Genomic DNA, 81,682 nt, shown 5'->3' on the forward strand with positions numbered 1-81,682 from the left:
TTTTTACGAAAATCTATTGAATATGCCATAAGAAAATTATACCACATTGTGTACTATTTTTGGGTCATTTTACTATACTAGAGAAAATAAAAAAACTCTTAAAAATAGCATTATATCTGCATTTCTAAGAGTTTTCAAGATGTAGTAACCAAGCTCCTTTAATTACCGAAAGGGTTTGTCTACCTTCTTAGAGCTTAGTAGCTCTTTTTTTATCACATTTTATCTGCAAATTTTTTACTAAGTTTTTGTCCGATCAAGGCGCCAAGTAAAGCACCGATGAGGACACTTGCTACAAAGAGAAGAATGGTAGCAGGGTTAGGTGCTACCATGATACGGTCGATATAGTTCTGAGATTTTCCACGGGCGACTAGAGTTGCGATATAGGCTTGAGGGGTCAACCACATGAGTAGAATGGGACCAGTAGTACCAAAAGCAAAAACTAGGAAGGAAAGAAGGTTCTTGACCTTATCTTTGTAGTGGCCTAGGTGAGCGATGCCATCTGCTGCAAGACCGCAGATAATTCCTGGCAGAAAGGCTCCAGCACCATGCTTGCTCCCGAGGAAAAAGAGAGAAATCACAAGCCCAATCGTTGTAATCGCTCCAAAACGAGGCACTTTTGCTAAAAGGATCATATAGACGCTACCACCCACAAGGGCAGAAAAGGCAGGGGCGTAAAACATATTTCCAGTGTGGTCGACAAGGTTCCCTAGTAGAACCCCCACTCCGATACAGAGAAAGTAGACAAGAGCAGCTACAAGGGTTGTCAAGATATTCTTTTTCATAAGTTCTCCTTCGTATATCTGATGTTATTCATTGTATCATGCCTGTGGCAGATTGTAAATGCTGGCTTGGAACTAGTATTTATTAGGAAATGTGGTAAAATAGGAAAAAATAAAAGACGAGTGGTAAGAGGATGAAGAATTTAGGAAAAGTTTTTAAAGAGTTAAGGGAGTCCAGAAAAATCTCCTTGAGAAAAGCAACAGGTGGACGCTTTTCAGCATCCTTATTGTCGCGTTTTGAAAATGGTCAGAGTGAAATATCTGCTCCAAAGTTAATCACAGCTTTGGAGAATATTCATGCGAGTATGGAAGAATTGTTATTTTTGGCGAGAGGTTTTCATCAGGATGCCTATTCTGAATTTAGAAATAGAATATTTGAGGCTATCGATCCACAAGATTTAATATCTTTGCGCACTCTCTATCAGAGAGAATACCAACAACTTCCTTTTTCAAAGGATAAACAACAACACACTCTCAATGCTATTTTGATAAAATCCTATATGAAAGCCATTGATGAGACGGTTACATTGACCTTTGAGGAAGAAAGAGTCCTACATGATTATCTATTTTCTGTTGAAATTTGGGGGCTCTATGAACTTTCGTTCTTTTCTTCCTGCTCTCCTCTTTTATCAGTCCAGCTTTTAACAAAGTATACTCGGGAAATGTTGTGGAAGTCAGATTTCTTGCAAGGAGTTGGGAAAAATCGGAATATGATGCACACCTTGCTCCTCAATGGTTTTATGGCCTGTATTGAAGTTGATGATTTTACAAATGCCCTCTATTTCAAAAAACAAATTGAAAAGAACTTCTTTGAAGAAAATGAAACCTATTTTCGAATAGTCTACCTATGGGCAGAAGGTTTGCTTGATAGTAAGCAAGGAAGAGTGGAGGAAGGACAGAGAAAGATGGAGGACGCTGTCCGTATTTTTGAAATGATTGGTTGTAGCAAATCTGCAGACTATTATAGAAGTGCCAGGGAGTGTTGAATATTTGCAACTGGATAAATTAAATTGAAACGATAGGACTGTGAAGATACTTATTAGTAGTAGAAAATTCTAGCGTTTTCGTTATTCGTTTAATCTGTTGCATATATTCAAAAAATATTCTCAAGGGCTTCTTGATGCTATACTAGAACTACCATAAAAGTAGAATGTGAGAAAGAAAGGAATCTATATGAAACTATTACTAAGAAATCAAGCATACAGAGTTTTGAGCTTATCACGATTTTTCAATGCTTTTGGTGCTTCCATTTTTAATTTGGTATTTGTGGTCTATGCCTCGACTTTGCCAGAGGCTTCTGTTGCCGTTGCTATGGCGAATGTTGTGATGATGCTTCCAACTCTTTTTACAGTTTTTGTGGGAATTCGGGCAGATTATACCAAGGACAAGGTCAAATGGATGACCTATGTCGGTTTATTTCAGGCGGTTTTATTTTTTCTAGCAGCCCTAGTTGTTCAGCAAGCTAGTTTCTTTGCCTTTTCGACCCTTTGCCTCATCAATGTCCTTAGTGATGTAGCCAGTGATTTTGCTGGTGGCTTGCGAATGCCTCTCGTTAAAGAAAAGGTAGCAGAGTCAGATCTGATGGAGGCCTATTCCTTTTCTCAGTTTATTACCTACATCTCTGCGATTGGTGGCCAAGCTTTTGGAGTTTGGCTATTAGGGGTGTCAACACAGAACTTTTCGCTCGTAGCGGGAATCAATGCCATATTTTTCCTAGTGTCAGCTCTCATTCTCTTTTTAGGAAGGGCTGAATTAAGCTTATCAACTCCACTTGTTGATAGTAAATCACTGAAAAATGAGAAACTTTCTATCAAAGATCAATTTTTAACGATTTACCGAAACTTACGTCTCGTTTTTCTTAAAAGTGGACAGAAAAACTTTGGTTTTATGCTCTTTGCTATCTTGATTATCAATGCTTTGGGTGGTGCCTTAGGTGGTATCTATAACATCTTCCTTTTAAATCATTCCTTACTGAATTTTTCCTACAAGGATGCATTGTTTATCTTACAATTGATTACCTTATTAGCGGTTATCATCAGTAGCCTTACGGGCAATGATTATTTTGGGAAGCAATCTCTGCCTAGATTGATGATGTGGGTTACATTAGGAGCCAGTCTAGTTGGTCTATCTAATTTGTTAAACCAAGTCTTGCTCGGGATGCTTTTCGTCTTTTTTACCATGTATGTTTCTGGGAAAATTTCTCCAAAAATTAGTGCTCTGCTCATGAAAAATCTTGCTCCAGAGGTTCTCTCTCGTACTAGTAATTTTTTAGGTTTGTTGTTTACTCTATCTATACCAGTGGGGACGGCCTGTTTTTCACTGGTGGCAGTATGGGATATACAGTTAACATGGGCTCTGTTTGTTGGGCTTTCCTTGCTTGCGATTCTCCTAGCTAGTCTTAACCTCAAAAATGAAATTTAGGTGTTAGTCTTCTTTTCACACTGTCGCTATCCCTTCATTTATGGTAAAATAGGACTATTAAGTTAGAAAGAGGATTCCCTATGAAATTACAAAAACCAAAAGGAACGCAGGATATTTTACCTGCTGAGTCTGCCAAATGGCAGTACGTTGAAGGCTTTGCGCGTGAAATCTTCAAACGCTACAACTACGCAGAAGTACGTACCCCAATTTTTGAGCACTACGAAGTCATCAGTCGTTCTGTTGGAGACACAACGGATATCGTAACCAAGGAAATGTACGATTTTTACGACAAGGGAGATCGTCATATTACCCTCCGTCCAGAAGGAACTGCTCCAGTCGTTCGTTCTTATGTGGAAAACAAACTCTTCGCCCCAGAAGTGCAAAAGCCAAGCAAGTTCTACTACATGGGTCCAATGTTCCGCTATGAGCGCCCACAAGCAGGTCGGTTACGCCAATTCCACCAGATTGGTGTGGAGTGCTTTGGCTCTAGCAATCCAGCTACCGATGTAGAAACGATCGCTATGGCAGCCCACTTCTTGAAAGCAATCGGCATTCAAGGCATCAAACTACATCTCAACACTCTTGGAAATCCTGAGAGCCGTGCGGCCTATCGTCAAGCCTTGATTGACTACTTAACACCGCTCAAGGAGACCTTGTCTAAGGATAGCCAACGTCGTTTGGAGGAAAATCCTCTCCGTGTCTTGGACTCTAAGGAAAAAGAAGACAAGGTAGCTGTGGAGAATGCACCATCTATCTTGGATTACCTGGATGCAGAAAGCCAAGCTCACTTTGATGCTGTTCGTCAGATGTTGGAAAATCTCGGAGTAGCCTATATCATCGATACCAACATGGTGCGTGGTTTGGACTACTATAACCACACGATTTTTGAGTTTATCACAGAAATCGAGGGCAATGACTTGACCGTCTGTGCGGGTGGTCGCTATGATGGCTTAGTTGCCTATTTTGGTGGTCCTGAGACTGCTGGATTTGGTTTTGGACTTGGTGTAGAGCGCCTGCTTTTGGTCCTTGAAAAACAAGGTGTAGCACTTCCTATCGAAAACGCCCTAGATGTCTATATCGCAGTCTTGGGAGAAGGAGCAAATGTTAAGGCCTTGGAATTAGTACAGGCTCTTCGCCAACAAGGTTTCAAAGCAGAGCGTGATTACCTTAACCGCAAGCTTAAAGCTCAGTTTAAGTCAGCCGATGTCTTTGCGGCTAAGACTATCATCACTCTAGGAGAGAGTGAAGTCGAAAGCGGACAAGTGACAGTTAAGAATAACCAAACTCGAGAAGAAGTTCAAGTTTCGCTTGGTGCTATCAGTCAAAACTTCTCAGAAATCTTTGAAAAACTAGGATTTTAATAGCATATAAACTGGTCAGGATACTATTCCTGACCGTTTTCTTTTGCAAAATGACAAAAATCTTAAACTTTTTGACAAATATAATTGTCAAAAATAAAAAGATGTGTTACAATGAAATCAAGTTAAGAAAAGTATAGCAGAAAGGAACGATTATGTGGGCATTAGGATTTGTACCTCTTGTGTTTATGTTTTATCTCTATCATACCCAAAGGGTCAAGAAACTAGAGAATAAAATCAAAAGAATTGAGCAAAAACAGAAAGGAAATAAAGAAATGTCAAGATTATTAAAAGAATTGATTGGGAAAAAACCAACAATCTTTGGACAAGTTTTTGGGACAGACAATTGGGAAGTTGTAGATGTTGATGAGGAGTGGGTCAAGCTACGCCGTGTAAATAAAAAAGGAAAAGAAAAATTCAAACTACAACGCATTGAGGATATCCAAACCGTTGAATTTGACGGAAAGTAGGTGTGTGACATGCAACTAAAAAATCGTCTAAAAGAGCTTCGGGCTCGCGATGGCCTTAATCAAACTGAACTGGCCAAGCTAGCAGGGGTTTCCAGACAGACCATCAGCTTGCTTGAGCGAGATGAGTACACGCCATCCATCGTCATTGCCCTGAAGATTGCTCAGATATTCCATGAGCCAGTCGAGTCAGTCTTTCGCTTAGAGGAGGATGAGTGATGAACAAGTTTAAAGTGATTTATTACATGAGTGTTCTTGCCCTCATTGTGAATGCTTTCGCTATGATTGGAACATTACTGGGGTGGTTTTATTTTGATGAAAGTAAGTATTTGTTTTGGCTGAATTTAGCCCTCTTGTCCATCTTCAATCGGTTGAAGAAAAAGGAGAACAATGATGAACAAGTATAAAGCAATTTATTATCTATGTATAGTTGTATTTATCGTTAATCTTTTGGCCATGATTGGAACCCTATTTGGTTGGTTTACTATCGTTGAAAGTAAATACCTCTTCTGGATAAACTTAGTTCTACTATTGGTTTTTAGATGGGTAGAGAGAAAGATAAAGTTTAAAGAGATCGTAAAAGGAGAAAAATTATGAAAGAATTTTTAGCAGGTTTTCAAGTAGATACTGAGAACAAAGAACTTGCAGGTGTCTGTGCAGGTCTAGGAAATTATTTTAATGTCCAGATCAACGTCGTTCGTTTGGTGACAGTCTTGTTGTTTCTTTCTTCGACGGAGTTAGGGATTATAACAGTGGCCCTCTATGCTTATTTAGCAGGTTGGCTAGGTAAAGAGCCATTAGGAGATGGAGCGAAAAAAGCAAGAAACCAAGCTATTCTCTTATTTGTTGTTTGTTTGCTTTTGGTATCACTTGGAACAGAGGGCTTGACAGCAATTTATGAATCAGGTAAAGTCTTTGGTCAGTGGTTAGTTGGATTAGTTTAGAGGGGGATGAATATGAAAAAGAAACGAATTTTATACTTCTTAGCGATTGGTGTTTTAGGATATTTTACAGGTATGCTTGCAGGTCGTGCTTGGGCATTGGGCACAAGTTTTAATCTGAATACTCTAGTTCCTTGGATTTCAGCTTCCTGTTTATTGATAGCTTTGATTAGCATTTTTTTAACTATCTATTTCTTAAAAAAGAGTCGGAAATTCCATGCTTTATATCAAATGGAAATAGATGACGATGTGAATGAAACTTATTATGTACAAATGTATCGAAATCTCGAGTTTGGTACGATTGCTTTTAACATTGTGTCAGTTATGACTATATTAGCTTTATTCATCTCTATGAATGAAGTGGTGATACTCCGTACAAGTTTTATCGTTCTAGGACTTTCTGTTCCAGCTCTTATTTTAGCTGCAGTACTTCAAAAATATCTTTTCAAGACGATTTCGATTCTTCGTCAGTTTGATTTGGCATTTTTCTCTATTCCAAAGGATGTGCTAGATTATGTAAATTCTTACGATGAAGGAGAACGACAAGCTAATTTGGAACAGAGTTTTCGAATTTTATTTCAATTAAACCAATATGTTTTACCAGGTTTGTATATTTTGATTGATATCGTTTCTGTACTTACGGGAGAAATTCAGTTATTAGGTCTTTTAGCTGTAGCTATAATCCATATTTATATCAATATAATGCAGATACCTATGGTGAAACGTTATTTTAAATAGAAAAGATCACTGAAACTATTTAAGGTTATTGGCTAGTTTAGATAGAGGTCAGAAAATGAAAAATAATCGTAAATGGTTGAGAGTAGTAGTGTGTATGTTAAGTGCTTTTGTAGGAGCCTTTGCTTACACTCTTAGAGGTATAGCTGAACAGATTCAAATGTCACAAGTCTTACACACTGTTTATGGATTCGCTCTCGTTATTGGAGGAATTTCCTTCATCTTAGCCATGTATTATCTTGGCAAAAGTCGTGCAGTTTATACTCTTTATCAAAGGGTGGCAGAGGAAGAAGATAGTGATCAGACCTATGTAAGAGCCTATCGTTACTTAGATTATGGTTCGGTTTCTTCAAATGTTTTGATGATAGCAATGATGATCAGTGGGATCATACTGATTTCTCCGATATTTAAGAATACCTTGCTAATTCTTCCTGCTCTTATTCTATTATGCTTATACATTATTGTTGCCAATTACTTGTTGCGAACTATTTTTATCGTTCGACACTATAAACTGTCTGTTTATTACACTCCAAAAGATATTTTAGCATATCTTAACAGTTATGATGAGGGAGAAAAGCAGGCAGAGATGGAAAGTGCCTTTTTAACTATGTTTAGGCTGGATCAAATTATACTGCCCGCACTCTATATTTTATTGATAGTATTATCAGTTATTTTACGAGAAATACAATTGGTCGCCTTAGTTCTTTTGATTATCATCCATCTTTATATAACTATCGCACAATTAAGAAAAACAAAACGTTATTTTAAATAGGAGTCTTTTATGAAAATACTTAAAAACATTGGCTGGTTTGTTCTAGCTTTCTTATCATTTTTGTTTATCTACGGTTTTATTCAGGCTTTACCTCTGATTGCTCTTGGTTCAGGTGCACCTATAGTCGGTGTTCTTCCGCTTTATATTTTATTGGCAGGAGCTTTTACCTTCTTAACATACAAGTGGTATAAGACAGGAACTGTTACGATAGAAAAAACGGGCCTTAACAAATACATCTGGTTGCCTGCCTTGGTATGGGTCCTTATCATTGTTGTACAAACTTTCTTACCAAATGATCCATCTGTCAGTCAACAGACGGCAGAACAATTGACTCATAATCAACCTCTCTTCTCTTTCTTCATGATTGTTGTCTTTGCACCCCTGACAGAAGAGTTGACCTTTAGAGGTCTGTTAGCTCGTTATGTCTTCCCTCAGCAGGATAACGTCAAGCAGACAGTACTCTTTCTTCTTGTAAGTAGTATCATTTTTGCACTTGTTCATTTCCCTGGCACTCCACAACAATTCCTAGTTTATGCTTCACTTGGTTGTAGTTTGGGATTGGCCTATGTGAATAAAGGAGGGCTTTCCTACAGTATAGGATTACATGCCTTGAACAATTTAATTTCATTTGTGATGATAATGATGCTATAATAGACTCAGGAGGAAGTCATGAAACGAGTGATATTATTAGCAGTGATTCAGGCAGTTGTTCTCTTCTTCATTATTGGAGGGCTTGCCTATGCTTTTAAAGGGGATTTCTTTTATAACTATCTAGCAGTTATCTTTGCACCAATTGCAGGTATTATGCGATTTGCGACAGCCTATGCAACGGAGATTGTTCTCCCTAAAAAGGCTGCAGAGATTGCTGAAAAGCGAAAAAAATAAAGAAATACCAAGTAAAATAAGATCCAGCGAATGACTTTGCTGGATTTTTTCATTTATAGCAGGATTCTTCTCAACTTTTCTGATGATTTTCATGAAGAGCCTGCGCTTTTATGGTAAAATAGTAACAGAATAAAAGAGGAGATAAAACATGAAACGTAGTATGTATGCTGGTCGTGTTCGTGAGGAACACATCGGACAAGAAATTACCTTGAAAGGTTGGGTTGCCCGTCGTCGTGACCTTGGTGGTTTGATCTTTATCGATCTTCGTGACCGTGAAGGGATCATGCAGTTGGTTATCAACCCAGAAAAAGTATCTGCAGAAGTTATGGCAACGGCTGAAAGCCTTCGTAGTGAGTTTGTCATTGAGGTTACTGGGCATGTTGTAGCACGTGAGCAAGCCAATGATAAGTTGGCGACTGGAGCGGTTGAGCTGAATGTAACAGCTCTTACTGTGCTTAATACAGCCAAAACAACACCATTTGAGATTAAGGATGGGATTGAGGCAAATGACGATACACGTCTACGTTACCGTTACCTTGACCTTCGTCGTCCAGAAATGTTGGAAAATCTTAAACTTCGTGCCAAGGTAACACATTCTATACGCAACTACTTGGATGAGTTGGAATTTATCGATGTGGAAACGCCATTCCTTTCTAAGTCAACACCAGAAGGGGCGCGTGACTATTTGGTGCCATCACGTGTTAATAAAGGGCATTTTTATGCTCTTCCTCAAAGTCCGCAGATTACCAAACAGTTGTTGATGAATGCGGGATTTGACCGTTACTACCAAATCGTCAAATGTTTCCGCGATGAAGACTTGCGTGGAGACCGTCAGCCTGAATTTACTCAGGTCGACTTGGAAACTTCATTCCTAACTGAGCAAGAAATCCAAGACATCACAGAAGGCTTGATTGCGCGCGTGATGAAGGAAACAAAAGGGATTGAAGTAACGCTGCCATTCCCTCGTATGAAGTATGATGATGCCATGGCCCTTTATGGTTCTGACAAACCTGATACTCGTTTTGAGATGTTGCTTCAAGACTTGACAGCTCTTGTCAAGGGTGTTGATTTCAAAGTCTTCTCAGAAGCACCTGCTGTTAAAGCCATTGTAGTTAAAGGTGCAGCAGACAACTACTCTCGTAAAGATATTGACAAGATGACAGAGGTAGCCAAACAGTATGGGGCTAAAGGTCTTGCTTGGGTCAAGGTAGTTGATGGAGAATTAAATGGACCAGTTTCGAAATTCTTGACTGGTATCCAAGCAAACTTGACAACAGCGCTTGGTCTTGAAGATAAAGACTTGGTTCTCTTTGTTGCTGATACGCTTGAAGTAGCTAATGCAACACTTGGAGCCCTTCGTGGACGTATTGCTAAAGAATTAGGCTTGATTGATCAGGATAAATTTAACTTCCTTTGGGTTGTTGACTGGCCAATGTTTGAATGGTCTGAAGAAGAAGGCCGTTATATGAGCGCCCACCATCCATTTACCCTTCCTCAAGCAGAAACTACTCATGAGCTTGAAGGTGATTTAGCTAAGGTCCGTGCCATTGCCTATGATATCGTCCTAAACGGTTATGAACTTGGTGGCGGTAGCCTTCGTATCAACCAAAAAGAACTGCAAGAACGTATGTTCAAAGCTCTTGGTTTCTCAGCCGAAGAAGCAAATGACCAGTTTGGTTTCCTTTTGGAAGCTATGGACTATGGCTTCCCACCACACGGTGGCTTGGCGATCGGGCTTGACCGCTTTGTCATGTTGCTCGCTGGAGAAGAAAATATCCGTGAAGTCATTGCCTTTCCTAAGAACAACAAGGCCAGCGACCCAATGACCCAAGCACCATCAACAGTAGCTCTTAAACAATTAGAGGAACTCAATCTACAAGTAGAACAAGATGAAACAAACGAAACTAACTAAAAAGTGGCACTATTATTTGCGCCGCTTTGCTTATCGGGTGAAGATTTTACGTGTTTTGCAAAGTATCTCCCGAGAAAAATACGATGAAAAAATTTCAGCTTCTCTAGTATATGGTTTTCTATCAGCAGTAGCTGTCAATTTTTTCTTCCAACCAGGACATGTTTATTCAAGTGGAGCAACAGGTTTGGCTCAGATCATTTCTGCGCTTAGTAATCACTGGTTTGGCTTTTACTTCCCAATTTCAGTAGCATTTTACGCCATCAACATCCCACTGATGATCTTGGCCTGGTACCAAATTGGACATAAGTTTACGATTTTTACCTTTATCACGGTATCCATGAGCTCGCTCTTTATCCAGTTTGTGCCAGTGGTGGTCTTGACAGAGGATCCAATCATCAATGCCCTTTTTGGGGGAGTCGTCATGGGACTGGGAATCGGCTTTGCTTTACGCCATAACATCTCCAGTGGTGGAACAGATATTGTCAGTCTGACTATTCGCAAGAAGACAGGTCGTAACGTTGGAAGCATCTCTTTCTTGGTGAACGGGACAATCATGCTGATTGCAGGTTTGACCTTTGGCTGGAAATATGCCCTTTATTCCATGATTACCATCTTTGTCTCCAGTCGTGTGACAGATGCAGTTTTCACTAAACAAAAACGGATGCAGGCGACGATTGTGACCAATAATCCTGATGCAGTGATTGAAAAAATCCACCATAAATTACATCGTGGAGCGACCATCATTCATGATGCGGAAGGGACCTATAACCACGAGCGTAAGGCGGTTTTGATTACGGTTATCACTCGCGCAGAATTCAATGATTTTAAACTGATTATGAAACAAGTGGATCCGACGGCCTTTGTTTCTGTTTCGGAAAATGTCCATATCCTCGGACGATTTGTCGAAGTCGAAAACTAAAATTTTTCATGACAACTTTAAATTCCATTAGTGTTTTCTTGCACTAGCTTACCGACTAACTTTGTTAGTTTGCTTGCTGATAATCATTTATAATAACGAATAGAACGAAAAACCCAACTCTGGAACACATTGTCAGAGTTGGGCTTTTTTATTTTTCAACGATTTTGTGGGCAATCAACTGGCGGTAACAAATTTGTTTGTTGTTTTTAGCATCATTGATGATCTGGAGAATAGTTTCAAAGGAAACACGACCAAGCTCCAAACTATTGATATCGACATAGGCCGCCAAGTTGAGCTTGGGATTGACTGAGTCGAAGCTGAGGACAGGGACATCCAGTTGGTGTTTTGCAATGTAATCACAGACCCCTGCAGCAAGGAGACTATCAATGGTAATAATAGCGTCAATATTTGGATTGTGTTTGAAGAGAAGTCTACTAAAGCGATAACCATTATCTTCAAGAAATTCAGTAGCAAAGTAAGTCAGATTAGTATCGAGAGGAAGTTGGTGTTGTTTTAGAGCTAGCTCGTAACCTGTCAGACGGTCTAGTGTTACGAAGAGTCGCTTAGTACCTCCGATAAAGGCAATTCGCTTGCATCCTTTTTTGATGAAATACTCTGTCGCATCAAAACCAGCTTGGACATTGTCATTATCGACAAGTGGAATGAAGGGAGATAGAGATTTACCTAAGATAAGGAAAGGAAATTGCTCGTCTGCTACTAACTTAACCAAAGGATCCTCTTCTTGGGCATAGAGGAAAATCAAACCGTCTACACGCTTACCATAGACCATCTGGGAAATAGCTTTAAGACGCTCTTTGGCATCTTTACCTGTCGCAATCTGAATGGCGTAGTGGTTTTCAGAGGCGACTTGGGCGATGCCACGGAGGACAGATGGGAAGAAAGGATTTTGATAGAAGGCATCTGAGTCGTCAGGAAGGACCAAGCCAATAACTTGGGTATAACTGCTTACCAAGCTACGAGCGTTGAGGTTAGGATGGTAGTTGAGTTCCTTCATAGCCTTTCGAACTCGTTTTTTCGTTTCGTCGCTAATGGTTGATTTGTTTTGAATCACACGTGTTACGGTTGAAGGTGAGACACCTGCAGCCTTGGCCACGTCTTTAATTGTCACGGGCATAATAATCTCCTACTTATGGTAGTCTGGATCACGGAAATGTGTTTTGTAAAAGATAGTGACCAGATATAGAACAAAGAAAATATTTTGAACGGTAATCAAGGTTGACATATTTTGGCCGAAGAGACCTAAAATCATGGCAATCACGGTTGGTAATCCTAAACAGTTCAAGATGAAATGATAGCACTCTTTGTAGCTTTTAAATGAAAAGAGACGCGATTTTTTCGTGAAGTAAAGCAAGAGGCTAGCACCTAAAGCAACAATAAAAAAATTAAGTCCAAAGAGGAAGCTAGAACCTAGCACAAGAAAGAGACTAATATAGACGCGATTCTGTTGATACCAGTCTTTAGAAATGGCTTGTGTTAAGCTTTCCTTGCTTTGGAAGCTCTCAGTCGTTATCGCGTGATAGCGAATGCCGGTCAATTCTTTTCCTTGCTTGCTGATGATGAGTTTCTCAGGTTCAAAGTTCAGAAGTAATTCCTCAGGGAAGTTTGAACTAGAAGGGTCTCCGATTTGGATAGAGACTTGATGAGGGGTTGAACCAGTGTAGCTCAGCTTACCATCTACAATCTTTGCATTGGCAGCCAAATCCTGAACCACACTATTCGTCAAAGGAGTGTAGACATCATCGATGAAAGTTTCTAAAGGATAAGTTTCCTGAGAACTGTTCTGGATGGCAATAGGGACCATAGACAAGCTAATCAGGAAAATACTGGTAAAAATCAGTTGGAACCAGTTGAGACCAAAACGTTGAGATAGGGGCTTACGGAATCCCCAGATACTATTAAAATAAGAAAATGGATATGGCAACATAATTCTCTTTCTAAGGCATTTCTCTATATGAGTATTATATAGAGAAATGTGTTTAATTTCAAGTGGGGCAGCTACAATGCTGGTTGAAAGTAGGCTTTTGATTTAATACTCAATGAAAATTAAAGAGCAAACTAGGAAGCGAGCCGCAGGTTGCTCAAAGCACAGCTTTGAGGTTGCAGATAAAGCTGACGTGGTTTGAAGAGATTTTCGAAGAGTATAAATTGTCCACAAACAAGGAGCATTACCTCAGTAAGCTTTTATTTCTCACCAGATTATCTAAGTAAGGACAAGTTCAAAAATGAAAAAGGGTGGCAGGGATATATTATCCCTTGTCGCCACCACTTGTAAGTCCTGAAACAAAGTTCTTTTGTAGGAAGAAGAAGAGAATACAGATTGGAAGGGCGATGAGGATAGCACCTGCTGAGAAGTAGGCGATCTTCATGTTTTTCACATTGCTAACGAAGGTTTGGAGACCTACGGCAACAGTAAAGTATTCTTTCTCACGAAGCAAGAAACTAGAGAGGATGTAGTCCCCGAAAGGTCCCATGAAGGCCCAGAGAGCTTGTACAGCAACCATTGGGCGAACAAGTGGAAGAACAATTTGCCAGAAGCGGCGGAAGTGTCCTGCACCGTCTAGTTTTGCAGATTCGTCTAGAGACATTGGCACTGTATCGAAGTAGCCCTTCATGAGCCAAGCATTCATTGGGATACCACCACCAACGTAGAGGAAGATGAGGAACCAGCTGTGGTTAAGGGCGTTCAACATAAGTGCCATAACGAAGAAGGCTGTCAAAGCGGCCATTGTTGGCACCATTTGGATAATCAAGAAGAAGACCAAACTTTGTTTACGAGCCAAGAAATTGTAACGGCTATAAGCATAACCAGCAAGTACGATAATACTTGTTTGAACAGCCATGGTAATCAAGGCGATAATCAAAGTGTTGAGGTACCAAGTACCGTACAAGGTTTCAGTGAAGAGTCCTTTAAAGTTATTAAAATTGAGGTCGATATTAGTATCTAGTTTAAAGGCTGAGACGTTACCTGCTTTAAAGGCTGACATGATGGTAATCAAAAGTGGATAGATAATCACGATTGATAGGCCAATTAAGTAGAGGTAAGTAAGGGTTTGAGTCAGTCTACGTTTGAGTTTAATTGAGTTATTCATCTTAGACATCCTCCATATCAAATGCGTGTAGTTTCTTGAATGCGATCATAGAGATTGAGATGACAATGATAGAGATAATCAAGGTAACAGCTGCCGCCATTGAGTATTGAGGAGATGTACCTGTTGTCAAACGGTAGATCCATGAGATCAAGATATCAGTTGATCCAGCTCCCCCTCCGACACTACCAGGTCCTCCACCATTGAAGAGGTACATGATAGAGAAGTTGTTAAAGTTGAAGGTGTATTGGCTAATTAAAGTAGGTGCCGCAACCGCCAAGATCATTGGGAAAGTGATGTTGCAGAATTTTTGCCAAGCATTGGCACCGTCGATATAAGCTGCTTCATACAAGTCGTTTGGAATAGACTGTAGGATACCGAGAGTAAGGACATAGATATAAGGGAATCCAAGCCAACCTTGCATCATAATCAAGGCAACCTTAGTCCAAGTAGGGTCTGTTTTCCAAGGGATGAGTGCCCCGTCAAGGAATGGAAGAACCTTAGCAAAAAGTGGCAAAACTTGGGTATTGATAGCACCAACACTATCGTTAAACATGTTTGAGAATGTCAAGATAGTGATGAAGGCTGGGACAGCCCAAGGAAGAAGGAAAATAACACCAAAGATACGTTTTCCTTTGATAAATGGTTGGTTGGCAATGATAGCTGTGAAGATACCGATGACAATTTGTAAAGTTGAGGCAGATAAAGCCCAGATGATAGTCCAAGAAAGAACAGAACCAAAGGCTGAACGGAAGGTACTCAAGCTCCAAATGTTTGTAAAGTTTGTCAAACCAACCCAGTCCAACAATTTGTTTGGTGGCAAGTGTTGGAAGTCGTAGTTGGTAAAGGCAATCATCAAGGTTACGATAACTGGGAAGATGATTGCAAAGGTCATAGCAATGTAAGAAGGAATAATCAAGAGGTAAGGGAAGCCATTTTCATAGATTCCTTTGATCATTTCTTTAAAGGTAAGTGCTACTGGAATACCATTATTAATGTGTTTGGCCGTTGTATGTGCATCTTTGATATTTGAGAAATAAAAGAGTACATAAACAACTACAAAGATTAAATGGAAAGCACCACGAATCAGCATAAAGAGGGAATTATCACGACCTGGTTTGTCACCAAGAGTGATGAGATTGCTCAATTCAGGGGCTGCAAGTGCTAGGAAATAAAGGACAAATACGATGGTTACACCAAGGAAGATAAAACCTTTGGCTTTTTGTTTATTGTAAATCTGTCCTAACCCAGGAATGATAGACAGCAGGGCTGCTTTACTAGGTTGTTGCTTTTCCATAATAACTCCTTTCATAGGATACTGGTTTCTAGATAAAACCTAAACTATTTGTGTTTTTGTTGATAAATTCAAAGGGGGATTGATTTCCACCCCCCTTGAACAAATTTCTTATTCACCAAATTTTTGTTTGATTGTTTCTTTAATCAATGTTACAGCATCGTTAGCTGCTGTTTTAGCATCTTTCTTACCGCTTACAGCTTCAAACAACATTGTTTTAGCTGGGTCCCAAACAGCTGACATTTGAGAGATGTTTGGCATTGGTTGAGCGTTCTTGAACTGTTTGATAACAGCTGTTGTCAACTCATCGTTTTTACCTTCAGCGTATGAACGAGCTTCAGTGTTAGCTGGGATTTCGTTAGTTGTATCGTAGAAGGCTTTTTGTTCTTCAGTTGAAACAAGGAAGTCTACAAATTTTTGAGCAGCTTCAAGGTTCTTAGTGCTTGATGGGATGATCCAAGCTTTACCACCACCAAATGCTGCGTAGTCTTTTCCGTTTGGAAGAGTTGGGATAGTTGCAACACCGTAGTTTACTTTAGCATCTTTGAAGGCTTGCGCTTTCCAAGGTCCATCGATGATAGCAGCTGTTTTACCTTCTTGGAATTGAGTTTGGATTAGGTTTCCAGCTCCTTCCGTATCTTGCATACCTTTAGGCCATTTTTCATACCAAGATTTAGCGTATTCTATACCTTTGATAGCGCCGTCGTTGGCAAGACCGATGTCTTTAGCGTCTTTACCGTTTTGGCCGAATACGTAGGCACCATTACCAGCAAGAAGTCCATATGCGTAGTAGAAGTTAGTCCAGTCAGCTAGGAAAGCAGTAGTTTTTCCGTCTTCACCAGCGAAGGCATATTTGCTATCTTTAGCAAGTTCTTCCAAGTCAGCAAATGTTTTAGGAGCTTCTTTCACTAAGTCTTTGTTATAGTACATAACAAGTGACTCGATAACGGCAGGAGCACCGTAAACTTTACCGTCAGCAGCTGTTACAAGAGATTTAGTTTTATCATCTGTTTTAGCGCCGTCGCTCAATTTAACTTCTGAAAGTTGGCCGTCAGTACCAAGGCTACCTACACGGTCGTATGGTGCCATCATAACGTCAGCAGCTTTACCAGATTGGTTATCTAGAGAAAGGTTGTCAAGACCACCCATTTGGTCTCCAGTTTTGATAGTCACTTTTACGCCAGCCTCTTTTTCGTAAGCTTTTGCAGCTGATTCAGCAAATGCTTTATATTGATCTTCAACGTAGAAAGTGATTTCTTTCGCTTCAGATGAACCAGAATCAGCAGGCTTATCAGCAGTTTTGCTTCCGCAAGCTACCAAAAGCAAGCTAGCGAGTGTAGCAGTTCCAAGCACAGCAGCGCTCTTCATGAATTTAGATGACATAATGTATTCCTCCTAAAGAATAACAAATTTTGATTCCGAGGAAACGCAAACGTTTTCTCTTATGAACTTAGTATAGCACAAACAGAAAACGGTTGCAAGCGTTTTTTGAAAAAATTTTAAAAAAGCATGTAACTGAATAATTCCTAAATTTGGTTATATAGATAGAAAGAAAAAGGTGAAATCATATAAATTTCAATTCAAAAATAATTGAAGAAAACGCTTTCATGGCTTGTAGATGTGAAAAAATAAGAATATAGTTTTATAGCAAAGCTATAAAGACAAATAATTTGAAAAAGATTTTGTTGAAACGCTTGCATTTATTTTAGAAATGGGTTATACTTTAGTTGGCGCAAACGTTTGCGTTCGTAAAAATGTAATATCTAACTATAAACACATGAGGTGCTTATTATGAAAAAACGTCAAAGTGGTGTGTTGATGCACATTTCTTCTCTTCCAGGAGCATACGGAATCGGATCATTTGGTAAAAGTGCTTACGACTTCGTTGATTTCTTGGTTCGCACCAAACAACGTTACTGGCAAATCCTTCCATTAGGAACAACTAGTTACGGGGATTCTCCTTACCAATCTTTCTCAGCCTTCGCAGGAAACACTCATTTTATCGATTTGGATATTTTGGTGGAGCAAGGCTTGTTGGAAGCAAGTGACCTTGAAGGAGTTGACTTTGGTAGCGATGCGTCTGAAGTTGACTATGCGAAAATCTACTATGCACGTCGTCCTCTTTTAGAAAAAGCGGTAAACCGTTTCTTTGAGGTAGGAGATGTCAAAGATTTTGAGAAATTTGCTCAAGACAACCAATCATGGCTTGAACTCTTTGCAGAGTATATGGCTATTAAAGAGCATTTTGACAATCTTGCTTGGACAGAATGGCCAGATGCTGATGCTCGTGCTCGTAAAGCTTCAGCACTTGAAAACTACCGTGAGCAATTGGCAGACAAGTTGGTTTACCACCGTGTGACTCAATACTTCTTCTTCCAACAATGGTTGAAATTGAAAGCTTACGCTAACGACAACCACATCGAAATCGTTGGGGACATGCCAATCTATGTAGCGGAAGATTCAAGCGATATGTGGGCAAATCCACATCTCTTCAAGACAGATGTCAACGGTAAGGCAACTTGTATCGCAGGATGCCCACCAGATGAATTTTCTGCAACTGGTCAGCTTTGGGGTAATCCAATCTATGACTGGGAAGCAATGGACAAAGACGGCTACAAATGGTGGATTGAACGCTTGCGTGAAAGCTTCAAAATCTACGATATCGTTCGTATCGACCACTTCCGTGGTTTCGAATCTTACTGGGAAATCCCTGCTGGTTCCGATACAGCAGCACCTGGTGAGTGGGTCAAAGGTCCTGGCTACAAGCTTTTTGCAGCCGTTAAGGAAGAACTTGGTGAGCTAAACATCATCGCAGAAGACCTTGGCTTCATGACAGATGAAGTTATTGAGTTGCGTGAACGTACTGGCTTCCCAGGAATGAAGATTCTTCAATTTGCTTTCAACCCAGAAGATGAAAGCATCGATAGCCCACACTTGGCACCTGCTAACTCAGTAATGTATACAGGAACACACGATAACAACACGGTCCTTGGTTGGTACCGTAACGAGATTGATGATGCGACTCGTGAGTACATGGCTCGCTACACTAATCGTAAAGAATACGAAACAGTGCCACATGCTATGCTTCGTACAGTCTTTTCATCAGTTAGCTTCATGGCAATTGCAACTATGCAAGATTTGCTAGAATTGGATGAGACAGCTCGTATGAACTTCCCATCTACCCTTGGTGGAAACTGGTCTTGGCGTATGACTGAAGATCAATTGACACCAGCTGTCGAGGAAGGTTTGCTTGACTTGACAACAATCTATCGACGAATTAATGAAAATTTGGTAGAATTAAAGAAATAATACAATATCAGGAGACACCTTAAACATGTTATCACTACAAGAATTTGTACAAAATCGTTACAATAAAACCATTGCAGAATGTAGCAATGAAGAGCTTTACCTTGCTCTTCTTAACTACAGCAAGCTTGCAAGCAGCCAAAAACCAGTCAACACTGGTAAAAAGAAAGTTTACTATATCTCAGCTGAGTTCTTGATTGGTAAACTCTTGTCAAACAACTTGATCAACCTTGGTCTTTACGACGATGTCAAAAAAGAACTTGCTGCTGCAGGTAAAGACTTGATCGAAGTTGAAGAAGTTGAATTGGAACCATCTCTTGGTAATGGTGGTTTGGGACGTTTGGCTGCCTGCTTTATCGACTCAATTGCGACTCTTGGTTTGAACGGTGACGGTGTTGGTCTTAACTACCACTTTGGTCTTTTCCAACAAGTTCTTAAAAACAACCAACAAGAAACAATTCCAAATGCATGGTTGACAGAGCAAAACTGGTTGGTTCGCTCAAGCCGTAGCTACCAAGTACCATTTGCAGACTTTACTTTGACATCAACTCTTTACGATATTGATGTTACTGGTTATGAAACAGCAACTAAAAACCGCTTGCGTTTGTTTGACTTGGATTCAGTTGATTCTTCTATTATTAAAGATGGTATCAACTTTGACAAGACAGATATCGCTCGCAACTTGACTCTTTTCCTTTACCCAGATGATAGTGACCGTCAAGGTGAATTGCTCCGTATCTTCCAACAATACTTCATGGTTTCAAACGGTGCGCAATTGATCATCGACGAAGCAATCGAAAAAGGAAGCAACTTGCATGACCTTGCTGACTACGCTGTTGTACAAATCAACGATACTCACCCATCAATGGTTATCCCTGAATTGATCCGTCTTTTGACTGCACGTGGTATCGAGCTTGACGAAGCAATCTCAATCGTTCGTAGCATGACTGCCTACACTAACCACACAATCCTTGCTGAAGCCCTTGAAAAATGGCCTCTTGAATTCTTGCAAGAAGTGGTTCCTCACTTGGTACCAATCATCGAAGAATTGGACCGTCGTGTGAAAGCAGAATACAAAGATCCAGCTGTTCAAATTATCGATGAGAGCGGACGTGTTCACATGGCTCACATGGATATCCACTACGGATACAGTGTTAACGGGGTTGCAGCACTTCACACTGAAATCTTGAAGAACTCTGAGTTGAAAGCCTTCTACGACCTTTACCCAGAAAAATTCAATAATAAAACAAACGGTATCACTTTCCGTCGTTGGCTCATGCATGCTAACCCAAGCTTGTCTCACTACTTGGATGAGATTCTTGGAGACGGTTGGCACCATGAAGCAGATGAACTTGAAAAACTCTTGTCTTATGAAGACAAAGCAGCTGTCAAAGAAAAATTGGAAAGCATCAAGGCTCACAACAAACGTAAATTGGCTCGTCACTTGAAAGAACACCAAGGTGTGGAAATCAATCCAAACTCTATCTTTGATATCCAAATCAAACGTCTTCACGAGTACAAACGCCAACAAATGAACGCTTTGTACGTGATCCACAAATATCTTGACATCAAAGCTGGTAACATCCCTGCTCGCCCAATCACAATCTTCTTTGGTGGTAAAGCAGCTCCAGCCTACACAATAGCTCAAGACATCATCCACTTGATCCTTTGCATGTCAGAAGTTATTGCTAACGATCCAGCAGTAGCTCCACACTTGCAAGTTGTTATGGTTGAAAACTACAACGTTACTGCAGCAAGCTTCCTTATCCCAGCATGTGATATCTCAGAACAAATTTCACTTGCTTCTAAAGAAGCTTCAGGTACTGGTAACATGAAATTCATGTTGAACGGAGCTTTGACTCTTGGTACTATGGACGGTGCTAACGTGGAAATCGCTGAGTTGGTTGGAGACGAAAACATCTACATCTTTGGTGAAGATTCAGAAACTGTTATCGACCTTTACGATAAAGCAGCATACAAATCAAGTGAATTCTACGCTCGTGATGCTATCAAACCATTGGTTGACTTCATCGTTAGCGATGCAGTTCTTGCAGCTGGAAACAAAGAGCGCTTGGAACGTCTTTACAATGAATTGATCAACAAAGACTGGTTCATGACTCTTCTTGACTTGGAAGACTACATCAAGGTTAAAGAACAAATGTTGGCTGACTACGAAGACCGTGACGCATGGTTGGATAAAGTCATCGTTAACATTGCTAAAGCAGGATTCTTCTCATCTGACCGTACAATCGCTCAGTACAACGAAGATATCTGGCACTTGAACTAAGATATAAGATTTATACTAATACATTTTGTAAAAAAGCGAATTTCGATTGAAATTCGCTTTTTTGAATGCTGTGAATTTGGGTCAATCTTGTCTAAAAAGAGAGAAATCCTAGATACAGTAAAGATATAACACTCTCTTTCAACCTCATGTTTCGTTGTAGTCTCTTACCTCATATTCCTTGCATCCGCCTACATAAAGTATTATAATATATTTGTAGGAAAGAAGGTGTTCTTATGTGGAAAAAATATTTTTCAAAATACAAATGAACTGATTTATTTTGGATTTTATTTATAATTTTGACCTGCCTCTATATAGGTAACCACGATTTGTTTCCTCTCAATCATCAAGAAATCTCTTTTCGTGGTAGTTTCTGGGGTTTGGTACTGGCCTTATATCACTTACTGTTCATTGATAAATTTTTCATCTCGAATCGAAAATAAAGATTAGAGCTATGCTTGACTGTGTACTTTTAGGATTGATTTTGGAGGGAAGATTTTGTCTCTATTATTTATTATTTTAAATTTGTTTATCTTGTACAAGGTTTATTCTTTGAGGCGGGAAAAATCGAAGTACTTGATTTATACGGCCTATATCATATTTGGGGTAAATGTAATATATGGTATTCAATGGTTATTAAAAGAACTGGTTTCAAAGATTTCCACTTAATGTGTATAGAAACTCCAGCTATTTTTGCATAACAAAACGCATAAGATTAAGGTTTTTGAGTACCTGTTCTTATGCGTTTTTGTAATATTGAAGATTTTCGGTAAGTTGTCTACCTTTGGGAAGTCTAGTTTATACTCAATGAAAATCAAAGAGCAAACTAGGAAGCTAGCCGTAGGCAGTACTTGAGTACGGCAAGGCGAAGCTGACGTGGTTTGAATTTGATTTTCGAAGAGTATTAGAATACTTTCCCAACTAGAATCTCCGCTTCAATGGTAATCTCTGTCAGTTGGCTCCAATCAATCTTGCTTTGGTCAACGTGAAAGAGGAGGGGTGTCATGTTGAGTAAAGCTTGTCTTTGCTCTGCTGTAATGGATTTGGTCAGGGAAGCAGTCTGGATAGATTGGATGCTGAAGTGTTCTTGGAAGTGTTCCTTGATATCTTGGTTAGAATAGTCCTTCTTTGTTAGCTGGTTCTGTACCATTTGACGGATTTCCTTGAGGTGATTTTCAGTTGGGATGACCTTAATTAAGACACCGTCTTTGGATAAAACGCGGCTAAATTCACCGTAGTTGGCAGGCGAGAAGATATCAAGAAGGATATCCATGCTGGCGTTTTTTAAAGAAAGGCGAGCTAGGTCACCGACAAACCAATTGACTGCCCAGTTGGGTTCACTCTTGGCAGCGATTTGGACCGAGTCTTTTGAAATGTCAAAGGCATAGAAGATCTTGTCGGGGTTCGCTTCTTGGAGTTTACGAGAGTAGAAGCCCTCGCCACAGCCGATATCCAAGACTGTTTTTGCGGATGGTTTAGTGGCTAGTAAGTCGGAGATACCTTCTAAAATAGCCTGATAAAATCCAGCTTCTAGGATTTGTTGGCGATTTTGGAAATTTTCCTTGTCGTAGTTGGCCGATTGCTTGATTTGTGGTGCTAGATTGATATAGCCGAATTTTGCTAGGTCAAAAGAATGGCGATTGGTGCACTTGAGACTAGATTCTACCAAGGTCAAGTTTTCTTGGCAGACGGGACAGGCAAAAGCGCTAGCAGAAGCAAAACGCTGGAGTTTGGGTTTGAGGTTTGTATTCATAGTTTAAGTGTATCAAAAGAGGCAAATGAAAGCAACTTTAGGAATAAGTAGATGGGAGATTCAGTAGAAATAAAACTAATTCTCCAATTTATGGAATGAAATTGCTTTTATATCTAAATTGCTATATAATAATGATAAGGAGGAAATAAGTATGCTAAAAGAAGTATTAAGCGTCGCAAAAGTTGCGAAAAAATCATCACTCTTTTTGGGTGGTGTTGCATTTGGTACCCTTGGTTTGAAAATCTTAGCAAGTAAGGAAGCTAAAAAAGGTTATTCTAAAGCTTTGGCTAAGGCTTACAAGTTGAAAGACGAGCTAGATGCATCTGTTTCTGTTGTGAAGCAACATGGAGACGATGTCTTGCAAGATGCCAAATATTTGTACGAGCAAGAGAAAAAAGAAGAGCAATTAGATAGCCTTATAGGAGAATAATATGTCTTTTAAAGTGCTACATAGAGGATACCAACATATCCGACTATCATCTTCTTTTTCACTCACCTTGGATATTCAAGACTATCTTCGTTCCTTGGCGAGAGATGAAAAGGGGATTGAGTCTATCCAGTTTTACATGGATCAACAGCACTTTACTCTACGTATAAAAGAAGGCTTTTCTGTATTAGATAATGCAGAAGCCTTTTTAAAAAGAATTGATAAAGGGAAAGTTTCTGAGTTGATGACTCTTCCCATTCGTAGAGAAGAGAGTGCTTATTCTATTGTTTCAGGTGCAGCGATTAAGCGTATGATTTTTCGTAGTTTTGTGCCGTATCCTATTCGCTATATATGGACTTGTTATCAGGCTTTGGGTTATGTTAGAGAAGCCTATCAGACTCTAGCGCGTAAGGAACTAACGATGGAGGTCTTGGACTGTTCAGCGATTTTATTGTCCTTATTTATGAACCAATCCAAGACGGCAAGTAATATCATGTTTATGCTTGATTTGGGGAATCATTTAGATCAGTGGTCTTTGAAAAAAACTGCAACAGATTTAGAACAAAGCCTTCTTGCAAAAGAGAGCGATGTATTCTTAGTACAGGGCGATACGGTTGTTAGTATCAAGAGTTCCGATGTTCAAATAGGAGATGTCTTGATCTTATCTCAAGGAAATGAAATTCTGTTTGATGGACAAGTAGTTTCAGGTTTAGGTATGGTCAACGAAAGTTCCTTGACGGGAGAGAGTTTTCCAGTTGAAAAAAGAGAGTCTGATTTAGTTTGTGCAAATACAGTATTAGAAACTGGAGAGTTACGCATTCGTGTAACCGATAATCAGATGAACAGCCGGATTTTACAACTGATTGAGTTGATGAAAAAATCTGAAGAAAATAAGAAAACGAAACAACGCTATTTCATCAAGATGGCGGACAAGGTCGTCAAATATAATTTCTTGGGGGCTGGGCTGACTTACCTATTAACGGGTTCTTTTTCTAAGGCTATCTCTTTCCTATTGGTCGATTTCTCCTGCGCTTTGAAAATCTCTACTCCTGTAGCTTATTTGACAGCTATCAAGGAGGGGTTGAACCGTGAAATGGTGATTAAGGATGGAGATGTTCTGGAGAAATATCTGGAAGTCGATACTTTCTTGTTTGATAAGACGGGAACAATCACAACTAGTTATCCTATAGTTGAAAAGGTGTTACCTTTTGGGAACTATAGTGAGGAAGATATTCTCAGAATCAGTGCCTGTCTTGAGGAGCACATCTATCATCCTATTGCTAATGCCATCGTCAAGCAAGCTGAGATAGAGGGGATTGAACATGAGGAAATGCATGGGAAACTCCAATATATCGCAAGCAAGGGAATTAAGTCCCATATCGATGGTCAACCAGTTCTTATTGGAAATTATGTCTTGATGCAGGATGAGCAGATTCATATCAGTTCAGAACAAAATGCTTTAATTGAAGAGTACAAGAGTCACTACAATCTCTTATTCTTGGCTTATCAGAATGAATTGATTGGAATGTTCTGCATCCATACTCCTTTGAGAAAAGAAGCAAAAGCAGCCTTGGAGAAACTTAAGGCACAAGGGAAAAAATTGATTCTGGCAACAGGGGACACCTTGGTTAGGACAGAGGAATTAGTCAAAGATTTGTCCTTTGATCAGGTCTATACAGACTTGAAACCTGATGGGAAATTTGAGTTAGTAGAGGAACTGCAGAAAGCAGGTCACACTATTTTGATGGTTGGAGATGGATTGAATGACTCAGCGGCTCTAACCCTATCAGATATCGGTGTGGTGATGAATGAGAGTGCAGATATTTCTAAGCAGATGAGTGATATCTTATTGTTAGATAATCGCTTGGATTTCTTCCAAGAGTTGGATTCGCTATCATCATCTTTGCAAACACTCATCAAGAAGAATATTCAAGATACCGTTGTCGTAAATAGTAGTTTGATTGGGTTTGGCTTGTTTAATTGGCTCAGTCCTTCAAATCTCTCTATCTTACATAATCTAACAACCTTACGCATTGTACTGCGTAGCCTGTCTATTAAAAATAGATAGATGAGAGTTATTAACAACAAAAAGGAGTTACCTTTCTTGAGGTTAACTCCTTTATTTATAGATCAATGTTGAACAGTTTAGTAAGTCAATACAAAGTATTTTTTCTTCCCACGACGGATAACAGTCAGTTCGTTCTCTAACTTATCTGCGTCACTCAAGACATAGTCAAGGTCTTGGATGCGGTCGCCGTTGATGTAGATAGCTCCATTTTGAACATCTTCACGGGCTTGGCGTTTTGAGTTAACTACACCAGATGAGACGAGCAGTTCCACGATATTGTGGTTTTCATCTGCTTGAACTTGGTAGTTTGGTACACCACGAAGTCCTTGTTTGAGCTCTTTGACAGAAAGGTTTTTGATGTTTCCTGCAAAGAGTTGTTCAGTGATGTTGAGGGCTTCTTTGTAGGCTTCTTCTCCGTGAACAAGTGTTACGACTTCACGAGCGAGGATTTTTTGAGCCAAGCGTTCGTGTGGAGCCGCTTCAAACTGTTTACGGATGTCTTCAATCTCATCAAGTGACAAGAAAGTAAAGATCTTCAAGAAGCGAACAGCGTCTGCGTCCATAACGTTCATCCAAAATTGGTACATTTCGTATGGAGAAGTCTTTTCAGGATTGAGCCAGACTGCGTTTCCTTCTGATTTACCAAATTTCTTACCAGTTGCATCTGTGATCAATGGAACAGTGATAACGTGACCAGTTTTATCAGCCTTACGACGAAGCAATTCAGTACCAGCTGTCATATTTCCCCACTGGTCAGAACCACCGATTTGAAGCGTTACGTTATGCTCTTGGTTAAGGACAAAGAAGTCGTAACCTTGCATGATTTGGTAGGCAAATTCTGTGTAAGAAATCCCTGTTTCAATCCGTTTTTTAACAGACTCCTTGCTCATCATGTAGTTGACAGTGAAGTATTTTCCGATATCACGGAGGAAGTCAATGAAGCTGATGCTGCCAAACCAGTCGTAGTTGTTGACCATGATAGCTTTATTTTCACCATTTTCAAAGTCAAGAAAACGAGAAAGTTGTCCTTGGATAGACTTGACCCAGCCATCTACTGTGTCTTTTGTTTGGAGACTACGTTCAGCATCTTTGAAGGACGGATCTCCGATGAGACCAGTAGCACCGCCAACGAGCGCATAAGGTTTGTGACCTGCTAACTGCAAACGACGACTTGTCAAGATAGCGACAAGGTGGCCTAGGTGAAGGCTGTCAGCAGTTGGATCGTAGCCAGTATAATAAGAAACTTGACCTTCTTCTAGGGCTTTACGCAAAGCTTCTTCATCAGTCGTTTGAAAAATCAAACCACGCTCTTTTAGCTCATCAAAAATGTGCATGTGTCTTTTCTCCTTTTTAAAATATTGTTTCTACCTATTGTACCACAAACTTGGTAAATAACCTAGTAAAATCGGGAAGAAAGTTGCTGCTTGGACTTTTTTGGAAACGAGTGAAATATGGTATAATAGCACTAGCTTATTTTCAGAGAAATAGATAAAAATAGTTGAGAAAGGGGCTGAAAAATGTCTCATATTATTGAATTGCCAGAGGTGTTGGCAAACCAAATCGCTGCTGGAGAGGTTATCGAGCGTCCAGCTAGCGTTGTTAAGGAGCTGGTAGAAAACGCCATTGACGCGGGTTCTAGTCAGATTATCATTGAGATTGAGGAAGCTGGTCTCAAGAAGATTCAAATCACAGATAATGGACATGGGATTGCCCACGACGAAGTAGAGTTGGCTCTCCGTCGTCATGCCACTAGTAAGATAAAAAATCAGGCAGATCTCTTTAGGATTCGCACGCTGGGTTTTCGTGGTGAAGCCCTGCCTTCAATCGCTTCTGTTAGTGTTTTAACTTTGTTGACTGCGGTGGATGGAGCAAGTCACGGGACCAAGTTAGTGGCTCGTGGGGGAGAAGTTGAAGAGATTAGCCCAGCGACCAGTCCTGTGGGGACTAAGGTTTGTGTGGAAGACCTCTTTTTCAATACACCGGCTCGTCTCAAGTATATGAAGAGCCAGCAGGCAGAGTTGTCACATATCATTGATATTGTCAATCGTCTGGGGCTAGCCCATCCTGAGATTTCTTTTAGCCTGATTAGCGATGGCAAGGAAATGACACGAACAGCTGGTACGGGTCAACTGCGTCAAGCCATTGCTGGAATTTATGGTTTAGCCAGTGCCAAAAAGATGGTTGAGATTGAGAATTCTGACCTAGACTTTGAAATTTCAGGCTTTGTCTCATTGCCGGAATTGACACGGGCTAATCGCAACTATATCAGCCTCTTCATCAATGGCCGTTATATCAAAAACTTCCTGCTCAATCGTGCTATTTTAGATGGATACGGTAGCAAACTCATGGTGGGCCGTTTTCCACTGGCTGTCATTCATATCCATATCGACCCTTATTTAGCAGATGTCAATGTGCACCCAACCAAGCAAGAGGTGCGTATTTCTAAGGAAAGAGAGCTGATGGCACTGGTTTCAGAAGCTATCGCAAAGAGTCTAAAGGAACAGACCTTGATTCCAGATGCCTTGGAAAATCTTGCAAAGTCTACCGTTCGCAATCGTGAAAAAGTAGAACAAACCATTCTCCCACTTAAAGAAAATAATCTTTACTACGATCAAACGGAGCTGACAAGACCGCCTCAAGCTGAGGTAGCAGACCATCAGGTGAATCTGACGGAAGAGAAACAGGATTTGAATCTGTTTGCTAAGGAAACCTTGGACCAGCTGACCAAGCCTGCTAAACTGCATTTTGCAGAGAGAAAGCCTATCAGCTATGACCAACTGGATCATCCTGAGTTAGATATGGCTAGTTTGGATAAGGCTTATGACAAGCTAGAGCGAGAAGAAACGTCAAGCTTCCCAGAGTTGGAATTTTTTGGGCAAATGCACGGGACCTATCTCTTTGCCCAAGGTCGAGATGGGCTTTACATCATAGACCAACACGCAGCTCAGGAGCGGGTTAAGTATGAGGAGTACCGTGAGAGTATTGGCAATGTTGACCAGAGCCAGCAGCAACTCCTAGTGCCCTATATCTTTGAATTTCCTGCGGATGATGCCCTTCGTCTCAAGGAAAGAATGCCTCTCTTAGAGGAAGTTGGCGTCTTTCTAGCAGAGTACGGGGAGAATCAATTTATCTTGCGTGAACATCCCATTTGGATGGCAGAGGAGGAAATCGAGTCAGGGATCTATGAGATGTGCGACATGCTCCTCTTGACCAAGGAAGTTTCTATCAAGAAATACCGAGCAGAGCTGGCGATTATGATGTCTTGCAAGCGGTCCATCAAGGCTAACCACCGTATCGATGACCACTCGGCCAGACAACTTCTATACCAACTCTCTCAATGTGACAACCCCTATAACTGTCCACACGGACGTCCTGTTTTGGTTCACTTTACCAAGTCGGACATGGAAAAGATGTTCCGTCGCATTCAGGAAAATCACACAAGCCTACGAGAGCTAGGAAAATACTAATACTCTTCGGAAATCTCTCTAAACTGCGTCAGCCTTACCTTGCCTAACTCAAGTTATGCCTAGGGTTAGCTTCCTAGTTTAGATTTGATTTTCATTGAGTATAAATTGAAGGGAAAATTATGTACGAATATCTAAAGGGTATTATTACCAAAATTACTGCCAAATACATCGTTCTTGAAGCTAACGGTATCGGCTATATCCTACACGTAGCTAACCCCTATGCCTACTCAGGGCAAGTCAATCAAGAAGCACAAATCTATGTGCATCAAGTTGTACGTGAAGATGCTCATCTACTTTACGGTTTTCGTTCAGAAGACGAGAAAAAGCTCTTTCTCAGCTTGATTTCTGTATCAGGCATTGGTCCTGTTTCCGCTCTTGCTATTATTGCGGCGGATGACAATGCTGGCCTCGTTCAAGCTATTGAGACTAAGAACATCACCTACTTGACCAAGTTCCCTAAAATAGGGAAGAAAACAGCCCAACAGATGGTATTGGATCTAGAAGGAAAGGTGGTTGTGGCAGGGGACGACCTCCCTGCTAAGGCTGCAGTTCCATCTAGCAGTGACAACCAAGAACTGGAAGAAGCTATGGAAGCCATGTTGGCATTGGGCTACAAGGCAACTGAACTCAAGAAGATCAAGAAATTCTTTGAAGGAACTTCTGATACAGCTGAAAACTACATCAAATCTGCCCTTAAGATGTTGGTGAAATAGGAGAATAAGATGTCTAAACGCTGTAGTTGGGTTAAAATGAACAACCCTCTGTATGTAGCCTACCACGATGAAGAGTGGGGCCAGCCCCTCCATGATGACCGTGCTCTTTTTGAGTTACTCTGCATGGAGACCTATCAGGCTGGTCTTTCTTGGGAAACGGTGCTCAATAAACGCCAAGCCTTCCGTCAAGCTTTTCATGGTTACCAAATTCAAGCGGTCGCAGAGATGTCGGATGAAGAATTGGAAGCTTTGATGGATAATCCAGCCATCATCCGCAATCGTGCCAAGATATTTGCGACACGTGTCAACGCCCAGGCCTTTCTACAAGTTCAGGCAGAATTCGGAACTTTTGATGCCTATCTCTGGTCTTTTGTAGATGGTAAAACCATCACCAATGATGTTCCTGACTATGCCCAAGCCCCTGCCAAGACGGCCTTATCTGAGACATTATCCAAGGAACTCAAAAAACGAGGCTTTAAGTTTACTGGACCAGTCGCTGTTTTGTCCTTTCTACAGGCTGCAGGGTTGGTTGATGACCATGAGAATGATTGTGAATGGAAAGGAAAATTAAATGATGTCTAACAAATATAAGGGAATTCTGATTTTTTCGATTCTCTATACAGTTCTTTTTGTGTTTGATGGTGATAAATTGCTGGCTTCTGTGATGCCATCTGCCATTGCGAATTATCTAGAATATCTAGTCTATGTAGTATTAGCTCTATATGGCTCTTTCTTGTTCAAGGATAAATTAATCCAACAATGGAATGAGATTAGAAAAACTAAGAGAAAATTCTTCTTTGGCGTTTTAAAAGGCTGCCTCTTTCTCATTCTGATGACTGTTGTCTTTGGCTCTATATCAGAAATGTTGAGACGGTTTTTGGGACTAGATGGACAAGGCCTAAACCAGTCGAATATTCAAAGTACCTTTCAAGAGCAACCATTACTGATAGCAGTTTTCGCCTGTATCATTGGACCTCTGGTAGAAGAATTATTTTTCCGTCAAACTCTATTGAGATATTTGAGAAAAAGTCTGCCAACTTGGTTGAGTATCTTTATAGTCGGACTTGCATTTGCGCTTACTCATATGCACAGTTTGGATTTATCCGAGTGGATCAGTGCAGTCGGTTATCTAGGTGGGGGCCTTGCCTTTTCTATTATTTATGTGAAAGAAAAGGAGAATATTTACTATCCCCTACTTGTTCACATGTTAGGGAACAGCCTCAACTTTATCATTTTAGTTATCAGTAGTATGTGATGAAAATGCTAGTAACGATACTGAAAAAAGCTGAGATTTCTATCTCAGCTTTCTTTGTTATAGTCAAAGCGAATGACTTGCTCCGTTGCATCTACATGGGCGTGGACTCCGAAGGGAACAATCGCTCTTGGTGTAGCATGGCCAACGTTTAGATTATAGACAATCGGGATATTGTTGTCAATGATATCCAATAGTGCCTCTTTATAGTCGTTATAGAAAGTTTCATCCATAGGTTTTCCAACCAAGAGTCCACTGATGACCTCGAATATACCAGTGTCCTTTAAAGTCCGCAACATCTTTTTGAAGTATTCCGGCTCAGGCTTTTCTTCGCTTGTTTCTAGCAAGAGGATTTTTCCTTCCCAGTCTAACAAGTCAGGGAAAAGTTTGTATTTTTGGCAGAGCTCCGTGCTATCTGCATATCGAGAGTTGTCAAAGATATCGTAGAGGGATTCGAGGCAACCGCCGAGGATTTCCCCCTCGAACTGGGCAGTTCCTTGTAACAACTCAAAACCAGTATTTGCATGACTGATACGATGTGTTCCCAGAGCCTTGGGACTGAAGTCAGTTCTTTCCTCATACCAAACGTCACTAGGGCGGATTTCCGAGATTCTTCCCGTCTCAATCAATTCTTTAAAGTAGTGAAGGCTATAGGCTAACATTTCCTTGTCTAATTCACAAATGTCTGCTAAAAATGATTGACCATAAAAAGTCTTGATTCCTAGTTTATGCAACATGAGATGGTTCATGGTTGTATCTGAGAATCCAAGAAAAATCTTTTGTTTGATAACCTTTTGTAGTTGCTTATTTTCAAAAAGATAAGGTAGTAAGCGATAGGTATCGTCTCCACCGATGGCGCATAGGATCATGTTGATGCTATCATCAGAAAATGCATGAATCAAATCCTCTGCACGAGCTTCAGGGTGGTCTTTGATAAAGTCTAAGCCTTTTAACGAATGGGGTAAAAAGATAGGATTGAGTCCCAGATCCTTGAGACGTTGGACACCCAAGTCCACTTCGTGTTTGACAAAATCTTCTCCGATAATGCCACTAGATAAACTAACAATACCAATAGTAGAAACCATATCTCATCCTCCTAGAAATAGATTGAGCCTATTTTATCACAAAAGATGAGGGGAAACAACAAGAATTAGAGCCAGAAGAAGGCTTTTAGATCAAGAAAATAAACAAAAAAGCAACCGCTCGATGTGGTTGCTTTTTATAGTAGTTGCATTCTTATAGAGCAGTAAGGAAGGTTAGTCCTCCAAGGACAACCCCGGCCGAGTTTGGAATGATTAGAATCCAGTCTTTCTTAGGCTCTTTTGTCCATCCATAAATGACCCAGATTAAGCAAGAAACAGCTGCTGATAAAGGTTGGAATGGTTGAGCTTTGTTCCCTTGTAAATTGGCAAAAATTTGGGGGATGTAGGCTATAAATACAATAATCCCGATAAAGGCACCAATTGAACCGACAATTTGATTAATTCTCTGTTTAGTCATATATATTTCTCCTTATTGCTTTATTAGTATAACAGAAAAACAGCTTGGATTCAAGGGTAAAACCTTGGGATTCTAAGGGAAGCCTTTACATTAGAACGTTTTTAGAAAATGTAGCTACTTTTCTTTGGAGAATCAAAAAATACTTTGGAACCATAATAAAAGTAGTCTGTCTACAAAACACACTACTTTTTTTGTTTATCTTAATATCTAGCTGGTCCTGCACTTGCGCTCTTAATGTTGAAACGTTTTTTGAGGTAGAAACGTAGGGCAAGGAGAGCTCCTCCAATCACCAATAAAACAAGTGGTGGGAGGCTGATGTTGATGGCTTGTGGAAGGAAGTTACTCAAGAAGAGGATGAAGACCCAGGCAAACATGGTTGCTAGCATGACCAAAAGTGATTTCCAGAATGGAGGGCGTTGGCTACGGTCAGTATCTGGTCCGTAGTAGCGGTAGATGAAGTGGTAGAGCAGGTAAAAGGCAACTCCACCAAAGGCCCCTACACTGATAAGTGTTACCAATCCGTAGGCCACAGGTTGGTTTGAGAAGAAGCTCATCAAGGCGCTAACTACTGCAAATAGACCTGTGATGAAAAGGGCTGAATCCAACATCATCAATTTTGGATCGTCGTTTTCTTTTGGATGTTCTTTTTCGTATTGCTCTTTTTCGCTGAAACTATGAGCCCAGTGAGTTGGTGCTCCGTAGATAGAACGAGCTGTCACTCCTTTTGGTTGCTCCTCAAGGATATGAGGAATGACTTCTTCAAGGATAGCCTTGATTTCAGCATCTGTTTTGCCGTCCTTGAGAAATTGCTGGGTTGCAATATGGATAAATTCCTGGTTTTTCTTTGTTAATTCTTGTAAATCAATCTGTGACATAATAACTCCTGTTTAGAACCATTTTTTATGGATGAGGTAAAGAGTGAGGGAAACACTCATAGCAAAGGCGATAAAGACGATGAGCCAGAAAGCGTGCGGTTCTCCGTTTAAAGGAATTTCATTATCCTTAAAGTTCATTCCGTAGGCTGAGAAAATCATGGTCGGCACAGACATAACGATGGTCACGAGGGCCAAGGTTTTCATGATATTGTTCTGGTTGTTTGAAATGATAGAGGCAAAGGTCTCTGTCATAGAGTGAAGGACGTTTCCATAGATATCCGCCATCTCGATGGCCTGTTGCGTTTCAATCAAGGTATCTTCCAGTAAGTCTTCATCTTCGAGGTATTTCTTGATATTGCTAGTCGCACTGGTCAATTTTTTAATCACGCGCTCATTTGTCTTCAGAGAAGCTTTGAAGTAGACGATGGTCTTTTCCAACTCCATGAGTTCGATCAATTCTTCGTTTCGAGTAGATTTGTGAAGTTGACTCTCAATCTGCTCACTTTTACGTTCGATTGAACGGAGGGCGGTTAGGTAAATCTCCGCATTGCGATAGAGGATTTGGAAGATGAAGCGCGAACGCATGAAGGTATAGAAATTTCGAAGCCTACGATTGATAAAGACATCAAGAAGTGGTAGAGGCTCCAAGCAAGTGGTAATGATAGCCTCTTCTGTGATGATAATCCCCAAGGGAATAGTCACATAGTAGGTACGGTTATTTCTTTCCTCTGTGATTGGGACATCCACGATGATCAGAGTGTATTCATCTTCGATCGTGATACGAGACATTTCTTCCGCATCGAGTGGTGCACGGAGGTCCGCGATATCAATATCAAATGCAGAAGCAATTTCCATCGATTCGCTTTGGGTAGGATTGACGAGATTGATCCAAGTGCCCGGCTGGAGCGTATCGATCTCTTTAAATTCAGTTGTCGTTGAGAGAAAGATTTGTTTCATATCTCCGATCCTTTCCTAATCTATTCTGTGTTTAAGTGATTTTTGACACCGTACTATTATACTATAAATTCGGCTTTTTTCAAACAAAATCTTACAAAAACACCGTTGTTATTGGCTTCTTGCTTTGTCTTGAACCGTTGGTTTTTGAATTTGCTCCCCTTTTTGCTCCCCTTATAGTGCTTTTAGTGCAGTTTCGTAGAATGAGACTGCTTTTTTTGCGTTCTCTTTTGAGAGGTGGCTATAGATGTCCATGGTCATGGATAAAGTAGAATGACCTAAACGGTGCTGAAGTTCTTTGTAAGGAATACCAGAGTTAAGCAATAAACTAGCGTGAGTGTGACGGAATCCGTGAAAGCCAATGTTAGGAACATCAGCACGCTTAAAATGTGTTTGCAATCTTCTTTTAAGTTTTGAACTGCAAGGATATTCATGAATGAAATCAGAGAATACCACGCTTTCACGTTGTCCTATCTTCCAGGCCTCTTTAGTTTGGCGTAGTTTATACTGTCTTAGCATGCTAATAGTCGCTTGATCTATATCTATATCCCGATAACTAGCTTTAGATTTTGGGCTGTTGATTTCTAAATCCCGATTTAGTGTTTTGGTGATGTGTACAATGGCATCGTCTAAATCAATATCAGACCAGCTAAGTGCTAAAGCTTCATTGATGCGACAACCAGTAGCCAGCAGGAACTTATAGAGCGTTGCCTCATAGTAATAACGATATCTATGACTATCTAAATTATCGAGATAAACAAGAAACTTTTTTAATTCTTGATTGTCAAAGTGCTTTACCTTTTGGCGCTTTGCTTTCTGAGTGTTACGAGGTAAAACAACATCACGGGCAGGATTGGACGGTATCGCCTGCATAGTTACACCATACTGTAAGATACGTTTGTTCAAAGCGTGTATCATGTCATAGTGTAGAAAAGCCCCTTTTTCCCCTCTATTAGCCTTGTCAGCAAGTTTGTTGATAATTGACTGGATAAGTGGAGCGGTGAGCTTGTCGAGCTTGTAAGCCCCGAAAATCGGCAATATATGATTATCAAGTAGCTTTCTAACATTGCCTTGAGTGTTTGGCTTAACAGTATTTTTATAACTTTCCCACCAGAGAGTTGCTAGTTCTTGATAGTTTTTTATGGTACTAGCTTTTTGTCTAGTACAACCGTCTTTCTGAAAAGCAATTTTTTCTTGAGTAGCTTTCTGCTTAACTTCCTTTTGTGTCCGCCCTGTTACCTTAGTTTTAACTTTCTTTCCTGTTACCTGATCAATTCCTAGATATACATTAGCACGATAGACTTTACTACCGTCTTTTTTTATAACTTCAGTTATCTTCATGATGACAAACCTTTCTAAAATACATCAGCAGGCAAGCTATTATTAAAAAGGTTTTAGATTGTGGTTTATATCATGCTAGGGCTTCACAGATTGCCCCACATTCGATTTTAATTAGTCAGACGGTAAAATAATACCAAAGTAGGAAATAAGGTGGATATCGGGCTAATATGGGCTTGTTTATAGTAAACAGACCTGTATTTAAAGTTTTTTATCGTCAGTTAGCTGTTTTAAAGTTTTTTCAAAGTCTGAGTTTATCTTTTGAGTTTTGTTGAATAGTTGGTATTCTGCTTTTGCTTTATCTTTCGCAACCTTGGAAGTGATTTTCCCATGACCTTCTAAAATATCGTATTCTTGGAAAGTCAAAAAGCGGTCAATACTTTGGGCTAGTTGTTGCATTGTCTGAGCTTTTCGCTGTTCTATCTGTCTTTCCAGGTAATCAAAATAGCTAGATATTCCTCTTTCAAGGGAACGGATTTCTGTTTCTGAAAGGTAATTCTTTGCTATTTGGGTATCTGCTTGCAGTATGCGACCGTTAGGGGAGTTTTTCCATGTTGTAAGTCCCATGTTGTCTTTTGTGTGGTCTGCTTTCGTGTAGATAATTTCTGCAGCAGTTTGGCCAGTAATTGCATAATGAAACTTATTCTGTACATCAGCATAGAATTGCTTAGTTAACGTACTTTGTGGGTCATAGTCGATAGAGATTTCAGCAAAAATATCTGTAATCTGTAACCATATACGACGTTCACTAGCTCGGATAGAACGCACGCGCTCCAAGAGCTCACGGAAATAGTCTTTTTCCAGCAAGTTTTCGCCTTGTTTCAGACGGTTGTCATCCATGGCGAACCCTTTTATCATGTACTCACGAAGTACCGAAGTAGCCCACTGTCTAAATCTCGTAGCTTTTTGGGAATTGACACGATAACCAACTGAAATGATGGCGTCAAGATTGTAGTAAGTAATTAAGTAATTCTTCCCATCGGTAGCAGTTGTTTCCATTTTGGAAATAACTGAATCTTCTTCTAATTCGCCCTCTTCAAAGATATTTTTTAGGTGTTTACTAATTGCAGGAACACCGACGTCAAAAAGTCTAGCCATTTCTTTCTGACTAGTCCAAATCGTTTCGCCTTTGATGATGACACTAGCTGTCTCGCTATCGTTGTCAGCAGTATAGATTAAGAATTGTAATTCGTTCATGAGATCCTTTCTAAAATATTGTAAGTGGTTGACATTTGTTGACATCAACAAAATTAGTAGATATGGAGCTTATACTGGGTTGAAGCTTGAGCGAACCACGAGAAAACACGCGCTTCAGGATTGTCGAACATTGTGGCGCGTGGTATGCTATAGGTCGCATAATCAGCTTTTTCGGCCACCCTAAAAAAAATATTAGGGATGAGGTTCCAGGGATTTTTAATAAACTAAAAGCCCTACTCATAAGAGCAGGGCTAGAATTGTCCTCCTGGGACAGTATCATATATTTTGTCGTCAAGCGACCTTATGATTCTATTCTAACCCTAATTTTAAGAAAAGTCAATAAAAATACTCGGATTTTAAAAAATATTTTTCAGTGCCTCATCTATTTTGTCCATAGTATCATCGGAAAGTACAATACCATTCAAAATTGAATTATTATTTTTTGGATCACGGAGTCTCATTTTACTAATTGTTGTAACCTGATTCAATAGAACAATACTATCTTTGTTCATATTTTGTGTTTTTAGGATAAATTTATTAGCATACTCCAGTTTCTCATTAAGTTCTGCAAGTAAAATTGCATTTTCTTTTGCCTCCTGTCGTATTTTCTCCGCCTGATCACTTGCGAAGTCTATATTTTTATTGATGGTTAGTATTTGCTTAATAGAAGAATCGTCTATATCAGAACTCGATAAGTTTTTAAGTATTTCCAAAGTTTTTTTATTATCTTCGATTAACGATTCAACCATTACAACTTTTTCGCGCAATTCACCATCTTTTTTTGAAAAACGATCATACAATTCAGATAACTCTCTAACTTTTTTCAAAGCTTTATTTGATAGTAATTGAAACACTTCGTTGCCAATTGGAAGTTGAAAATATTTCAAATTAGATATATCAGTTGTTTCTTTTACAGAGGTCAAAGGCAATACATGAAGAAGATGGTTTGAACGTGCATCTATTTTATTCAGAACTATTGCATAATGAAGACCTCCATATTCTCTACCAACATTGAAACCAAAATCAGCATAAACGATACTTCCTCTTTTTAAAGCCTGAATACTTCGCGGATTAAAAACTTGTTCTATCTTTAAGTATTTTACCCAATTTTCTATCCACTGCGCTATTTTATCAGATCGTTTATTCCCTTCATCGTCCATTCTCTGGAGGAGATGAAGATAATCCTCTAGTTCTTGTATTATCGTGGCAGTGTAAACAGCTATTTCTTCGTTTGTTCTATTACTTCCCATAGTTTTTCCTTCCTCATTAACTACCAGTTAATTTATAAAAATCTTCGTTAACCATTGTCACATTAACGATGCTTTTTTATTTCCCTCTATACACGCTCAGACTGGCCAAACTTTGAGAGCGTGGGGATTTTTTTGTTTATTCAAATCCTTTGAAACTATCTAAAATCTTATCTTTTGAGTCTGGGTGATGAAATCTAGTTGATAACAATTGATATTGGACCATATTTCTAAAAAGAGCTAGTTCTATCTTGTCTCTTAGTATTTCAAAAATATCATCTAAATCATTTTCGCCATTATTTTCAAGTAATTCGATTGCTTCAATAGCTTTATTTTTATTGTATCGTCCATTAAGAGAATCAGCAACTTTTTTATAAGTTTTGATTTTTTCAGAAATTTTTTCAAAATATTCCTTTCTGGTTTTATCTGGATTGCTATAATCTCCGTTAAAAAATATATATTCTTCAAGATCTGTTGCGCCCATGAGGTCTATAACTTCATACCCTAACAGATATCCAACGCTTACCCCGAAGAAGTCAGCTAGTTGCTGGGCTTTTTCTGGTTTGATTTGGCTTTCTCCGTTTTCCATTCGTTGGAATGACCTTAAAGAAAATCCTAAAATTTCAGCTATTTCTTTTTGAGATAGCTCGTTTTTTTGTCTTAATTCTTTCAATCTATTCATGCTTTATCACACCTTTCACAGATGATTATAACCCTATGTTTAAAAAAAGTCAAAAAATGACGTAAAAAAATCAAAAAAACTATTGGCAACGTCTAAAACTGACGTTATAATAAAATTCAAGCTTAGGGGACGTCATAAAACGACGCCTAACGACCCCTCCAACCTTTCACACTTTCAATCTATTCATGGAGGGGGATTTTTTAGAAAGGGGGAAAGCTATGAGTAAACTACGAGGCTATCGAGTTATGTTAGGGCTAACTCAACAACAGATGGCGGACAAGCTAAAAATTTCTTTGCAGTCATACAACAACAAAGAATTAGGTAAAACGCCATTCAATGACAAAGAACGCCTAGCAATTAAGTCAATGGTTGCAGAAATCAAATCAGATATAACCATAGATGAACTATTTTATAGCTAGAAAGGAGCAAACTAATGGAACTAGTTTACATGGACGGCAAGAAAGAGCCGTATACACTGAGCAGTATTGTGGCAGAATGTGCAGAAATCAAGCACAGACATTTGAAGATTTTGCTGAATAAGCACCGAGAGGACTTTGAAAGCTTTGGAAAGGTGCAATTTAAAATTTCACCTTCAGAGAGTGGGCAAAATGTAAGGGATTATATTTTGAATGAGCAACAAGCAACATTGCTGATCACTTACTTACGAAATACAGAACCCGTAAAGGAGTTTAAGAAAAACCTAGTAAGAGCATTCTTTGAGATGCGTGAGGAACTTTCTAAGTTTCGTATGCAGAGGGCGCTAGAAAAGCCAAAAAGAAAAACCTTGCATGACAGTATAGAGACTTGGAGGAATGCACCCAAACATGCACACAGCACCATGAACAACTTGCTACTGAAAGCAGTAACCGACAGGAACGCTAAGCAGTTAAGGGAAGAACGTGGGGGCTACAATGGTATTGATAGCTTGACCAGTGACGAGCTGGAGCAATATCAGGCATTTGAGGATATGGTAATAGCTATGATTGGCTTGAATATGAGTTATCAGGAAATCAAAGCCATGGCATTCAGAAATAAAAAAACACGCCAAAGAAGCGCGTGAGAGCAACAAAAAAGGCTTAGCAATAACCACACCGCAAAGCCTTTCACACTAACACTAAAACGAATTTAACAAAAAGCAGGCAAGCTATTATTAAAGAGGTTTTAGTAAAGATTTATACCTAGATTATAGCATATTTAGGGCAATTTGACCATACGGAGAGCGCCAACTCTTTAAACTGGTACTTTCTCACGCTTTCAATTTGGCGACTCTGAGCGTGAGGCTAGCAATTACAAGAAACAATGTATAAGAAACAACTCAAAAAAGCCCCACGCTCTCAAACTTTGGCGAGTCTGAGCGTGAGGCGGTCGGTGTAGTAAGGTAGTAAGAGGCAAGAAAGACATTAAAAAGCTGTCGAAACAGGAACAAGCCCATCAGGGCAATTACACAAACATAGAAACAGAGGTAAAAAACATGTTAGCAGATAAATTAGAAGCTATTTCAACAGATTTAGAAGAAATACAAGGAAGTCTTACAGGGGTTAGAAATATCATAGCTAAAAGAGCAATCAGTAGGGTGTTGAATGACTTGGATGATGTTTATAATGAACTAACTAGCACAGAATACCATGAACAACAGCAAACGCTAAAGGAACAGACGGAAAGGATGAAACAGAGGGTAATTGCTGAAGTAATAGGAGAATTGGAGTGGAAAGAACGGTCATTTTATGGAAATTATTGGGGTAACACTGATTTTATAAAGCAAGTTTCTAGATTTGATGGATTTCTTTTCTTAAACACTTATCTAGCGGAAATAACTAAAGAGAATGACTATCCTATGGATCAAAGTCAATTATTAAATTATGTATGGGAACTTTTGGCAGTTGATATTGCCAAGAAAAAACGAGGTAAAAAGAATCTCTTGGACTTATGGACAAGTTCGATTGCGTACACCCGTGGCATGATGATTCATGAGGAGGGGTAACATGAATGAACTAGATTTAACCAATACACAGGCGGTTATCTTTTCCGTGGTATTGATTGGCTTGCTGCTTTATTTAAACCACCGAGACCGCAAAAAAAGCGCCCAAATGGAGCGAGAAAGCAAACAGACGATAGAAACACCTAGCGAGGATTTAAACCCTGATTATGGGCGATATATCCAGCTTGCAGGGGTAGACGTATGGGGAGGAATTGAATGAGCCTGACAGAGAATGACAAACGAGTATTAAGACTAATCAAAGTGGGGGCTGAGAACTCCATAACAGGGGCAGAAATCAGCTTACTCACTAAGCTAGCAGAAAGAACCGTACAGGACATTATCAGCCGTCTGATCACGCGCTACGGTGTTCCTATCATCGGGGTACGTCACGGAGCTTTCAGAGGCTACTTTATCCCAGCTAACAAAGAGGAGCTACTGGATGGAGCAAAGGCATTCTATAACCAAGTGCAAGAGGAGCAGAAGCGCCTAACTGTCCTTTTGAATGCCGATTTAGAGCTACAAGCAACTACTGAAGGGGGCGGAAGAATATGTTTAGTTTAAGCAAGGAAAGTGAGCATGACCTGACTCATGGCATTCTGGAAGTAGTGGAAAAATACCTTGAAGTTCGTGATAGAATCAAACCGCGACTGACAGGGTTAATCTCAGCCCAGGAAGTCATGGACGAGTTAGACGTAAAATATAAGACACTCCAAAAGTGGGAAGATGCTGGGTTAAGACGATACCAGCCCCCACTAGAAGACACTAGGAAAATCTATTATAGAATTTCTGACTTGCTGAAGTTTTTGGGGGTGGAAAATGGCAAAAACTAAAATCTACTTTTGGCTGAAAATTGATAAGAAATTTTTTGATAATCTTTTTATTAAGAGGTTAAAAAATATTCCGGGCGGTTATACTATGACCGTGATTTATATCCGATTGATGTTAGAAAGTTTAGAAAGTGACTGTATTTTATACTATGAGGGATATTTAGAAAATCTAAAAGCAGAGTTGGCTTTGAAATTAGACGTTTCTGAAGACGATATTTCTATGACTATGGCTTATTTTACCAAGTGCGGTCTCATTCAAATTGATGAAGAGAACAACGCAGAGTTAACACAAGCAAAAGCTTTGGTACAACAAGAAACAAATCAAGCGGCATATATGAGAAAATACCGTAAAGAAAAGCAAGAAAATGAAAGAAATCTTACAACGTTATCCAATGACATTACATTGTTAACTACGTGTAAGACAGAGATAGAGATAGATAAAGAGATAGATATAGATAAAGATATAGAGATAGATAATAATAATACATCTATCAGTCCAAGTTTATCTGAAAATCTAAAAAATAGCGGTATCCGTATAACTGACAAACAACATCAACAGTTACTCGATTATGTAGGTCTTGACGGTATGAACTTTGAAATGCTGAATCGTGCTATTGAAATTACCTCAGAAATTCATCAACCAAGTTTTAAATACTTAAAAGCGATTTTGGAGAATTGGAAAAAAGAGAGATTCACTTCACTTGAACAAGTAGAAGAGCATGAGAAAAAACGACAGAAGCCCACAGGAAGAACAAACACAGGAAACGACAGAGTTGTATTCCAAGAATATGATGATCCGTTGCCGTTTTAGAAAGGAGCTTAACGAACTAAAAGCAGTACCTGACAAACACTAAAATCTTTAAACAAAATGGGGTAGATAGTACCGACCCCCTTGCAATGGTGTAACTACTAGTGACACCCTTAAAACAGAAAGAGGAAAAACAACATGACATTAAAAACATTTTCAGACAAAGCAAAAACATTCACTTTCACTTACTATTTTTGTGATCAGGCGACCGCTCAAGTAGCAGGTCACGCGCTACTGGGATACATGACTGGGACATATTGCCAGCCTGTAATCTCATTGACCTACAAGGATAAAGGCACGCTTGTCGCTGAGTATGTAGAAGATCACAAGCTAAACAAGACTTTCAAGCGTATTTGTGACAGCTTTAAAGACTACCACAAACAACCAGAAGAGGCTGCAGCGTTTGAAGAATGTTACAAACGGGAGCGCGTGCTTCAACTCAAAGAGTCAGAGGATTTTGAGAGTTTGCTCAATAAGGTTACAGACTACGGGCTAGAACTATTAGACTATGCTGATCGCTTGCTTTCTGATAAGCCTATCCCTATGGACTCTATGACCGCTTTTGGTACGTTGGAAATGCTGGGCGATGAAAGTATTAGCCTACTCCAAAAGTTGGACGTAGAAGGCGAATATAAAGGCCTGGCTGATTATGTGGCCGAGGTGGAAAGCTAGAACTATCAAGAGAGGCACTAGCCTCTTTTTGTGGTTTCACTGCTACTAAACCCAATCAATTTGGGTTTTTCTATATAGGGATTTTTGAACGAATGGAAGTTATAAAATCAATAACCATAGAGACATTTATAAAGCCGATGAAAAACAAGAATATAAGTTATGGTATAGCTGAGTCGGACGGTAGAAAACTAGAGATAGACCTAGATAATCTGTATATCACCTTTGGAAACAATCATTTTGATTTAGCAAGTATACCAGGAACCAAGGGAGGTAATCGCTACTTCTTTCTTTGTCCTATTTGTGGTAATCGATGCAGAAAACTCTATAAGAGACTTTTGCTATATGGTTGTGGATCATGCCAGAAAATACACAAATCAACACTGAACCGAAGTAAGACAGATTGCCAATACTATTGGGAGAGAGCACTGAGGGAAGCTAGAAAGGTGGAACCAGGTTGGAGTCCCAAACGTGGCGGATATATGTTCGATGGTTTTCCTGAAAGACCAAAGTATATGAAACGTGACAAGTATTATAAGCATTATCAAAAGTTTGTTTACTATACCAGAAAGGGAGATAGTTTTTGGCTGAATGGATTGAGCAATCTGAAGTAGTGTTTTGGAACATTTCCAAACAAATCTAAATAAAGATCATGGTTAGAAAAAAATGCTATGAATATTGTTTAGCGTTATAGTTACAACAGTCAATTATAAGATACTAAACAGGTATGAATACGAGACAGGAGGCAGAGATACCCCCTTTATTTTTAGACGGGGGTATGTATCGTTCGGATATAAGAACGCCGCCCTCTTCTGTACGAAAAATTCCCTTTTTGAAATGTTGGAAGGTATTAGGGAATGTAGTGCTATCAGGAAGTTAGCTTGATTTTTTCACCTCTAAAGCTACCCATTAACTAAGTAGTTTAGGAGGCCTTAGATAATTTGTAGTAATGGAACAATTCTACCAAACGAACACCGTAGAAAGGTGCAATATGGAACGTGATAGCCGAGGGAGATTTTTGCCGGGCAACCAAGTAGCAAAAGGCAACAGGGGCAACAGAAAACCAAAATATGGCAATAGCAACGCTTTGAATCATGGACTACGCAGAGGATATACTGGACTGTTACCAAGCCAAAAAGGTGGGGTATCTATTTATAAAATGGGTGCCTACCTTGGAACGCTACCAGATAAGTATTTCCACCACTCAGAAGATGGAGCGCTTTGGGTAGATTATAACGCTTGTCAGTATTTAATTTCAGTTTGTGGCTTTCCTGAAAGTATGTTTAGCGAACCAGAGGAATGGTAAGGTTTTGGTAAGGTATCGAAGTTTTTCAATGTAAAGGTAGCATATATAAAAAGTACAAGGTTAGTACAAGGTTACATACTTAAAAATACTAAGGTTTTACAAAGGTAGAGAGGTTTACCGAGGGTTAGAAAAGGTGAGATTTTGCTTAGGTAGTGGCAGTAAATATGCCTGACAAATGGCAGGGTTATGTGTGTTGAACTCCGAGCGAACGCCGAGAAAGTGGCTATATCCCCTATCATTTATCAAGCAGATAAGCGGAGTTTTTAGCCCTCTTATTTCTGATTTACTCCTTGCAGAATGATAGGCAGATAAGCAAAGAAATAACTTGCCTTAATTGCTTGCAGAATGATAAGGAAATAAGAGAGATAAAAACATCCCTTAATTGCTTATCAAACCATAAGGAGATACGGGGGCTATCTCCCTCCCCACGCGCTTCTACGAGCTTCACCCGTCATTGTACATTTTTTCTCACGGGAAATACTTCCCAGGGAATAAATGAACCTCGAGCGAAGCTAGAGAAAACGCAAAAAGCCAAGGCTCTCCACCTCGGCAATAATTTCAACACAATTATTATATCATGGAGGAGGCCAAGGCATGACACCAGAGCAGGTAAAAGAAAAACTAGAGGGCGTTAAGTGGATAAGCAAGGAGATCAAAGGCTTATATTTGGAATTGGAAGCCCTGGAAGGTGGTATTATCGAAAAGCCAACACTAAGCCATAGCAGGGTGCAGACAAGCAGAGAGAACAAGACAGAGAACAATCTTATAAGTGTTCTGAAGCTAAAAGAGGATACGCTCCGGAGGATTGAGCGACTTACTGAGGAGAGAATGGCCATATCGGGGCTAATCGATAAGCTGGACAATCCACTTGAGCGTTCCGTTCTAAGACTTTTTTACTTGAATGATCTTGTTGCTTTGGAAGTCGCTGAAGAAATAGGAAAATCTACCACCTCAGTATATCGAGTAAGGCAGGAAGCTATAGAACATTTGGCAAGTATTGTAAATGCAGATTGATAAAAAATAGACAGTTAAACAGGTATAAAGATTTCTAAAAAGCTATCACTCATTGGTTAAATTGAGTCTAGGCGGTCAAGATGGAGCATTTGAAGCTAAAGCGCTGGAGCTACTGCGCGTGATTGAAGCCTTCAGGGACAATCTGGACGATGTACGACGTGAGATATTCGCCAATCTCTTTACAAGACGAACTGGGGAGAGGTTGAAGTTATGGCAGATATACGAGACACTAGACATTGATAGGGCTGAGTATGAACGTCTCAAAGCTGAGATACTGCTAGACTTTGCTAAAAGCTATCGTGGTGGTGTTTTGTTGAAAAAATGTTGAGATTTAAGCGAGAGAACATGGACATTTATGGACACATATCGCCAGTTGTTGAACAGCTCATAAAATGTTGTCAGGTACTAACAAGTTCTTACACATCTCGCCAGTCGGAGAAAAACTAAAAAATGCTCTCTGGGAATGAACAATTATGAACATATTCCACCAGAACGGAGAGCTAGAAGCGTATAAGTAGGCAAATGTAGGCTGAGGCTTCATATTAGCCCCTATTTTGCTTTGTTTCGTAATGGACAACTAAAAACACCACGGATAAACTACAAGCCCTTAGAAACGAATCTGGGGGCTTTTGTGAGGTCATAATCTTATAAAGCACGCGCTTCATGGTATAATATACCTATCAGCAACCAGCAACAAAAAAAGCACGTTTGACCGTGCTAGTTTCTTGCCTGCTGAACTCATCAAAACCTAGCCCTTTTGTGGGGCTTTTTTGCTCCCCTGTTTGCGTACTTTGGGGGAGCAAGTAGTAAATAGTAATGTTAGTAATTTTTATTAAAAAGCGCGTGATATAAGGCTTAGGGAACCCTAAGGGAACATAAAAAAATAAGTTTTTAATTGTACTACAAAATCAGCTTTTTTGGTAATAGAATTTCACTTTTTTTGGTATAATGGAAAGCAACAATGGACTAGAAAGAAGTAACATGCAAGATAAGATTGTCATCCATGGGGCACGCGCCCATAATTTAAAAAATATTGACGTGGAAATTCCACGAGACAAGCTAGTTGTGGTGACGGGGCTGTCGGGTTCGGGCAAATCCAGTCTTGCCTTTGATACTCTTTATGCAGAAGGGCAACGCCGCTATGTAGAGAGTCTATCAGCCTACGCTCGTCAGTTCTTAGGGAATATGGAAAAACCAGATGTGGATTCTATCGATGGTCTCAGCCCTGCCATTTCCATTGACCAGAAGACGACCAGTAAAAATCCTCGTTCGACGGTTGGGACAACGACGGAAATCAACGACTATCTCCGTCTCCTCTATGCTCGTGTAGGAACACCCTACTGTATCAACGGACATGGGGCTATCAAGGCTTCGTCTGTCGAACAGATTGTAGACAAGGTTTTGGAATTGCCAGAGCGTCAGCGTCTGCAGATTTTGGCTCCTGTTATTCGTAAGAAAAAGGGTCAGCATAAGACGCTGATTGAAAAGATTCAAAAGGATGGTTATGTTCGTGTCCGTGTCGATGGGGAAGTCTATGATGTGACCGAAGTGCCTGAGCTGTCTAAGAGTAAGCAACATGATATCGATGTCGTGGTTGACCGTATTGTCATCAAGGAGGGTATTCGTAGTCGTCTCTTTGATTCGATTGAAGCAGCCCTTCGTATCGCAGAAGGTTATGTGGTCATCGATACTATGGATGATTCAGAGATGCTCTTTTCAGAACACTATGCTTGTCCAGTTTGCGGCTTTACAGTTCCGGAACTAGAACCTCGTCTTTTTTCCTTCAATGCTCCGTTTGGTTCTTGTAGTGAGTGTGATGGGTTGGGGATCAAGCTAGAGGTTGATACGGATCTAGTAGTGCCAGATGCTAGTAAGACCCTTGGTGAGGGAGCATTGGCACCTTGGAACCCTATCTCTTCTAACTATTATCCAAATATGCTAGAACAAGCCATGACAGCCTTCGGAGTGGACATGGATACTCCTTTTGAGGCCTTGTCAGAGGAGGATAAGAATCTCATTTTCTATGGTTCAGATGGTAAGGAATTCCATTTCCACTATGAGAATGAATTCGGCGGAGTTCGCGACATCGACATCCCTTTTGAAGGAGTTGTCAATAATATCAAGCGTCGCTATCATGAAACCAATAGCGACTACACCCGCACCCAGATGCGCCTCTACATGAATGAGCTGACTTGCGGAACCTGTCACGGTTATCGTCTCAATGATCAGGCCTTGTCTGTCCGTGTGGGTGGCGAGCAAGGGCCACATATCGGAGAAATTTCAGATCTGTCTATCGCAGACCACTTGGACTTGGTGAGCCAGCTGACCTTGTCTGAAAATGAAGCGATTATTGCTCGTCCCATTCTCAAGGAAATCAAGGACCGTTTGACCTTCCTTAATAACGTGGGTCTTAACTATCTGACCCTGTCTCGTTCAGCAGGAACTCTTTCAGGTGGGGAGAGCCAGCGTATTCGTTTGGCAACCCAGATTGGTTCTAACCTATCTGGCGTCCTTTATATCCTAGATGAGCCGTCCATCGGTCTTCACCAGAGGGACAATGACCGCCTGATTGCCAGTCTGAAAAAGATGCGTGATTTGGGCAATACTCTCATCGTGGTAGAACACGATGAAGATACCATGCGAGAGGCTGATTATCTGATCGACGTCGGTCCTGGTGCAGGGGTCTTTGGTGGAGAGATTGTAGCAGCAGGAACGCCCAAGCAAGTGGCTCGCAACAGCAAGTCTATCACAGGTCAGTACTTGTCAGGCAAACGTGCCATTCCAGTGCCAGAAGAGCGTCGTGTCGGTAATGGTCGTTTTATCGAAGTGACGGGAGCGCGTGAAAACAACCTACAAAATATCACTGCTCGCTTCCCTCTCGGAAAATTCATTGCGGTGACAGGGGTGTCGGGTTCAGGGAAATCGACCCTAATCAATAGCATCCTCAAAAAAGCTATTGCTCAAAAACTAAATCGCAATTCAGACAAACCTGGGAAGTTTAAGACTATTACAGGAATCGAGCATATCGACCGTCTGATAGATATTGACCAAAGTCCAATAGGACGAACACCGAGGTCTAATCCCGCTACTTATACAGGTGTTTTCGATGACATCCGAGACCTTTTTGCTCAGACAAATGAAGCCAAGATTCGAGGCTACAAGAAGGGTCGTTTCAGTTTCAACGTTAAGGGTGGTCGCTGTGAAGCCTGCTCAGGTGACGGGATTATCAAGATTGAGATGCACTTCTTGCCAGATGTTTATGTTGCTTGTGAAGTCTGCCACGGAACCCGTTATAACAGTGAGACCCTAGAAGTTCATTATAAAGAAAAAAATATCTCGCAAGTTTTAGATATGACTGTCAACGATGCGGTGGAATTCTTCCAACATATTCCCAAGATTCAACGTAAACTTCAGACTATCAAGGATGTGGGACTTGGTTATGTGACATTGGGGCAACCTGCTACCACCCTTTCTGGGGGAGAAGCTCAGCGTATGAAGCTGGCTAGTGAACTCCACAAACGATCGACAGGAAAATCTTTCTACATTCTGGATGAGCCGACGACAGGTCTTCATACCGAGGATATCGCTCGCTTGCTCAAGGTTTTGGCTCGCTTTGTCGACGATGGCAATACAGTCCTTGTTATCGAGCACAATCTGGATGTTATCAAAACAGCAGACCATATTATCGACTTAGGACCAGAAGGTGGTGTTGGTGGCGGAACCATTATCGCAACAGGAACACCAGAAGAAGTAGCTACTAATGAAGCTAGCTATACAGGACAGTATTTGAAAGGAAAGTTACATCATGAATAAACGTGTGCAAGCATTTTTAGATAAAATGGAAGAAAAAGAATTAGATGGAATCATTATCAACAACCTTAAAAATGTCTACTATTTGACAGGTTTTTGGGGTTCAAATGGTACGGTCTTTATCAGTCGTGGCCGTCAAATTTTGGTGACGGATGCCCGCTATATCATCGCTGCTAAGCAAGAAGTTACTGGTTTTGAGATTTTTGCAGAGCGTGACGAGTTGGCTACTATCGCAAAAATTGCGAAAGACATGGGTCTTTCTCGTATCGGGTTTGAAGACGAAATCTCGGTTTCTTATTACCACCGCATGCAAGCCGCTTTTGAAGGTTTGGAACTAGTTCCACAAACTCAGTTTGTTGAAGCGCTTCGTATGATAAAGGACGAGACAGAGATTGCGACTATTCGTAAGGCTTGTTCAATATCAGACCAAGCTTTCCACGATGCACTTGAATTTATCAAGCCAGGGAAGACTGAGATTGAAATTGCCAACTTCCTTGATTTCCGTATGCGTGAATTAGGAGCGGCAGGTTTGTCTTTTGACACAATCTTAGCGAGTGGCATCAACTCTTCTAACCCCCATGCTCACCCAATGCACAAGCCAGTAGAACTAGGCGAAGCTATCACTATGGACTTTGGGTGCCTTTACGAGCATTATGTGAGTGACATGACAAGAACTATCTACCTCGGTCATGTCAGCGACGAGCAGGCAGAGATTTACAATACAGTTCTAAAAGCCAACCAAGCTCTGATTGACCAAGCTAAGGATGGCTTAGGTTGCCGTGACTTTGATAAAATCCCTCGTGATATTATTGTGGAAGCAGGTTATGGACAATACTTTACACACGGTATTGGACATGGTATCGGGCTTGATATCCACGAAGAACCTTACTTCAGTCAAACTTCAAAAGAAGTTATCAAAACTGGTATGGTCTTGACTGATGAACCGGGTATTTATATTGAAGGTAAATACGGGGTTCGTATTGAAGACGACATCCTGATTACAGATACCGGTTGTGAGTTATTAACCCTTGCTCCAAAAGAATTGATTGTGATCTAAGAAAATGAGATAAATCGTTGACTTTTATTAGTTAAAGGTTTATACTGAAAGGCGAAAACGGTAGGTGAGGCTACCATAGGGATACGGATGACTACCGCAAAGCAGTGGAGACACTACTCGTTGGTCAACAGTCCTGGTCGCGAAGGTCAAGACTAAGATCATTACATCGCCCTATGGAGTTAAAGCTTGAACGAAAACAGATCATAAGTTTTTTAGTCCTGCCATTTTATGGCAGGATTTTCTGCTGTTTTAGAACAAAGAAAGGAGACAAACGATGCAAATTGACGATCATCCAGAACCGCACATACACAGCCAATCGCTGATTTGTGTCGTTTTGTCCTTATAAAGCGATTGGTTTCTGTGTATGAAATTATCATTCATACAGATAGGAGAAACCAATGAAAACTACAAAAGAAAGACTAGCAGCAGCTATTCAAACCCCATTAAAAGATAGTCTAGCTTTTTACCATACAAGTCTAAAAGGCTTAGACCAAGAACAAGTCGAAGAAAACCGTGACCTGTATGGTGAAAACACCATTACCAAGGGTCAAGAGGATTCCATCTTTAAGAAGATTTATGAGTCCATTATCAATCCTTTCACAATCATTTTGCTTGTGATTGCCTTTATTTCTCTCGTTACAAACGTTTGGCTTGCCAAACCTGGCCAAGAGGACCCAACTACCTCTATCATTATTGTTGTCTTAGTCTTGATATCAGGAGGCATCCGTTTTGTCCAAGAGTTACGGAGCGACAAGGCGACAACCAATCTTTCAAAAATGATTGTCAACACGGCAACTGTCATTCGTGATGGTCTGGAACAAGAGTTGCCAATCGATGAGTTAGTTGTGGGAGACCTCGTGAAATTGAGTGCTGGAGATATGATCCCAGCTGATATTATCTTATTTGAATCCCGTGACTTTTTCGTTCAACAGTCAGGTTTGACTGGAGAAAGTGATGCAGTCGAAAAACTTGCTTTAAATAAAGCGACTAGTCAAGATGTAGATAGCCTCTTAGAAGCAGAATCTTTGGCATTCATGGGGACAAACGTTATCTCAGGAAGTGCTACAGCTATGGTCCTAGCAGTTGGGGATGACACCATGATGGGAGCCATCGAGCAAACTCTCAACACCTATGATGAGCCAACTTCTTTTGAACGTGAAATGAACAGTATTTCTTGGCTCTTGATCCGCTTGATGCTTGTCATGGTTCCGATTGTGTTTTTTGCAAATGGTTTAACCGATGGAGACTGGCTAGAGGCTGGAGTATTTGCCTTGAGCGTGGGTGTCGGACTGACACCAGAAATGCTTCCGATGATTATTACAGCCAGCTTAGCAAAAGGTTCCATTATCATGGCCAAGGAAAAGGTAGTCATCAAAAAACTAAATGCTATCCAAGACTTAGGAGCAATCGATATCCTTTGTACGGATAAAACTGGAACTCTAACGCAAGATGAGATTGTCTTAGAATATCCCTTGGATATCCATGGTGATTTGGATATGGCGGTCTTAAGAAGAGCTTATCTAAATTCACATTTCCAAACAGGTTTGAAAAACTTGATGGACCGTGCCATTATCAGTAGAACTGAAAAAGAAGTTAAGGAACACGCTATCCTACAAAATCTAGACACCAGCTTCCAAAAAATCGACGAACTACCATTTGATTTTGAACGTAGACGCATGAGTGTTATCGTCAAAGATGATAGCAATGTTGTTAGTATGGTGACCAAAGGCGCTTTAGAAGAAATGTTGAACATTTCGACACATGTGGAATATCGTGGAGAAATAATCCCTATTACGGAAGGTATTCGCCAAGAAGTACTGGCAGAAGTTGGTCAATTAAACCGTCAAGGCTTGCGTGTCTTAGGTGTTGGCTACAAATCAGGTTTACGTGAAGACTATGCCTATGCTGTGGATGATGAAAGTGATATGATCCTTACGGGTTACCTTGCCTTCTTGGATCCACCAAAACCATCTGCAGCACCCGCTATCCAAGTCCTACTTGAGCATGGTGTCAGAACAAAGATTTTAACTGGGGATAATGAAAAAGTAACCCAGGCCATCTGTGAAAAGGTTGGTTTGGATGTTGAGCAGATGCTTTTGGGAGCTGATATTGACCAAATGACAGACCAAGAGTTGGCAGAAGCGGTTGAAAGTGTAACAGTCTTTGCCAAATTGTCTCCTGACCAAAAAGCGCGTATCATTCTACAGTTAAAGAGAAATGGTCACGGTGTTGGTTATATGGGAGATGGTATTAACGATGCCCCATCCATGAAGGTGGCAGATGTCGGTATTTCTGTAGATACAGCAGTCGATATCGCCAAGGAAACAGCGGATGTTATCTTGCTAGACAAGGATCTCATGGTTCTTGAAACTGGTATCGTTGAGGGCCGTAAGGTCTACGCCAACATGACCAAATATATTAAGATGACCGTTAGTTCAAACTTTGGGAATATCTTCTCACTCCTTGTTGCGAGTATCTTCTTGCCATTTTTACCAATGGCCCCTGTTCATCTCATTGTCCTAAACCTAGTCTACGATTTATCTTGTGTGGCATTGCCATTTGATAATGTGGATCAAGATTTCCTCAAACAACCCCATACATGGGAAGCAAAATCCATTACGCGATTTATGGTTTGGATGGGACCAATCTCATCTGTTTTTGATATTTTGACCTTTATCTTCCTCTACTTTATCATTGTTCCTTTGGTGACTGGCCATCATTATGTTCATGGGTCAGAATCTGCCCTTCAGTTTATTATCTTGTTCCAAACAGGATGGTTCATCGAATCTATGTGGTCTCAAACCATGGTCATCCATATGCTTCGTACAGCAAAAGTTCCTTTTGTACAAAGCAGACCAGCTTGGCTTGTGATTTTGATGACACTGGTTGCAGCCTTTTTCGTAACCAGTCTACCTTATGGACCGCTAGTAAATATCCTTCGTCTAGCACCCTTAGGACTTCCTTACTTCTTGTTCTTAATCTGTATTATTTTCTTGTATATGTTTAGCGTTACAGTTATTAAGGAGTTTTACATTAAGAAGTATAAAGAATGGTTATAGTTCGTATTTTGTCAAGAAAAAAGTTCAAAAATTGCCAAAAAAGTTAAAATTTTTTAAAAATAGGTCGCAAGTCCGATGTTTTTTATGGTATAATAGTCTAAACTGATAGTAACATGTAGCGAAAGGGGTAGGTACATGATTAAAATTTATACAGTCTCAAGTTGTACTAGCTGTAAAAAAGCGAAGACCTGGCTCAATGCCCACCAGTTAAGTTATAAAGAACAAAACCTTGGTAAGGAAGGAATTTCGAGAGAAGAACTACTTGATATTTTGACAAAAACAGACAATGGAATTGCAAGTATCGTATCATCGAAAAATCGTTATGCAAAGGCCCTTGGTGTTGATATCGAAGATTTGAGTGTGAATGAAGTGCTCAACCTGATTATGGAAACACCACGTATCTTGAAAAGTCCGATTCTTGTAGATGAGAAACGTCTACAAGTCGGCTATAAAGAAGACGATATCCGTGCCTTTTTGCCACGCTCTGTCCGTAATGTGGAAAATGCAGAAGCGCGTTTACGTGCGGCTCTATAAAACATCAAGGCTGGGAGTGACTCCTGGCCTTCTCTAATATTTAAATTGGATAACATGTGAGGATTTATGAAAAAGTTAGTCATCGGAACATTCGCAGCACTATTTTTGCTCGTTGGATGTGGTCAGAAAAAAGAAACAGCAGCTTCAACTACTGAGAGTTCTCAGGAAGCTCTACAGTCTACCTTGCCCGTATTAGAAAATGCAACCAAGAATACAGTTGTTACTAAGACCTTGGTTTTGCCAGCTGATGAGAGTGGAGCACAGCAAACTCAAATCATTACTTACAAAGGCAATCAATTTTTAAGCTTGACCATTCAGCAGAAACGTCCTGTATCAGAAGATTTAAAAAATTATATTTCTGAACGTGGATTAGACGAAGCTAAAAAAGCTCTTAAAGAAGCTGAGGACAAGGATGAATCTGTGCAGGCAGCTCGAAAAATTTCAGGCTTTACCATTGAAACGACTCTTTTAAATGAGAAAGAAATGGAAACCAAGACTAGCTATGATTTCCAAACACTGGATCTCAAAAAAGCAAGTGAAAACGAATACTTGAAGAATGTTGGACTGGAAAATCTATTGAAAAACGAACCAGAGGACTATATTGCTAATCGTGTTGCAAATGGGGCAACAGTCCAGTAAAAAGTCAGAGAAAATCAGCAGAATCAGACTGTGTGATTTGTAGAACGACCGCGAATGTGCTATAATAGTACTATTCTAAGGAAAGAGGGTGTTAGAATGGGATTTACTGAAGAAACCGTACGTTTTAAATTGGACGATTCCAATAAAAAAGAAATCAGTGAAACATTGACAGATGTCTATGCTTCTTTGAATGAAAAGGGCTATAACCCTATTAACCAGATCGTGGGCTATGTTCTCAGTGGAGACCCAGCTTACGTTCCTCGTTATAACAATGCACGAAATCAAATCCGTAAGTATGAGCGAGATGAAATCGTTGAAGAACTGGTTCGCTACTACCTTAAAGGACAAGGAGTCGATCTATAATCTATGAGAATTATGGGATTGGACGTTGGCTCCAAAACGGTAGGAGTAGCGATTAGCGACCCGTTAGGTTTTACGGCACAAGGACTTGAAATCATCCAAATCAATGAAGAACAAGGTCAGTTTGGTTTTGATAGACTTGAGGAGTTGGTTGATACATACAAGGTGGAGCAGTTTGTTGTCGGTTTGCCTAAAAACATGAACAACACAAGTGGCCCACGGGTGGAAGCTAGCCAGGCATATGGCGAGAAGTTGGTAGAGCTCTTTGGCTTACCGGTAGATTATCAAGATGAACGCTTGACTACGGTTGCTGCTGAGCGTATGTTGATTGAGCAAGCAGATATTAGTCGCAATAAGCGTAAAAAAGTTATTGATAAATTAGCTGCTCAATTGATTTTGCAAAATTATTTAGATAGAAAATTTTAAGACAGAGGAGAAACTATGTCACACGATCACAACCACGATCACGAAGAACGTGAACTTATTACACTTGTAGATGAGCAAGGAAACGAAACTTTATTTGAAATCCTTTTGACTATTGACGGAAAAGAAGAATTTGGTAAAAATTATGTTCTTCTTGTACCAGTTAACGCAGAAGAAGATGAAAACGGCGAAGTTGAAATCCAAGCTTACTCATTCATCGAAAATGAAGATGGAACAGAAGGCGAATTGCAACCAATCCCTGAAGATTCAGAAGATGAATGGAATATGATTGAAGAAGTCTTCAACAGCTTTATGGAGGAGTAAAAACATCCAGTGGATGTTTTTAGCCTGACGCTAAAAATAAAAACCGTCAGTAAGTTCGGGGGATGTTTTTAGCCCAGCTCCTTGAATTAAGAGAGAGCTGGTAAGTTTGGGAGACTGTATCAGCCCTGCTTCTAGAAAGAAGAAAAAGCAGGAACGTCCAGTGGACGTTTTTAGCCTGACGCTAAAAATAAAATTTAGCTAGTATCTAGCAAAATGAGTAAAAAGCGAAGAGAATCTTCGCTTTTTTGTTAAGGAGATAAGCATGATTGAAGTAGAAAAATGGCTTCATAGTCGGATTGGATTGAATTTTAGATCAGGTTTGGGGCGGATGCAGAGTGCGGTAAACTTGCTGGGAAATCCTGAGCAAGCCTATCCTATTATCCATGTGACAGGGACAAATGGAAAGGGTTCAACCATTGCCTTTATGAGAGAGCTCTTTGTTTCTCATGGTAAGAAGGTGGGGACCTTTACTTCGCCTCATATTGTTAGCATCCATGACCGTATCTGCATTAATGGCGACCTCGTATCGGACGCAGATTTTATTCGTTTAGCAGATCAAGTCAAGACGATGGAGCAAGAACTTCTAGAAACTCACGATCAGCTATCCTTTTTTGAGTTGCTGACCTTGATTGCTTTGCTCTATTTTAAAGAGCAAGAAGTAGATTTAGTCCTACTGGAAGTTGGGATAGGTGGACTTCTTGATACTACCAATGTCGTGACAGGTGAAATTGCAATCATCACATCAATCGGCCTCGATCACCAGGAGACCTTGGGCGATAGTTTAACAGCAATTGCAGAGCAGAAGGCAGGGATTTTTAAGTTAGGCAAGTCAGCCGTTATTGCCAACTTAGCACCGGAAGCACAGATTGTTTGTCAAAAGATTTCGGAAGATTTAGGTGTGACTCTCTATCAAGCTGACAAAGATTTTTCTTTCAAATCAGGAGATTTTTCTTCTTCTCTAGCGGATTTGACCCAATTAAAACTAGGATTGGAAGGAGCTTATCAAGAGGAAAATGCAGCTCTTGCCTTGCAGACTTTTCTACTATTTATGGTACAAAGAAACGAGAAAGTAGATCAAGAACCAGTACGTGCTGCCTTGCAAGCTACTAAATGGGCTGGAAGGCTAGAAGCTGTCACTGAGCACATTTATCTAGATGGGGCTCACAATTTACCAGCTCTAGAGCGTTTGGTTGAGTTTATCCAGGAAAAAATTCAGCAAGGGTATCAACCTCAAATCCTATTTGGTGCCCTAAAGCGGAAAGATTATAGTGGAATGCTTACTTATTTAACAGAGCATTTACCTGATGTAGATCTCTATGTTACGAGTTTTGACTATCAGGGTTCCTTGGAAGAGCAAGACTTTGGAGATTATACAAGCATTGCTTCATATCGAGATTTTATAGATAATTTTGAGAGTTCTGCAGAGGAGAAAGACTTGCTATTTGTGACAGGATCTCTCTATTTTATATCAGAGGTTCGCGCTTGTTTCATGGCCTCAGAGTCATTTGATTGACCCTCCTATCTTTATTTGTTATAGTAGAGTTGTGGTGGCTCAGCAGGGTTATTCTGATTTTAAGCTACTAAAAGAAAGGAGACATCATGTCACTAAAAAAATTCACACTTTCTCTTGCTGCTTTGGCAAGTCTTAGTCTCTTGGTTGCTTGCTCCCCAAAAACGCAGTCAACTCCTTCCTCTCAAGCAAGTACTAGTGCAGAAGCGAGCACTAGTCAGAAATCGGAAACATCTGCTTCTAGTTCAACAGCTAGTTCAGTAACTAATATTGATGGAACCTATAAAGGGCAAGATGAGGGAGATAGCATTACTCTCGTAGTTACTGGTAATACTGGAACATGGACAGAAGTAGAACCTGATGGCGATCAGGAAATTAAAAAGGTCACCTTCGAACCAGAGAGTCAGCGAGTCTTTATTGGAGATGATATCAAGGTTTATGTAGCTGATGGCAATCAAATGATCATTGATGATATGGATCGCGAAATTTCTGATCGTATCGTTCTAAAAAAATAGACATCTTTTGTAAGGATTTGAATCTCGTTAACACGGATTCGAGTCCTTTTTTCTTTAATCGATTTTTGGCATAAAAAATCCATACGATTAAGGTAGCTATTTTCTACCAAAAAAGTATGGAGGGATAGTTTTTATTAAAGGAACTGCTCTTGTAAAAAGTGAGCGACTCCGTCTTCTTCGTTGGTTAGTGGTAATTGCTCGTCTGCGAAAGAAAGTAGAGCGGGATTAGCATTTTTCATGGCATATCCTCTACCTGCAAAAGAGAGCATTTCTTGGTCATTGTGTTCGTCACCAAAGGCAATCAGGTTCTGTCTGTCTATATTCATGACATTTAGAAGGTATTCAAGGGCAAAGGCCTTGTGAACACCTTTTGGAGTACATTCAAGAATGTTCAAGGGACCGCCCCAAGTATTGATATTAAGTTGATGCTTGTAAAAGCTAGTCATCTCTTCTGCTAGTGCATATTTATCGTCTGCCCTAGTTTGTAATAAAATACAGTTAGGCCCCTTAGTCACTAAGTCAGACTTGAATTGATTTTCAGGGCGAAAGTTTTCAACACCAAACAATTTAGGATCGGCAATTTCCTTGTCTGGGGATGTAATGTAAAACTTTTTACGGTATTCACCTGCTATAAAATCGGCCTCGATTTCCTCTTTTCGTAGAACCATATCTAAGAGATACTTTTTATCAACAGTCAGGCATTTTTCATGGGCCCAAACCTTACCAGGTAGGTGTGTAAGGGAACCATTGAAATTGATCATAGGCGTTTCAAGTTCAAGCTGATCATAAAAATCTTTAGCCATACGATAAGGGCGACCTGTTGCAATCACGACATGGTGGCCTTTTTTAGATATTTGTTTGATAGTATCTTTGGTAAAATCCGATAGTTTACTTTCGCCGTTAAGTAAGGTTCCGTCCAAGTCGACGGCAATCATTTTTTTAGTCATAAGATCCTCCCGAATCTAGTTTCAGATAAGATGTTTTCTATTATATCAAAAAGCGGAGAGAAAAGCTGACTCTAAGTGAAATGCGGGAGAACAATATCTATTAGTTTTTTTTAATTTTTAAAAAAACACCTTGAAAAGGTGAATGATTGATGATATAATGGTTCTATTGTTCGTAAAATGACAAAGGAGATTAAAAATGGACAAACTATTTAAACTAAAAGAGCACGGGACAGATGTCCGCACAGAGGTTCTTGCTGGTTTAACAACTTTCTTTGCAATGAGTTATATTCTCTTTGTAAACCCTCAAATGCTTTCACAAACAGGAATGCCTGTTCAAGGTGTGTTCTTGGCTACAATCATTGGTTCTGTTGTGGGGACTTTGATGATGGCCTTCTATGCTAACTTACCATATGCGCAAGCTCCAGGTATGGGACTCAATGCCTTCTTCACATTTACCGTCGTATTTGGGATGGGTTATAAATGGCAAGAAGCTCTTGGGATGGTCTTCATCTGTGGGATTATTTCATTGATTATTACATTGACCAATGTTCGTAAAATGATCATTGAGTCTATTCCTACAACTCTTCGTTCAGCGATTTCAGCTGGTATTGGGGTTTTCCTTGCTTATGTTGGGATTAAGAATGCTGGTCTCTTGAAATTCTCGATTGACCCGGGTACTTATACAGTAGCAGGTGAAGGAGCAGATAAGGCTCAAGCAGCACTTACTGCAAACTCAGCAGCTGTTCCAGGATTGGTAGATTTCAACACGCCAGCTGTCTTGGTAGCTCTTGCAGGTCTTGCCATTACTATCTTCTTCGTTGTTAAGGGGATCAAAGGTGGTATCATCCTTTCTATTTTGACAACGACAGTTCTTGCCATTGCTGTTGGTCTTGTTGATTTGTCTAGCATTGACTTTGCAAGCAACAATCTTTCATCAGCAGTTAACGATCTAGGAACTTTGTTTGGTGCTGCTCTTGGGTCAGAAGGTTTGGGTTCTTTGATTTCAAACACTTCTCGTTTGCCAGAAACCTTGATGGCCATTCTTGCTTTCTCATTGACAGATATTTTTGATACTATCGGTACTCTTATTGGTACTGGTGAAAAAGTTGGTATCATTGCGACAAGTGGTGAAAACAATGAGTCAGCTAAATTGGATAAAGCTCTCTACTCTGACTTAGTTGCAACTTCAGTAGGTGCCATTGCAGGTACTTCAAACGTTACAACTTATGTTGAGTCTGCAGCAGGTATCGGTGCTGGTGGGCGTACTGGTTTGACAGCTTTGGTTGTTGCCATCTGTTTTGCTCTATCAAGCTTCTTTAGCCCACTTCTAGCAATCGTTCCAACAGCTGCAACTGCACCAATTTTGATCATCGTTGGAATTATGATGCTCTCTAACTTGAAAAACATTCCTTGGGATGATATGGCTGAAGCTGTTCCAGCTTTCTTCACATCTATCTTTATGGGATTCAGCTACTCAATTACACAAGGGATTGCCGTTGGTTTCTTAACTTATACTTTGACGAAGGTTGTCAAAGGTCAAGTGAAAGATGTGCATGTCATGATTTGGATTTTGGATGCCTTGTTTATCTTGAACTACATCAGTATGGCTCTTAACTAATGATAAAAACTAAAAAAAGAGGGGAGTCTCCCCTTTTTTTGTTGATGGAAATATCACAAAATAAAACTTTTTGGTATAATAAGTACATGTACACAAAAAATGAAGATGAGTTGATTGCACTTGGAGAAAAGCTAGGGCACTTGTTAGAAAAAAATGATGTATTGATTTTGACTGGTGAGTTAGGTGCTGGGAAAACAACGCTAACAAAGGGTCTGGCTAAGGGATTAGGCATTCATCAAATGATTAAGAGTCCTACTTATACCATTGTTCGAGAATATGAAGGACGTCTACCCCTGTATCACTTGGATGTTTATCGTATCGAAGGGGATGCAGATTCTATCGATTTGGACGAATTTCTTTTTGGATCAGGTGTAACGGTTATTGAGTGGGGACATCTATTGGGTGAGGATCTCCCTTCAGATTATCTGGAGTTAGAAATCCTAAAAAAAGATGAGGGGCGAGAAATGCTCTTTCATGCTCATGGTCAAAGGGCAACAGAACTTTTGAAAGGATTGACGGATGGAGTATGATCTTTTAATCCGTGAAGCGGAAACCCAGGATGCTTCAGAAGTCATTACTCTCTTAGATCAAATTGGTCAAGAGTCTAATTTTACCAGTCTGGATGAAAATGGGATTGCAATGACTGAGTCTGAAATGCAACATTTTTTGGATAAGCAGGCCCAGTCGGATAATCAAATTACCCTACTCGCTTTTTTGAATGATGAGTTAGTAGGAATCATCAATACAACAGCTGATCAACGTCCGCGAGTCCGTCATATTGGAGATGTCTTTTTAGGAATAAAAAAAGCTTACTGGGGAAATGGTCTCGGTAGTATCTTGTTGGAAGAAACTATTGAATGGGCCAAATCAAGTGGTAGTATTCGACGATTACAATTGACAGTTCAAAAAAGAAATCTTGCTGCGGTGCATCTGTATGAAAAAATGGGCTTTATCATAGAAGGATTACAGGAACGTGGTGCTTGTATAGAAGGAGGAGAGTTTCTAGATGTTTACCTAATGGGTCAACTGATAGACGAATAAGAGTATGGTAAAAAAAATAATTGGAATGTTTTTAGGTTTGGTCCTTGTGACAGTGCTTGGTGTGGGAGCTTATGCCTATACGATCTACCAACAGAGTACACAGACTTTGGCTAAAACCTATAAAAAAATCGGTGAAGAAACCAAGGTCATTGAAGCGACCGAACCTCTGACGATTTTGATTATGGGCGTGGACACTGGGAATGTTGAACGTACAGATCCATGGGCTGGTAATAGTGATTCAATGATCTTGGTCACAGTGAATCCTAAAACTAAGAAGACAGTCATGATGAGTTTGGAGCGTGATATTCTCACACAAATCCAGCAACCAGATGGTAGTGTAATGGAGGCTAAACTCAATGCCGCCTATGCTAATGGTGGTGCAGAGCTGGCTATTTCAACTATTGAAAAGATGATGAATATCCACATCGACCGTTATGTGATGGTCAATATGCATGGTCTTCAAAGAATGGTTGATGCCGTAGGTGGTATTACAGTGAACAATACACTTGGCTTCCCAATCTCTATTCAAGATCAGGAACCTTTTAACACGATTTCGATTGGAGTCGGTGAGCAAACCCTCAATGGTGACGAAGCCCTTGTTTATTCACGCATGCGTTATCAGGATCCTGAAGGGGACTATGGTCGTCAAAAACGTCAGCGTGAAGTGATTCAAAAGGTTGTCGAGAAGATTCTTAGTTTGAATAGTGTGAGTCATTATCAAGAGATTCTGAAGGCTCTTAGCGATAATATGCAGACAAATATCGAAATTACAACGACAACGATTCCTCAGTTGATGGGTTATCAAGATTCATTTAAAAATATTGAGTCTCAACAATTGCGTGGAGAAGATGCAATGCTTCAAGGGACATCTTACCAAATCGTGACATCTGAGCATATGTTAGAGATGCAAAATCTTTTACGCCGTTCGCTCGGGCAACCAGAGGTTACGAATTTGGAGACTAATGTAGTCTTGTATGAGAATCTTTATGGTCAGGGTCAGTTGCCTCAATCTACTAGTGTTGCAGTAGAAGAATTAGAATAATAGGAGACTATCCATCAAATCGTAGGAATTTTCCTGCGATTTTTTCAAAGAAATCCGAATAGGTAAGTAGGAGGAAAAAATGAAAGCAGAAATTATAGCTGTCGGGACAGAGATTTTAACGGGTCAGATTGTCAATACCAATGCTCAATTTTTGTCTGAAAAGTTGGCTGAAATTGGCGTGGATGTCTATTTTCAGACTGCTGTGGGAGATAATGAAAGTCGTCTCTTATCTTTGTTGGAGCTCGCTAGCAATCGTAGCAATCTGGTCATTCTAACGGGAGGTTTGGGTCCGACGGAAGATGACTTGACCAAGCAAACTGTGGCCAAATTTTTGGGCCGAGATTTGGTTTTTGATCCTCAAGCTCAGGCTAAACTAGATCGTTTTTTTGCTCAAAGACCAGACTATGCTCGTACTCCTAACAACGAGCGCCAAGCGCAAATCATCCAAGGTGCGACCCCGCTACCAAATGAAACGGGTCTAGCAGTAGGTGGCATGATTGAAGTGGCTGGGGTAACCTACGTCGTTCTACCAGGACCTCCAAGTGAATTGAAACCTATGGTCTTAAATGAGCTGCTTCCGAGATTGACAACGGGCTCTAAACTCTATTCACGTGTGTTGCGTTTCTTTGGGATTGGTGAGAGCCAGTTAGTGACCATTCTATCAGATTTAATTGACCAGCAGACAGATCCAACTTTGGCACCTTATGCTAAAACTGGGGAAGTGACCCTTCGCTTATCGACCAAGGCTAAGAGTCAAGAAGAAGCGGATCGTGTTCTAGATGCTCTAGAACAAAAAATCCTTGAAAAAGAAACCTTTGAGGGTGTTTCACTTCGAGAAATTTGCTATGGCTATGGGGAAGAAACCAGCTTGGCTAGCCTGGTAGTAGAAGAGTTGAAAAAGCAAAAGAAAACCATCACTGCAGCAGAAAGCTTGACTGCAGGTCTTTTTCAAGCTACTTTGGCAGATTTTTCAGGTGTGTCTGCTATTTTTAAAGGTGGTTTTGTGACTTATAGCCTTGAAGAAAAAGCAAAAATGCTTGATATTCCACAGGCTGAATTGGAAAAATATGGAGTTGTATCGGCTTTTACTGCTGAAAAAATGGCTGAACAAGCGCGCATCCAAACCCAGTCAGATTTTGGAATTAGTTTGACGGGAGTAGCTGGGCCAGATAGTCTAGAAGGACATCCAGCAGGTACAGTCTTTATTGCTTTAGCGCAAGCTTCGGGTACAGAAGTTATCCAGGCTAATATCGCAGGTAGAAGTCGTGCAGATGTGCGAGAAATTGCAGTCTTACATGCCTTTAACCTAGTTCGCAAAGCTTTATTAAGTGCTGGAGATTTGTTATAATAGAAGAAGGTCTAAGGACTATTAGAATACAGGAGAATAAAATGGCGAAAAAACCAACAAAAAAATTAGACGAAATTGGCAAAAAATTTGGTGCTGATCGTGAAAAAGCCTTGAACGATGCCCTTAAATTGATCGAAAAAGACTTCGGTAAGGGGTCAATCATGCGCTTGGGTGAGCGTGCCGAGCAAAAGGTCCAAGTGATGAGCTCAGGTTCTTTGGCTCTTGATATTGCACTCGGATCAGGTGGTTATCCAAAGGGACGTATCATTGAAATCTACGGACCAGAATCATCAGGTAAGACAACAGTTGCCCTTCATGCGGTAGCGCAAGCCCAAAAAGAAGGCGGAATTGCTGCCTTTATCGATGCAGAGCACGCTCTTGATCCAGCCTATGCAGCAGCGCTTGGAGTTAATATCGATGAATTGCTCTTGTCACAACCAGACTCAGGGGAGCAAGGTCTTGAAATTGCTGGGAAATTGATTGACTCAGGTGCGGTTGACCTTGTTGTTATCGACTCAGTTGCAGCTCTTGTGCCTCGTGCGGAAATTGATGGTGATATCGGAGATAGCCACGTTGGTCTTCAAGCTCGTATGATGAGCCAGGCTATGCGTAAACTCGGGGCTTCTATTAACAAGACAAAGACAATTGCTATCTTCATCAACCAGTTGCGTGAAAAAGTAGGGGTTATGTTTGGAAATCCAGAAACAACTCCTGGTGGACGCGCCCTTAAATTCTATGCTTCAGTCCGTTTGGATGTGCGTGGAAGTACACAAATCAAGGGAACTGGTGACCAAAAAGATACGAGCGTAGGTAAGGAAACCAAGATTAAGGTTGTTAAAAACAAGGTAGCTCCACCATTCAAAGAAGCCTTTGTTGAAATCATGTATGGTGAAGGGATTTCAAGAACTGGTGAGCTTTTGAAGATTGCAAGTGATCTTGACATCATCAAGAAAGCAGGAGCATGGTACTCTTATAAAGACGAAAAGATCGGTCAAGGTTCTGAAAATGCTAAGAAATACTTGGCAGATCATCCAGAAATCTTTGACGAGATTGACCACCAAGTTCGTGTCAAGTTTGGCTTGATTGAAGATGATGCAGTGGCCGATGAAAAAGTTGCACCTGTGGAATCAGAAGTAGCTAATCAAGAAGTGACTCTTGACCTTGGCGATGAGCTTGAAATCGAAATTGAAGATTAAAAAGTAAAAGTGGTGGAGGCATCCCCACTTTTTCTGTTATCTTGGACTAAAGAACTGAAACAATGAGGGGATATAGTTTGCTAAAACTAGAATCTTCTGATAAAAATTAGCAAGACTATTGAAAAAGATTTGATGATAAATTAAAAGAAAAATTAGTATAAGGAGATTCTTATGGAAAAACGTTTAGTTCGTAATGTTCAAGATAAAAAAATTGCTGGTGTTTGTGCAGGTCTTGCTGACTACTTAGATATTGATGTAACACTTGTTCGTGGACTTTGGATTCTTTTCACATTGCTAGGTGGATCAGGAATTCTTGCTTACCTCATGCTTTGGCTCATCATGCCAGAAGCTGGAACAGAAGCGTAAACTTAGTGCATCTTTATGAGACAAATCATGATAAGAGAGTGGGACAGAAATCGGTAATTCGTTAGAATTCGATTTCGTCGTCCCACCTACGCACAGTTGAGTAGGGCTGTAAAAGCTGATGAAATCAGCGTAGTAGAGCCCACTCAACCACTGCGTCTTGCACGACAATCCAAAGACAATTGAGAGGCTAGGACTTTTGTCCCAGTCCCTTATTTGTGATATGCGGTGATAATTTTTTCCAAGTTTTCATCTTATTTCGGAATCACAAAAAAATCACCTGTAGTGCAGGTGATTGGAGATTCATTGTAGAGAAATTTGCAGTTTCTTACTGGGAAGTTAAAGACTGCAGTATAGGTTAGTGGTCGCTAAAACGACGGTACTCGATGTGGAAGTCAAAATAATTTTCTTCTTGTAATTTTTGGAAGATATCACGGTAGGCTTCTTCATCAAAGTGGTCGCCACGATATAGAATCTCAAAACTAAGACCTTCGTACTCCAAAAAAGCATTGGCGGTTTTGAAGCCGTTTTGTTTATAGAATTCCATGCGAGCTTTTCGCTGTTCGAGGTTATCGCATTCCTCATCCAAACGTTCAACTTCAAGAATCATGGTACGCTGGTAAAAATCAATCAGCTTTTCAATGATTTCTTTGCCATAGCCGTGGCTACGCAAATGAGGCATAATGGCAAAAAAACTTATGTAGAAAGCCTTTTGATTGGAAATGGCAAAGGCAAATCCTACAAATTCCTCTTCGTTGTAAAAGGCGAAAAAGTGGGCATCGTCTCGATCTTGATATTGTAAAAATTCAGACAGGGATACTCGCTCTTCTTCAGGAAAGGCTTCGATATTTAACTTTTCAACTTTCTCAAGGTCTGGAAATACATCTGTAATTAATTGGCTGGTTAAGCTCATGCATAAACTCCTTTTCTGTCACGATTATACCAGATTGTCTGTATATAGGCAACGCTTTCTTATTCAAACTCTCTTGTTCCCCTACTAGAAAGCTGATATAATAAGCCTTATGAATAAAAAATCAACGGTGGACCTGATTCATGGTCCTATCCTTCCCGCGCTAATTAGTTTTGCATTACCGATTTTACTGTCCAATATCTTTCAGCAACTTTATAATACGGCTGATATTTTGATTGTTGGACGTTTTCTAGGGCCAGACTCCTTGGCGGCTGTTGGAGCAACAACGGCTATCTTTGATTTGATTATCGGTTTTGCCCTTGGAGTTGGCAATGGAATGGGAGTGGTGATTGCCCGCTATTACGGAGCTCGTAACTTTTCAAAGATTAAAGAAGCTGTCGCAGCTACTTGGATTTTAGGGGCTCTTTTAAGTGTGATTGTTATGGCGATAGGTTTTGTTGGTCTCTATCCACTTCTCCAATATCTGGAAACTCCTGCAGAAATTCTCCCCCAGTCTTACGATTATATCTCCATGATTGTCAGCTGTGTCGGCGTCAGCTTTGCCTACAATCTCTTTGCAGGTTTATTGCGGTCAGTTGGTGACAGCCTTGCGGCACTTGGCTTTTTGGTTTTTTCAGCTCTGGTCAATGTTGCCCTTGACTTGTACTTTATCACACAACTGCAATTGGGAGTCCAGTCTGCGGGTCTTGCGACAATCATATCGCAAGGTTTATCAGCCCTTCTCTGCTTTTTCTATATCCGCAGGAGTGTGCCTGAGTTACTGCCTAGTCTCAAGCATTTTAAGTGGGACAAGGCCCTCTATGTAGATCTTTTGGAGCAAGGCTTAGCTATGGGGATGATGGGTTCTATTGTCTCTATTGGTAGCGTCATTTTACAATCATCGGTTAATAGTTTTGGAGCAGTCATTATCAGTGCTCAAACGTCGGCAAGGCGTATTATGGCCTTTGCTTTACTACCGATGACCTCTATTTCGGCCTCCATAACGACTTTCACCTCTCAAAACTATGGAGCCAAGCGGCCAGACCGCATTGTCCAAGGGCTTCGGATTTCTAGTCGTTTGAGTATGTCTTGGGCAGCCTTTGTCTGTATTTTCCTATTCTTTGCCAGTCCTGCCTTGGTCTCCTTCCTGGCAAGCTCGACAGACTCTTATTTGGTAGAAAATGGCACTTTGTATCTGCGCATCAGTTCTACTTTTTATCCCATCTTGAGTCTCTTGCTGATTTATAGGAACTGCTTGCAAGGTTTAGGGCAAAAACTCCTTCCTTTGGTATCTAGTTTTATTGAGCTTATAGGAAAGATTGCTTTTGTTGCTTGGATTATTCCTTGGTCTGGCTATTTAGGTGTTATTTTTTGCGAACCCCTTATCTGGCTAGCTATGACCATCCAACTTTACTTCTCGCTTTCCAAGCATCCATGGATCAAAGAAGGCAAGAAAATCTTGGTTGCTGGTGGGAAATCCTAGATTGATTTACAAAAGAAAAATCCATTTCCTCTAGTGAAAATCAGGTAGACTTGTGTTATAATAAGAAAGATTAAAATGTGAAAAAAGGAGATTCCTAATGGGACGTAAATGGGCCAATATCGTAGCTAAGAAAACAGCTAAAGATGGAGCTAACTCTAAAGTATATGCAAAATTTGGTGTAGAAATCTATGTAGCAGCTAAAAAAGGTGAACCAGATCCAGAATTAAACACTGCTTTGAAATTCGTTATCGATCGTGCCAAACAAGCGCAAGTGCCAAAACACGTTATTGATAAGGCTATCGATAAAGCAAAAGGAAACACAGACGAAACCTTTACAGAAGGTCGTTACGAAGGTTTCGGACCAAATGGTTCTATGTTGATCGTTGATACTTTGACTTCAAACGTTAACCGTACAGCTGCCAACGTGCGTGCTGCCTTTGGTAAAAACGGCGGAAATATGGGAGCTTCAGGTTCTGTATCTTATCTCTTTGACAACAAGGGTGTTATCGTATTTGCAGGTGACGATGCTGATGCTATTTTTGAACTCTTGCTTGAAGCAGATGTTGATGTAGATGATGTAGAAGCAGAAGAAGGAACAATCACTGTCTACACTGCACCAACTGACCTTCACAAGGCTATCGTTGCCTTGCGTGAATCTGGTATTGAAGAATTTCAAGTAACTGAATTGGAAATGATTCCTCAATCAGAAGTTGAGTTGTCAGGTGAAGATTTGGAAACATTTGAAAAACTTTACGGAGTCCTTGAAGACGACGAAGATGTCCAAAAAATCTACACAAACGTAGACGGATTCTAAGAATAAAAATAACCCCTTTGAAAATTCAGTATTTTCAAGGGGTTTGTTTATCTTGTGATGACAAAAGGGCAGGAAAGAGACAAAAATCTCTTTTTACAAAAACTTCATTTTTTATCTACAATCGTCTATAATCCAATGGATTGTGGAAATATCGTGGTGCTGGGATTTAGAAATCGAGACTTAGTCTACCGATTGCTATTCCCAGCACCTTTTTAGTTATGTTAAATTTTCACTCCAGAATCAGATTGTTCTTTGCGATCTAGTCCGATGGCGAATTTACGGATCAGAAGAAACTGACCATTTTTCTGCTTTACAAAGTTTAAAACAACTGCCTTACTAGGTGAACCAAGGGATAGATAGGAGATTCTTTTGGTTTCATAATCACTGTCACTTGAATCTGCTTCAGAATCTGGAATCCCATGTTCACTGATAATGTCTTTGTAATTACTACCGCCTTGCCCTTGGTTGGAAGCGTCGCCCTCTATTAAGGCATCAAACTGTTCTTGAGTTCAGGTAAAGATCTCTTCTTCCTCTTCATATTCATCAATGGTACTATTTGGCCAATCTTCATTGGTTGGTTCTTCCATGAGATAATTAGAAGAGCTACGATAGCCTCTTATAAAATCAGCGAAGATAGGAGTGAATAGCAATTGGCTTATCAGTACAATGATAATGGAAATGAGGCCAAAGCTTGAACCAATCATAGCTAATGTTTTTTGATTTTGGAGATTGAGGCCAATGCCGATGACTCCTAAGATCAAGGCAACAAATCCAAAGAGAAAGGATAGACCATTGATAATTGGTATCCAAGAACCAAGAAGGGCCAGGGTTCCAAAGATGATGGCAAGGATTCCTAAGATTTTGTGTTCTTTTTGCTTCATTTGTGAATTACTCATTTCTAGTAAACTGGATTTGTGTTCGTGTGAGATAGTGTTTATTATAGATAAAATAAGAGCTGATGTCAATTTATACCGAGATAGTTCTCATAGAAACTTTTTCTTGACATCTTTTCTGAAAATGATAAAATAGTTCTCATGGAAACTTAATTGTTCTCAAGAGAACTATTTTTACTTAGAAGGGAGATAGCATGGATAAACCGATGTTGGTCTTTAAACGTTTTGGTCACCAGTTACATCTGATGGTACAAAAGGAAGCCAAGCGTTGTGGTATTGAATTTATGGGGGGACCGCAAGGGCAGGTCATTCGTTTTTTAGAACGTCGTGAGCATGAACAAGAATTAACACTCATCAAGGATATTGAACAAGAACTCAATATTACCAAGTCAGTTGCTAGTAATTTGGTCAAGCGTATGGTGCAAAATGGTTTGGTAGAGTTGGAGGCGAGTCCAAGTGATAAACGGGCGAAATTTGTTCATTTGACCGAAAAATCACGCTCTCAAATGAAGCAAGTTAAGTCTTTCTTTAATCTAATTGACCGTAGTTTACTTGATGGCATTTCCGAAGAGAATCTCCTTATCTTTGAAGAAGTCCTTGGAAAACTACAAGCAAATGTAGAAAAAATAGGAGGTAAGAATGAAGAAACTCGCTAAGCGTATCACAGGAAAAGAGTGGGGCATGATTCTAATAACTGTTCTCTTTACCTGTTGCTCGGTCTATCTAGAGTTAGAAGTACCGACTTACGTTTCAAAAATAACAGAATTACTCGGAACGCCAGGTACGGAGTTGGGAGACCTTTGGTCGCCAGCAACTAAGATGATGGGTTTGTCATTCTTAGCCTTCCTATCATCTGTAACAGTTGGATTTTTTGCCGCTCGAGTTGCAGCATCCTATACGGCTCATCTACGAAGCGATATTTTTAATCGTGTTTTGGATTACTCCCAGACAGAAATTAAACGTTTTTCAATTCCCAGTCTATTGACTCGGACAACTAATGATATCACGCAGATTCAGATGCTCTTTACCATGGGACTTCAGGTAGTCACTCGCGGACCAATCATGGCGCTTTGGGCTATTGGGAAAATCCTTGGCAAGTCAGAATACTGGATTTGGGCAGTAGTGGTGGCAGTCATTGTCAATGTTCTGATGACAACTGTCTTGATGACTTTGGCCTTTCCCAAACAATCTGTCATTCAAAAATTGACAGATAAACTGAACAGTATTACTCGTGAAAGCTTGACAGGGATTCGGGTTGTTCGTGCATACAATGCTGAGGAATATCAAGATAAGAAATTCGAAGAAGCCAATGATGAAGTCACACGACTCAATCTCTTTGTAAGTCGCTTAATGGCCATTATGAATCCTATTATGATGGCAATTTCTAGCGGCTTGGTCCTTGCCATTTACTGGATTGGTGCTTATCTTATCAACGACGCTAGCTTGACAGAGCGTCTACCCCTCTTTAGCGATATGGTGGTCTTCATGTCCTATGCTATGCAAGTGGTAATGGGCTTCTTACTCATGGGTGCTCTCTTTATCGTCTTGCCTCGTACCTTGGTTTCTGCAGGTCGTATCAATCAAGTCTTGGACCTTCATTCCACTATTGAAAATCCTAGTCACCCACAGACAGCAAACTCTTCTGTAAAAGGTCAAGTGGAATACCGCGATGTAACCTTTCGTTACTCTAAAAACTCAGAAGCAGTTGTGGAACATGTCAGCTTCAAGGCAGAAGCAGGGCAAACCATTGCCTTTATCGGATCAACTGGTTCTGGTAAATCTACTCTAGTTAACCTCTTACCCCGTTTTTATGATGTGTCAGAGGGAGAAATTCTAGTAGACGGCGTCAATGTTCAGAATTATGACTTAGAAGATTTGCGTAATAAAGTTGGCTATATCCCTCAAAAAGCTGTGCTCTTTTCTGGAGATGTCAAGGGCAATCTCAACTTTGGTAAGAGTCAAGAAACGCCACTAAGTGAGACGGCCATGTGGCAAGCTCTGGAATTGGCTCAATCTAAAAACTTTATAGAAGATAAGGAAGCGGGCATAGCTTCAGAAGTAGCTCAAGGCGGGACCAATTTCTCAGGTGGACAGAGACAACGTCTGGCCATTGCACGCGCCCTGGCTCGTAAACCAGAGATTCTCATTTTTGATGATTCATTCTCAGCCTTGGACTACAAGACCGATCGTATCTTGCGTCAAGTATTAGCTGAAAAAACACAATCCATGACCAAGTTAATCGTTGCCCAACGCATTTCAACCATTATGGATGCAGATCTGATCTTAGTCTTGGATCAAGGTAAAGTCGTGGGACAAGGCACCCACAAGGAACTTCTTGCAAACAATGAAGTTTACCAAGAAATTGCTTATTCACAACTATCGAAGGAGGAATTGGAACATGGAAAATAAGAAAATGTCCTTATGGAAACAGTGTAGACCTTTTCTAGCAGGTCTCCAACTTCCCCTACTAATCGCAGTTGTGGCGGCTATATGTTCAAGTATTATCACGGTTTATGGACCAACTAAGATCAAAGAAATTACCAATTTGATTTCAGATGGGTTAATGGCAGAGATTGACCTAGAGGCTGTCTCAAGTATTGCTAGCTTTTTGGTTATCCTCTATGTGCTTGGGATTATCCTGAACTATACGCAAGCCTACATTTTTTCAACTAGTATCCAACATTTCTCAAAACGTTTGCGGACAGCTATTGCTGAGAAAATCAATCGCTTGCCACTTGCTTATTTTGACCGTCATTCTCAAGGGGACACCCTTTCTCGTGTGACTAATGACGTTGATACAGCAGCTCAGTCTCTTAACCAAAGCCTTGGGACAGTTCTTTCAGCCAGCTTTTTACTGATTGCTGTTTTGATTACCATGTTTGGTATGAACTGGATTTTGGCACTGGTAACCGTTGTTTCAACCCTTGTTGGATTTGCGGCGGTTTCCGTAATTATGGCCAAGTCGCAGGGCTACTTTAAAGCTCAACAAAACAACCTAGCAGCTGTAAATGGCTATGTGGAAGAAATGTACTCTGGCCACAATGTGGTGACCAGCTATAATGCTGTGGAACCAACAAAAGACACATTTGCAGGCTTGAATCAGAATCTACATGATAGCATCTGGAAATCTCAGTTTATCTCTGGAATTATGATGCCTGCCATGGTTTTTGTAGGCAACTTTAGTTATGTTCTAGTCATTATCGTCGGTGCTGCCTTGGCTCTTGAAGGGTATATCAGTATCGGGATTATTGTAGCCTTCATGGTTTATGTTCGAACCTTCTCGCAACCCTTATCACAGATTGCCCAAGGAATTACCAGCTTACAACAAGCTAGTGCAGCCATGACTCGTGTCTTCGAATTTCTAGGTGAAGAGGAAATGGAAGATGAATCTCATAAGGAAAGACAATTGACCAACATGAAGGGTGAAGTAATCTTCGACAGAGTTTCATTTGGCTACACACCGGAGCGAACGATCATTCATGACTTTTCTGCGACAGCTCATGCAGGTCAAAAGGTTGCTATTGTTGGACCAACTGGAGCTGGGAAGACGACCATTGTTAACCTCTTGATGAAGTTCTATGAGATTGATAAGGGAAGTATTCGCATTGATGGTGTGGATACTAAGGCTATGAAGCGCTCAGAAGTACACGATGCCTTTTCAATGGTCTTGCAGGATACCTGGCTCTTTGAAGGAACCATTCGTGACAATCTCATCTACAATCAAACAGGTATCAGTGATGAAGAAGTGATTGAAGCTGCCAAAGCAGTCGGAATCCACCACTTCATCACAACCTTACCTGATGGTTACGATACAGTCTTAGATGATACAGTGACCTTGTCAGTCGGGCAGAAACAACTCTTGACCATTGCTCGTGCTCTGCTCAAAGATGCTCCGCTCTTGATTCTGGACGAAGCAACATCCTCAGTCGATACTCGTACAGAGGAGTTGATTCAAAAGGCTATGGATCGTTTGATGGAGGGACGCACATCCTTTGTTATTGCCCATCGCTTGTCAACGATCCGCAATGCTGACTTGATTCTGGTCATGAAAGAAGGAAACATCATCGAGCAAGGAAATCATGAAGAGCTTATGGCTCAGGGTGGTTTCTATGCCGACCTCTACAATAGTCAATTTATAGAAGACCAAGTAGAAGAATAGTAATTCAAAAGAAGGCTTGACGGCCTTCTTTTTCTGCACTATACTAGAGTAGGAGATGCTAGCGGACTCGTTCTGTCAGGCTTCTTGTGTAAAATCTAGAAACAACGAGAAAACAGATGAAAAACTATCAAGAATGGTACGAGAAGAGGAAATCAAGTCTTCTTCGACATCCACAACTATTGCAATTGATGCGAGTTTTTAATCGCATGATGACAGTTCTGATGCCCTTAGCTTACTTGACCTTGTTGGGCACAAACTTTGTAAGTAAAGGGGTTGGGAGCGACCTTTATGCATATATCTTAGTGCCAGCTTCTGGCTTTGTCCTATTGACGCTAGTTCGTAAGTGGATCAATCAACCACGTCCTTATGAGACTTGGGAAATTATTCCGCTACTAGACAAGGACAGCTCTGGGAATTCAATGCCTAGTCGCCATGTCTTTTCAGCAACCATCATTTCCATGGCTTGCCTGCATGCAAATCTGCCTGTGGGGTTGGTTTTGTTGGTCTTATCAGCTCTTCTCGGTCTTGTGCGGGTTTTAGGTGGCGTTCATTATCCCAAGGATGTTTTAGTTGGCTACGCTTGTGGCCTCCTTTGGGGAATTCTTTTCTTTATTTTCTAAAAAGCAAAGCAAGTGGGCTTGGTCTCGTAACCACTTACGGGTCAAAAGTGACCACTTGCTTTTTTGCCCTTGTAAAGTCCTCTGGCCTTTGGTATAGTAGATGCAGAAAGGAGATAGGATGAAGTTACGAATCGAGATTGATAGTGAATTAACTGAGACAGAGATTGTCATCAAAGCTGCAGCCCTGACAGATGAAATAGCTGACTTGCAACGACTCTTGCAAGAAACCAAAGCTCCTAGGTTGATCTTTTATAAGGGGACGGGTGAGTACTACTTAGACTTGGCAGAAATCCTCTTTTTTGAGACGGAAGGGAGCAAGATTTACGCCCATACCCAGAAAGAGGCCTACGAGGTTCGGCTCAAGCTTTATGAGTTGGAGTCTATCCTGCCACGCTATTTCAGTCGGGTATCCAAGTCGACTATTGCTAATATTCGGCAAGTTTACTCGGTTGACAAATCCTTTTCAGGGACAGGAACTATTTCCTTTTATCAGACCCACAAGGAGGTTCACGTGTCACGGCACTACCAATCCCTCCTAAAAGAAAATCTAAGAAACATGAGGTAAGAACATGAAAAAGAAAGCATTTGGTATTGTGTTGCTAGTATTGGCAGCTTTAGTGTTATTGCAGGGGAATTTTGGAATCCCTTCTCTGGGAGGGCAGATTTGGCCCTTGATTGGTATTGGATTTTTTGCCTATCAATCAATTGAAGCTTTGCTTCGTCGTCATCTGACATCAGCCTCTTTTACAGCCCTAGTGGCCCTCATGATTGCTAATCATTTTTATGACATTTTACCGATTCCCAATCAATCATTGTTTTGGGCAAGTATTTTAATCGTAATGGGTGTCAGCGCACTCACTCATTCTAACAGAACTTGGAATGGAAAAAAATGGTGGTATGACGGTGAAAAGACCATTCTGACAGACAAGGAAGTCGCTTTTGGGGCGGGTACATTTTACAAGCAAGACCAAGAATTTGTAGAAGATGAGTTTGAGGTCGGATTTGGGAATGCCAAAATCTATTATGACAATGCAGAGATGTTAGGTGATTTTGCTACTCTGAATATCGAAGTCGGATTTGGGAATGCAGTTATCTACGTGCCTCAACACTGGAGAGTAGATCTAAAGGTAGAGACTTTTTGTGGAGCAGCCAAGGCAGATGCCCCTCTAGCCCCAACCAGCAAAACTTTGATTATCCGTGGAGATGTAGCTTTTGGGAAACTAGGAGTTGTTTACGTTAAATAAAAAAAATCTTTCAATCCCCTTGCCAAAAAAGAGAAAGTGTGATAACATAGTACAGTATGTGGTGCTAGCACATCCGCTATATTAGATCTAATAGGAGGAAAACACAAATGGCTAAAGTATGTTACTTTACAGGTCGTAAGACTGTATCAGGAAACAACCGTTCACACGCGATGAACCAAACAAAACGTGCCGTAAAACCAAACCTTCAAAAAGTTACTGTACTTATCGATGGTAAACCTAAAAAAGTTTGGGCTTCAGCTCGTGCTTTGAAATCAGGTAAAGTAGAACGCGTTTAATAAATAGTAAAAGGCCATCAGGTCTTTTTCTTTTGCTCTAAGTACAAAATCACTCGTCAAAGGAGCAAATATCCGCCGATACAGTATTCTGCTTTTACACTTGGCTTGAAATATGATAAAATAGAGTATCAACTAGTTGAGGTAGAAAAAATGACTGTAAAAATTAATACAAAAGATGGTCAAATCGAACTAACAGATGAAGTGATTGCTACCGTTGTAGGCGGTGCAGCAACTGAGATTTTTGGTGTGGTCGGTATGGCAAGTAAGAAAGCCCTCAAAGATAATTTCCAAGCCCTCCTTGGAAAGGAAAATTATTCTAAAGGTGTCGTTGTAAAAGCGGCCGAAGATGGTAGCATTGCAGTTGATGTATATACCGTGTTGAGCTACGGAACAAAAATCAGTGAAGTCTCAAAAAATATCCAAGAGCGTGTACGTTTTAGTTTGGAAAACCAACTTGGCATTACTGCTCAAACTGTGAATGTCTACATTCAAAATATCAAAGTTGTAGGAGAATAATCGTGTCAAATATTACTACAAGCTTATTTCAAGAAATGGTACAGGCTGCATCTACTCGTTTGAACAAGCAAGCCGAATATGTCAACTCATTAAACGTCTTCCCAGTTCCAGATGGAGATACAGGAACAAACATGGGAATGACTATCGAAAATGGTGCTAAAGAAGTAGCAGACAAACCAGCTTCAACTGTTGGTGAGGCTGCAAGTATCTTGGCTAAAGGTCTGTTGATGGGTGCGCGTGGGAACTCAGGAGTTATCACTTCTCAGCTTTTCCGCGGATTCTCACAAGCCATCAAGACAAAAGAAGAGTTAACAGGAAAAGACCTAGCTCTTGCCTTCCAATCTGGTGTTGAAGTAGCCTACAAGGCTGTTATGAAGCCAGTTGAAGGAACAATCCTGACTGTATCACGTGGCGCTGCCATCGGTGCTAAGAAAAAAGCCGAGCAGACAGACGATGCCATTGAGGTTATGCGTGCTGCCTTGGAAGGAGCTAAAACAGCTCTTGCTAAGACTCCAGACATGCTTCCAGTCTTGAAGGAAGTTGGTGTTGTGGACTCAGGTGGTCAAGGTTTGGTCTTCATCTACGAAGGCTTCCTTTCAGCTCTTACTGGTGAATATAGCGCTTCTGAGGACTTTGTCGCTACTCCAGCCAACATGAGTGAAATGATCAATGCTGAACACCACAAGTCTGTAGCTGGACATATGGCAACAGAAGACATCACCTTTGGTTACTGTACGGAGATCATGGTTGCTCTTAAGCAAGGCCCAACTTATGCTAAAGAGTTTAACTACGATGAATTCCGTAGCTACTTGAATGACCTTGGGGACTCATTGCTTGTTGTCAATGACGATGAAATCGTTAAAGTTCACGTCCATACAGAAGATCCAGGTCTTGTCATGCAAGAAGGTCTCAAATATGGTAGCTTGGTTAAGGTTAAAGTCGATAACATGCGTAACCAACACGAAGCACAAGTGGAAAAAGAAGCTCAAGTCAGCAAGCCAGCTGAAGAAAAAGAATACGCCCTTATCGCAGTAGTAGCTGGACAAGGCTTGGCAGACATCTTCCGTGCTCAAGGTGTGGACTATGTCATCGAAGGTGGACAAACCATGAACCCTTCGACAGAAGACTTTATCAAGGCTGTAGAGCAAGTGAATGCTCGCAACATTATCTTCTTACCAAACAACAAAAATATCTTCATGGCAGCACAATCTGCTGCAGAAGTATTGGAACAACCAGCTGTTGTGGTAGAAGCTCGTACCCTTCCTCAAGGATTGACTAGTCTTCTTGCCTTCGATCCAAGCAAGTCTATCGAAGAAAACAAAGAACGTATGACTGCAGCTCTTGGTGATGTGGTCAGCGGTAGTGTAACAACAGCCGTTCGTGACACGACTATCGATGGTTTGGAAATCCATGAAAATGACAATCTGGGTATGGTAGATGGTAAGATCCTCGTATCAAACCCTGATATGCACCAAACCTTGACTGAAACCTTGAAACATATGTTGGATGAAGACAGTGAAATCGTAACCTTCTATATCGGTGAAGATGGAAGTGAAGAATTGGCTAACCAAATCGCCCAAGAAATCGCAGAAGAATTCGAAGATGTTGAAGTAGAAATCCACCAAGGTCAACAACCAGTGTATCCATATCTTTTCAGTGTGGAATAAGAATGAAATAGAAAACGAAAGAGGTCGGGAAAAGATTCCCGATCTTTTTGGTTTGCAATGAGTTTTGGACCCAGTAGCTGATTGGTGCTAGAAAATCAATCCAATCTAGTAATTTCTGTTCCATCATTTTTAATGACATTTGTCATATCTCCTCATGACAGAAGCTTCTAGTGATTCTACCTTCAAAGAATTATACTAGATGTATCAAATGGAGGAAGAAAAAAATGAAACATAAAGTAATTATTGCAATGAGTTTAGTAGCAGCAGGAGTCATGACTTATCTCATGTTTTCAGGATTGGATGAAGGCTTCTATCATTTTCCTTGGGAGTTGTTTGCAAGTTTTGGAATCATGTCTTGGTTGATCCGAGAAGGTTTGAAATTAGTCTCAGATGTGAAAAAGGAGTTTGAAAAATGAAAAAAGCGATTCTCTATCTTTTTATTGGACTATCACTAGTGGTATGGTTGGTAGAAATGTTTACAGGTTGGTTTGATCAAGCTATCCTTCACCAAGCCATTCGCGGTGCCTGGGGATTAGGATTTATGATTTTTATCGCCTTTCCGATGGGAAAGGAGTGGCTGAAAGGAGAGTCTCATGAACATGATTAAGGTAGAAAGCCTAAATAAAAACATCAAGGGCAAGGCTATATTGAAGGATATTTCCTTTGAGGTAGCTGAAGGTGAATGCGTCGCCTTGATTGGGCCAAATGGTGCTGGAAAGACAACACTCTTGGACTGTTTGCTTGGAGATAAACTGGTCACAAGCGGTCAAGTATCCATCCAAGACTTGCCAGTGACGAGCTCTAAGTTAGACTACATTAGAGGCTACCTCCCTCAAGAAAATGTCATCGTTCAGAAATTAAAGGTCAAAGAGTTGATTGCTTTCTTTCAAAGCATTTATCCAAATCCCTTGAGCAACCAGGAAATCGATCAACTATTGCAGTTTGACCAGCAACAAAAAGAGCAATTCGCAGAAAAATTGTCAGGTGGGCAAAAGCGTCTCTTCTCTTTTGTCTTGACCTTGATTGGGCGACCAAAGCTTGTCTTTTTAGATGAACCAACTGCGGCCATGGATACTTCAACCCGTCAACGCTTTTGGGAAATTGTTCAGGAGCTAAAAGCTAAGGGAGTTACCATTCTCTATTCGTCCCATTACATCGAAGAGGTAGAGCATACAGCTGACCGGATTTTGGTCTTGAATAAGGGAGAGTTGATTCGTGATACGACGCCTCTAGCTATGCGTAGTGAGGAGATTGAAAAGCATTTTATCCTTCCTCTGGCATACAAGGAAATTGTTGAGCAGTCTAACTTGGTTGAAAACTGGGTACAAAAACAAGATGCTCTGCAAGTAGTCACACGAGAGGCAAATGCTTTTTGGGAACTGTTAGTTCAAGCAGGATGTAGCATACAAGAAATCGAAGTTAATAACCGTAGTTTGCTAGATACAATCTTTGAAAAAACACAAAAGGGAGATGACTAAGATGAAACGATGGATCGCACTAAACAAGATAGAATTTCTATTGACCAAACGACAATTAGTCTATTATCTATTATCCGTAGGGATGCCGACAGCCTTCTATTTATTCTTTTCAGGTATGTACCAGGACACACCAGGTGGACCGGCTAATTTTATGCGCGACTACCTCATCTCCATGACGGCTTTTTCCATGATGTCGACAGCTATCTTTTCATTCCCAGTTGTTTTACATACCGACAAGATCAACAACTGGCAGAAAATATTACGTCATAGCCCTGTAAATATGGTAGAATATTATCTATCAAAGATAACAAGTATGATGGTTGATTATTTGGTCTCAATTCTGGTTGTTTTCTCAGTTGGGCATTTTGTAAGAGGTGTGGATATGTCTCTTGGAAACTGGATTGGAGCTGCGTTCTTGCTGATAGTAGGAAGTGTTGCCTTTGTAGCACTTGGCTTAACCCTGACTCTCTTGCCGTCCAGTCAGCTGATGTCTGTTGTGGGCAATCTTCTTTACTTTGGTTTGGCTGTTTTAGGCGGACTCTGGATGCCTGTCTCTTTATTTCCAGACTGGATGCAAGCAATCGGGAAGTGCCTACCAACTTATCAGTTGATGGAGTTGCTCAAGACCTTCTTAAACGAGGGTGGCATCAATCTATCAGCCACAGTTTATCTACTTGTTTTTTCAGCAGTTTTGTTTGGTTTGACCATTTACCTTCAAGGTCATAAGGAGAATGCTTAATGCTTGAAAGACTGAAAAGCATACATTATATGTTTTGGGCTAGTTTAATTTTTATGATTTTCCCCATCCTGCCTGTAGTGACTGGGGAGCTTCCTAGCTGGCATTTGTTGATTGATATTCTATTTGTCTTGGCTTACTTAGGTGTTTTAACCACCAAGAGTCAGCGTTTATCCTGGCTCTGTTGGGTTATCATGCTAGCCTATGTAGCTGGCTATACTGCCTTTGTTGGTGTAAATTATATCTGGTTCTTCTTTTTCCTTGCCAATCTCTTAATTTATCATTTTAGAGTGCGTAGCCTACGTTCACTTCATGTCTGGACTTTTCTCCTTGCTCAAGTTCTTGTTGTTGGACAACTCATGATGTTTCAGTCTGTCGAAACTGAGGCTGTAGCCTTTGAGCTTGGAATTCTTACTTTTGTGGATTTGATGACATTGGGCTTGGTTCGAATTCGCATTGTCGAGGATTTGAAAGAAGCTCAGGCCAAGCAAAATGCCCAGATAAATCTATTGCTTGCTGAAAATGAACGTAGTCGTATCGGTCAGGATTTGCATGATAGTCTGGGACATACCTTTGCGATGCTGAGTGTCAAGACAGATTTAGCCTTGCAGTTGTTTCAGATGGAGGCTTATCCACAGGTGGAAAAGGAATTAAAAGAAATTCACCAGATCAGCAAGGATTCCATGAATGAAGTGCGAACCATTGTGGAAAATCTGAAATCACGGACCCTAGCTTCAGAGCTTGAGACTGTCAAAAAGATGCTAGAGATTGCTGGGATTGAAGTTCAGGTTGACAATCAGTTGGACAAGGCTAGTTTGACCCAAGATGTGGAGTCGACAGCTGCTATGATTTTGTTAGAACTTGCGACCAATATCATCAAGCATGCCAGCGCTGAAAAAGCCTATCTAAAACTGGAACGTACAGATCAGGAATTGGTCCTGATAGTTAGAGATGACGGGAAAGGATTTGCAAATGTAAAAGGGAATGAACTTCATACAGTCCGTGACCGTGCAGCAGCCTTCTCAGGTCAAGTAGAGCTGGTCAGTTTGAAAGATCCCACAGAGGTGCGCGTGCATCTGCCTTATAAGGAGAGAAAGTAGATGAAAGTATTAATCGCAGAAGACCAAAGTATGCTTAGAGATGCCATGTGCCAGCTCTTAAGCTTTCAACCAGATGTGGAGACCGTCTTGCAGGCGAAAAATGGAGCTGAAGCTATCGAGGTTTTGGAGAAAGAAGCAGTAGATATTGCCATCCTTGACGTCGAAATGCCAGTCAAGACAGGACTAGAAGCACTTGAGTGGATCAAACAAGAAGTGCCTGAAACAAAGGTGGTTATCGTTACGACCTTTAAACGCCCAGGCTATTTTGAACGAGCGGTCAAGGCTGGAGTAGATGCTTATGTATTGAAAGAAAGAAACATTGCAGACCTCATGCAAACCTTGCATACGGTGTTAGAGGGACGCAAGGAATATTCTCCAGAGCTGATGGAAGTCATGATGACCCATCCCAATCCCTTGACCGAGCAGGAAGTCGCTGTTTTGCATGGAGTAGCACAGGGGCTGTCCAACCAAGAAATTGCGGATAAGCTCTACCTCTCAAACGGCACCGTCCGTAATTACATGACCAATATACTCTCCAAACTAAACGCTAGCAACCGAACCGAAGCAGCCAAAACCGCCGAAGAAGAAGGATGGTTGTGAGGGAATAAAGAAAAAATCTCTTAGAAATGAATCTAAGAGATTTTTGGTGTTATGTGACTAGTAGTCCGTCTCGCTCCGTTAGGTACGAGATAAAAAAAACACCCGCTATGCGGGTGCGCGTCGAA

Annotated in this window: 84 protein-coding genes, 3 pseudogenes and 1 riboswitch; of the genes and pseudogenes, 68 read left to right on the forward strand and 19 right to left on the reverse strand. The window is 40.5% G+C overall.

Annotated features, from left to right (window positions below; translation table 11 throughout):
- Positions 1–212: 212 nt before the first annotated feature.
- A complete protein-coding gene (locus HMPREF2837_RS01560; protein ID WP_049548746.1) occupies positions 213–782 on the reverse strand; it encodes an MptD family putative ECF transporter S component in 570 nt (189 codons plus the stop codon).
- Positions 783–913: 131 nt separating this feature from the next.
- Here HMPREF2837_RS01560 and HMPREF2837_RS01565 point away from each other — a divergent pair, with 131 nt between their 5' ends.
- From HMPREF2837_RS01565 to HMPREF2837_RS01630, 14 genes and pseudogenes are all read left to right on the forward strand, one after another.
- Positions 914–1,765, forward strand: coding sequence for an Rgg/GadR/MutR family transcriptional regulator (locus tag HMPREF2837_RS01565; RefSeq protein WP_049548747.1), 852 nt, complete (start codon positions 914–916; stop codon positions 1,763–1,765).
- A gap of 187 nt (positions 1,766–1,952) precedes the next feature.
- On the forward strand, positions 1,953–3,200 hold the full coding sequence (locus tag HMPREF2837_RS01570; RefSeq protein ID WP_049548748.1) for an MFS transporter: 1,248 nt from the start codon (positions 1,953–1,955) through the stop codon (positions 3,198–3,200).
- Between the two features lie 80 nt (positions 3,201–3,280).
- The gene (gene hisS, locus HMPREF2837_RS01575) at positions 3,281–4,561 is read left to right on the forward strand and encodes a histidine--tRNA ligase (RefSeq protein WP_049548749.1); all 1,281 of its coding nucleotides are present in this window, start codon (positions 3,281–3,283) and stop codon (positions 4,559–4,561) included.
- Positions 4,561–5,028, forward strand: a pseudogene (locus HMPREF2837_RS11830) (hypothetical protein). Before hisS ends, HMPREF2837_RS11830 begins: the two are co-directional and overlap by 1 nt.
- 9 nt (positions 5,029–5,037) lie before the next feature.
- Positions 5,038–5,244 (forward strand): helix-turn-helix transcriptional regulator, encoded by a 207-nt coding sequence (locus tag HMPREF2837_RS01585; RefSeq protein WP_049508780.1) that lies wholly within the window; start codon positions 5,038–5,040, stop codon positions 5,242–5,244.
- Positions 5,244–5,432, forward strand: a complete 189-nt coding sequence (locus HMPREF2837_RS01590) for a hypothetical protein (protein WP_049508783.1) — start codon at positions 5,244–5,246, stop codon at positions 5,430–5,432. Before HMPREF2837_RS01585 ends, HMPREF2837_RS01590 begins: the two co-directional genes overlap by 1 nt.
- A complete protein-coding gene (locus HMPREF2837_RS11835; protein WP_049508785.1) occupies positions 5,419–5,622 on the forward strand; it encodes a hypothetical protein in 204 nt (67 codons plus the stop codon). Before HMPREF2837_RS01590 ends, HMPREF2837_RS11835 begins: the two co-directional genes overlap by 14 nt.
- The gene (locus HMPREF2837_RS01600; RefSeq protein ID WP_049508786.1) at positions 5,619–5,969 is read left to right on the forward strand and encodes a PspC domain-containing protein; all 351 of its coding nucleotides are present in this window, start codon (positions 5,619–5,621) and stop codon (positions 5,967–5,969) included. The genes HMPREF2837_RS11835 and HMPREF2837_RS01600 overlap by 4 nt, the downstream gene beginning before the upstream one ends.
- Before the next feature lie 12 nt (positions 5,970–5,981).
- On the forward strand, positions 5,982–6,704 hold the full coding sequence (locus HMPREF2837_RS01605) for a DUF3169 family protein (protein ID WP_049508788.1): 723 nt from the start codon (positions 5,982–5,984) through the stop codon (positions 6,702–6,704).
- Positions 6,705–6,759: 55 nt separating this feature from the next.
- Complete coding sequence (locus HMPREF2837_RS01610; RefSeq protein WP_239665532.1) at positions 6,760–7,473, forward strand: DUF3169 family protein; 714 nt, start codon at positions 6,760–6,762, stop codon at positions 7,471–7,473.
- 9 nt (positions 7,474–7,482) lie between these two features.
- Positions 7,483–8,124 carry a CPBP family intramembrane glutamic endopeptidase gene (locus HMPREF2837_RS01615; RefSeq protein WP_049508791.1) on the forward strand — a complete coding sequence of 214 codons (642 nt, stop codon included), beginning with the start codon at positions 7,483–7,485 and terminating at the stop codon, positions 8,122–8,124.
- A gap of 18 nt (positions 8,125–8,142) precedes the next feature.
- Complete coding sequence (locus HMPREF2837_RS01620; protein WP_049508793.1) at positions 8,143–8,358, forward strand: hypothetical protein; 216 nt, start codon at positions 8,143–8,145, stop codon at positions 8,356–8,358.
- A gap of 148 nt (positions 8,359–8,506) precedes the next feature.
- A complete protein-coding gene (gene aspS, locus HMPREF2837_RS01625) occupies positions 8,507–10,270 on the forward strand; it encodes an aspartate--tRNA ligase (RefSeq protein WP_049548750.1) in 1,764 nt (587 codons plus the stop codon).
- Positions 10,248–11,189: a YitT family protein gene (locus tag HMPREF2837_RS01630; protein ID WP_049548751.1), complete on the forward strand. Its 942-nt coding sequence runs from the start codon at positions 10,248–10,250 to the stop codon at positions 11,187–11,189. Before aspS ends, HMPREF2837_RS01630 begins: the two co-directional genes overlap by 23 nt.
- 148 nt (positions 11,190–11,337) lie before the next feature.
- Here the strand turns inward: HMPREF2837_RS01630 and HMPREF2837_RS01635 are convergent, their stop codons facing one another.
- The 5 genes from HMPREF2837_RS01635 to HMPREF2837_RS01655 all read right to left on the reverse strand — a co-directional run bounded on the left by HMPREF2837_RS01635 (position 11,338) and on the right by HMPREF2837_RS01655 (position 16,973).
- The gene (locus HMPREF2837_RS01635) at positions 11,338–12,324 is read right to left on the reverse strand and encodes a LacI family DNA-binding transcriptional regulator (protein ID WP_049548752.1); all 987 of its coding nucleotides are present in this window, start codon (positions 12,322–12,324) and stop codon (positions 11,338–11,340) included.
- 9 nt (positions 12,325–12,333) lie between these two features.
- Positions 12,334–13,134, reverse strand: coding sequence for a DUF1189 domain-containing protein (locus HMPREF2837_RS01640; RefSeq protein WP_049548753.1), 801 nt, complete (start codon positions 13,132–13,134; stop codon positions 12,334–12,336).
- A 322-nt stretch (positions 13,135–13,456) separates the two neighbouring features.
- Complete coding sequence (locus tag HMPREF2837_RS01645; protein ID WP_049548754.1) at positions 13,457–14,299, reverse strand: sugar ABC transporter permease; 843 nt, start codon at positions 14,297–14,299, stop codon at positions 13,457–13,459.
- Position 14,300: 1 nt separating this feature from the next.
- Positions 14,301–15,593: a sugar ABC transporter permease gene (locus HMPREF2837_RS01650; protein ID WP_049548755.1), complete on the reverse strand. Its 1,293-nt coding sequence runs from the start codon at positions 15,591–15,593 to the stop codon at positions 14,301–14,303.
- Between the two features lie 108 nt (positions 15,594–15,701).
- Entirely contained in the window at positions 15,702–16,973 is a 1,272-nt protein-coding gene (locus tag HMPREF2837_RS01655) for an extracellular solute-binding protein (protein ID WP_049548756.1), read from the reverse strand.
- A gap of 408 nt (positions 16,974–17,381) precedes the next feature.
- On the opposite strand from HMPREF2837_RS01655, the gene malQ reads away from it, so the two are divergent.
- Both malQ and HMPREF2837_RS01665 read left to right on the forward strand, forming a co-directional pair.
- Positions 17,382–18,899, forward strand: a complete 1,518-nt coding sequence (gene malQ, locus HMPREF2837_RS01660) for a 4-alpha-glucanotransferase (RefSeq protein WP_049548757.1) — start codon at positions 17,382–17,384, stop codon at positions 18,897–18,899.
- 25 nt (positions 18,900–18,924) lie between these two features.
- Positions 18,925–21,183, forward strand: a complete 2,259-nt coding sequence (locus HMPREF2837_RS01665) for a glycogen/starch/alpha-glucan phosphorylase (RefSeq protein ID WP_049548758.1) — start codon at positions 18,925–18,927, stop codon at positions 21,181–21,183.
- Positions 21,184–22,084: 901 nt separating this feature from the next.
- On the opposite strand, the gene HMPREF2837_RS01670 is transcribed toward HMPREF2837_RS01665, so the two are convergent.
- Positions 22,085–22,933 (reverse strand): putative RNA methyltransferase, encoded by an 849-nt coding sequence (locus HMPREF2837_RS01670; protein ID WP_049548759.1) that lies wholly within the window; start codon positions 22,931–22,933, stop codon positions 22,085–22,087.
- A 151-nt stretch (positions 22,934–23,084) separates the two neighbouring features.
- Here HMPREF2837_RS01670 and HMPREF2837_RS01675 point away from each other — a divergent pair, with 151 nt between their 5' ends.
- Complete coding sequence (locus HMPREF2837_RS01675; protein ID WP_000910903.1) at positions 23,085–23,363, forward strand: DUF6110 family protein; 279 nt, start codon at positions 23,085–23,087, stop codon at positions 23,361–23,363.
- Between the two features lies 1 nt (position 23,364).
- A complete protein-coding gene (locus tag HMPREF2837_RS01680; protein WP_049548760.1) occupies positions 23,365–25,428 on the forward strand; it encodes a heavy metal translocating P-type ATPase in 2,064 nt (687 codons plus the stop codon).
- A 77-nt stretch (positions 25,429–25,505) separates the two neighbouring features.
- Here HMPREF2837_RS01680 and tyrS read toward each other — a convergent pair whose 3' ends face one another.
- Positions 25,506–26,762 (reverse strand): tyrosine--tRNA ligase, encoded by a 1,257-nt coding sequence (tyrS, locus tag HMPREF2837_RS01685; protein WP_049549153.1) that lies wholly within the window; start codon positions 26,760–26,762, stop codon positions 25,506–25,508.
- A 183-nt stretch (positions 26,763–26,945) separates the two neighbouring features.
- Here tyrS and mutL point away from each other — a divergent pair, with 183 nt between their 5' ends.
- The 4 genes from mutL to HMPREF2837_RS01705 all read left to right on the forward strand — a co-directional run bounded on the left by mutL (position 26,946) and on the right by HMPREF2837_RS01705 (position 30,863).
- Positions 26,946–28,895: a DNA mismatch repair endonuclease MutL gene (gene mutL, locus HMPREF2837_RS01690; RefSeq protein ID WP_075230564.1), complete on the forward strand. Its 1,950-nt coding sequence runs from the start codon at positions 26,946–26,948 to the stop codon at positions 28,893–28,895.
- Positions 28,896–29,014: 119 nt separating this feature from the next.
- Positions 29,015–29,608 carry a Holliday junction branch migration protein RuvA gene (ruvA, locus tag HMPREF2837_RS01695; protein WP_075230565.1) on the forward strand — a complete coding sequence of 198 codons (594 nt, stop codon included), beginning with the start codon at positions 29,015–29,017 and terminating at the stop codon, positions 29,606–29,608.
- Between the two features lie 9 nt (positions 29,609–29,617).
- Positions 29,618–30,190, forward strand: a complete 573-nt coding sequence (locus tag HMPREF2837_RS01700; protein WP_075230566.1) for a DNA-3-methyladenine glycosylase I — start codon at positions 29,618–29,620, stop codon at positions 30,188–30,190.
- Positions 30,180–30,863: a CPBP family intramembrane glutamic endopeptidase gene (locus HMPREF2837_RS01705; protein WP_075230567.1), complete on the forward strand. Its 684-nt coding sequence runs from the start codon at positions 30,180–30,182 to the stop codon at positions 30,861–30,863. The genes HMPREF2837_RS01700 and HMPREF2837_RS01705 overlap by 11 nt, the downstream gene beginning before the upstream one ends.
- Positions 30,864–30,907: 44 nt before the next feature.
- Here the strand turns inward: HMPREF2837_RS01705 and HMPREF2837_RS01710 are convergent, their stop codons facing one another.
- The 8 genes from HMPREF2837_RS01710 to HMPREF2837_RS11590 all read right to left on the reverse strand — a co-directional run bounded on the left by HMPREF2837_RS01710 (position 30,908) and on the right by HMPREF2837_RS11590 (position 38,653).
- Complete coding sequence (locus tag HMPREF2837_RS01710) at positions 30,908–31,945, reverse strand: S66 family peptidase (RefSeq protein ID WP_075230568.1); 1,038 nt, start codon at positions 31,943–31,945, stop codon at positions 30,908–30,910.
- Between the two features lie 151 nt (positions 31,946–32,096).
- Positions 32,097–32,360 carry a SemiSWEET family transporter gene (locus HMPREF2837_RS01715; RefSeq protein ID WP_049496815.1) on the reverse strand — a complete coding sequence of 88 codons (264 nt, stop codon included), beginning with the start codon at positions 32,358–32,360 and terminating at the stop codon, positions 32,097–32,099.
- A 200-nt stretch (positions 32,361–32,560) separates the two neighbouring features.
- On the reverse strand, positions 32,561–33,235 hold the full coding sequence (locus HMPREF2837_RS01720; RefSeq protein ID WP_049549159.1) for a DUF1129 domain-containing protein: 675 nt from the start codon (positions 33,233–33,235) through the stop codon (positions 32,561–32,563).
- 12 nt (positions 33,236–33,247) lie between these two features.
- Positions 33,248–34,192: a magnesium transporter CorA family protein gene (locus HMPREF2837_RS01725; RefSeq protein ID WP_049549160.1), complete on the reverse strand. Its 945-nt coding sequence runs from the start codon at positions 34,190–34,192 to the stop codon at positions 33,248–33,250.
- Positions 34,193–34,363: 171 nt separating this feature from the next.
- Positions 34,364–35,530, reverse strand: a complete 1,167-nt coding sequence (locus tag HMPREF2837_RS01730) for a tyrosine-type recombinase/integrase (RefSeq protein WP_049549161.1) — start codon at positions 35,528–35,530, stop codon at positions 34,364–34,366.
- A gap of 198 nt (positions 35,531–35,728) precedes the next feature.
- Complete coding sequence (locus tag HMPREF2837_RS01735) at positions 35,729–36,724, reverse strand: virulence RhuM family protein (protein ID WP_049523624.1); 996 nt, start codon at positions 36,722–36,724, stop codon at positions 35,729–35,731.
- 356 nt (positions 36,725–37,080) lie between these two features.
- Positions 37,081–37,974 carry a type II toxin-antitoxin system PemK/MazF family toxin gene (locus HMPREF2837_RS01740; protein ID WP_045762569.1) on the reverse strand — a complete coding sequence of 298 codons (894 nt, stop codon included), beginning with the start codon at positions 37,972–37,974 and terminating at the stop codon, positions 37,081–37,083.
- A 136-nt stretch (positions 37,975–38,110) separates the two neighbouring features.
- Positions 38,111–38,653 (reverse strand): helix-turn-helix domain-containing protein, encoded by a 543-nt coding sequence (locus tag HMPREF2837_RS11590; protein WP_239665537.1) that lies wholly within the window; start codon positions 38,651–38,653, stop codon positions 38,111–38,113.
- A gap of 218 nt (positions 38,654–38,871) precedes the next feature.
- On the opposite strand from HMPREF2837_RS11590, the gene HMPREF2837_RS01750 reads away from it, so the two are divergent.
- The 22 genes and pseudogenes from HMPREF2837_RS01750 (at position 38,872) to HMPREF2837_RS01855 (ending at position 57,486) form a co-directional block, all read left to right on the forward strand.
- The gene (locus HMPREF2837_RS01750) at positions 38,872–39,072 is read left to right on the forward strand and encodes a helix-turn-helix transcriptional regulator (protein WP_000040966.1); all 201 of its coding nucleotides are present in this window, start codon (positions 38,872–38,874) and stop codon (positions 39,070–39,072) included.
- Between the two features lie 14 nt (positions 39,073–39,086).
- Positions 39,087–39,713: a Rha family transcriptional regulator gene (locus HMPREF2837_RS01755; RefSeq protein ID WP_049549162.1), complete on the forward strand. Its 627-nt coding sequence runs from the start codon at positions 39,087–39,089 to the stop codon at positions 39,711–39,713.
- A gap of 411 nt (positions 39,714–40,124) precedes the next feature.
- Entirely contained in the window at positions 40,125–40,634 is a 510-nt protein-coding gene (locus tag HMPREF2837_RS01760) for a hypothetical protein (RefSeq protein WP_045762570.1), read from the forward strand.
- Between the two features lies 1 nt (position 40,635).
- The gene (locus tag HMPREF2837_RS01765; protein WP_045762571.1) at positions 40,636–40,851 is read left to right on the forward strand and encodes a hypothetical protein; all 216 of its coding nucleotides are present in this window, start codon (positions 40,636–40,638) and stop codon (positions 40,849–40,851) included.
- Positions 40,848–41,187 (forward strand): annotated as a pseudogene (locus HMPREF2837_RS01770) (DNA-binding protein). Before HMPREF2837_RS01765 ends, HMPREF2837_RS01770 begins: the two are co-directional and overlap by 4 nt.
- Positions 41,180–41,461 carry a hypothetical protein gene (locus tag HMPREF2837_RS01775; protein ID WP_049549163.1) on the forward strand — a complete coding sequence of 94 codons (282 nt, stop codon included), beginning with the start codon at positions 41,180–41,182 and terminating at the stop codon, positions 41,459–41,461. Before HMPREF2837_RS01770 ends, HMPREF2837_RS01775 begins: the two are co-directional and overlap by 8 nt.
- Positions 41,448–42,269 (forward strand): phage replisome organizer N-terminal domain-containing protein, encoded by an 822-nt coding sequence (locus HMPREF2837_RS01780; protein ID WP_049549164.1) that lies wholly within the window; start codon positions 41,448–41,450, stop codon positions 42,267–42,269. Before HMPREF2837_RS01775 ends, HMPREF2837_RS01780 begins: the two co-directional genes overlap by 14 nt.
- Positions 42,270–42,404: 135 nt before the next feature.
- Positions 42,405–42,938 (forward strand): hypothetical protein, encoded by a 534-nt coding sequence (locus HMPREF2837_RS01785; RefSeq protein ID WP_049549165.1) that lies wholly within the window; start codon positions 42,405–42,407, stop codon positions 42,936–42,938.
- Positions 42,939–43,039: 101 nt separating this feature from the next.
- Positions 43,040–43,549 carry a hypothetical protein gene (locus HMPREF2837_RS11595; RefSeq protein ID WP_049549192.1) on the forward strand — a complete coding sequence of 170 codons (510 nt, stop codon included), beginning with the start codon at positions 43,040–43,042 and terminating at the stop codon, positions 43,547–43,549.
- 377 nt (positions 43,550–43,926) lie between these two features.
- The gene (locus HMPREF2837_RS01795) at positions 43,927–44,241 is read left to right on the forward strand and encodes a hypothetical protein (protein WP_045616698.1); all 315 of its coding nucleotides are present in this window, start codon (positions 43,927–43,929) and stop codon (positions 44,239–44,241) included.
- A gap of 594 nt (positions 44,242–44,835) precedes the next feature.
- Complete coding sequence (locus HMPREF2837_RS01800) at positions 44,836–45,255, forward strand: DUF1492 domain-containing protein (protein ID WP_049549166.1); 420 nt, start codon at positions 44,836–44,838, stop codon at positions 45,253–45,255.
- 52 nt (positions 45,256–45,307) lie between these two features.
- On the forward strand, positions 45,308–45,583 hold the full coding sequence (locus HMPREF2837_RS11365; protein ID WP_235227756.1) for an ArpU family phage packaging/lysis transcriptional regulator: 276 nt from the start codon (positions 45,308–45,310) through the stop codon (positions 45,581–45,583).
- A 653-nt stretch (positions 45,584–46,236) separates the two neighbouring features.
- Complete coding sequence (gene uvrA / locus HMPREF2837_RS01810) at positions 46,237–49,068, forward strand: excinuclease ABC subunit UvrA (protein ID WP_049549167.1); 2,832 nt, start codon at positions 46,237–46,239, stop codon at positions 49,066–49,068.
- On the forward strand, positions 49,061–50,122 hold the full coding sequence (locus HMPREF2837_RS01815; RefSeq protein ID WP_075230569.1) for a M24 family metallopeptidase: 1,062 nt from the start codon (positions 49,061–49,063) through the stop codon (positions 50,120–50,122). Before uvrA ends, HMPREF2837_RS01815 begins: the two co-directional genes overlap by 8 nt.
- A 52-nt stretch (positions 50,123–50,174) precedes the next feature.
- A riboswitch (M-box (ykoK) riboswitch) is annotated at positions 50,175–50,328 on the forward strand.
- 192 nt (positions 50,329–50,520) lie between these two features.
- Positions 50,521–53,181 (forward strand): magnesium-translocating P-type ATPase, encoded by a 2,661-nt coding sequence (mgtA, locus tag HMPREF2837_RS01820; RefSeq protein ID WP_049549169.1) that lies wholly within the window; start codon positions 50,521–50,523, stop codon positions 53,179–53,181.
- Between the two features lie 135 nt (positions 53,182–53,316).
- Positions 53,317–53,715 (forward strand): transcriptional regulator Spx, encoded by a 399-nt coding sequence (gene spx, locus HMPREF2837_RS01825; protein ID WP_000591164.1) that lies wholly within the window; start codon positions 53,317–53,319, stop codon positions 53,713–53,715.
- A 66-nt stretch (positions 53,716–53,781) separates the two neighbouring features.
- Positions 53,782–54,354, forward strand: coding sequence for an SP0191 family lipoprotein (locus tag HMPREF2837_RS01830; RefSeq protein WP_000737513.1), 573 nt, complete (start codon positions 53,782–53,784; stop codon positions 54,352–54,354).
- A gap of 96 nt (positions 54,355–54,450) precedes the next feature.
- Positions 54,451–54,717, forward strand: coding sequence for an IreB family regulatory phosphoprotein (locus HMPREF2837_RS01835; RefSeq protein WP_000507060.1), 267 nt, complete (start codon positions 54,451–54,453; stop codon positions 54,715–54,717).
- A 3-nt stretch (positions 54,718–54,720) separates the two neighbouring features.
- A complete protein-coding gene (gene ruvX / locus HMPREF2837_RS01840) occupies positions 54,721–55,140 on the forward strand; it encodes a Holliday junction resolvase RuvX (protein WP_049549170.1) in 420 nt (139 codons plus the stop codon).
- A gap of 15 nt (positions 55,141–55,155) precedes the next feature.
- Positions 55,156–55,461 carry a DUF1292 domain-containing protein gene (locus HMPREF2837_RS01845; protein WP_000017624.1) on the forward strand — a complete coding sequence of 102 codons (306 nt, stop codon included), beginning with the start codon at positions 55,156–55,158 and terminating at the stop codon, positions 55,459–55,461.
- A gap of 262 nt (positions 55,462–55,723) precedes the next feature.
- Positions 55,724–56,974 carry a bifunctional folylpolyglutamate synthase/dihydrofolate synthase gene (locus HMPREF2837_RS01850; protein ID WP_075230570.1) on the forward strand — a complete coding sequence of 417 codons (1,251 nt, stop codon included), beginning with the start codon at positions 55,724–55,726 and terminating at the stop codon, positions 56,972–56,974.
- Between the two features lie 86 nt (positions 56,975–57,060).
- Positions 57,061–57,486 (forward strand): SP_0198 family lipoprotein, encoded by a 426-nt coding sequence (locus HMPREF2837_RS01855; protein WP_049549172.1) that lies wholly within the window; start codon positions 57,061–57,063, stop codon positions 57,484–57,486.
- Positions 57,487–57,620: 134 nt separating this feature from the next.
- Here the strand turns inward: HMPREF2837_RS01855 and HMPREF2837_RS01860 are convergent, their stop codons facing one another.
- Entirely contained in the window at positions 57,621–58,433 is an 813-nt protein-coding gene (locus HMPREF2837_RS01860) for a Cof-type HAD-IIB family hydrolase (RefSeq protein ID WP_049549173.1), read from the reverse strand.
- 196 nt (positions 58,434–58,629) lie between these two features.
- Here HMPREF2837_RS01860 and HMPREF2837_RS01865 point away from each other — a divergent pair, with 196 nt between their 5' ends.
- The 7 genes from HMPREF2837_RS01865 (at position 58,630) to HMPREF2837_RS01895 (ending at position 65,044) form a co-directional block, all read left to right on the forward strand.
- Positions 58,630–60,051 (forward strand): NCS2 family permease, encoded by a 1,422-nt coding sequence (locus HMPREF2837_RS01865; protein ID WP_049531200.1) that lies wholly within the window; start codon positions 58,630–58,632, stop codon positions 60,049–60,051.
- Between the two features lie 86 nt (positions 60,052–60,137).
- On the forward strand, positions 60,138–60,581 hold the full coding sequence (gene tsaE, locus HMPREF2837_RS01870; RefSeq protein ID WP_049549193.1) for a tRNA (adenosine(37)-N6)-threonylcarbamoyltransferase complex ATPase subunit type 1 TsaE: 444 nt from the start codon (positions 60,138–60,140) through the stop codon (positions 60,579–60,581).
- Positions 60,571–61,092, forward strand: a complete 522-nt coding sequence (locus HMPREF2837_RS01875; RefSeq protein WP_049549174.1) for a GNAT family N-acetyltransferase — start codon at positions 60,571–60,573, stop codon at positions 61,090–61,092. Before tsaE ends, HMPREF2837_RS01875 begins: the two co-directional genes overlap by 11 nt.
- Before the next feature lie 4 nt (positions 61,093–61,096).
- Positions 61,097–62,134, forward strand: a complete 1,038-nt coding sequence (brpA, locus tag HMPREF2837_RS01880) for a glycopolymer--peptidoglycan transferase LytR (protein WP_075230571.1) — start codon at positions 61,097–61,099, stop codon at positions 62,132–62,134.
- A gap of 79 nt (positions 62,135–62,213) precedes the next feature.
- Positions 62,214–63,482, forward strand: coding sequence for a competence/damage-inducible protein A (locus HMPREF2837_RS01885; protein ID WP_049549176.1), 1,269 nt, complete (start codon positions 62,214–62,216; stop codon positions 63,480–63,482).
- A gap of 41 nt (positions 63,483–63,523) precedes the next feature.
- The gene (recA, locus tag HMPREF2837_RS01890) at positions 63,524–64,678 is read left to right on the forward strand and encodes a recombinase RecA (RefSeq protein ID WP_049549177.1); all 1,155 of its coding nucleotides are present in this window, start codon (positions 63,524–63,526) and stop codon (positions 64,676–64,678) included.
- Between the two features lie 171 nt (positions 64,679–64,849).
- Positions 64,850–65,044, forward strand: coding sequence for a PspC domain-containing protein (locus tag HMPREF2837_RS01895; protein WP_049549178.1), 195 nt, complete (start codon positions 64,850–64,852; stop codon positions 65,042–65,044).
- A 355-nt stretch (positions 65,045–65,399) separates the two neighbouring features.
- Here the strand turns inward: HMPREF2837_RS01895 and HMPREF2837_RS01900 are convergent, their stop codons facing one another.
- Positions 65,400–65,954 (reverse strand): GNAT family N-acetyltransferase, encoded by a 555-nt coding sequence (locus tag HMPREF2837_RS01900; protein WP_049549179.1) that lies wholly within the window; start codon positions 65,952–65,954, stop codon positions 65,400–65,402.
- Positions 65,955–66,063: 109 nt separating this feature from the next.
- Between HMPREF2837_RS01900 and HMPREF2837_RS01905 the strand changes: the two genes are divergently transcribed.
- The gene (locus tag HMPREF2837_RS01905; RefSeq protein ID WP_049549180.1) at positions 66,064–67,434 is read left to right on the forward strand and encodes an MATE family efflux transporter; all 1,371 of its coding nucleotides are present in this window, start codon (positions 66,064–66,066) and stop codon (positions 67,432–67,434) included.
- Between the two features lie 97 nt (positions 67,435–67,531).
- Positions 67,532–68,248 carry a YebC/PmpR family DNA-binding transcriptional regulator gene (locus HMPREF2837_RS01910; protein WP_000532896.1) on the forward strand — a complete coding sequence of 239 codons (717 nt, stop codon included), beginning with the start codon at positions 67,532–67,534 and terminating at the stop codon, positions 68,246–68,248.
- A gap of 221 nt (positions 68,249–68,469) precedes the next feature.
- On the opposite strand, the pseudogene HMPREF2837_RS11930 reads toward HMPREF2837_RS01910, so the two are convergent.
- A pseudogene (locus HMPREF2837_RS11930) lies at positions 68,470–69,129 on the reverse strand (hypothetical protein).
- A gap of 206 nt (positions 69,130–69,335) precedes the next feature.
- Here HMPREF2837_RS11930 and HMPREF2837_RS01920 point away from each other — a divergent pair.
- The 15 genes from HMPREF2837_RS01920 (at position 69,336) to HMPREF2837_RS01990 (ending at position 81,557) form a co-directional block, all read left to right on the forward strand.
- Positions 69,336–69,797: a MarR family winged helix-turn-helix transcriptional regulator gene (locus HMPREF2837_RS01920; RefSeq protein ID WP_075230572.1), complete on the forward strand. Its 462-nt coding sequence runs from the start codon at positions 69,336–69,338 to the stop codon at positions 69,795–69,797.
- Positions 69,781–71,550: an ABC transporter ATP-binding protein gene (locus HMPREF2837_RS01925; RefSeq protein ID WP_049549182.1), complete on the forward strand. Its 1,770-nt coding sequence runs from the start codon at positions 69,781–69,783 to the stop codon at positions 71,548–71,550. Before HMPREF2837_RS01920 ends, HMPREF2837_RS01925 begins: the two co-directional genes overlap by 17 nt.
- The gene (locus HMPREF2837_RS01930) at positions 71,540–73,300 is read left to right on the forward strand and encodes an ABC transporter ATP-binding protein (protein WP_049549183.1); all 1,761 of its coding nucleotides are present in this window, start codon (positions 71,540–71,542) and stop codon (positions 73,298–73,300) included. Before HMPREF2837_RS01925 ends, HMPREF2837_RS01930 begins: the two co-directional genes overlap by 11 nt.
- 116 nt (positions 73,301–73,416) lie before the next feature.
- The gene (locus tag HMPREF2837_RS01935) at positions 73,417–73,920 is read left to right on the forward strand and encodes a phosphatase PAP2 family protein (RefSeq protein WP_049549184.1); all 504 of its coding nucleotides are present in this window, start codon (positions 73,417–73,419) and stop codon (positions 73,918–73,920) included.
- Positions 73,921–74,038: 118 nt separating this feature from the next.
- A complete protein-coding gene (locus HMPREF2837_RS01940) occupies positions 74,039–74,485 on the forward strand; it encodes a LytTR family DNA-binding domain-containing protein (protein WP_004250544.1) in 447 nt (148 codons plus the stop codon).
- 4 nt (positions 74,486–74,489) lie between these two features.
- The gene (locus HMPREF2837_RS01945; RefSeq protein ID WP_049549185.1) at positions 74,490–75,164 is read left to right on the forward strand and encodes a LiaF transmembrane domain-containing protein; all 675 of its coding nucleotides are present in this window, start codon (positions 74,490–74,492) and stop codon (positions 75,162–75,164) included.
- A gap of 107 nt (positions 75,165–75,271) precedes the next feature.
- Positions 75,272–75,460 carry a 50S ribosomal protein L28 gene (gene rpmB, locus HMPREF2837_RS01950; protein WP_001140948.1) on the forward strand — a complete coding sequence of 63 codons (189 nt, stop codon included), beginning with the start codon at positions 75,272–75,274 and terminating at the stop codon, positions 75,458–75,460.
- A 150-nt stretch (positions 75,461–75,610) separates the two neighbouring features.
- A complete protein-coding gene (locus HMPREF2837_RS01955; protein ID WP_000216431.1) occupies positions 75,611–75,976 on the forward strand; it encodes an Asp23/Gls24 family envelope stress response protein in 366 nt (121 codons plus the stop codon).
- Between the two features lie 2 nt (positions 75,977–75,978).
- On the forward strand, positions 75,979–77,643 hold the full coding sequence (locus HMPREF2837_RS01960) for a DAK2 domain-containing protein (protein ID WP_049549186.1): 1,665 nt from the start codon (positions 75,979–75,981) through the stop codon (positions 77,641–77,643).
- 224 nt (positions 77,644–77,867) lie between these two features.
- Complete coding sequence (locus HMPREF2837_RS01965) at positions 77,868–78,059, forward strand: hypothetical protein (protein WP_006149242.1); 192 nt, start codon at positions 77,868–77,870, stop codon at positions 78,057–78,059.
- Entirely contained in the window at positions 78,056–78,250 is a 195-nt protein-coding gene (locus HMPREF2837_RS01970) for a hypothetical protein (RefSeq protein WP_049549187.1), read from the forward strand. The genes HMPREF2837_RS01965 and HMPREF2837_RS01970 overlap by 4 nt, the downstream gene beginning before the upstream one ends.
- Positions 78,237–79,121 (forward strand): ABC transporter ATP-binding protein, encoded by an 885-nt coding sequence (locus HMPREF2837_RS01975; RefSeq protein WP_049549188.1) that lies wholly within the window; start codon positions 78,237–78,239, stop codon positions 79,119–79,121. Before HMPREF2837_RS01970 ends, HMPREF2837_RS01975 begins: the two co-directional genes overlap by 14 nt.
- A 1-nt stretch (position 79,122) precedes the next feature.
- Positions 79,123–79,860 carry an ABC transporter permease gene (locus HMPREF2837_RS01980; protein WP_049549189.1) on the forward strand — a complete coding sequence of 246 codons (738 nt, stop codon included), beginning with the start codon at positions 79,123–79,125 and terminating at the stop codon, positions 79,858–79,860.
- A complete protein-coding gene (locus tag HMPREF2837_RS01985) occupies positions 79,860–80,957 on the forward strand; it encodes a sensor histidine kinase (protein ID WP_049549190.1) in 1,098 nt (365 codons plus the stop codon). The genes HMPREF2837_RS01980 and HMPREF2837_RS01985 overlap by 1 nt, the downstream gene beginning before the upstream one ends.
- Complete coding sequence (locus HMPREF2837_RS01990) at positions 80,958–81,557, forward strand: response regulator transcription factor (protein WP_049549191.1); 600 nt, start codon at positions 80,958–80,960, stop codon at positions 81,555–81,557.
- The last annotated feature ends 125 nt before the right edge of the window (positions 81,558–81,682 follow it).

The organism is Streptococcus sp. HMSC071D03 (genome assembly GCF_001812125.1).
Lineage (GTDB): Bacteria > Bacillota > Bacilli > Lactobacillales > Streptococcaceae > Streptococcus > Streptococcus pseudopneumoniae_N.

Bases quoted from the DNA above. Each gene is read 5' to 3' on its own strand.
- HMPREF2837_RS01850 (WP_075230570.1), top strand. From the start codon at position 55,724: ATGATTGAAGTAGAAAAATGGCTTCATAGTCGGATTGGATTGAATTTT.
- HMPREF2837_RS01755 (WP_049549162.1), top strand. From the start codon at position 39,087: ATGGAACTAGTTTACATGGACGGCAAGAAAGAGCCGTATACACTGAGC.
- HMPREF2837_RS01715 (WP_049496815.1), bottom strand. From the start codon at position 32,360: ATGACTAAACAGAGAATTAATCAAATTGTCGGTTCAATTGGTGCCTTT.
- HMPREF2837_RS01725 (WP_049549160.1), bottom strand. From the start codon at position 34,192: ATGAAACAAATCTTTCTCTCAACGACAACTGAATTTAAAGAGATCGAT.
- HMPREF2837_RS01565 (WP_049548747.1), top strand. From the start codon at position 914: ATGAAGAATTTAGGAAAAGTTTTTAAAGAGTTAAGGGAGTCCAGAAAA.
- HMPREF2837_RS01930 (WP_049549183.1), top strand. From the start codon at position 71,540: ATGGAAAATAAGAAAATGTCCTTATGGAAACAGTGTAGACCTTTTCTA.
- HMPREF2837_RS01895 (WP_049549178.1), top strand. From the start codon at position 64,850: ATGGAAAAACGTTTAGTTCGTAATGTTCAAGATAAAAAAATTGCTGGT.
- HMPREF2837_RS01910 (WP_000532896.1), top strand. From the start codon at position 67,532: ATGGGACGTAAATGGGCCAATATCGTAGCTAAGAAAACAGCTAAAGAT.
- HMPREF2837_RS01615 (WP_049508791.1), top strand. From the start codon at position 7,483: ATGAAAATACTTAAAAACATTGGCTGGTTTGTTCTAGCTTTCTTATCA.
- tyrS (WP_049549153.1), bottom strand. From the start codon at position 26,762: ATGCACATTTTTGATGAGCTAAAAGAGCGTGGTTTGATTTTTCAAACG.
- HMPREF2837_RS01590 (WP_049508783.1), top strand. From the start codon at position 5,244: ATGAACAAGTTTAAAGTGATTTATTACATGAGTGTTCTTGCCCTCATT.
- HMPREF2837_RS01675 (WP_000910903.1), top strand. From the start codon at position 23,085: ATGCTAAAAGAAGTATTAAGCGTCGCAAAAGTTGCGAAAAAATCATCA.
- HMPREF2837_RS01990 (WP_049549191.1), top strand. From the start codon at position 80,958: ATGAAAGTATTAATCGCAGAAGACCAAAGTATGCTTAGAGATGCCATG.
- HMPREF2837_RS01635 (WP_049548752.1), bottom strand. From the start codon at position 12,324: ATGCCCGTGACAATTAAAGACGTGGCCAAGGCTGCAGGTGTCTCACCT.
- HMPREF2837_RS01955 (WP_000216431.1), top strand. From the start codon at position 75,611: ATGACTGTAAAAATTAATACAAAAGATGGTCAAATCGAACTAACAGAT.
- HMPREF2837_RS01705 (WP_075230567.1), top strand. From the start codon at position 30,180: ATGATGTCTAACAAATATAAGGGAATTCTGATTTTTTCGATTCTCTAT.
- HMPREF2837_RS01775 (WP_049549163.1), top strand. From the start codon at position 41,180: ATGTTTAGTTTAAGCAAGGAAAGTGAGCATGACCTGACTCATGGCATT.
- malQ (WP_049548757.1), top strand. From the start codon at position 17,382: ATGAAAAAACGTCAAAGTGGTGTGTTGATGCACATTTCTTCTCTTCCA.
- HMPREF2837_RS01585 (WP_049508780.1), top strand. From the start codon at position 5,038: ATGCAACTAAAAAATCGTCTAAAAGAGCTTCGGGCTCGCGATGGCCTT.
- HMPREF2837_RS01965 (WP_006149242.1), top strand. From the start codon at position 77,868: ATGAAACATAAAGTAATTATTGCAATGAGTTTAGTAGCAGCAGGAGTC.
- HMPREF2837_RS01865 (WP_049531200.1), top strand. From the start codon at position 58,630: ATGGACAAACTATTTAAACTAAAAGAGCACGGGACAGATGTCCGCACA.
- HMPREF2837_RS01620 (WP_049508793.1), top strand. From the start codon at position 8,143: ATGAAACGAGTGATATTATTAGCAGTGATTCAGGCAGTTGTTCTCTTC.
- HMPREF2837_RS01980 (WP_049549189.1), top strand. From the start codon at position 79,123: ATGAAACGATGGATCGCACTAAACAAGATAGAATTTCTATTGACCAAA.
- mutL (WP_075230564.1), top strand. From the start codon at position 26,946: ATGTCTCATATTATTGAATTGCCAGAGGTGTTGGCAAACCAAATCGCT.
- mgtA (WP_049549169.1), top strand. From the start codon at position 50,521: ATGAAAACTACAAAAGAAAGACTAGCAGCAGCTATTCAAACCCCATTA.
- ruvX (WP_049549170.1), top strand. From the start codon at position 54,721: ATGAGAATTATGGGATTGGACGTTGGCTCCAAAACGGTAGGAGTAGCG.
- brpA (WP_075230571.1), top strand. From the start codon at position 61,097: ATGGTAAAAAAAATAATTGGAATGTTTTTAGGTTTGGTCCTTGTGACA.
- HMPREF2837_RS01795 (WP_045616698.1), top strand. From the start codon at position 43,927: ATGGAACGTGATAGCCGAGGGAGATTTTTGCCGGGCAACCAAGTAGCA.
- spx (WP_000591164.1), top strand. From the start codon at position 53,317: ATGATTAAAATTTATACAGTCTCAAGTTGTACTAGCTGTAAAAAAGCG.
- recA (WP_049549177.1), top strand. From the start codon at position 63,524: ATGGCGAAAAAACCAACAAAAAAATTAGACGAAATTGGCAAAAAATTT.
- HMPREF2837_RS01785 (WP_049549165.1), top strand. From the start codon at position 42,405: ATGACATTAAAAACATTTTCAGACAAAGCAAAAACATTCACTTTCACT.
- HMPREF2837_RS01740 (WP_045762569.1), bottom strand. From the start codon at position 37,974: ATGGGAAGTAATAGAACAAACGAAGAAATAGCTGTTTACACTGCCACG.
- HMPREF2837_RS01700 (WP_075230566.1), top strand. From the start codon at position 29,618: ATGTCTAAACGCTGTAGTTGGGTTAAAATGAACAACCCTCTGTATGTA.
- rpmB (WP_001140948.1), top strand. From the start codon at position 75,272: ATGGCTAAAGTATGTTACTTTACAGGTCGTAAGACTGTATCAGGAAAC.
- HMPREF2837_RS01935 (WP_049549184.1), top strand. From the start codon at position 73,417: ATGAAAAACTATCAAGAATGGTACGAGAAGAGGAAATCAAGTCTTCTT.
- HMPREF2837_RS01925 (WP_049549182.1), top strand. From the start codon at position 69,781: ATGAAGAAACTCGCTAAGCGTATCACAGGAAAAGAGTGGGGCATGATT.
- HMPREF2837_RS01720 (WP_049549159.1), bottom strand. From the start codon at position 33,235: ATGTCACAGATTGATTTACAAGAATTAACAAAGAAAAACCAGGAATTT.
- HMPREF2837_RS01640 (WP_049548753.1), bottom strand. From the start codon at position 13,134: ATGTTGCCATATCCATTTTCTTATTTTAATAGTATCTGGGGATTCCGT.
- HMPREF2837_RS11835 (WP_049508785.1), top strand. From the start codon at position 5,419: ATGAACAAGTATAAAGCAATTTATTATCTATGTATAGTTGTATTTATC.
- HMPREF2837_RS01735 (WP_049523624.1), bottom strand. From the start codon at position 36,724: ATGAACGAATTACAATTCTTAATCTATACTGCTGACAACGATAGCGAG.
- HMPREF2837_RS01680 (WP_049548760.1), top strand. From the start codon at position 23,365: ATGTCTTTTAAAGTGCTACATAGAGGATACCAACATATCCGACTATCA.
- HMPREF2837_RS01900 (WP_049549179.1), bottom strand. From the start codon at position 65,954: ATGAGCTTAACCAGCCAATTAATTACAGATGTATTTCCAGACCTTGAG.
- HMPREF2837_RS01605 (WP_049508788.1), top strand. From the start codon at position 5,982: ATGAAAAAGAAACGAATTTTATACTTCTTAGCGATTGGTGTTTTAGGA.
- HMPREF2837_RS01600 (WP_049508786.1), top strand. From the start codon at position 5,619: ATGAAAGAATTTTTAGCAGGTTTTCAAGTAGATACTGAGAACAAAGAA.
- HMPREF2837_RS01985 (WP_049549190.1), top strand. From the start codon at position 79,860: ATGCTTGAAAGACTGAAAAGCATACATTATATGTTTTGGGCTAGTTTA.
- HMPREF2837_RS01945 (WP_049549185.1), top strand. From the start codon at position 74,490: ATGAAAAAGAAAGCATTTGGTATTGTGTTGCTAGTATTGGCAGCTTTA.
- HMPREF2837_RS01940 (WP_004250544.1), top strand. From the start codon at position 74,039: ATGAAGTTACGAATCGAGATTGATAGTGAATTAACTGAGACAGAGATT.
- aspS (WP_049548750.1), top strand. From the start codon at position 8,507: ATGAAACGTAGTATGTATGCTGGTCGTGTTCGTGAGGAACACATCGGA.
- HMPREF2837_RS01650 (WP_049548755.1), bottom strand. From the start codon at position 15,593: ATGGAAAAGCAACAACCTAGTAAAGCAGCCCTGCTGTCTATCATTCCT.
- HMPREF2837_RS01710 (WP_075230568.1), bottom strand. From the start codon at position 31,945: ATGGTTTCTACTATTGGTATTGTTAGTTTATCTAGTGGCATTATCGGA.
- HMPREF2837_RS01780 (WP_049549164.1), top strand. From the start codon at position 41,448: ATGGCAAAAACTAAAATCTACTTTTGGCTGAAAATTGATAAGAAATTT.
- HMPREF2837_RS01645 (WP_049548754.1), bottom strand. From the start codon at position 14,299: ATGAATAACTCAATTAAACTCAAACGTAGACTGACTCAAACCCTTACT.
- HMPREF2837_RS01885 (WP_049549176.1), top strand. From the start codon at position 62,214: ATGAAAGCAGAAATTATAGCTGTCGGGACAGAGATTTTAACGGGTCAG.
- HMPREF2837_RS01835 (WP_000507060.1), top strand. From the start codon at position 54,451: ATGGGATTTACTGAAGAAACCGTACGTTTTAAATTGGACGATTCCAAT.
- ruvA (WP_075230565.1), top strand. From the start codon at position 29,015: ATGTACGAATATCTAAAGGGTATTATTACCAAAATTACTGCCAAATAC.
- HMPREF2837_RS01760 (WP_045762570.1), top strand. From the start codon at position 40,125: ATGTTAGCAGATAAATTAGAAGCTATTTCAACAGATTTAGAAGAAATA.
- HMPREF2837_RS01730 (WP_049549161.1), bottom strand. From the start codon at position 35,530: ATGAAGATAACTGAAGTTATAAAAAAAGACGGTAGTAAAGTCTATCGT.
- HMPREF2837_RS01970 (WP_049549187.1), top strand. From the start codon at position 78,056: ATGAAAAAAGCGATTCTCTATCTTTTTATTGGACTATCACTAGTGGTA.
- HMPREF2837_RS01860 (WP_049549173.1), bottom strand. From the start codon at position 58,433: ATGACTAAAAAAATGATTGCCGTCGACTTGGACGGAACCTTACTTAAC.
- HMPREF2837_RS01815 (WP_075230569.1), top strand. From the start codon at position 49,061: ATGAATAAACGTGTGCAAGCATTTTTAGATAAAATGGAAGAAAAAGAA.
- HMPREF2837_RS01830 (WP_000737513.1), top strand. From the start codon at position 53,782: ATGAAAAAGTTAGTCATCGGAACATTCGCAGCACTATTTTTGCTCGTT.
- HMPREF2837_RS01875 (WP_049549174.1), top strand. From the start codon at position 60,571: ATGGAGTATGATCTTTTAATCCGTGAAGCGGAAACCCAGGATGCTTCA.
- tsaE (WP_049549193.1), top strand. From the start codon at position 60,138: ATGTACACAAAAAATGAAGATGAGTTGATTGCACTTGGAGAAAAGCTA.
- HMPREF2837_RS01570 (WP_049548748.1), top strand. From the start codon at position 1,953: ATGAAACTATTACTAAGAAATCAAGCATACAGAGTTTTGAGCTTATCA.
- HMPREF2837_RS01670 (WP_049548759.1), bottom strand. From the start codon at position 22,933: ATGAATACAAACCTCAAACCCAAACTCCAGCGTTTTGCTTCTGCTAGC.
- HMPREF2837_RS01560 (WP_049548746.1), bottom strand. From the start codon at position 782: ATGAAAAAGAATATCTTGACAACCCTTGTAGCTGCTCTTGTCTACTTT.
- HMPREF2837_RS01855 (WP_049549172.1), top strand. From the start codon at position 57,061: ATGTCACTAAAAAAATTCACACTTTCTCTTGCTGCTTTGGCAAGTCTT.
- HMPREF2837_RS01750 (WP_000040966.1), top strand. From the start codon at position 38,872: ATGAGTAAACTACGAGGCTATCGAGTTATGTTAGGGCTAACTCAACAA.
- HMPREF2837_RS01845 (WP_000017624.1), top strand. From the start codon at position 55,156: ATGTCACACGATCACAACCACGATCACGAAGAACGTGAACTTATTACA.
- HMPREF2837_RS01975 (WP_049549188.1), top strand. From the start codon at position 78,237: ATGAACATGATTAAGGTAGAAAGCCTAAATAAAAACATCAAGGGCAAG.
- HMPREF2837_RS01610 (WP_239665532.1), top strand. From the start codon at position 6,760: ATGAAAAATAATCGTAAATGGTTGAGAGTAGTAGTGTGTATGTTAAGT.
- HMPREF2837_RS01665 (WP_049548758.1), top strand. From the start codon at position 18,925: ATGTTATCACTACAAGAATTTGTACAAAATCGTTACAATAAAACCATT.
- HMPREF2837_RS01765 (WP_045762571.1), top strand. From the start codon at position 40,636: ATGAATGAACTAGATTTAACCAATACACAGGCGGTTATCTTTTCCGTG.
- HMPREF2837_RS01800 (WP_049549166.1), top strand. From the start codon at position 44,836: ATGACACCAGAGCAGGTAAAAGAAAAACTAGAGGGCGTTAAGTGGATA.
- HMPREF2837_RS11590 (WP_239665537.1), bottom strand. From the start codon at position 38,653: ATGAATAGATTGAAAGAATTAAGACAAAAAAACGAGCTATCTCAAAAA.
- HMPREF2837_RS01905 (WP_049549180.1), top strand. From the start codon at position 66,064: ATGAATAAAAAATCAACGGTGGACCTGATTCATGGTCCTATCCTTCCC.
- HMPREF2837_RS01920 (WP_075230572.1), top strand. From the start codon at position 69,336: ATGGATAAACCGATGTTGGTCTTTAAACGTTTTGGTCACCAGTTACAT.
- hisS (WP_049548749.1), top strand. From the start codon at position 3,281: ATGAAATTACAAAAACCAAAAGGAACGCAGGATATTTTACCTGCTGAG.
- HMPREF2837_RS01655 (WP_049548756.1), bottom strand. From the start codon at position 16,973: ATGTCATCTAAATTCATGAAGAGCGCTGCTGTGCTTGGAACTGCTACA.
- HMPREF2837_RS01630 (WP_049548751.1), top strand. From the start codon at position 10,248: ATGAAACAAACGAAACTAACTAAAAAGTGGCACTATTATTTGCGCCGC.
- uvrA (WP_049549167.1), top strand. From the start codon at position 46,237: ATGCAAGATAAGATTGTCATCCATGGGGCACGCGCCCATAATTTAAAA.